This is a genomic window from Bradyrhizobium centrosematis, assembly GCF_045571495.1.
In the GTDB taxonomy this organism is placed as follows: Bacteria; Pseudomonadota; Alphaproteobacteria; order Rhizobiales; family Xanthobacteraceae; genus Bradyrhizobium; species Bradyrhizobium centrosematis.
This window is the reverse complement of the sequence record NZ_CP120703.1, coordinates 2,629,930-2,745,272: the sequence shown is the minus strand read 5'-3', so window position 1 is coordinate 2,745,272 and position 115,343 is coordinate 2,629,930. Positions and strand designations below refer to the sequence as shown.

At 64.4% G+C, this 115,343-nt stretch carries 101 protein-coding genes (2 of these 101 only partly in view); 41 read left to right on the top strand and 60 right to left on the bottom strand.

Annotated features, from left to right (window positions below):
- Positions 1-249, top strand: partial view of a hypothetical protein gene (locus P6U31_RS13120; protein WP_407188854.1) — the 3' portion only. 21 nt of this gene lie to the left of the window's left edge; the window shows 249 of its 270 coding nt (coding positions 22-270); the start codon falls outside the window, past its left edge; the stop codon is at positions 247-249.
- A 52-nt stretch (positions 250-301) separates the two neighbouring features.
- Here P6U31_RS13120 and P6U31_RS13115 read toward each other — a convergent pair whose 3' ends face one another.
- The 3 genes from P6U31_RS13115 to P6U31_RS13105 form a co-directional block, all read right to left on the bottom strand.
- A complete protein-coding gene (locus P6U31_RS13115; RefSeq protein ID WP_407188852.1) occupies positions 302-658 on the bottom strand; it encodes a hypothetical protein in 357 nt (118 codons plus the stop codon).
- A 278-nt stretch (positions 659-936) separates the two neighbouring features.
- A complete protein-coding gene (locus P6U31_RS13110) occupies positions 937-1,530 on the bottom strand; it encodes a DUF2147 domain-containing protein (RefSeq protein WP_407188851.1) in 594 nt (197 codons plus the stop codon).
- A 105-nt stretch (positions 1,531-1,635) separates the two neighbouring features.
- Positions 1,636-2,664: an NAD(P)/FAD-dependent oxidoreductase gene (locus tag P6U31_RS13105; RefSeq protein ID WP_407188849.1), complete on the bottom strand. Its 1,029-nt coding sequence runs from the start codon at positions 2,662-2,664 to the stop codon at positions 1,636-1,638.
- A 182-nt stretch (positions 2,665-2,846) separates the two neighbouring features.
- Here P6U31_RS13105 and P6U31_RS13100 point away from each other — a divergent pair, with 182 nt between their 5' ends.
- Entirely contained in the window at positions 2,847-3,314 is a 468-nt protein-coding gene (locus tag P6U31_RS13100) for an acyl-CoA thioesterase (RefSeq protein WP_407188848.1), read from the top strand.
- 15 nt (positions 3,315-3,329) lie between these two features.
- Here P6U31_RS13100 and P6U31_RS13095 read toward each other — a convergent pair whose 3' ends face one another.
- A complete protein-coding gene (locus P6U31_RS13095; protein ID WP_407188846.1) occupies positions 3,330-3,650 on the bottom strand; it encodes a 2Fe-2S iron-sulfur cluster-binding protein in 321 nt (106 codons plus the stop codon).
- A 164-nt stretch (positions 3,651-3,814) separates the two neighbouring features.
- A complete protein-coding gene (locus P6U31_RS13090) occupies positions 3,815-4,189 on the bottom strand; it encodes an Hpt domain-containing protein (protein WP_407188844.1) in 375 nt (124 codons plus the stop codon).
- Positions 4,190-4,586: 397 nt separating this feature from the next.
- Between P6U31_RS13090 and P6U31_RS13085 the strand changes: the two genes are divergently transcribed.
- Positions 4,587-10,289: a negative regulator of septation ring formation gene (locus tag P6U31_RS13085; protein WP_407188842.1), complete on the top strand. Its 5,703-nt coding sequence runs from the start codon at positions 4,587-4,589 to the stop codon at positions 10,287-10,289.
- A gap of 126 nt (positions 10,290-10,415) precedes the next feature.
- On the opposite strand, the gene P6U31_RS13080 is transcribed toward P6U31_RS13085, so the two are convergent.
- The 3 genes from P6U31_RS13080 to P6U31_RS13070 are packed head-to-tail and all read right to left on the bottom strand — an operon-like array spanning position 10,416 to position 13,220.
- On the bottom strand, positions 10,416-11,285 hold the full coding sequence (locus P6U31_RS13080; RefSeq protein ID WP_407188841.1) for an MlaD family protein: 870 nt from the start codon (positions 11,283-11,285) through the stop codon (positions 10,416-10,418).
- A 16-nt stretch (positions 11,286-11,301) separates the two neighbouring features.
- A complete protein-coding gene (locus P6U31_RS13075) occupies positions 11,302-12,084 on the bottom strand; it encodes an ABC transporter ATP-binding protein (RefSeq protein ID WP_407188840.1) in 783 nt (260 codons plus the stop codon).
- Positions 12,085-12,086: 2 nt separating this feature from the next.
- Entirely contained in the window at positions 12,087-13,220 is a 1,134-nt protein-coding gene (locus P6U31_RS13070; protein WP_407188838.1) for an MlaE family ABC transporter permease, read from the bottom strand.
- Between the two features lie 134 nt (positions 13,221-13,354).
- On the opposite strand from P6U31_RS13070, the gene dgcA reads away from it, so the two are divergent.
- Positions 13,355-14,350, top strand: a complete 996-nt coding sequence (dgcA, locus tag P6U31_RS13065) for an N-acetyl-D-Glu racemase DgcA (RefSeq protein WP_407188836.1) — start codon at positions 13,355-13,357, stop codon at positions 14,348-14,350.
- Here dgcA and P6U31_RS13060 read toward each other — a convergent pair.
- On the bottom strand, positions 14,320-15,516 hold the full coding sequence (locus P6U31_RS13060; RefSeq protein WP_407188834.1) for an MFS transporter: 1,197 nt from the start codon (positions 15,514-15,516) through the stop codon (positions 14,320-14,322). The two genes, dgcA and P6U31_RS13060, sit on opposite strands and share 31 nt — an antisense overlap.
- A 75-nt stretch (positions 15,517-15,591) precedes the next feature.
- On the opposite strand from P6U31_RS13060, the gene P6U31_RS13055 reads away from it, so the two are divergent.
- Complete coding sequence (locus tag P6U31_RS13055) at positions 15,592-17,019, top strand: hypothetical protein (protein WP_407188833.1); 1,428 nt, start codon at positions 15,592-15,594, stop codon at positions 17,017-17,019.
- A 123-nt stretch (positions 17,020-17,142) separates the two neighbouring features.
- Here the strand turns inward: P6U31_RS13055 and P6U31_RS13050 are convergent, their stop codons facing one another.
- Positions 17,143-17,538 carry a hypothetical protein gene (locus P6U31_RS13050; RefSeq protein ID WP_407188831.1) on the bottom strand — a complete coding sequence of 132 codons (396 nt, stop codon included), beginning with the start codon at positions 17,536-17,538 and terminating at the stop codon, positions 17,143-17,145.
- A 104-nt stretch (positions 17,539-17,642) separates the two neighbouring features.
- Here P6U31_RS13050 and P6U31_RS13045 point away from each other — a divergent pair, with 104 nt between their 5' ends.
- A complete protein-coding gene (locus P6U31_RS13045) occupies positions 17,643-18,029 on the top strand; it encodes a VOC family protein (protein ID WP_407188829.1) in 387 nt (128 codons plus the stop codon).
- Here the strand turns inward: P6U31_RS13045 and P6U31_RS13040 are convergent.
- On the bottom strand, positions 18,022-18,465 hold the full coding sequence (locus P6U31_RS13040; RefSeq protein WP_407188828.1) for an RbsD/FucU family protein: 444 nt from the start codon (positions 18,463-18,465) through the stop codon (positions 18,022-18,024). The genes P6U31_RS13045 and P6U31_RS13040 overlap by 8 nt on opposite strands.
- A gap of 165 nt (positions 18,466-18,630) precedes the next feature.
- On the opposite strand from P6U31_RS13040, the gene P6U31_RS13035 reads away from it, so the two are divergent.
- Entirely contained in the window at positions 18,631-20,373 is a 1,743-nt protein-coding gene (locus P6U31_RS13035; protein ID WP_407188826.1) for a caspase family protein, read from the top strand.
- Positions 20,374-20,644: 271 nt separating this feature from the next.
- Here P6U31_RS13035 and P6U31_RS13030 read toward each other — a convergent pair whose 3' ends face one another.
- The 4 genes from P6U31_RS13030 to thiD form a co-directional block, all read right to left on the bottom strand.
- On the bottom strand, positions 20,645-21,628 hold the full coding sequence (locus tag P6U31_RS13030) for a threonine/serine dehydratase (RefSeq protein WP_407188825.1): 984 nt from the start codon (positions 21,626-21,628) through the stop codon (positions 20,645-20,647).
- A gap of 64 nt (positions 21,629-21,692) precedes the next feature.
- Positions 21,693-22,751, bottom strand: coding sequence for a glycosyltransferase family 4 protein (locus P6U31_RS13025; protein WP_407188824.1), 1,059 nt, complete (start codon positions 22,749-22,751; stop codon positions 21,693-21,695).
- 13 nt (positions 22,752-22,764) lie between these two features.
- Complete coding sequence (locus P6U31_RS13020; RefSeq protein ID WP_407188822.1) at positions 22,765-23,577, bottom strand: UDP-2,3-diacylglucosamine diphosphatase; 813 nt, start codon at positions 23,575-23,577, stop codon at positions 22,765-22,767.
- Between the two features lie 345 nt (positions 23,578-23,922).
- The gene (gene thiD, locus P6U31_RS13015; RefSeq protein ID WP_407188820.1) at positions 23,923-24,723 is read right to left on the bottom strand and encodes a bifunctional hydroxymethylpyrimidine kinase/phosphomethylpyrimidine kinase; all 801 of its coding nucleotides are present in this window, start codon (positions 24,721-24,723) and stop codon (positions 23,923-23,925) included.
- A 344-nt stretch (positions 24,724-25,067) separates the two neighbouring features.
- Here thiD and P6U31_RS13010 point away from each other — a divergent pair, with 344 nt between their 5' ends.
- Entirely contained in the window at positions 25,068-27,011 is a 1,944-nt protein-coding gene (locus tag P6U31_RS13010; protein WP_407188818.1) for a PAS domain S-box protein, read from the top strand.
- A gap of 76 nt (positions 27,012-27,087) precedes the next feature.
- Positions 27,088-27,333, top strand: a complete 246-nt coding sequence (locus P6U31_RS13005; RefSeq protein WP_018642903.1) for an Lrp/AsnC family transcriptional regulator — start codon at positions 27,088-27,090, stop codon at positions 27,331-27,333.
- 110 nt (positions 27,334-27,443) lie between these two features.
- Here P6U31_RS13005 and P6U31_RS13000 read toward each other — a convergent pair whose 3' ends face one another.
- A complete protein-coding gene (locus P6U31_RS13000; RefSeq protein ID WP_407188816.1) occupies positions 27,444-28,370 on the bottom strand; it encodes a c-type cytochrome in 927 nt (308 codons plus the stop codon).
- A 155-nt stretch (positions 28,371-28,525) separates the two neighbouring features.
- Between P6U31_RS13000 and P6U31_RS12995 the strand changes: the two genes are divergently transcribed.
- Entirely contained in the window at positions 28,526-28,942 is a 417-nt protein-coding gene (locus tag P6U31_RS12995; protein WP_407188815.1) for a CHRD domain-containing protein, read from the top strand.
- Positions 28,943-29,014: 72 nt separating this feature from the next.
- Here the strand turns inward: P6U31_RS12995 and P6U31_RS12990 are convergent, their stop codons facing one another.
- The 9 genes from P6U31_RS12990 to P6U31_RS12950 form a co-directional block, all read right to left on the bottom strand.
- Positions 29,015-30,298, bottom strand: a complete 1,284-nt coding sequence (locus P6U31_RS12990; protein ID WP_407188814.1) for a cystathionine gamma-synthase family protein — start codon at positions 30,296-30,298, stop codon at positions 29,015-29,017.
- Positions 30,299-30,608: 310 nt separating this feature from the next.
- The gene (locus P6U31_RS12985) at positions 30,609-31,055 is read right to left on the bottom strand and encodes a c-type cytochrome (RefSeq protein WP_407188812.1); all 447 of its coding nucleotides are present in this window, start codon (positions 31,053-31,055) and stop codon (positions 30,609-30,611) included.
- 154 nt (positions 31,056-31,209) lie between these two features.
- On the bottom strand, positions 31,210-33,519 hold the full coding sequence (locus P6U31_RS12980) for a xanthine dehydrogenase family protein molybdopterin-binding subunit (RefSeq protein WP_407188810.1): 2,310 nt from the start codon (positions 33,517-33,519) through the stop codon (positions 31,210-31,212).
- 202 nt (positions 33,520-33,721) lie between these two features.
- Positions 33,722-33,997: a DUF1127 domain-containing protein gene (locus P6U31_RS12975; protein WP_407188809.1), complete on the bottom strand. Its 276-nt coding sequence runs from the start codon at positions 33,995-33,997 to the stop codon at positions 33,722-33,724.
- Positions 33,998-34,257: 260 nt separating this feature from the next.
- On the bottom strand, positions 34,258-35,787 hold the full coding sequence (gene murJ / locus P6U31_RS12970; protein ID WP_407188807.1) for a murein biosynthesis integral membrane protein MurJ: 1,530 nt from the start codon (positions 35,785-35,787) through the stop codon (positions 34,258-34,260).
- A gap of 130 nt (positions 35,788-35,917) precedes the next feature.
- Entirely contained in the window at positions 35,918-37,069 is a 1,152-nt protein-coding gene (locus tag P6U31_RS12965; RefSeq protein ID WP_407189839.1) for a DegT/DnrJ/EryC1/StrS family aminotransferase, read from the bottom strand.
- A 51-nt stretch (positions 37,070-37,120) separates the two neighbouring features.
- Positions 37,121-38,125, bottom strand: coding sequence for a Gfo/Idh/MocA family oxidoreductase (locus tag P6U31_RS12960; RefSeq protein ID WP_407188805.1), 1,005 nt, complete (start codon positions 38,123-38,125; stop codon positions 37,121-37,123).
- 183 nt (positions 38,126-38,308) lie between these two features.
- Positions 38,309-39,721 carry a mannose-1-phosphate guanylyltransferase/mannose-6-phosphate isomerase gene (locus P6U31_RS12955; protein WP_407188803.1) on the bottom strand — a complete coding sequence of 471 codons (1,413 nt, stop codon included), beginning with the start codon at positions 39,719-39,721 and terminating at the stop codon, positions 38,309-38,311.
- 4 nt (positions 39,722-39,725) lie between these two features.
- Positions 39,726-40,715, bottom strand: coding sequence for an NAD-dependent epimerase (locus P6U31_RS12950; RefSeq protein ID WP_407188802.1), 990 nt, complete (start codon positions 40,713-40,715; stop codon positions 39,726-39,728).
- Positions 40,716-40,923: 208 nt separating this feature from the next.
- Here P6U31_RS12950 and P6U31_RS12945 point away from each other — a divergent pair, with 208 nt between their 5' ends.
- Positions 40,924-41,883 carry a lysylphosphatidylglycerol synthase transmembrane domain-containing protein gene (locus tag P6U31_RS12945; RefSeq protein WP_407188801.1) on the top strand — a complete coding sequence of 320 codons (960 nt, stop codon included), beginning with the start codon at positions 40,924-40,926 and terminating at the stop codon, positions 41,881-41,883.
- A 41-nt stretch (positions 41,884-41,924) separates the two neighbouring features.
- Positions 41,925-42,905, top strand: a complete 981-nt coding sequence (locus P6U31_RS12940; RefSeq protein ID WP_407189838.1) for an MraY family glycosyltransferase — start codon at positions 41,925-41,927, stop codon at positions 42,903-42,905.
- Here the strand turns inward: P6U31_RS12940 and P6U31_RS12935 are convergent.
- The 5 genes from P6U31_RS12935 to rfaD all read right to left on the bottom strand — a co-directional run bounded on the left by P6U31_RS12935 (position 42,893) and on the right by rfaD (position 49,683).
- Positions 42,893-43,840 (bottom strand): NAD-dependent epimerase/dehydratase family protein, encoded by a 948-nt coding sequence (locus P6U31_RS12935; RefSeq protein WP_407188799.1) that lies wholly within the window; start codon positions 43,838-43,840, stop codon positions 42,893-42,895. The genes P6U31_RS12940 and P6U31_RS12935 overlap by 13 nt on opposite strands.
- Before the next feature lie 90 nt (positions 43,841-43,930).
- A complete protein-coding gene (locus P6U31_RS12930) occupies positions 43,931-45,838 on the bottom strand; it encodes an SDR family NAD(P)-dependent oxidoreductase (RefSeq protein ID WP_407188797.1) in 1,908 nt (635 codons plus the stop codon).
- 84 nt (positions 45,839-45,922) lie between these two features.
- Positions 45,923-47,209, bottom strand: coding sequence for an O-antigen ligase family protein (locus P6U31_RS12925; RefSeq protein ID WP_407188796.1), 1,287 nt, complete (start codon positions 47,207-47,209; stop codon positions 45,923-45,925).
- Entirely contained in the window at positions 47,206-48,690 is a 1,485-nt protein-coding gene (gene rfaE1 / locus P6U31_RS12920; RefSeq protein WP_407188795.1) for a D-glycero-beta-D-manno-heptose-7-phosphate kinase, read from the bottom strand. The genes P6U31_RS12925 and rfaE1 overlap by 4 nt, the downstream gene beginning before the upstream one ends.
- 12 nt (positions 48,691-48,702) lie before the next feature.
- Positions 48,703-49,683: an ADP-glyceromanno-heptose 6-epimerase gene (rfaD, locus tag P6U31_RS12915; RefSeq protein ID WP_407188794.1), complete on the bottom strand. Its 981-nt coding sequence runs from the start codon at positions 49,681-49,683 to the stop codon at positions 48,703-48,705.
- Between the two features lie 160 nt (positions 49,684-49,843).
- On the opposite strand from rfaD, the gene waaF reads away from it, so the two are divergent.
- Positions 49,844-50,932, top strand: coding sequence for a lipopolysaccharide heptosyltransferase II (waaF, locus tag P6U31_RS12910; RefSeq protein WP_407188793.1), 1,089 nt, complete (start codon positions 49,844-49,846; stop codon positions 50,930-50,932).
- Between the two features lie 174 nt (positions 50,933-51,106).
- Here the strand turns inward: waaF and P6U31_RS12905 are convergent, their stop codons facing one another.
- Entirely contained in the window at positions 51,107-52,144 is a 1,038-nt protein-coding gene (locus tag P6U31_RS12905) for a glycosyltransferase family 4 protein (RefSeq protein WP_407188791.1), read from the bottom strand.
- 126 nt (positions 52,145-52,270) lie between these two features.
- Between P6U31_RS12905 and galE the strand changes: the two genes are divergently transcribed.
- From galE to P6U31_RS12890, 3 genes are all read left to right on the top strand, one after another.
- Positions 52,271-53,284 carry a UDP-glucose 4-epimerase GalE gene (galE, locus tag P6U31_RS12900; RefSeq protein WP_407188789.1) on the top strand — a complete coding sequence of 338 codons (1,014 nt, stop codon included), beginning with the start codon at positions 52,271-52,273 and terminating at the stop codon, positions 53,282-53,284.
- 118 nt (positions 53,285-53,402) lie between these two features.
- The gene (locus P6U31_RS12895) at positions 53,403-55,205 is read left to right on the top strand and encodes an ABC transporter ATP-binding protein (RefSeq protein WP_407188788.1); all 1,803 of its coding nucleotides are present in this window, start codon (positions 53,403-53,405) and stop codon (positions 55,203-55,205) included.
- A gap of 35 nt (positions 55,206-55,240) precedes the next feature.
- A complete protein-coding gene (locus tag P6U31_RS12890; protein WP_212250608.1) occupies positions 55,241-55,942 on the top strand; it encodes a fumarylacetoacetate hydrolase family protein in 702 nt (233 codons plus the stop codon).
- Positions 55,943-56,006: 64 nt separating this feature from the next.
- Here P6U31_RS12890 and P6U31_RS12885 read toward each other — a convergent pair whose 3' ends face one another.
- The 4 genes from P6U31_RS12885 to P6U31_RS12870 form a co-directional block, all read right to left on the bottom strand.
- Complete coding sequence (locus tag P6U31_RS12885) at positions 56,007-56,465, bottom strand: YybH family protein (protein WP_407188786.1); 459 nt, start codon at positions 56,463-56,465, stop codon at positions 56,007-56,009.
- A gap of 13 nt (positions 56,466-56,478) precedes the next feature.
- Positions 56,479-57,408, bottom strand: a complete 930-nt coding sequence (locus P6U31_RS12880; protein ID WP_407188785.1) for an aspartyl/asparaginyl beta-hydroxylase domain-containing protein — start codon at positions 57,406-57,408, stop codon at positions 56,479-56,481.
- Positions 57,409-57,549: 141 nt separating this feature from the next.
- Entirely contained in the window at positions 57,550-57,705 is a 156-nt protein-coding gene (locus P6U31_RS12875; protein WP_014493894.1) for a hypothetical protein, read from the bottom strand.
- Positions 57,706-57,944: 239 nt separating this feature from the next.
- Positions 57,945-58,868, bottom strand: a complete 924-nt coding sequence (locus P6U31_RS12870; RefSeq protein WP_128926816.1) for a LysR family transcriptional regulator — start codon at positions 58,866-58,868, stop codon at positions 57,945-57,947.
- 203 nt (positions 58,869-59,071) lie between these two features.
- Between P6U31_RS12870 and P6U31_RS12865 the strand changes: the two genes are divergently transcribed.
- The 3 genes from P6U31_RS12865 to P6U31_RS12855 are packed head-to-tail and all read left to right on the top strand — an operon-like array spanning position 59,072 to position 61,294.
- A complete protein-coding gene (locus P6U31_RS12865; RefSeq protein ID WP_407188782.1) occupies positions 59,072-59,782 on the top strand; it encodes an SDR family NAD(P)-dependent oxidoreductase in 711 nt (236 codons plus the stop codon).
- Between the two features lie 15 nt (positions 59,783-59,797).
- Complete coding sequence (locus tag P6U31_RS12860) at positions 59,798-60,034, top strand: 4-oxalocrotonate tautomerase family protein (protein WP_407188781.1); 237 nt, start codon at positions 59,798-59,800, stop codon at positions 60,032-60,034.
- 30 nt (positions 60,035-60,064) lie between these two features.
- Positions 60,065-61,294 (top strand): MFS transporter, encoded by a 1,230-nt coding sequence (locus tag P6U31_RS12855; RefSeq protein WP_407188780.1) that lies wholly within the window; start codon positions 60,065-60,067, stop codon positions 61,292-61,294.
- 20 nt (positions 61,295-61,314) lie between these two features.
- On the opposite strand, the gene P6U31_RS12850 is transcribed toward P6U31_RS12855, so the two are convergent.
- From P6U31_RS12850 to P6U31_RS12835, 4 genes are all read right to left on the bottom strand, one after another.
- Positions 61,315-62,775: a flavin-containing monooxygenase gene (locus tag P6U31_RS12850; RefSeq protein ID WP_407188778.1), complete on the bottom strand. Its 1,461-nt coding sequence runs from the start codon at positions 62,773-62,775 to the stop codon at positions 61,315-61,317.
- A gap of 160 nt (positions 62,776-62,935) precedes the next feature.
- The gene (gene ahcY / locus P6U31_RS12845; protein WP_407188776.1) at positions 62,936-64,357 is read right to left on the bottom strand and encodes an adenosylhomocysteinase; all 1,422 of its coding nucleotides are present in this window, start codon (positions 64,355-64,357) and stop codon (positions 62,936-62,938) included.
- A gap of 124 nt (positions 64,358-64,481) precedes the next feature.
- Positions 64,482-65,678, bottom strand: a complete 1,197-nt coding sequence (gene metK / locus P6U31_RS12840; protein ID WP_407188775.1) for a methionine adenosyltransferase — start codon at positions 65,676-65,678, stop codon at positions 64,482-64,484.
- 60 nt (positions 65,679-65,738) lie between these two features.
- On the bottom strand, positions 65,739-67,094 hold the full coding sequence (locus P6U31_RS12835) for a hypothetical protein (protein ID WP_407188773.1): 1,356 nt from the start codon (positions 67,092-67,094) through the stop codon (positions 65,739-65,741).
- Between the two features lie 173 nt (positions 67,095-67,267).
- Here P6U31_RS12835 and P6U31_RS12830 point away from each other — a divergent pair, with 173 nt between their 5' ends.
- Positions 67,268-68,986 carry a caspase family protein gene (locus tag P6U31_RS12830; RefSeq protein ID WP_407188772.1) on the top strand — a complete coding sequence of 573 codons (1,719 nt, stop codon included), beginning with the start codon at positions 67,268-67,270 and terminating at the stop codon, positions 68,984-68,986.
- Between the two features lie 106 nt (positions 68,987-69,092).
- Here the strand turns inward: P6U31_RS12830 and P6U31_RS12825 are convergent, their stop codons facing one another.
- The 6 genes from P6U31_RS12825 to P6U31_RS12800 form a co-directional block, all read right to left on the bottom strand.
- Positions 69,093-70,211, bottom strand: a complete 1,119-nt coding sequence (locus P6U31_RS12825) for a cobalamin-independent methionine synthase II family protein (RefSeq protein ID WP_407188771.1) — start codon at positions 70,209-70,211, stop codon at positions 69,093-69,095.
- A gap of 80 nt (positions 70,212-70,291) precedes the next feature.
- Positions 70,292-71,008 carry an ABC transporter ATP-binding protein gene (locus P6U31_RS12820; protein ID WP_407188769.1) on the bottom strand — a complete coding sequence of 239 codons (717 nt, stop codon included), beginning with the start codon at positions 71,006-71,008 and terminating at the stop codon, positions 70,292-70,294.
- Complete coding sequence (locus P6U31_RS12815; RefSeq protein WP_407188768.1) at positions 71,001-71,756, bottom strand: ABC transporter ATP-binding protein; 756 nt, start codon at positions 71,754-71,756, stop codon at positions 71,001-71,003. The genes P6U31_RS12820 and P6U31_RS12815 overlap by 8 nt, the downstream gene beginning before the upstream one ends.
- Positions 71,753-72,781, bottom strand: a complete 1,029-nt coding sequence (locus tag P6U31_RS12810; protein ID WP_407188767.1) for a branched-chain amino acid ABC transporter permease — start codon at positions 72,779-72,781, stop codon at positions 71,753-71,755. The genes P6U31_RS12815 and P6U31_RS12810 overlap by 4 nt, the downstream gene beginning before the upstream one ends.
- A gap of 8 nt (positions 72,782-72,789) precedes the next feature.
- The gene (locus P6U31_RS12805) at positions 72,790-73,659 is read right to left on the bottom strand and encodes a branched-chain amino acid ABC transporter permease (RefSeq protein WP_027576764.1); all 870 of its coding nucleotides are present in this window, start codon (positions 73,657-73,659) and stop codon (positions 72,790-72,792) included.
- Positions 73,660-73,794: 135 nt separating this feature from the next.
- Complete coding sequence (locus P6U31_RS12800; RefSeq protein WP_407188766.1) at positions 73,795-74,985, bottom strand: ABC transporter substrate-binding protein; 1,191 nt, start codon at positions 74,983-74,985, stop codon at positions 73,795-73,797.
- Positions 74,986-75,511: 526 nt separating this feature from the next.
- Between P6U31_RS12800 and P6U31_RS12795 the strand changes: the two genes are divergently transcribed.
- Positions 75,512-75,796: a hypothetical protein gene (locus tag P6U31_RS12795; protein ID WP_407188765.1), complete on the top strand. Its 285-nt coding sequence runs from the start codon at positions 75,512-75,514 to the stop codon at positions 75,794-75,796.
- Positions 75,797-75,925: 129 nt separating this feature from the next.
- On the opposite strand, the gene purU is transcribed toward P6U31_RS12795, so the two are convergent.
- Complete coding sequence (gene purU / locus P6U31_RS12790) at positions 75,926-76,789, bottom strand: formyltetrahydrofolate deformylase (RefSeq protein ID WP_407188764.1); 864 nt, start codon at positions 76,787-76,789, stop codon at positions 75,926-75,928.
- A gap of 150 nt (positions 76,790-76,939) precedes the next feature.
- Here purU and P6U31_RS12785 point away from each other — a divergent pair, with 150 nt between their 5' ends.
- Positions 76,940-77,782, top strand: coding sequence for a uroporphyrinogen-III synthase (locus P6U31_RS12785; protein WP_407188762.1), 843 nt, complete (start codon positions 76,940-76,942; stop codon positions 77,780-77,782).
- A gap of 122 nt (positions 77,783-77,904) precedes the next feature.
- Positions 77,905-79,167, top strand: coding sequence for an MFS transporter (locus P6U31_RS12780; protein ID WP_407188761.1), 1,263 nt, complete (start codon positions 77,905-77,907; stop codon positions 79,165-79,167).
- 9 nt (positions 79,168-79,176) lie between these two features.
- On the opposite strand, the gene P6U31_RS12775 is transcribed toward P6U31_RS12780, so the two are convergent.
- Entirely contained in the window at positions 79,177-79,851 is a 675-nt protein-coding gene (locus P6U31_RS12775; RefSeq protein WP_128926834.1) for a Crp/Fnr family transcriptional regulator, read from the bottom strand.
- A 333-nt stretch (positions 79,852-80,184) separates the two neighbouring features.
- Here P6U31_RS12775 and P6U31_RS12770 point away from each other — a divergent pair, with 333 nt between their 5' ends.
- The 6 genes from P6U31_RS12770 to P6U31_RS12745 all read left to right on the top strand — a co-directional run bounded on the left by P6U31_RS12770 (position 80,185) and on the right by P6U31_RS12745 (position 87,261).
- Positions 80,185-81,006 carry an ABC transporter ATP-binding protein gene (locus P6U31_RS12770; RefSeq protein WP_407188759.1) on the top strand — a complete coding sequence of 274 codons (822 nt, stop codon included), beginning with the start codon at positions 80,185-80,187 and terminating at the stop codon, positions 81,004-81,006.
- Positions 81,003-82,934 (top strand): long-chain fatty acid--CoA ligase, encoded by a 1,932-nt coding sequence (locus P6U31_RS12765; protein WP_407188758.1) that lies wholly within the window; start codon positions 81,003-81,005, stop codon positions 82,932-82,934. The genes P6U31_RS12770 and P6U31_RS12765 overlap by 4 nt, the downstream gene beginning before the upstream one ends.
- Before the next feature lie 118 nt (positions 82,935-83,052).
- On the top strand, positions 83,053-83,946 hold the full coding sequence (locus P6U31_RS12760; RefSeq protein WP_407188757.1) for a branched-chain amino acid ABC transporter permease: 894 nt from the start codon (positions 83,053-83,055) through the stop codon (positions 83,944-83,946).
- A 3-nt stretch (positions 83,947-83,949) separates the two neighbouring features.
- The gene (locus P6U31_RS12755) at positions 83,950-85,023 is read left to right on the top strand and encodes a branched-chain amino acid ABC transporter permease (protein WP_407188756.1); all 1,074 of its coding nucleotides are present in this window, start codon (positions 83,950-83,952) and stop codon (positions 85,021-85,023) included.
- Between the two features lie 44 nt (positions 85,024-85,067).
- Complete coding sequence (locus tag P6U31_RS12750) at positions 85,068-86,351, top strand: ABC transporter substrate-binding protein (RefSeq protein ID WP_407188754.1); 1,284 nt, start codon at positions 85,068-85,070, stop codon at positions 86,349-86,351.
- A gap of 70 nt (positions 86,352-86,421) precedes the next feature.
- The gene (locus P6U31_RS12745; protein WP_407188752.1) at positions 86,422-87,261 is read left to right on the top strand and encodes an ABC transporter ATP-binding protein; all 840 of its coding nucleotides are present in this window, start codon (positions 86,422-86,424) and stop codon (positions 87,259-87,261) included.
- Here the strand turns inward: P6U31_RS12745 and P6U31_RS12740 are convergent.
- Positions 87,258-88,409 carry an AGE family epimerase/isomerase gene (locus tag P6U31_RS12740; protein ID WP_407188750.1) on the bottom strand — a complete coding sequence of 384 codons (1,152 nt, stop codon included), beginning with the start codon at positions 88,407-88,409 and terminating at the stop codon, positions 87,258-87,260. The genes P6U31_RS12745 and P6U31_RS12740 overlap by 4 nt on opposite strands.
- 86 nt (positions 88,410-88,495) lie before the next feature.
- Here P6U31_RS12740 and P6U31_RS12735 point away from each other — a divergent pair, with 86 nt between their 5' ends.
- Positions 88,496-89,719, top strand: a complete 1,224-nt coding sequence (locus tag P6U31_RS12735; RefSeq protein WP_407188749.1) for a phenylacetate--CoA ligase family protein — start codon at positions 88,496-88,498, stop codon at positions 89,717-89,719.
- Positions 89,720-89,791: 72 nt separating this feature from the next.
- On the opposite strand, the gene P6U31_RS12730 is transcribed toward P6U31_RS12735, so the two are convergent.
- The 11 genes from P6U31_RS12730 to P6U31_RS12680 all read right to left on the bottom strand — a co-directional run bounded on the left by P6U31_RS12730 (position 89,792) and on the right by P6U31_RS12680 (position 101,519).
- The gene (locus P6U31_RS12730) at positions 89,792-90,577 is read right to left on the bottom strand and encodes a class I SAM-dependent methyltransferase (RefSeq protein WP_407188748.1); all 786 of its coding nucleotides are present in this window, start codon (positions 90,575-90,577) and stop codon (positions 89,792-89,794) included.
- Positions 90,577-91,338, bottom strand: coding sequence for a methyltransferase domain-containing protein (locus P6U31_RS12725; RefSeq protein WP_407188747.1), 762 nt, complete (start codon positions 91,336-91,338; stop codon positions 90,577-90,579). Before P6U31_RS12725 ends, P6U31_RS12730 begins: the two co-directional genes overlap by 1 nt.
- The gene (locus tag P6U31_RS12720) at positions 91,335-91,937 is read right to left on the bottom strand and encodes a class I SAM-dependent methyltransferase (protein WP_407188746.1); all 603 of its coding nucleotides are present in this window, start codon (positions 91,935-91,937) and stop codon (positions 91,335-91,337) included. Before P6U31_RS12720 ends, P6U31_RS12725 begins: the two co-directional genes overlap by 4 nt.
- Positions 91,938-91,943: 6 nt before the next feature.
- Positions 91,944-93,755 (bottom strand): asparagine synthase (glutamine-hydrolyzing), encoded by a 1,812-nt coding sequence (gene asnB / locus P6U31_RS12715; RefSeq protein ID WP_407188745.1) that lies wholly within the window; start codon positions 93,753-93,755, stop codon positions 91,944-91,946.
- A 58-nt stretch (positions 93,756-93,813) separates the two neighbouring features.
- Positions 93,814-94,806, bottom strand: coding sequence for a glycosyltransferase family 2 protein (locus P6U31_RS12710; protein WP_407188743.1), 993 nt, complete (start codon positions 94,804-94,806; stop codon positions 93,814-93,816).
- A 63-nt stretch (positions 94,807-94,869) separates the two neighbouring features.
- Complete coding sequence (locus tag P6U31_RS12705; RefSeq protein WP_407188742.1) at positions 94,870-96,378, bottom strand: hypothetical protein; 1,509 nt, start codon at positions 96,376-96,378, stop codon at positions 94,870-94,872.
- 186 nt (positions 96,379-96,564) lie between these two features.
- Positions 96,565-96,966 (bottom strand): hypothetical protein, encoded by a 402-nt coding sequence (locus P6U31_RS12700; RefSeq protein ID WP_407188741.1) that lies wholly within the window; start codon positions 96,964-96,966, stop codon positions 96,565-96,567.
- A gap of 98 nt (positions 96,967-97,064) precedes the next feature.
- A complete protein-coding gene (locus P6U31_RS12695; protein ID WP_407188739.1) occupies positions 97,065-98,297 on the bottom strand; it encodes a Gfo/Idh/MocA family oxidoreductase in 1,233 nt (410 codons plus the stop codon).
- A 45-nt stretch (positions 98,298-98,342) separates the two neighbouring features.
- A complete protein-coding gene (gene rfbG / locus P6U31_RS12690; protein WP_407188738.1) occupies positions 98,343-99,440 on the bottom strand; it encodes a CDP-glucose 4,6-dehydratase in 1,098 nt (365 codons plus the stop codon).
- Positions 99,422-100,195, bottom strand: a complete 774-nt coding sequence (gene rfbF, locus P6U31_RS12685; RefSeq protein ID WP_407188736.1) for a glucose-1-phosphate cytidylyltransferase — start codon at positions 100,193-100,195, stop codon at positions 99,422-99,424. The genes rfbG and rfbF overlap by 19 nt, the downstream gene beginning before the upstream one ends.
- A gap of 58 nt (positions 100,196-100,253) precedes the next feature.
- Entirely contained in the window at positions 100,254-101,519 is a 1,266-nt protein-coding gene (locus P6U31_RS12680; RefSeq protein WP_407188735.1) for a methyltransferase domain-containing protein, read from the bottom strand.
- A 264-nt stretch (positions 101,520-101,783) separates the two neighbouring features.
- Here P6U31_RS12680 and P6U31_RS12675 point away from each other — a divergent pair, with 264 nt between their 5' ends.
- Together P6U31_RS12675 and P6U31_RS12670 are read left to right on the top strand one after the other, a co-directional pair.
- Positions 101,784-102,848, top strand: a complete 1,065-nt coding sequence (locus P6U31_RS12675; protein ID WP_407188734.1) for a glycosyltransferase family 2 protein — start codon at positions 101,784-101,786, stop codon at positions 102,846-102,848.
- Entirely contained in the window at positions 102,845-103,555 is a 711-nt protein-coding gene (locus P6U31_RS12670; protein WP_407188732.1) for a class I SAM-dependent methyltransferase, read from the top strand. The genes P6U31_RS12675 and P6U31_RS12670 overlap by 4 nt, the downstream gene beginning before the upstream one ends.
- Positions 103,556-103,701: 146 nt before the next feature.
- Here P6U31_RS12670 and P6U31_RS12665 read toward each other — a convergent pair whose 3' ends face one another.
- Entirely contained in the window at positions 103,702-105,591 is a 1,890-nt protein-coding gene (locus P6U31_RS12665) for a hypothetical protein (protein ID WP_407188731.1), read from the bottom strand.
- A 489-nt stretch (positions 105,592-106,080) separates the two neighbouring features.
- Between P6U31_RS12665 and P6U31_RS12660 the strand changes: the two genes are divergently transcribed.
- The 9 genes in view from P6U31_RS12660 to pseC are tightly spaced (at most 49 nt apart) and all read left to right on the top strand, a layout consistent with a single transcriptional unit that may run on beyond the window.
- Positions 106,081-107,457 (top strand): CBS domain-containing protein, encoded by a 1,377-nt coding sequence (locus P6U31_RS12660; RefSeq protein WP_407188729.1) that lies wholly within the window; start codon positions 106,081-106,083, stop codon positions 107,455-107,457.
- A gap of 22 nt (positions 107,458-107,479) precedes the next feature.
- Complete coding sequence (locus tag P6U31_RS12655; RefSeq protein WP_407188727.1) at positions 107,480-109,399, top strand: N-acetylneuraminate synthase family protein; 1,920 nt, start codon at positions 107,480-107,482, stop codon at positions 109,397-109,399.
- Positions 109,399-110,088: an acylneuraminate cytidylyltransferase family protein gene (locus tag P6U31_RS12650; RefSeq protein ID WP_407188725.1), complete on the top strand. Its 690-nt coding sequence runs from the start codon at positions 109,399-109,401 to the stop codon at positions 110,086-110,088. Before P6U31_RS12655 ends, P6U31_RS12650 begins: the two co-directional genes overlap by 1 nt.
- Positions 110,081-110,845, top strand: a complete 765-nt coding sequence (locus tag P6U31_RS12645) for an SDR family oxidoreductase (RefSeq protein ID WP_407188723.1) — start codon at positions 110,081-110,083, stop codon at positions 110,843-110,845. The genes P6U31_RS12650 and P6U31_RS12645 overlap by 8 nt, the downstream gene beginning before the upstream one ends.
- Complete coding sequence (locus tag P6U31_RS12640; protein ID WP_407188722.1) at positions 110,842-111,690, top strand: sugar phosphate isomerase/epimerase family protein; 849 nt, start codon at positions 110,842-110,844, stop codon at positions 111,688-111,690. Before P6U31_RS12645 ends, P6U31_RS12640 begins: the two co-directional genes overlap by 4 nt.
- On the top strand, positions 111,687-112,448 hold the full coding sequence (locus P6U31_RS12635) for an SDR family NAD(P)-dependent oxidoreductase (RefSeq protein ID WP_407188720.1): 762 nt from the start codon (positions 111,687-111,689) through the stop codon (positions 112,446-112,448). Before P6U31_RS12640 ends, P6U31_RS12635 begins: the two co-directional genes overlap by 4 nt.
- A gap of 15 nt (positions 112,449-112,463) precedes the next feature.
- Entirely contained in the window at positions 112,464-113,303 is an 840-nt protein-coding gene (locus P6U31_RS12630) for an SDR family oxidoreductase (protein WP_407188718.1), read from the top strand.
- 49 nt (positions 113,304-113,352) lie between these two features.
- A complete protein-coding gene (gene pseB, locus P6U31_RS12625; protein ID WP_407188716.1) occupies positions 113,353-114,354 on the top strand; it encodes a UDP-N-acetylglucosamine 4,6-dehydratase (inverting) in 1,002 nt (333 codons plus the stop codon).
- Positions 114,351-115,343 carry the 5' portion of a UDP-4-amino-4,6-dideoxy-N-acetyl-beta-L-altrosamine transaminase gene (gene pseC, locus P6U31_RS12620; protein ID WP_407188714.1) on the top strand. Its footprint extends 186 nt past the window's final position, so 993 of the gene's 1,179 nt are visible here — the first part of the coding sequence; the start codon lies at positions 114,351-114,353; its stop codon lies beyond the right edge, outside the window. Before pseB ends, pseC begins: the two co-directional genes overlap by 4 nt.

The following is a 115,343-nucleotide window of genomic DNA, read 5'->3' as shown; positions in this document are numbered from 1 at the left end:
GCCCTCGCCAGCGCCGTGATTGCGAGCGCGACCTCTGCCTTCGGCGGCGAGCTTCCCTCTTACGAAGTGCAGTCGCTGCCGATCTCGGCGACACAGGTGCAGGTGCTCGGCGCTGCCGGTGTCGAGGAGCAGTCGGCCGCTCCCACTATGATCGTCGCCGGCATGCCCGCCTCGCCCGTGCAGATTTCGGTGCTGTCGCCGCGTGCGAAGCGGCTCGCCAGCGCAAGTGCGGGCAACAACGCGCGCTAAGCTTCCGTAACGCTTGCGGCGCCTGCATCTGATGCGGGCACCGCCAGCGTTTTCACGTCATGCTGCCCGGCATGAAGCAGCGCACGCGCGGATGACCGTCGATATAGTGCTTCCACACTATGGTGCGGCCGATCTTGTTCGGCACGGTGATCACGGCGCCATCGGGCACCACGACCCACTCGTCATCGATGCGGACGCGGTAGCGGCCGCGGTCGGATTCCCAGTCCACGTCGGCAATGACGTAGCCGTCGGCGTCGGAGCAGCATTGACCGAATTCGCTGTGCAGGCTTTCGAACCAGGGCTTGAGCGGCGAGTTGGCGTAGCGCCCGTCGTCGCGTGCCAGCGCTGAACTCGTCAGCAGAGCGGTCAGGCCCAGCAGCGCGGCGGCACACTGTCTTGCAGGTCTCATGTCGTCTCCGCGGTCGAAGTGATCGCCGCGAGGCAAACGCCACCGTCTGCCCGCAGCACAGCGTGCGGCAGGCATGGAGACGGCGACTCGCTCCCCAGCGGCTTTGCCGCCAGCTATGCAAATCCGGCGCCAACGCGCATTCCGGGGAACTACTGGAGCAGGCTCGGCCCCCATTCGCCTTTCGGCGGATGTGGCCACGCAGACCGTCTGCTCATGCGGGGAATGATTGTGCGCTGAAAGCTACCGCCGATCAGGCAGCAGCACGGTGCTTGCGGGCCCTACTGCTTCGGTACCGGCGCCATCATGGCGCCGCCCTTCTTCGTCGCGGGCGCCGGCGGCTTTGCTGCGGCGGCCTGCGCAGGCAGATACTTCGCAACGATGGCAGGATCGACCTGGGCGATGTTGGCATCAGGCAGACGCGTCCAGGTCTCGTCCTTGCCGAGCAGAGCGATGCCGAGATAGCCGCGCAGGGTCAGGGTCTGGCCATCTGGACTGACCTTCATGTTGGCCTTCCAGATCTGGCCGTCGCGCGGATTGAGCACGTTGCCGCCTTCGTACTTCAATCCTTCGCGCTTCATGTTGCGGACGAAGGAGATGCCGAGCACCGGCGCGTTCTTGCGGTCGTCGGTGCACTTGCTGCAGACCTCGTTCGGATTGTCGCCGGGCCGCGGAAAGGTCTTTGCGATCACGCCTTCGAAGACGCCGTTGTGATCGATGAAGAGAAACCATCCGACCGTCTTGCCATCTTCGACCTTCTGCCACAGGCCCGCCGCCGTGGGCTCGGCGGTCTGCGCCGCAGACGGCGTCACCGTCGCGAGCGACAACGCGAACGCAAGGAATGGGAGCAGCCGAAAGCTGGAGAAATGCCGCATTGGATCACCTTGTTATTCCACGACCGGAATGGCCGCAGACTACGGCGATTTCGCGAACTGATCCAGCACCAGAAACATGGGGCATCCCCTGCCCGCCCGCTTCCGTCAGTTGACACCGAGCTTCTTTTGCAGGCTGGAGGAGGAGGTCGTGTATTGGAACACGAGCCGCTTTTCCGGATAGACGTAGCGATGGGCTTTTTGCGACATCAGCGCGCCCTCGTGGAAGCCGCACAGGATCAGCTTGATCTTGCCGGGATAGGTGTTGATGTCGCCGATCGCAAAGATGCCGGGCACGTTGGTCTCGAACGCGGATGTCTCGACCGGCACCAGGTTGTTCTCCAGCGCGATGCCCCAGTTCGCGACCGGACCGAGCTTCATGGTCAGGCCGAAGAACGGCAGCATGGTGTCGCAGGCGATTTCGGTGCTGCTGTTGTCATTGCCCTTCACGGTCGCGCCGGTGAGCTTGCCGTCGGCGCCCGACAGCGCCGTGACCTGGCCGAGTTTCAGATCCATCTTGCCGCCGGCAACCAGTGCGCGCATCTGCTCGACGCTGTGGGGCGCGGCGCGAAACTCGTCACGCCGGTGCAGCAGCGTGATGCGCTTCGCAATCGGATGCAGATTGAGCGTCCAGTCGAGCGCGGAATCACCGCCGCCGACGATCAGCACGTTCTTGTCGCGGAACGTCTCCATCTTGCGCACGGCGTAATGCACCGAAGTGCCTTCATAGGCCTCGATGCCCGGCACCGGCGGACGCTTCGGCTGGAATGAGCCGCCGCCGGCCGCGATCACCACCACCTTGCATTCGAACACCTTGCCGGCATCCGTGGTGCAGCGAAACAAGGGATCGCCGATCTTCTCCACGGTCTCGACCATCTCGCCGAGATGGAAGGTCGGATGAAACGGCTTGATCTGCTCCATCAGCGCGTCGGTGAGACCCTGCCCTGAAACCTGCGGAATGCCAGGAATATCGTAAATCGGTTTTTCCGGATAGAGCTCGGCGCACTGGCCGCCGACCTTGTCGAGGATGTCGACGAAATGCGCCTTCATGTCGAGAAGGCCGAGCTCGAAGGCGGCGAACAGACCGCAGGGGCCGGCGCCAATAATCAGCACATCGGTTTTGATCGCGTCGCTCATGTCGTCTCTTTATCTGTCGTTATCTGTTTGACGGCGCCCGGCGGGCAGAGGTGACCCTGCCTGTCTAGCCAACGGGGATGGATCAGGGAAGGCATAAAAGCGGGAGCGCCCCGCAGCTGCGCCCACTTGCCGGGTCAGGATAACTGAGCTGTAACGGGCACGGATATGACGGAGATCAATCGGTGAACGCACCAAGCCGCCTCGACACGACGCCGCGTCTGGAGGACTTTCCCTTCCGCCTCAGCGACAATGTCCGCTTTGGCGATCTCGATCCCAACCAGCACGTCAACAACGCGGTCTACGCCACCTACTTCGAGACCGGCCGCGTCACGCTGATGAAGCTGCCCGAATACGGGCTGACCCCGCCGGGCCTGGCCTGGATCATGGTGCGGCTCGACATACATTTCCGCGCCGAGTTGCACTGGCCGAACACGATCGAGCTCGGCCTCGGTGTGGTCAAGCTCGGACGAACGTCGGTGACCTTCGAACAGGTCGTGTTCTCGGAAGGAAGATGCATCGCCTCGGCGACGTCGGTCGGTGTCCTGCTCGACGAGGCGACGCGTCGGCCGGCCGCGTTGACTGCGGAGGTGATCGAGAAGCTCAGACCTTGGCACAAGCGCGGCGTCGAGGTCGCGCCGCCGAACGGTTAGTCGATCGCGGGATGATCAGGCCTGGCGTTCCGGCGTCGTCACGACGAGACCGTCGAGATCGTCGGTGACCTTGATCTGGCAGGACAGGCGCGAATTCGGACGCACGTCGAAGCCGAAGTCGAGCATGTCCTCTTCCATCGGCGTCGGGCTGCCGACCTTCTCGCGCCAGGCTTCGTCGATATAGACATGGCAGGTCGCGCAGGCGCAGGCGCCGCCGCATTCGGCCTCGACGCCGGGAATGCTGTTGCGGATAGCGGCTTCCATCACGGTTGCGCCGTTCTCGATTTCCACCGTGCGGGTTTCGCCCTTGTGGTCGACAAAGTGAATCTTGGCCATGTGTGCTCGTGCTGCCGCGGTGCTGGGAATGAAGGAGGGTCCGGGCTGTCCTATAACGAGTCGATCAGCCCGGCGCCATAGGGTTTTGATGTGGCGTGAATCCCGCTTGGCGGCAAGAAAATGCCTCTCAAAACAAGAGACTAGAGTCCGGCTCGGCGGCCCCCTCAAGGCTTCAGCATCGCCTCGATGGCGGCGCGAGCCTCGGTCACCGCCTCCTTCAGCGCGGCGAAGGCGTGGCGCTGGTTCTGGCCGGTCTGGATCGCGATCTCCAGGCTTGCTGCGGCATCTGCCACGGCAAAAGCGCCGATCCCGCGGGCCGAACCCTTGAGCTTGTGGGCGAGTGCGCCGGCCTCGGCCGGCAGCGTCGCCATCGCCGCCATCAGGCGGACCGCCTGCTCGGCGAACATGGCCAACACTTCCTGTTCCAGCTCGGCATCGCCGAGCGTCATCCGGGAGAGATGGTCGAGGTCGAGCGGGCTATCGATGGGTGCAAGCGGGGGCGAGGGCATCCAGTCCATCCGTTGCAGTTCAGGCGTCATGGCGCAGGCCCCGGCATCGCGCGACGGTTCCGCCGGTCCGGCGGTGAATCCACCTCACCCAAGCATGGAAATGGTTAATGAAATGTTCGGGGTCTACGACGCAGTTATGCCCCTTTATTGACGAGAAGTTGCCGCAATTGGCCGAGTTCAGTGGAGAATTGTATTTATTGCTAAGGCGTTAGACCGCGATCCTGTTAACGATGATTAAGAATGTCTTAATCGCGGGCATTTCATTCGCGACGCTCTGCCAATAGGATGTTGCAGAAATTGGCGGACAAGCCGTCCGGGTGGGGACGGCTCGGAGATCCGCGCAAGCGGCATGATCCGGTCTGTGGGCTTGCGCAGCGCGCAGGGCTCGCGGGGGGACGCGTACAAGTAACGAGGGCTCGGACTGAACATGGCGAACACTCCGAAAAAGGTCAAAGACCCCACAGAAGTCGCGCTTTCTGCGATCCAGGAAGCCCTCAACATCAGCGACACCGCTGCGGACACCAGCCGCAACGCCGCGATGCGCAACGAAACCTCGCCGCCGGCTCCGCCGGTCTTCGACGAGCCGGGCTTCGAGCCGCGCCCTGCCGCCAACGAACGCTCGACCGTGTTCGACCCGATCGAGGAGCCGCGCTCCACGCGTCGCGCCGCCAACGACGACCGCGAGACCATCGGCCAGCTGCTCCAGGCGCTTCAGAAGGGCCGCCCTGCCCGCAGCGTCTATACTTTCGCCACCGTCTTCGCCGGCGTCTGGCTCGCTGCCTGTGCCGCGCTGACCGTCGGCTTCCTGCCCTCGATCCAGGCCGCCATGGGCCAGAGCGGCGGCGTGCTCGTTATCGCCGGCCTGATCGCGATGTTCTTCGCGCCGATCATGCTGTTCTACTTCCTGGCGAGCCTGGTCTGGCGCGGCCAGGAAATGCGCATGATCGCCCAGGCGATGGCGCAGGTCGCGATCCGCTTCTCCGAGCCGGAGGGCTCGGCCGCCGATTCCATGGTCACCGTCGGCCAGGCCATCCGCCGCGAGGTCGCGGCGATGGGCGACGGCATCGAGCGCGCCATCGCGCGTGCCGGCGAGCTGGAGACGTTGGTCGCCAACGAGGTCGCCGCGCTGGAACGCGCCTATTCCGACAACGAAGTGCGCATCCGCGCCCTGCTCCAGGATATCGCACACCAGCGCGACAATCTGGTCGGCCAGGCCGAGCAGGTCCGCAGCGCCATTTCCGGCGTGCAGATCGACCTGCGTCACGACATCGCGCTGATCTCGGACGCGATCGCCTCGCGCGTCGACGAGGTCGCCAAGTCCATCACCGGCGCGCTGGAAGAGCGCGGCGCCCACATCACGCAGGCGCTCAGCAATGCCGGCGACAACATGATCCTGGCGCTCGGCGAGCGCGGCGGCGACCTGCTCGACCGCCTCGAGGAGGCCAGCAACGAGACCACGCGCGCCGTGCTCGACGCCAGCGAGCGGCTGACCACCAGCCTCAACTTCAAGACCGGCCACGTTCACGATGAATTCGTCGACCTCGCCGACCGCGTCCACGAGATGCTGAACGAGCGCATCGACCGCATCACCGGCGAATTCGAGCAGCGCTCCGCCGCGATCGTCGACGGCATCTCCGAGCGCACCGAGCAGGTGCACGATTCCTTGAAGAACTCCTCGGACTCGCTGCTGCTCGAGCTCGAGCTGCGCTCCAGCGACATCTCGGCCAAGATCGACGACGCCGGCAACCGGCTCGCCGGCCAGATCGTGACCAGCGGCGACAAGGCCAGCGAGGCGCTCAACGCCACCGTCGACGCCCTCGTCGCCAAGGTCGTCAGCCAGACCGAGACCGCGCACGATTCGCTGTCGCTGCAGATGAGCGCGTTCGACGAGCTGGTCAGGAACCAGGGCACCGAGCTGGTGGAGAAGTTCGCCCGCGACTCCGGCACGCTGGGCGCGCTCATCACGCGCCATATCTCCGAGTTCGACCGCACCGTGAAGACCTTCGGCGGCGAGATCGTCGAGCGCATGGGCCAGCGCACCCAGGACATCCACGAGTCGCTGAAGACCTATGTCGATAATTTCGATAGCCGCTTCACCGCCAACGGCGGCGAGATCACCGCGATCCTCGACCAGCGCCTGGCCCAGTTCGAGACCACGATCGGCGAGCGCGTCAGCAATTTCGACGCCTCGCTGAACGGCAAGATCGCCAGCCTCGACGGCACCATCGAAGGCCATATCAAGACTTTCGACGAGCAGCTTGGCGGCCGCGTCGCTGCGCTGGAACAGTCGTTCGACACCCGCGCGAAGTCCATGACCGACACCATCGACGGGCGCATCAACACGCTGGCGACGTCGCTGACCGACGGCGCGGCGCAGGCGATCCAGTCGATCGATTACCGCCTCACCCACCTGACGACGTCGCTCACGGGCGGCGCCTCACAGGCGATCGAAACCATCGATGCGCGCCTCAACCACCTCACGAGCACGCTGACCGACGGGGCGTCGCAGACCATCCAGTCGATCGATACCCGCCTGACCCATCTCACGACGACGCTGACGGGCAATGCGACGCAGGCGCTCGAGTCGATCGACTCCCGCCTCACCTACCTCACCACCGCCGTGACCAACGGCGCCTCGCAGGCCGTGCAGTCGATCGACACCCGCCTGACGCTGCTGACCTCGACGCTCACCGACGGCACCGCCCAGGCGATCGACGCCGTCGACCGCCGCATCACCGGGGTTACCGAGATCATCGACGGCCGCAGCATGCATCTGACCGACACGGTCACGGCGCGCTTCCAGGAGATCCAGCAGGCCATCGAGACCAAGGTCGGCTCGGTCGCCAGCGACATCGACGTGCGCGTGGCGCAGTTCGAGGACCTGCTCGGCTCCCGCGTCGAGGCCGTCGCCGGCCGCATCGAAAGCAGCGGCCGCCAGGCCAGCGAGGACATGATGTCCCGCGCCGAGATGATCTCGACCGCGATCCGCTCGCATGTCGAGGACGCCGAGCGCTCGCTCACCAACCTCGTCGTCAACACCAGCGAGACGATCCAGACCGGTGCGCGCACCGCCCAGCAGTCGCTGATGACGGTCTCCTCCGACGTCAACGCCCAGCTCAAGATGACCTCGGCCGAGGTCGAGCGGGCGCTGACCGCGGTCGGCACCGGCTCTGCGAACTCGATCCTGAACAGCGCCCGCGAGGCGCAGTCGACGCTGGTCGCAGCGTCGGGCGAAGCCTCCAACCAGATCAAGGCGCTCGCGGCCGACGTCGAGCGCACGCTGTCGGCGGCAGGCTCGGCCACCGCAGCCTCGATGCTGGCCGGCGCCCGCGAGGTGCAGACCACCCTCGTCACGGCGTCCTCGGACGCGGCCAACCAGGTCAAGACGCTCACCGCCGACGTGCAGCGCTCGCTGTCGCTCGCCGGCACGACCACGGCGGAATCGATCACCGCCGGGGCACGCGACGCCCAGAGCGCGCTGATCGCGGCCTCGACCGAGACCGCCAACCAGATCAAGGCGCTGTCCTCGGACGTGCAGCGTTCGCTCACGATGGCCGGCACCGCGACCGCCGAGACCATCATGACCGGCGCCCGCGAGGCCCAGAGCACGCTGATCAATTCGTCTTCGGACGCGGCCAACCAGGTCAAGTCGCTCGCGGCGGAGGTGCATCGCTCGCTCTCGCAGGTCGGCCAGTCGACCGCCGAGACCATCACCACCAGCGCCCGCGACGCCCAGAGCACCCTGCTCGCAGTCTCGGCCGAACAGACCAGCCAGGTCCGTTCGCTCGCGGCCGAGATGCAGCGCGCGCTGGCGACCGCCGGCGGCGCCACCATCGAGGCGCTGACGAGCGGCGTGCGCGAGGCCCAGGGCTCGCTGATCTCCGCCTCGACCGAGGCGGCGACCCAGATCAAGTCGCTGACCACGGACATCGAGCGCACGCTGACCGCGGTCGGCGCCGACACCGCCTCGACCATCCTCAACAGCGCGCGTGAGGCCCAGACCTCGCTGACCTCGACCTCGGCGGATGCCGCGAGCCAGATCCGCACGATCTCGACCGAGATCGAGCGCACGCTGAGCGCGGCCGCCGCGAACGCGACCAACGACATCCAGACCAGCGCGCTGAACGCCCAGAACGCGCTGATCTCGGCCTCCAACGAGGCGAGCTCGCGGGTCAAGTCGAGCTCGGCCGACGTCGAGCGGTCGGTGCTCGCCGCCAGCTCGAGCTTCGGCCAGGCCATGACCGGCAAGACCGACGAGATCGTCACCTACGTGCAGCAGCAGGCCGACCGTCTGTCGAACATGATCGACGCCAAGCGCGGCGCGCTGGTCGATGCGATCGGCTCGAAGACCAGCCAGCTCACCCTCGACATCGACCGCGTCACCTCGGACGCGTTGAAGTCGATCGAGACGCGCGGCCATGCCTTCTCGCAGACCATGATGGGCAACGGCTCCGAAGTCGCCCGCACCATCAACGCGGCGAGCGAGATCGCGACCGGTGCGGTAGCCAAGTCGCTCAAGGACCTCGAGCAGGCCTCGCGTTCGGCGATCGACCAGTCGCGCCAGGTCTCGATCGCGGCCGTCACCGAGATGCAGGAGACCAGCAAGATCCTGCGCACCGACACGGTCGCCCTGTTCGAGCGCCTGCGCGAGGGCAACATCCTGCTCCAGGAGGTGCTGACCGGTGCGCACGACAACCTCAACTCGCTCGAGCGGGCGCTGGTGACGCGCGTCGCCGACTTCGTCTCGGCGATGAACGACGTCACCTCGCGCAACGGCGAGGCGACGCAGAACCTGGAAGACCAGCTCAACGTCTTCAACAGCAAGACCACGAAGGCGCTGCAGGATCTCGGCGAGCTGTCGACCCAGTTCGACAAGCACGGCCAGGCTCTTGTCGAGGCCGCGCAGGTCGTCGAGCAGAGCAACAAGAACACCACCGCCTCGCTCGCCGAGCGCAAGCAGGCGCTGGAATCGCTCGTCACCACCATCGACCTGCGCACGGCCGATCTCGACCAGCGGCTGTCGCGCTTCACCGGCCTGCTCGATGAATCGCTGGCGGCGGCCGAAGAGCGCGCCCGCGACATCGCCCGCGTCGTCGCCGAAACGGCCGGCGCAGGCTCGGCCGCGATCACCCGCCAGTTCGAGGCGGTGCGCGCGGCCTCCGAGGAGGAGCACCGCCAGACCATCGAGGCGATGCACGACATCTACCGCCAGACCACGGACGAGGCGGATGCGATGTTCAAGCAGTCGACCGAGAAGTTCACCAACCTCGTCGCCAGCATGAAGCAGATGGCTCTCGAGATGCACAACGAGCTCGAAGCCACCCGCAACGAGCTGCGCCGCGGCGTGCTCGAGATGCCGCAGGAGGCTGCCGAGAGCACTGCGCAAATGCGCAAGGTGATCGTCGACCAAATCGAGGCTCTCGCCGAGCTCAACCGCATCGTGGCCCAGCATGGCCGTGGCCTCGACGTCACCACGGCGGGCCGCGCCTCCGTCGCCGTCCAGCGCCAGCAGGAAGAGCCGGTGATGGCGGCGGCGGGCGGTCGTGGCGGCGAGACCCGCATGCGCGACATCGGCAGCGCCTCGACGCTGCCGCCGCCGGACCTCGGCATGCCGGCCCCGCGTCGCACCGAAGCGCCGCCGGTCGCGCCCGCAGGCAGCGACCAGGGCCGTGACGGCTGGCTGTCGGACCTGCTCAACCGGACGGACGCCAATCAGGGCGCACCGACCGGCCGTGAGGCCCCGCGCGGCCGCGCTGCCCCTGGCCCGCAGCCGCTGGCCCCACAGGCAAGCGCCAATCCGCTGGAATCGCTGTCGCTCGACATCGGCCGGCTGATGGACCGCAACCTCGCCGCCGAAATGTGGGACCGCTATCAGCGCGGCGAGAACAAGGCCTTCACCAAGCGCCTCTACACGCCGGCCGGCCAGAAGGCCTTCGACGAGGTCGCCCGCAAGTACCGCGCCGACCGCAACTTCAAGGGCACCGTCGACCGCTACGTCGCCGAGTTCGAGCGCCTGCTCGACGAAGTCGCCCGCGACGGCCGCGGCCCGCAGGAGCTGCGCGGCCACCTGACCTCGGAGACGGGTCTGGTGTACACGCTGCTCGCCCATGCGGCGGGACGGTTGGGGTAAGCGGACGCTCGCCAATGGCGAGTGGCGAATAGCGAATGAAAACGGAGCCCTCGCGGGCTCCGTTTTTGTTTGGGATCGATCGGTGAGGAAGGCTGTACTCGCCACTCCCCATTCGCGCGCTACTACCTACTGCCGTCTCGGCGCAGCCGCCGGCTTCGGCGGCTCGGGCGGCGGGGCGGGCTGCGATGAGTTGCTGGCGCCGAACAGCACGCGGGTCGGGTTGCGGTCGAAATTGTTCACGGCGCGGCTGATGTCGCTGAGGGTGCGGCGGCCGTCGGCGATCAGCGCACCCGAGCGCCTGTCGAAATCGTCGGCGAGCTCGCGGATCGACTTCACCGCCTGGAACAGCTCGCCGCCGTCCTTGCCGCCGGCGAGCGTGTTGAGGCCGAGCATGAGGTTGTCGGCCTTGAGCATGACGCCGTCGACCTTGGCCATCACGCCGTCGATCTTCTCGGAATTGCGCGCGAGCGAGTTGGTGAAGGTCTCCAGGTTCTTCAGCGAGTTCTTCACCGATTCCTGATTGTCCGCGACGATCTTGTTGATGTTCTGCAGCGTGCCGCGGATCGCCTCGGTGACGTCCTGCAGCTTGTTGGGGTCGGCGGTCAGCGTCGGGATGCCGTCCTGGTCGAGCGGCGGCGGAGCTGCGGCCTCGTCGCCGCCCTTGAGCGAGATCGCGGCAACGCCGGTGAGGCCCTGGAATTCGAGGCCGACCAGGGTGTCCTTGCGGATCGGAGCGTTGTTCTCGATCATGGCGAGTGCGACAACCCGCCGCGGGTTGTCGAGCTTCACCGAGACCACCTCACCCACTCGGATACCGTTGAAATTGACGCTGCCGCCATTGCGCAGGCCCGCCGCCGGGCCCTCGAACACGACGCGCAAGGGACTGCGCTGCTTGGTGGTGTGCAGCGACTGGAACCAGAGCACGAAGCCGATCGCCGCCGCGATCACCGCCAGCGTGAACGACCCGATCAAAACGTAATTCGCCCGCGTTTCCATCAGGAGCTCCGGCTACTCAACACATCACCGCGCGGGCGCGCTTGCCATGGAAATACTGCCTCAGCCAGGGATGCTGCGAGGCCTGCATGTCGGCGATCGACCCTGCCGCAATGATCTTACCGTTCCCTAAAACGGCGATGCGGTCACATGCTGTGTAAAGGCTGTCGAGATCGTGGGTTACCATGAAAACCGTCAGCCCCAAAGTACGTTGCAGCGTCCGGACCAGCTCGTCGAAATCCCCGGCGCCGATCGGATCGAGGCCTGAGGTCGGCTCGTCCAGGAACACGAGATCGGGATCGAGCGACAGTGCGCGCGCCAGCGCCACGCGCTTGATCATGCCGCCGGAGAGCTCCGACGGAAATCGCTCGGCGACCTCGGGCTTGAGGCCGACCATGGTGAGCTTGGCCATCGTGATCTCGTCCATCAGCCGCTGCGAGACCCGCAAATATTCGCGCATCGGAAACTGGATGTTCTGCCGCACGGTCAGCGAGGAGAACAGCGCGCCCTGCTGGAACAAGACGCCCCAGCGCCGCTCGACGTTGCGGCGCTGCGACGCGCTCGAGGAATCCAGATCGACGCCGAAGACTTCGATGCGGCCCGAGACCTTCGGCACGAGGCCGATGATGGTGCGCGTCAGCACCGACTTGCCCGCGCCTGAGGGGCCGACGAAGCCCAGGATCTCGCCGCGCTTGACGTCGAGGTTGAGGCCGTCGAGCACGCGCGTCGCGCCGAACTGCACGGTGATGTCGCGGACGCGGATGATGGGATCTTGCATCTCGCCTTGAGCTTCTCCTGCCATCGTCACATCCCGATCGAGGCGAAGAAGATGGCGAACACGCCGTCCATGACGATGACGAAGAAGATGCCCTTCACCACCGAGGCCGTGGTGTGTTGTCCCAGCGATTCCGCGCTGCCCTGCACGGCAAGACCTTCGACGCAGGCGACGATGCCGATGACGGCGGCCATGACCGGCGCCTTGACCATGCCGACGATGAAATGGTCGATCGAGATGGCATCGCGCAGCCGCAGCAGGAAGGCCTCGGGCTCGACGCCGCCATAGAGCCAGGCCACGAGCCCGCCGCCATAGAGCGCGGCCATGGCGCCGAGGAAGGCCAGGATCGGCAGCGCCAGCACCAGCGCCATCATGCGCGGCAGCACCAGCACCTCGATCGGATCGAACCCCATGGTGCGCAGCGCGTCGATCTCCTCGCGCATCTTCATCGAGCCGAGCTCGGCGGTGTAGGCGCTGCCCGAACGTCCCGCGACCATGATCGCGACCAAGAGCACGCCGATCTCGCGCAGCACCAGCACGCCCAGCATGTCGACGACGAAGATGTCGGCGCCGAACCTGCGGAAATGGAAGATGCCTTGCTGCGCGATGATGCAGCCGATCAGGAAGGTGATCAGCACGATGATCGGCACCGCACGCCAGCAGACCTGCTCCATGTGATGCACGGTCGAGGTCAGGCGGAACGAGCGCGGATGGAACAGGACGCGAAACCATGCCGCGAGCACGGCGCCGAGCATGTCGATGAGGCCCGCGATCGTCCCGCCGATACCGGCCACGGTCCGGCCGATCTGCTCCAGCATGCCGGCGATGGTGATCGGGCTGCTGTCGAGCTCGGCCGTCGCCCGGACCCGCCGCACCTCGTCGACGAGGCTGGAATAATTGGCGGAGAGCCCCGCGATCTGCACCTCGACGGGCCCCTTGGTCAGGCTGCGGCGCAATCGCTCGATCAGCCAGGCGCCGAAGGTGTCGAGCTTGGCGACCTCGGAGACGTCGATGAAGATGCTTTGCGGGCTGCCGGCGAGCTTCTCGGCATCGGCCACCATCCGCTCGAGGACCGGCGCGAAGCTCGCGGTCCAGGTCCCTGTGGCGCAAAGTGCCAGCGCGTTGCCCTTGGCAATCCGTTCCAGCTTCGGATCGCTAGTCAAGATGTCCGCTCCCGTGCCGGGGCGGAGAAAATCAGATGGTTGCGCACGCGCCCTTACCCAGAGAAGGTATCCCCAAGTGGTTAATGTTAGTTGCTAGAGGTAACTAGCAGGTTCAGATTTCGCCAGAGTTCAAAATGACTTCCACGAAATTTGCCTCCCTGGCGGCGCGAATCGAGCGCTTCCCGATCGCCGGCAGCTTCACCATCAGCCGGGGGGCCAAAACCGAGGCCGTGACTGTCGTGGCGGAGGTCAGCCGGGACGGGCTGACCGGCCGCGGCGAGTGCGTACCCTATCCCCGCTATGGCGAGACCCCCGAGGCGACGCTCGCGGCCGTCCAGGCGATGCAGCAGGCCGTCGCGGGCGGGCTGACACGGCAGGCCCTCCAGGCCGCCATGGCGCCCGGTGCGGCCCGCAACGCTCTCGATTGCGCCCTGATCGACCTCGAGGCCAAGGCGGCAGGCCTGCGCGCCTGGAACCTGCTCGACCGCCCGGTGCCGGGCGAGCGCACCACCGCCTACACGATTTCGTTAGGAACGCCCGAGGCCATGGCCGCCGCGACCGCCAAGGCGGCGCACCGGCCCCTGCTCAAGATCAAGCTCGGCGGCGACGGCGATCCCGAGCGGATCGCGGCCGTCCGCAAGGCCGCCCCCGAATCGGAACTGGTGGTCGATGCCAATGAGGCCTGGACCGAGGCCAATCTGGAAACCAACCTTGCCGCCTGCGCCGCCGTCGGGGTCACCCTGGTGGAACAGCCGCTGCCGGCAGGAAAGGACGAAGCGCTGGCACGGATCAAGCGCCCACTCGCGGTCTGCGCCGACGAGAGCGTGCATGACCGCTCGTCGCTTGCTCCCTTGCGGGACCGCTACGACGCCGTGAACATCAAGCTCGACAAGACCGGCGGCCTCACCGAGGCGCTCGCCATGGCGGACGCCGCGCAGGTGCTCGGCTTCGAGATCATGATCGGCTGCATGGTCGCGACCTCGCTGTCGATGGCGCCGGCGATGCTGGTGACGCCGCAGGCGCGCTTCGTCGATCTCGACGGTCCGCTGTTGCTCGCGCGCGACCGCGCCCATGGACTGCGTTATGACGACAGCCTGGTCTATCCGCCGGACGCCTCGCTCTGGGGCTGAGCCAAAAGCCGGTGCCGCGCCGACCAGATCAGAACCGCGCCGCCGGCAGCCATCGCCGCCATGACGTAATACAGGCCGTCGCCGATGCGGGCGTAGATCGCGCCTGACGCGATCGAGGTCGTGGCGCCCAGCAGGCCGTTGCACGCGGCATAATAGCCCTGCCCTCGCGCGATCTGGTGCTGCGGCACGCGCTGCACCAGCAGGTTCATCGTGCCGACGATGGTCATGCCGAAGCTGAGGCCGTGACCGAGCTGGACGATCGCGAGCAGCGCGAGCGGCGGCTCGCTCGCGGTGACGATCCAGCGCAACACGGCGCTGAGCCCCCCGATCGCGATCATAATGGAGGGATGGAGCGAAAAGCGCGGCGACAGCGCGAACACGACGATCTCCGCGATCACGCCCAGCGTCCACAGGGTCGCGATCGTCAGTCCACTGATCCCATGGAGCTGCCAGTTGATGGCCGAGAAGGTGTAATAGGCGACGTGGCTGCCCTGGATCAGCGCCGCCGAGACGATGACGGCCCAGAAGCCGGCATCGCGCAGCAGCGCCTTGCCGGCGTGCCTCTCCGTCGTCTTGCGCCTGACATCGTCCAGTGGTTGAAGCAGCAGGCTGGCTGCGACCGCAACGACGGCCCAGGCGACGATGACCCAGATCAGGTCGCGCGCGGCGATGCTGTCGACGAGATAGCCGCAGGCGAGCGAGCCGGCGGCGAAGGCGGCCGAGCCCCACAGCCGCAACGGTCCGTAATCGAGCCCGTAACGGGCGACGCCGCGTAGCGCATAGGCGTCGGTCAGCGGCATCGTCGGCGTCCACATCATGCAGGTCAGCGCGTAAATCACGAACAGCGCCAGCGGCTGCTGCTGCAGTCCCACCGCCGTAAAACCAATCGCGGTGGCCAGCACCGACACCATCATGGCTGCGCGAATGGCCTGTCGCTTTTCGGCAAAGGCGGTGACTTGCGGCAGCGTGGTGAAGCGCGTGATCGCAGGCAGCGCGTTGATGAGCCCGATCCAGGCCGCATCGATGCCGATCGCCTTCAGCCACACCGGGAAGAACGGCAGATGCGTGCCCGAGACCGCGAACACGGCCGAATAGAACAGGGCGAGGCTGACGGCGAATCGCCGCTTCTTGGATGCAGCGATGGGAATTTGTGATTCGGACTGCATCAAACCAATTGCGATTCGGTCGATATCGTGGTGATCGTTACATTAACGCGCAGTGATTTGCGCGACGAGATTGCCATGGCCAACGAAGCATTCGCCCTCTCGCCCATGTCTGCCCGCGCGGCCGAGCCGAACGAGCAGGATTACGACGCGATCCGCGAAGCCTTCATGGAGACCGCGCGCGGCCGCTGGTTCCTCGGCGAATACGCCAGGCGCAACCGCAATGCCGACACCCGCATGGTGCTCGATGCGGTCGCCAAGATCGAGGAAACCCTTGCGGCGCAGCGACAACCCGTCGTCGAGGATCGCCTGCCCGAAGCGCTGGTCGAGATCCGAAGCGCCATTCGCGAGGCCGAGACCATCGCGCTCGCGGCCTTCGATCCCGCAGCGATCGAGGCGAGCCTCGCGCCGATCCCGCGCGGGGTGCGCATCATCAAGGAGATCTCCTGGCGCTGGCGCGAGATCGGCGCCGACGGACGGATCTGCGACCTCATTGATTCGCAGCTCGCCTCGATCGAGGCCGCCTGCGGACAGGCCCAGGCCATCGATCCCCGTGTCGAGCTCAGGATTGCGTTCGATCTGCTGAAGGATCGGGTCGATCAGACCGAGGGCGGCGCAACGCCGCAGGCGGCGGCCCGGGCGCCGGTGCAGGAGCCGGCTTCACCTATCGCCGAAGCGCCTGTCGAGACCACGACCGCGCCGACGGCCAGCGAGACGCCCGGTCCTGTTACGGAGCCGCCGCAGAACATCGCGGCAGCCCCCGAGCCGGAAGCCGCCGTGGATGCGACCGGCGCCGCCACAGCGTTTGCCGCTGCCGAGCCGGCACTGGAGACGGCCGCCACGCCGGAGATTGCGATCGAAAGCCGGACGGCTGTCGAAAGCCAAATCGCCGTTCAAGACACTGCGCTCGACCAGGCCGTGCCTGAAAACGGCACCGCTGAAGAGACTGCGCCTGACGACGTCTCGTTTGAGGTCTCGACCGCTGACTCCACCGCCGTCGCCGACGCGTTCACGCTCGATGCGGCCGCGCAGGCCGAGGACGATGCCGTGCTCGAGGCCATCGCGCTGGAAATGGCCGCGCCCGATCCGGAGTTCGACGAGATCATCGCAGCGGCCGAGATGGACGTGGCCGTTTCGGAGCCGATGGTTGCAGCGCCCGTCGCTGCCGAGCTGCCGGAGCCGATCGCCTCTCCGCCAGTTGTCGCCCCCGTGATGGAAGAGCCCGCCGCCGACGCGCCGATCGCGATGGACTCGCTTGCGCGCCTCACCGACGCCATCGCGGAGGCCGCGGCCGAGGTGATGGAGCAGCAGGCCCCGGCGATGGCGGCCGCAGCCAATTTCTCCGCGGCCACGCCGCTGCCCACGCCCTCACCCGTTCCAGAACCCTCGCTCGGCGCCACCATCCTCGCCAGCGGCATCCTGCAAAAACCCCGCGCACCGGCCAACGACCCGCTCGCCCCAATCCGCCGCATGACCCAGGCCGAGAAGATCGCGTTCTTCTCGTAAAGGGGTCCCTGCCTTCTCCACCGTCATTGCGAGCGCAGCGAAGCAATCCAGAGTCTTTCCGCGGAGGGATTCTGGATTGCTTCGCTGCGCTCGCAATGACGTGCTGAGATAGCGAGCGTTACTTCACCCGCAATTCCAGATCGGCCCGATCGGCGTGCGCGTCCAGCACGGGCCATAGCTGCCGCCGTTGTAGCGACCGCCGTAGAAGCCGGGACGGCCGAAATAGTGCCACTCGCCGTCCCAGCGGTAATATTGCGGAACCGGATCGATGTACCAGTGCCGGCGGTCGTTGCGCGCGAGGCGCCGCATCGCGTCCTTCTGCTTGTAGAGCGGAATGCTGTTGCTCAGCGGCTGGCGATAGCCCGGCAGAAAGCCATAGCCTTTCCACACCGGCTTGGGACGCTTTTGCACGGGCTCGGCGGGCGCGACCGCGGGCAATAGAGATAGGATGACAGCAACGAATAGACACAGAAGGCGGGACATGGATCGACGATAGACGCTCGCCTGCCGGAAGACCATTCAAATTCGAGTGGGAGGCTTTTTGCCGCTTCGACATATCGGCCTGTCCCGATAAACTTGCCAAGCGCAGCAGGAGCTGCGCGAATAACTTGCTGAGTGAACGTATGCCTGAAACCCCGCACGTCGGCGCTTTCGCCATCGTTCCAAGCAACGATCTTGCCGCTGCAATTCCGTTTTGGGAGCGCCTCGGCTTTGCGCGCAGCGGCGGCGATGCCGGCTATGTCATCATGACCGGCTGGGGATGCGAGGTACATCTCACGCCCGCCGGCGATGGTCCGTGGCGGGTGCCCGAGCACAATCCTTTCGGCATTTTCATCCGCACGCCCGACGTCGAGGCCATCGCTGCGCGGGTGGACGATCTGATCATCCGTCCCGGCGGCGTGCTGCGCCATCGCGAATGGGGCATGTATGAAGCCGGCATCAACGGACCCGACGGTCTCCTCGTCCGGATCGGCTGGCCGTCGGAACTGATGCGCAATCGAGCTAGCTGATCACACCCTTCCGGATCAGGAAGCAGCCATAGCCCCTGATGTCGCCGACCTGCACGACGCCAAACCCTGCAGCCGCCGCACGATAGAAATCCGGCCGCGAGAGCTTGCCGGGAGTGATGGCGTGGCCGACGGCGCGTTCGATTTCCGTGAGCACCGCGCGCTGCACGTCGGGCATGCGGTCGGGATCGTCGACCGGCGCCATCACGCGCACCGGATCGGGATCGAAATCGTCGAGCGGATAGACCGACATGATGGCCCGGACGGCAGTCTCCATCGTCATGCCCGGCAGCTGGATCAGGCGCTGCGACGATGTCGAGCGGGCGATGTGCGTGGCGGGGTGGTTGGCATCGACGACCACGAGGTCGTCGCCGTGGCCCATCGAGGCGAGCAGCCAGAGCAGGTCTGGGGTCAGGATCGGATCGATCGATTTCAGCATGTGACGGCGGTTCCTCCCAATCGATCGCTAACCATAGCAGGTTCCAAGCGTGATTCAGATCACGTCCGCGGCCATGGTGACAGGGATCACGGTCCACGCCCTCGAACGCGACGAAGCTTCCTCGCAACCAATCTCGCATCGAGATCAGTGCCAGAGGAGCACGCCATGTTCCGCCTAAAGCCTCTGTTGATGACGGCCAGCCTCGTGGGAAGCCTGTTCGGCTTCGCCTGCGGGCCCGTTTCCGCGCAAGTCGCTCCGGTCCAGCCTGCCCCCACTGCGCTGCAAGGCCCGGAGCAGCGGGTGGCGCTGGTGATCGGCAACGCGAACTACCAGCACGCACCGCAGCTTGCGAACCCCGACGATGACGCCCAATCCATGGCGCAGTTCCTGAACTCCGCCGGCTTCGAAGTGGTCGCAGCGACCGATTTGACCCAGGACGACATGATCCGCGTCGTTCAGGACTTCTCCGCCAAAATTGCTTCGCGCGGTCCGAACACAGTGGCGATGGTCTATTATGCCGGTCACGGCGTGCAGCTCGCCGGTGAGAACTATCTCGTTCCCGTCGATGCCAAGGTCTCCAACCCGACCGAGCTCGTCAACAATTCGGTGCGCCTCGTCGACGTGATGTCGACGCTGGAGACGATCCCGAGCCGCATGCGCATCGTCATCCTCGATGCCTGCCGCAACAACCCGTTCCCTGAAGTCAACGACGCCGGCCGCGGCCTTGCGATCGTCGATGCGCCGAACGGCTCGATCGTCGGTTACTCGACTGCGCCGGGCACTGAGGCCCTCGACGGCACGGGTGGCCACAGCCCGTACACGCAAGCCTTCCTGAACGTCGCGCGCGAGCCCAACGTGCCGATCGAGCAGCTGTTCAAGCGCGTGCGCCTGCAGGTGAACCAGTCCACCAGTGGCGCGCAGATTCCGTGGGAGAGCTCCTCGCTCACCTCGGACTTCACCTTCTTCGGCGACACCGCTGTCGCTGCCAACCGCGCGCCGGTGAAAGCGCCGGTGGTGCAGGTGGCCTCCAACCTGCCGAGCCGCTCGACCCGCCAGGCTTATGATTACGTCGTGTCCGAGGGACGGCCGGAATACTATCAGGAGTTCATCCAGATGTATCCGCACGACCCGCTGTGCGACCACGTCCGCTGGCTGCTCAACAATATCCTGCTGTCGCAGGCCTGGCACAAGGCGGTGCTCGTGAACTCGCCGCTGGGCTACAAGACATTCTATGAGAGCTATGGCGACAGTCCCTACGCGCAAGTCGCGCTGAAGCTCGAGGCACAGCCAAAGCAGATCCCGTTGATGCAGGCGACCAAGTTCCTGGCGCCGCAGAACGTCACCCCGAGTTTGAAGTCCGGCAACCTCGGCCAGCCCAAATACATGCCGCTGATGCAGCAGGGTAATGGTGGTTCGCAGATGGGCGGCAATCTTCCGGTGCTGCAGAAGCCGGCCGACGGCAATGTCATCGGCAAGCTCGGCAATGGCGGCCAGATCGCCAACCTGCCCGCGCCGACCAACACGACCAACAGCAATGGTGGAACCGGCAAGATCGTGACCTTGCCTGTAACCAACACCGTGCCGAACGGCAGTAATGCCAACGGCAAGCCGGGCAAGATCGTGAGCATGCCGGTGAATGTCGGCAAGGGCGGCTCGACTGTCGAGGTGAAGCCGGTTCAGACGCAGGACCACCCGATCCGCGTCAACAACGGCAACACCGGCATCGTGAAGCTGAACAACAACCCGGTGAACAAGGTGCAGGTCCAGAACAATGTCCAGAACAACAGGCCGCAGTTCAATGCGATGCCGAACCGCATGGTCAACAGCAACAACAACTTCCGGCAATCAATGAACCAGGCGCCGAGCATGAGCAATGGCGGCAATCGCCGCGGCGGCTTCATGCACTGATCGCGCGGAGCAGACGGTGCGCTCCCTCCCCCGCCTGCGGGGGAGGGTTGGGGAGAGGGTCTCTCCACAACGGGACAATCCCCAAGAGGAAAAAGCCCTCACCCGGCACTGCGTGCCGACCTCTCCCGCAAGCAAGCGGGAGAGGTTGCACCGAGCAAGTGGCGAGTTTGATCCACAAGATCAGCAGAGACGAGAAGGGGCAGAGCGGCGATGCTCTGCCCCTTCTTTCATGTCAGTTTGGGGGCCGCCAGGCGCAGCCCCGGAATGACGACTAAGCCACCAGCTCTGCGAACAGATCGGCATCGACATTGCCGCCGGAGAGCACGATGACGACGTTCTTGCCGGCCACATCAAGGCGGCCCGCAAGTAGCGCAGCCAGACCCACCGCGCCGCCGGGCTCCACCACGAGCTTCAGCTCGCGATAGGCGAAGGCAACCGCAGCGCCGACCTCGGCATCCGATGCCGTCACGCCGCGCGCCAAGAGCTTGCTGTTGATCGCAAACGTCATCTCGCCGGGGATCAGCGCCATCAGCGCATCGCAGATGGTGCGGCCGGCCGGCGGATGCGGCTCGCGATGACCTGCGCTCAGCGAGATGCCGTGATCGTCGAACGCCTCGGGCTCGGCCACGACGATCTCGGCTCGCGGATAGCGCGCCTTCACCGCGGTCGCGACGCCCGCGATCAGGCCGCCGCCGGACGCGGGCGCCACCACGATATCGGGGGCGAGGCCGAGGCCTGCCATATCTTCCGCGATCTCGCGGCCGGCGGTGCCCTGCCCTGCGATCACGAAGGGATCGTCGTAAGGCCGGACCAGCGTCGCGCCGCGCTTCTCGGCGATGCCGCGCGAGATCGCCTCGCGGTCGTCCTTGTCGCGATCATAGAGTACGACCTCGGCGCCGTAGGATTTGGTGCGCTCGCGCTTCGACAGCGGCGCATCCGCGGGCATCACGATGGTCGCCTGCATGTCGAGGATCTTTGCCGCCGCCGCCACGCCCTGGGCGTGGTTGCCGGAGGAGAACGCGACGACGCCGCCAGCGCGCTTGTCCTGCGGGATCGAGAACACCTTGTTGAAGGCGCCGCGGAACTTGAAGGAGCCGGTGCGCTGGAGCATCTCCGGCTTCAAGAACACCTTTGCGCCGACGCGCTCGTTGAGCACGGGAAAGGACAACAGCGGGGTGCGGATGGCGTAGGGCGCGATTACGCGCGCTGCGGCATCGATGTCGGCGGGGCCGATCGGGAGGAGCTGTTCGGTCATGGCGGAATGTTATCGCGGCCGAGGAGGCCCGGGCAAGACACCTCCACGCGAGGGATTTACCCCGTCAGGCGACCCGGCGGGGCTGTTCCGCGCGGTTTCGGCCGGGCAGCACCGCGCCGACCGCCAAAATGCTGTCGATAAAGACCCTCGCCGAGGCCTCCCAGGTGTAGTTGGCCGCGAACGTGACACAGTCTTGCCGGGAGATCCCGAGCGCCGCGAAGCAGGCGTTGCGCAGATCGTGATCGAGCACGCCGACCGGCGCGTCGCCGATCACGTCGCGGGGTCCCTTCACCGGGAAGGCCGCCACCGGCAGGCCGCTCGCCAGCGCTTCCAGGAGAACGAGGCCGAAGGTATCGGTCTTGCTGGGGAATACGAAGACATCGGCCGCGGCATAGATGTCTGCCAATTCCTCGCCGTGCTTCTCGCCGAGGAAGATCGCATCGGGATAGGCCTCCTCCAGCGAAGCCCGCGCGGGGCCGTCGCCGACGACGACCTTGGTGCCGGGCAGATCGAGATCGAGGAAGGCTTCGAGATTCTTCTCCACCGCGACGCGGCCGACTGACAGGAACACCGGCGCCGGCAGGCAGAGATCGACCGCGCGGGGGTGGAACAATCCGGTGTCGACGCCGCGCGGCCACAGCACGACGTTATCGAAGCCGCGTTCGGTCAGCTCGCGGGCAAGCGCAGGCGTTGCCGCCATCACGGCGCGGCTTGCGGTATGGAAGCGGCGCAGCGCCCGCCAGATCAGCGAGCCCGGGACCGGCACGCGGGCGCGGACATATTCGGGGAAGCGGGTGTGGAAGCTGGTCGTGAAGGGCAGCCTGCGCTGGCGGCAATAGCGGCGGACCATCAGCCCGATCGGCCCCTCCGTCGCAATGTGGATGCTGTCGGGGCGTGCCTCCTCGATCAGCCTCGCGATTCGCGCCGGGCGCGGCATGGCGAGCCGCACGTCGCGGTAGCTCGGCATCGCGAAGGTGCGGAACGATTGCGGCGTCAGGAACGTGAACTCGACGCCAACACCTTCAAAGCTGAGCCCTTTGGCGGCATCAGCCAGCTTGGTCAGCGTCCGAACCACACCGTTGACTTGCGGGTGCCAGGCGTCGGTCGCGACCAGGATGCGCATCAGGCGGCCTCTGTCATGCAGCTCTGGCTGCAACCTGCGGGACGGCGGCCGGTTTCTGCAAATGATCCGCCCAGGTGATGATCTCGAAATGGCCGTCCTCGTGCTCGACGAGAGCGGTGCAGCTCTCGACCCAGTCGCCGCAATTCATGTAGCGAATGCCATTCTCGTCGCGGATCACGGCGTAGTGGATGTGGCCGCAGATCACGCCGTCGGCTTCGTGCCGCCGCGCCTCGGCGGCAAGCGCCTGCTCGAACGCGCCGATATAGTTGACGGCGTTCTTGACCTTCTGCTTGGCCCATTGCGACAGCGACCAATAGGGCACCTTGAACAGACGGCGGAAGAAGTTGACGAGGCGATTCATCTGGATGGCGAAGTCGTAGGCCTTGTCGCCGAGATGGGCGAGCCAGCGCGCGTTCTGCACCACGAGGTCGAAGATGTCGCCGTGAATGACGAGATAGCGCTTGCCGTCGACGCCGGTGTGGACGGTGTTCTCGACCACGTCGATGCCGCCGAAATGCGTGCCGTAATAGTTGCGCAGGAACTCGTCGTGATTGCCGGGGATGTAGATGATCTTGGCACCCTTGCGGGCCTTGCGCAGCAGCTTCTGCACGAGATCGTTGTGGGATTGCGGCCAGTGCCAGCTCGATTTCAGCGCCCAGCCATCGACGATGTCGCCGACCAGATAGATGGTGTCGGCATCATGGTAGCGCAGGAAGTCGAGCAGAAGATCGGCTTGAGAACCGCGGGCTCCGAGATGAACGTCGGAGATGAACAACGTGCGAAAGCGCCGCTCCGGGCTCTCGTCACTCACATCGTAACTTCCCATGCGCCAGCCTGTAACAATGTCCCGTGACAGGGGGATGACCGATTGAACCCTGGAGGCACCCTCAAATACGAATCACGCCTTGCCTCGCCCTCCCCGCGAATATCAGCCGCATGCGACAATCAGGCGACATGGCGCCGCAGGAGGCGCCGGGACCCTGCTCTTGTCTGAGGCAATCTCCCCGCGGCACATCCTTCGAGACGCCCGCTGTTGGCGGGCCCTCAGGATGAGGACCGAGTGTGCGCCCCTGTTTCAACGGGCACAGTGCTGCTGAGCCTCATTCTGAGGAGACCGCTGGACGCGGTCGTCTCGTTAGGATGGGGCGCGCGCTCAGGCGCCGGCCCCGCGTCAGTAGAATCTGTGGAGATGATGGATCGGGCCGTGACCATGGCCGACGCTGAAGCGGTCGGCGGCCGCGATCGCCGCGCTGATCCAGGCCTTGGCGTTGCGCACGGCGCTTGCCAGATCCTCGCCCTTGGCCAGCCCCGCCGCGACCGCCGAGGATAGCGAGCAGCCGGTGCCGTGGGTGTTGCGGGTGGCGATGCGGGGCGCTGACAGCGCGAGCGTGTGCTCGGCATCGACGAGATAATCGGTGCTCTCGGCACCCTCGCCGTGCCCGCCCTTGATCAGGACCGCGCGGCAGCCCAGCGCCAGCAGGCGGCGCCCCTGGCGTTCGATCTCCGCCTCGCTCGCCGCGACCGGCTCGTCGAGCAGCGCCGCAGCCTCCGGCAGGTTCGGCGTGATCACCGAGGCCAGCGGCATCAGCCTGGTGCGCAGGGCATCGACGGCCTCGGATGCGAGCAGGCGATCGCCTGAGGTCGCGACCATCACGGGATCGAGCACGACATGCCCCGGCGACCAGCGCGACAGCGCGGCTGCGATCGCATCGATGCTGGCGGCCTGGGCGACCATGCCGATCTTCACCGCGCCAATATTCAAATCGGAAAACACGGCGTCGATCTGCGCGGTGACGAATTCCGCCGGCACGGCGTGGATGCCGGTGACGCCGCGCGTGTTCTGCGCCGTCAAGGCCGTGATGACGGAGGCGCCGTAGACGCCAAGCGCCGCGAACGTCTTCAGGTCGGCCTGGATGCCGGCCCCGCCGCTTGAGTCGGAGCCGGCGATGGTGAGTGCGACCGGGGTCGTCATCGCCGGACAGATTTGCAGGACACAGGTACCACCATGGCCTGTCCTAGCGCGCCCGTGGAGCACCGGCAAGCGCGCCGGGCCGGCGGCCCGCCATGATTCGCGATCGGTGCGCGCACTGCGAATCACGGCCGAGCCCCGCCACCGCAATTGTGCGGGCTTGAAAATGCAACTGCACCGGGCCCTTGGTATAGTCTCGAACTGCTTCGCCGATGCGCGACGCGTTCAGGTGGTGGAGCTGTCTGGCGATACCGACGTCCGGGCCGCCCGGCCCGCGAGCCGCCTGCAACGGAATCTTGGGGGGTGGAACGATGTGGGCCTTTTTTGAACGTCTCCTCGACTCGTCCATGCTTTCACCGCACGGCATCTGCCTGCTCTGGGAACCTGAGCTGATCTGGCTTCACGTCGTGGCCGATGCCTGCATCGCGGCCGCTTATTTCTCGATCCCCTTTGCGCTTGCGATTCTGGTCACCAAGCGGCGCGACCTCAAATTCGGCTGGGTCTACTGGGCCTTCGCGATCTTCATCATGGCGTGCGGCCTCACCCATGTGCTCTCGATCTACACGCTCTGGGTCCCGATCTACGGCATCGAGGGCATCGTCAAGGCGGCGACCGCGGTGGCATCCGTGGTCACGGCCGGCGCGCTCTGGCCGCTGCTGCCGAAGATCCTGACGATCCCCTCGCCGTTCGAGCTGCGCCAGGTCAAGGCCGCGCTCGAGGAGGAGGAAATCAAGAGCCGCGACGCCACGCTGCTGCTCCAGCAGGTCAGGGACGCGCAGCGTGCGATGCGCGAGAGCGTGACGCGCCTCACCGCGATCGTCGAGACCGCAGTCGACGGCGTCATCCTGTTCGATGCGCAGGACCGCATCCTGCTGTTCAATCCGGCCTGCGAGCGCCTGTTCGGCTATGCCGCCGACGAGGTGATGGGCCGGAACGTCAGGATGCTGATGCCCGAGGCGGATGCCGGGCCCGACGGCCAGGCAAGGCACTTCGCGACGGCCGGCGAGGCCACCGGCCTGCGCAAGGACGGATCGACCTTTCCGATGGACGTGTCGGTGGGCCAGGCCCGGCAGGACGGCGAATCGATCTTCGTCGGCATCGTCCACGACCTGACCGCGCGCAAGCTGACCGAGCAGCAACTCCAGCAGGCGCAGAAGATGGAAACGGTCGGTCAGCTCTCCGGCGGCATCGCCCACGACTTCAACAATCTGCTCACCGTCATCATCGGCAACGCCGAGCATCTGAGCGAGCAGCTCAATGCCAGGCCCAACCTGCGACGCTTTGCCGACGACATCGCCCAGTCGGGCGAGCGGGGTGCCGAGCTGACGCAGCGCCTGCTCGCATTCAGCCGCCGGCAGCTGCTGCAGCCGCAGACGATCGATTGCCGCGGCCTGCTCGAATCCATGTTCAAGCTGCTCAAGCGCACCTTGCGCGAAAACATCGAGATCAGGACGGCCTCCGGGCCCGGCACGATCCTGGCCTTCGCAGACCGCGCCCAGCTCGAATCCGCCGTGCTGAACCTTGCGCTCAACGCACAGGATGCCATGCCGGCCGGAGGTCACCTGACCCTGAGCACGGAGCTGGCGATGCTCGACGAGCACTATCGCGCCGCTCACCCCGAAGTCGCCTCCGGCGGTTATGCGCTGATCTCGATCACCGACGACGGCGAAGGCATGACGCCGGAGGTCACCCAGCGCGCTTTCGAGCCCTTCTTCACCACCAAGGAGGTCGGCAAGGGCTCGGGCCTCGGCCTCAGCATGGTCTATGGCTTCGCCAAGCAATCAGGCGGCCACGTCTCGATCTACAGCGAGCCGGGCCTTGGGACCACGGTCCGGATCTACCTGCCGCGCGCGGACGCCGGGCAATCACAGCCCGACCTGCCCGACGGCGAGGAGGCGGCGCCGCGCGGGTATGAGACGATCCTGATCGCCGAGGACGATCCGTTCGTGCGCTCCTCCGTCATTCGCCGGGTCGAGGCGCTCGGATATCGCGTCGTCGCCGCGGTCAACGGCAAGGAGGCCCTCCAGCAGCTGCGCGCCGACCCCGGCATCGACATGCTGTTCACCGACGTCGTGATGCCCGGCGGCATGAGCGGCTGGGAGCTCGCGGACCAGGCGCGGCGAATTCGCCCCGGTTTGCCGGTCCTGTTCACCTCGGGCTATGCGCTGGAGACCCTGGTCGAGCAGGGCCGCGCGCACGCCCAGGCGATCGTGCTGACCAAGCCCTATCGCAAGGCCGAGCTCGCCCAGCGGCTCAGAGACGCACTGGCCACAGCGGTCGTGGCCTCCTGAATCCCGGCAAGTGTGCTTGCTAAATCGTGCCGGTTTTGGCCTATTGGCCGGCAGATACGCTTTCGGAGTCCCCGCGATGGTTCCTTTTTTCGTCCAGATCAAATGCAAGCTCGGCCAGTCCTACACGGTCGCCAATGCGCTTGCCGAAGCCGAGATCGCTTCCGAGATCTACTCCACGGCCGGCCAATACGACCTGCTCGTGAAGTTCTACGTCGACAAGGACACCGACATCGGCCATTTCGTCAACGAGAAGGTGCAGGTGCTGCCGGGCATCCAGGACACCCTCACCATCATCACGTTCAAGGCGTTTGGCACCGGCTAAAGCAGGATCCGCAAAAAGTGCGCAGCGGTTTTCCGGAAAGATCATGCGCAAACAACAACCTCAAGCGCGATGACGATTCATCCAGATCTCATCGCGCTTCAGCCCGCCAGCTAAGTTGCGTCCTTGCGCTTGGGCCGCGGCGGGCCGTCCACCGGCGGCAGCGATTTGAGATAGTCCGCCATCGCCGCGATATCCTCGTTGGACAATTGCGAGGTGTTCTTGATCACGCGCGTCATCGCGCCGCCGACGCTGTCGCCGTCGGGCAGCTCGCCGTTCTTGAGGAAGTAGGCGAAATCCTTCGTGCTCCACTCGCCGAGGCGCTTCTGGGTGATGTTGGGTACCCAGCCCTCACCTTCCGGATTGGGCCCGCCGGCAAAGCGCTGGCTGGAGATGATACCGCCCAGCGCGTTGCGCGGGCTGTGGCATTCGGCGCAATGACCAAAGCTGTTGACCAGATAGGCGCCGCGATTGAATTGCGGCGACTTGCTGCCGTCGGCAATCAGCGGCTTGTCGTCCAGAAACAGGAATTTCCAGATGCCGACATTGCGCCGGATGTCGAAGGGAAAGCGTATGTCGTGGTCGCGTACCTTGCCGGTCACGGGCGGCAGCGTCTTCAGATAGGCGAAGAGATCGAGCACGTCCTCGCGCCTGGCGTACCGGTAGGACGTATAGGGGAAGGCGGGAAAATAATGCTGCCCGGCAGGTGAAACGCCCTGCATCACCGCATTGACGAAGTCGGTCTCCGTCCATTTGCCGATACCGTCGGTCGGATCGGGCGAGATGTTCGGCGCGTAGAACGTCCCGAACGGCGACTTGATGGCGACGCCGCCACCGAGCCGGACACGATCGGGCTGGTCGGGCGTGGTGTGGCAGGAGGCGCAGCCGCCGGCGTTGAACATCGCTTCGCCATTGGCAAGGTTTGCGATGTGGGCGGGCCCACCGCCCGCGGCCGCCACGACCGGCGCGCTGAGCCACCAATAGACGCCCGCGGCGACGACCGCGGCGAGCAGGCCTGCGAGAATTGTTCGTTGCAACATGCGTATCCATTCACTCGTCGCGGCGAACTTATGGCCGATGTTCTCGCGGCTCCAACCACGAAGAATTTAGCCCGCCCCGGCCGGCAACGGGAATAAACTGAAATGCCGGCTGTTGGAAGGTTGGCAGCCCGAACGGGTTCAGCAGGGAGAACGTCATGAACAAGACTGTCTTTGCCATGTTAGCGCTCGGTGCCGTGACCTTTGCAGGCCCGGCCTGCGCCGAAAAGCTCAAGGCAACGCTCGATGCCAAGTCCGAGGTGCCTGCGACAAGCAGCAGCGCCACCGGAACCGCCGACCTGAACTATGATGCGGCCAGCAAGAAGCTGTCCTGGACCGTCACTTATTCGGGGCTCTCCGGCCCCGCCACCGCCGCGCATTTCCACGGGCCAGCCGAGGCCGGCAAGAACGCCGGCGTGGCGGTGGCGATCCCGAATGCGGCCACAAGCCCGGTGAAGGGCGAAGCGACGCTGACGGACGCGCAGGCCGCCGATCTGCTTGGCGGCAAGTACTACATCAACATTCACACCGCGGCCAATCCCGGCGGCGAGATCCGCGGTCAGGTGACGAAGTAAGCCGCAACGCTGCTTCGTTGCGCGAAGGCCGGGCGCAGGAGGGGCGTCCGGCCTTTTCGATTCCAACCGTGCTCAGGCCGCGTTCAGTGCCTGCGCGAGATCGGCGATCAGGTCGGACGGGTTCTCGATGCCGATCGAGAGCCGGATCGTGGAATCGAGCACGCCGATTTTCTGGCGGATGTCGGCGGGAACGCCGGAATGCGTCATCGTCGCGGGCAGGCTCGCGAGCGACTCGGTGCCGCCGAGACTCACCGCCAGCTTCAGGATCTGCAGCGCGTTGAGGAATTTGACCGCCGCTGCCTTGCCGCCGACGATGTCGAAGGAGAACGTGGAGCCGGCGCCCAGGCACTGCCTCGCGAACACGCGCCCCGGGGGCGACGCCTCCTCGTGATGACCGAGGTAATGGACCTTGGCGACCTTGGGGTGATCGCGCAGGAAATCAGCCACGAGGCGCGCATTGCCGTTGGCCTTCTCCATGCGAAGGCTCAGCGTCTCGAGCGAGCGGTTGATCATCCAGCAGGAATGCGGATCGAGCTGGGTGCCGATGGCACCGCGCAGCGCCTTGATGCCCTTCATGACCGCCTTCGCGCCGAGTGCGGCGCCCGCGATCAGGTCGGAATGGCCGCCGACATATTTCGTCAGCGAATATAGCGAAATATCCGCACCATGCTCGATCGGCCGCTGAAACACAGGCCCGAGCAGCGTGTTGTCGCACGCGATGATTGGCGTGTGTCCCTGGGCCTTGCCGATGAAATCGGCGATGCGACGGATCATGGCAACATCGACCAGGCCGTTGGTCGGGTTGGCCGGCGTCTCGATCAGGATCATCGAAACGCGTCCCTTGCGCATCGCCTCTTCCGCGGCCTGCCTGACCGCAGTCTCGTCGATGCCGTCGGAGAAGCCGACGGCGCCGATCGACAGACGCGCCAGCGTGTTGGTCAGCAGCGTTTCGGTCCCGCCATAGAGCGGCTGGGAGTGCAGGATGACATCGCCGGGGCGGACGAAAGCCAGGATCGTGGTCGAGATCGCGGCCATGCCGGACGAGAACAGCGCGCAGCTCTCGGTGCGCTCGTAGACCGCGAGCCTGTCCTCGACGATCTCGCTGTTCGGGTGGTTGAAGCGCGAATAGACCAGGCCCGCGCCCATGCCTTCCGGCGGCTCGCGCCGGCCGGCGACATAGTCGAAGAAGTCCTGCCCGTCCTCGGCGGTCTTGAACACGAAGGTGGAGGTCAGGAACACCGGCGGCTTGATCGCGCCTTCCGACAGCTGCGGATCATAGCCGTAGGTCAGCATCAGCGTCTCGGGATGCAGCATGTGATTGCCGATGTGGGTCTTCGACGGAAACGGTTTTGCCATGGCTGTCTCGCTGTCCTGATTCAGGTGCTCGCCGTGGGTTGGAACTCCTGACGTCATGAGGCAGTCGGGAAAAGATGCGCCGACTCGCATCAACGCCACGGCCGTTGCTGCGAAGATAACTGCTCGGAGGACGATCCGTCAGACCTCGCGAACAGAAAAAGGGCGGCTGCTTTCGCAACCGCCCTTCCATCGTTCCGATGGTGTCTAGAGCCCCGAATGAGCGAAGCGGCATCCGGGACAGATTATCAGCGCGGCTGGATTTCCCGGATATCGCTTCGCTCATCCGGGATACGGGCTGCGCGCCTCCGCCTCAGCCGTTCTTCACGCGATAGGTCTCGTGGCAGCCGCCGCATTCCTTGCCGATGGCGGGCATGTTCGCCTTGAGCGAATCCAGGTCCTTGATCTTGCCCTTGGCCTCGCTGACGACCTTGGCGAAGCTTGCGATCTTGGCGTCGAAGCCGGCCTTGTCCTCCCAGACCTTCGGCGAGGTCGAGTAGTCGCCGTCGAGCTTCACGCCCTTGGCGCTGGCCGGAAACAGGTTCGGCAGCTTCTTGGCGGTATCGCCGAACTGCGCCAGCGCGCTGTCCACCGTGGCCTGGTCGTAGGGCTTCTCGCCCTTGACCATCGCCGACATCGCGCCGGCGTTCTTGCCGTTGCCCTTCATGAGGGTCTGCACTTCCTTGAGGGAGTCCTGTTGCGCCCAAACCGCGCCCATCCCGAGCAGCAGCGCGCCCCCAACAATCAACACTCGCTTCATTCGCAAAATTCCCTTTCCCTGATGATAGGATCGTGCCGACCCCTCCATGGGCCAACACCGATTGGCAGATTTCATTCCATCCGGAGCGCGACGATAAAACGTCGCACTCCGGATATGTGGGTGAGCCTAAGAGGCGTTCCGCTTTTGCTTGGGCTTACAGGCTGTGGCGGCGGTGATGCTCGCTGATCGCGATCCACACCCGCTCCGGCGTTGCCGGCATGTCGATGTGGTCGATCTTGTATTCGCGCCAGAGCGCGTCGACGATGGCGTTGACCACGGCGGGACAGGAGCCGATCGCGCCGGCCTCGCCCGCCCCCTTCACGCCCATCGGATTGGTCTTGCAGGGGACATTGTTGGTCTCGAACACGAAGGCGGGGCCATCAGCCGCCCGCGGTAGCGCATAGTCCATGAAGGTCGCGGTGATGAGCTGGCCGTCGTTCGGCCCATAGACCACCTGCTCCATCAGGGCCTGGCCGATGCCCTGCATGGCGCCGCCATGGACTTGCCCAGCCAGCAGCAGCGGATTGAGCGTCTTGCCGAAATCGTCGACGATCACGTAGTTGACGATCTTGATGATGCCGGTGGCCGGATCGATCTCGACCTCCGCGACATGGGTGCCGTTCGGATAGGTGCCGTCGGCGCTGGCGAAGGTCGCGCTGCCGTTCAGCTTCGAGGGATCGGCGCCGGGCCGCTTGGCGAGATCGGCGAAGGAAATCGAGCGGTCGGTGCCGGCGATCCGCACCACGCCTTCCAAAATCTCGAGGTCGCCTGCGCTGGCTTCCAGCGCTTGCGCGGCGAACTCCTTCAGCTTCTTGCCGAGATCGCCCGCAGCGCGCTCCACGCAAACACCGCCGGTGGGGATCGAGGCCGAGCCGCCGGTGCCGAGACCTGTCGCGATCTCGTCGGTGTCGCCCTGACGGACGTGCACGCGCTCCGGCGCCAAGCCGAACTGCTCGGCTACAATTTGCGCATAAGCAGTCTGGTGGCCCTGCCCACTCGACTGCGTGCCGATCAGCACGGTGACGTCGCCATTGGGATCGAGGCGGACATTGGCCGTCTCTTCACCCATCACGCCGCAAATCTCGACATAGCTCGCAAGACCGATGCCGCGGATCAGGCCGCTCTTCTTGGCAAGCTTCGCGCGCCGGGGAAACTCCTTCCACTCGGCGATCTCCATCGCGCGCTTCAGATGTGCGGCGAAATCGCCGGAATCATAGACCTTGCCCGTGGCCGTCTTGTAGGGCAGCGCCTTCGGCGGAATGAAATTCTTGCGACGGATGGCATCCGGCGTCATGCCGAGCTTTCGCGCGCAGGCATCGACCAGGCGCTCGATGACGTAGGCGGCCTCGGGACGGCCCGCGCCGCGATAGGCGTCGACCGGCACGCTGTGGGTGAAGATGGTGCGCACCCGGCAGTGGAAGGCCTGGATGTCGTAGAGGCCCGGCAGCATGCCGGCGCCGCCATGGGGAATGTAGGGTCCGAAGGTCGACAGATACGCGCCCATGTCGCCCATCAGGTCGCAATCCATCGCCAGGAACTTGCCGTCCTCGGCGAGTGCCATCTTCGCCGTCGTGACGTTGTCGCGGCCCTGCGCGTCACCCATGAAATGCTCGGTGCGGTCCGCCGCCCACTTCACCGGTTTCTTCAATCTGCGCGCTGCGACAGCCATCAGCGCGTATTCCCGGTACGGAAACAGCTTCGTGCCAAACCCGCCGCCGACGTCGGGGCAGATCACCCGCATCTTGTCGGTGGGGATGTTGAGCACGTTCTGGCACAGGATGTCGCGCAGGCGATGGCTGCCCTGGCTGCCGATCGTCAGCGTCAGATGGTCGCGCTTGGCGTCGTATTCACAGACAGCCGCGCGCGTCTCCATGAAGCTCGCGACCACGCGCGGATTGACGATCGAGATCTCGGCAATCGCATGTGCCTTGGCGAAGGCAGCCTCCGTCGCGGCCTTGTCGCCGATCGAGACGTCGAACAGGACGTTGCCGGGCTTGTCGGGCCAGACCTGCGGTGCGCCCTTCTTGACGGCGTTGACGACGCCGGTCACCGCCGGCAGCGGCGACCATTTGACGTCGATCGCCTCGATCGCGTCGCGGGCCTGGTCGATGGTCTCGGCGACGACGAAGGCAACGGCATCGCCGACGTGACGCACTTCGTCCTTGGCCAGGATCGGGTAAGGCGGGCCGGTGAACGGATCGGTCTCGAGGTTGAACAGGCAGGGCAGATTGCCGAGATCCCCAACGTCGTCGGCGGTCAGGATCAGCGCGACGCCCGGCAGGCCGCGGGCGCGGCTCGCATCGATGGTGTATTTGGCATGTGCATGCGGCGAGCGCAGCATCAGGCAGCGCAGCGCGGCCTGCGGGGCGTAATCGTCGGTATAGCGGCCCTTGCCGCGGATGAGCGCGTCATCCTCCTTGCGCAGCACGCTTTGGCCAACGCCGAACTTGATGGGAGCCGCCATTTTGTCTTCCCGTTCTCATGGTTGTTTTGCGGGCCATATTGCCGTGGAAAAACTGGCAAGGCAAACGGGTTTGGGCCAGGCGCACGGGTCGCGAGCGCGGAAAGCGCCGCACCCCCGTCACCGTGCCGGCCAGATTGCGCCGCGCAACAAGACCTCATCCTGAGGGGCCCCTCAAAAAGAAGACGCCGCCCACCTTGAAAGGTTACATCCCACTGCGGCTCCACAAAGCCGTCGCTCGGTCTCGCAGCCTGTCGAGCGCACGCTCAGGCGCGATGTGGTCGATCTCGCCACGCGTCAGGCCGATGTCCATCAACTCCCTGTCGCTCAGCTCGTGCAAGGCGACCCGTGGGCTGCCACGCGGCACCCAAAACGCGCGCCAATATCGCTTGAGCAGGCTCAATGCATTGGAGAAGTCGGGGCGAGGCCGCGCGGCGTCGACCTCCGTCTCGGAGGTGATGTTCGTCAGTTGTGGTGGCATCGGACGCTCCTGCTGTTGAGCCGGCAGGGAGCGTGGCCAAAGAAAAGGCCCCGTCCGATGCCGGCGGGGCCTGGTGGAAAAGATGTCGTCGTCGAATTCTTAGCGCACGACTCCTTCCACGGCCCAGCCGAAGCGGGTCATGTGGTTGAAGTTGACTTTGCGCGAGCATTTAATCATGCGGCATCAATACCACGGTAACCGCGCAAAATCAAGAGATGTGCGCGTGTCAGGCACATCTTGAAGGCGAACCGCCGCGCTCGCTAGCCGCGCACCAGCGAGACCAGCCAGTTGCGGCCGAACAGGATGAGGATCGCGAGCGCGTAGACGATGGTGCCACCGACCGCGAGCAGGACCAGCATCGCTTCGTCGCGGAAGGCATGCACGGAGGCAAGAGCGGCCGGGCTGAAGCGCGCGATCAGCCAGAGCGCGGCGGCAAGGATCAATCCGGTCGCCAGAAATTTGCCGAGCGAGATCAGCCAGGCGCGGTCCGGCACGAGGAAACCTCGCCGGATCGCGAAGAACAGCACCAGCAAGAGATTGGTCCAGACACCGACGGCGGTCGCCAGCGCTAGGCCGATCTGGGCGAGCGATCCCATCAAGGCGACCTTCAGCGCAACGTTGACCGCAATGCCGGTCAGCGACGCCCTCACCGGCGTCGCCGTGTCCTTGCGCGCGTAGAAGGTCGCAACCGCGCTGCGGATCAGCACGAACGGGATCAGGCCGATGGCATAGGCGGCGAGCGTGCCGCCGGCCGCGACCGCGTCGGCCTTCGAGAAGGCGCCGCGGGCGAACAGCGCGCGCATGATCTCGTCGGGCACGGTGAGGAAGGCCGCCACGAACGGGATCGAGAAAAGCAGCGTGAAATCGAAGGCACGGCGCTGCGCTTTCATTGCACCGTCCTGGTCGTTTGCCGTGATCCGCCGCGACATTTCCGGCAGCAGCACCGTGCCGATGGCGATGCCGATGACGCCGATCGGGAGCTGGTTGAGACGGTCGGCGTAGTAGAGCGCCGACAGCGCGCCCGCGGGCAGGAACGTCGCGATGATGGTGTCGGCGAACAGCGCGACCTGCGTCCCCATCGAGCCCAGCGTCGCCGGACCCAGCGCCTTGAAGAAGCTGCGAACGTCCTCGTCGAGCTTGAGCGGCGCAAAGCGCGGCAAGCCGCCGTGGCGGGCGAGATCGCCGGCAAGCAGGAAATATTGCAGGAAGCCCGAGATCAGCACGCCCCAGGCGGCGGCGTGGCCTGCGGTCGGAAACCAGGCGGCCACCGCCAGCGTCATCATCATCGCGACGTTGAGGAAGATCGACGCAGCCGCGGCGCTGGCAAAGCGCTGCATGACGTTGAGCATGCCGCCATAGAGCGTCACCAGCGTGATCAAGAGCAGATAGGGAAAGGTGATCCGGGTCAGCTCGATCGCGAGCTTGCGCTGCTCGGCATCCTCACTGAAGCCCGGCGCCAAAATGCTCATGGCCTGCGGCATGAACAGCCAGGCGACGACCAGCAGCAGAACCTGCGAGGCCAGCAGCAGCGTGAAGATGCGGTCGGCGAACAGGTGCGCCGCCCCCTCCCCCTTTTCGCCATGGACATGGGCATAGGCGGGCACCCAGGCGGCGTTGAAGGCGCCTTCGGCGAAGATCGCACGGAAATGATTGGGCAGCCGCAGCGCCACGAAAAAGGCGTCGGCCACCGGGCCGGCGCCGAGGATCGCCGCCAGCATGATGTCGCGGGCAAACCCCGTCAGCCGCGACAGCAGCGTGTAACCACCAACCGTGAAGATGCGTCCAAGCATGCGTCTGTTCTAGAGACTTATCGGGCAAGCGATAAGGCACTGAAGGACGATGGGACCAAAAAAGTCGGTGGCTCGGCCCACCTCTCCCCTGCGGGGAGAGGTGAAGCGGCAGCGCAGCAGAACGGGGAAATCAGGCTGCGAGCGCGCCGCCAACCGCGGCGATGATTCGCTCCTGATCGGCTTCGGTCAGATAGGCGTGCATCGGCAGGCTGATGACGTCCTGCGACAGGCTCTCGCAGACCGGCAGGCCGCCCTCCGCGACCGGATAATGCTTGTAGGCGGTCTGCTGATGCATCGACTTGCCGTAATAGATCGCGGTCGGCACGCCCTGGGCCTTCAGCGCGGCGGCAAAGCCGTCGCGGTCGGTGCCATCAGGCAGACGGATGGTGTACTGCGCCCAGACCGACGTGTTGCCGGGCGCGAGGCGCGGCACCGTGACGACGTTCGACAGGCCGCGCGCGTAGCGCTCGGCCACCCTGTTGCGGGCGGCAATCTCGTCGTCAAAGATCTTCAGCTTCTCGATCAGGACCGCCGCCTGCATGGTGTCGAGCCGGCCGGTGAGGCCGAGGCGGACGTTGTCGTATTTGTCGACGCCCTGCCCGTGCACGCGGATGCTGCGCAGCGTCGCTGCGAGCTCGTCGTCATCGGTGAAGATCGCGCCGCCGTCGCCGAAGCAGCCGAGCGGCTTTGCCGGGAAGAAACTGGTCGCGGTGGCGTGCCCGAAGGTGCCGAGCTTGCGGCCCTTGTAGCTCGCGCCGAAGCCTTGCGCGGCGTCGTCGAGCACGAACAGGCCCTCGGCCGTGGCGATCTCGGCGATGGCGTCGTGATCGGCGGGCTGGCCGAACAAATCGACCGGAATCACCGCGACCGGCTTGAGGCCGGCCTTGCGGGCGGTCGCGATGCCGCGCTTGAGCGATTCCGGGCTCATGTTGAAGGTGGCCTCGTCGACGTCGACATAAACCGGCGTCGCGCCGGTCCGCGCCACCGGGGAAGCGGTCGCGATGAAGGTGAAGGACGGACACAGCACGGCATCGCCGGGCCCGACATTCTTCGCCATCATCACCATCAGGATCGCGTCGGTACCGCTGGCGCAGCCGATGACGTGCTTGGCGCCGGAATAGGCCGCGAGCTGCTTCTCGAGTTCGAACACCTCGGGGCCGTTGACGAACTGGCAATGGTCCAGCACGCGCTTGACGGCCTCATCGAGCGAGGCGCCGAGCCGGCGGCGCTGCGAGGCGACGTCGATGAAGGGAATGGGTTCGGAACGCAGATGCTGGTTCATAGCCGGGTTCTCGGCGCCTTGCTGGTTTTGAGCGGTCGACATGGAAAGGGATCAGCCGGCGAGGCGGCGCGGACCCTTGCGGGCGGGCGACGTTGCCGCGGGCCGTGACGGCGTCTCGAGGCACTGGGTCGCGATCTCGAGGCTGGCGACGCCTTCGTCGCCGGTGACCGCCGGCGTCTCGCCGTTGCGCACCGCCTTCAGGAACGCGATCAGCTCGGCGCGGAGCGGCTCGTCATGCCCGACCGGCAAATGCCGCATCGAATAGCTGCCGTCCGGCTTGAAGCCGAAGCATTCGGTGACCTGCCGCGTGAGCAGATCGCCCATCACATATTTGCCGCGGGTCGCCACCGTGACGCTGCGCGCCTTGAACGGCGTCAGCCAGTTGGTGTTGATGTGGGCGAGCACGCCGCTCTCGGTGCGGAACTGCAGCAGCGCGATGTCCTCGCGCTCGGCGACCGCGCTCGACAACTGCGGCTGCACCTCGACGATGTCCGATTCGGTGAACCAGCGGATCAGATCGATGTCGTGCACGGCGAGATCGATGACCACGCCGACATTGGACATGCGCGGCGGGAACGGGCCGACGCGGGTAATCGCGATGGAGAGGATGTCCTCGCCCGCGATCGCCTGCTTGACCGCTGCAACCGCCGGATTGAAACGCTCGACATGGCCGACCATCAGCGTCACGCCAGCCTTATGCGCGGCGGCGACGATCTCGCGGCCCTCTTCGACCGTGGATGCGATCGGCTTCTCGACCAGCACATGGATGTTCTTGTCGATGCAGGCGAGCGCGACCTCGTGATGCAGGTGGGTCGGCGCTGCGATGGTGACGGCGTCGACGCCGGCGGCAATCAGCTGGTCGAACGTCTCGAAGCTCGGGCAATTGGCGAGCTCAGTGGCGCGGGTGCGATGCGCCGGCGAAGGATCGACGACGCCGACCAGGCTGACCCCCGGCAGGCCGCTCAGCACGCGCGCATGGTTGCTGCCCATCACGCCGGCCCCAATGACGCCGACGCGCAAGCCGGCCTTGGCCGGTGCAGATCCTTTGGAACTCATCTGAGCAAACCCCGATTCAACCCAAATCCCCGGCGCGCTTCTAGCACGGAGGCCACATTTGTGGCGAATGGCGCGCTAGCAGCCCGGACACGATTTGATTCAAAAAGTTACACGTTCCCCGGGCGTTAGGCTGAAAAAGATACCTCTCAACCGGCCCGGGGCGCGTGATTCGGAGCTTGCTGGTTACGACCTTTGGTAGTCGTCTTCAATCCGGATGATGTCGTCTTCCCCGAGATAGCTGCCGGTCTGGACCTCGATCAGTTCCAGCTGGATCTTGCCGGGATTCTCCATCCGGTGGACGGCGCCCATCGGAATGTAGATCGACTCATTCTCGTGCACCGTCTTCACCGTCTCGTTGACCGTGACCTGGGCCGTACCGCGGACCACGATCCAGTGCTCGGCGCGATGGTGGTGCTTCTGCAGCGACAGCCGCCCGCCCGGCTTCACCACGATACGCTTGACCTGGTGGCGCTCGCCATTGTCGACCGACTGATAGCTGCCCCAGGGCCGGTGCACCTTGAGATGCTCCTCGGTGACCTTCGGCGCGACCGCCTTCAGCTTGGTCACAAGACGCTTCAGGCCGTTGGCATCCTTCTGGCGCGAGACTAGCACCGCATCAGCCGTCGCGACCACGACGAGATCGTCGACGCCTTCGAGCGCGACCAGCGCGGAATCGGTGGTGACGTTGCAGTTGCGGGAATCCTCGAACACGGCGCTGCCATGCGCGGCGTTGCCTTGCGCGTCCTTCGCCGACAATTCCCACACCGCGTGCCAGGAGCCGACGTCGGACCAGCCGCAGGAGACCGGCACGACCGCCGCGCGCGAGGTCTTCTCCATCACGGCATAGTCGATCGAGATCGCCTTCGCCGCGCCGAACGCCTCGGGCTCCAGCGTGACGAAGCCGAGATCGCGGCCGGCATTGTTGACTGCGTTGGTGACAGCCTCGACGCTGGCAGGATCGACCTTGCGATATTCGTCCAGCAGCACGGCGGCCGGGAACATGAAGTTGCCGCTGTTCCAGAGATAGCCCGAATTGACGTAGTCGGACGCCTTCACCGCGTCCGGCTTCTCGACGAAGCGCGCGACCGCATGCACCTCGCCGGAGATCACCTCGCCCGGGTTGATGTAGCCATATTCGGTCGCCGGCCGCTCCGGCTTGACGCCGAAGGTGACGATGCGCCCGGCACTCGCAGCGGTGAGGCCCTCGCGGCAGGCGGCAACGAAAGCGGCATTGTCCTGCACGACGTGATCCGCGGCGAGCGCGAGCACGATCGCCTCACTGGCGCGGTTCTGCGCGAACACCGCGCCGGCGGCGATCGCAGGCCCGGAATCGCGGCGCATCGGCTCGAGGATTACGTCGGCCTCGATGCCGATCTCGGCGAGCTGCTCCAGCACCATGAAGCGATAGGCGGCGTTGGTGATGACGATCGGCCGGTCGAACAGGGAGGGATCAGAGACGCGCAGCAGCGTGTCCTGGAAGGTCGAGCGCGTGCCGAACAGCGGCAGGAACTGCTTGGGCCGCACCTCGCGCGACGCCGGCCACAGCCGCGTGCCGGCACCGCCGCACATGATCAGGGGGATTATGCGTTTGTCCATCATCTCAAACCTTGAAGTAGTCCCGGTACCAGGTGACAAAATTATGGACCCCATGCTCGATCGGCGTTGACGGTGCAAAGCCGGTGTCGCGCATCAAATCCTCGACATCCGCGAACGTTTCCAGCACATCTCCCGGCTGCATCGGCAGCAATTCTTTGATCGCCGTCCGGCCCAGCTCCCGCTCCAGAAGACCGACGACGTGCATCAGCTCCTCCGGATGGTGATTGCCGACATTGTAGAGCTTAAACGGCGCATTTGCGGCAGCCGGATTGTCCGCGGGCACAAGATCGATCAGCTTGGATACTACACGCGTCACATCATCAATATAGGTGAAGTCGCGACGCATCTTGCCATGGTTAAAGAGGCGGATCGGCTTGCCCGCCATGATGGCGTTTACGAACAGAAACATGGCCATGTCGGGCCGTCCCCATGGCCCGTAAATGGTAAAGAAGCGCAGGCCCGTGACCGGCAGGCGATAGAGATGGCTGTAGGACTGCGCCATCACCTCGTTCGCCTTCTTGGTCGCGGCATAGAAGCTCACGGGATGATCGGTCCGGTCCGCCACCGCAAATGGCATTTTTGTGTTGGCGCCATAAACGGAGGATGACGAGGCGTACACGAGATGACGACAGCCGCTGTGGCGGCAGCCCTCGAGCACGTTGAGAAAGCCCAGGAGGTTGGAATCCGCGTAGGCGTGCGGCTGCTCGATCGAGTAGCGCACACCGGCCTGCGCCGCGAGATGCACGACTTCCGAAAAACGATGTCGCGCAAACAGCGTCGCCATCGCCTCGCGGTCGGCAAGATCGGCCTCCACGAAGGAGAAGCGGGAGGAAGTCTGCAACAGCGCGAGGCGCGCCCGCTTCAACGCTGGATCGTAATAGCTGTTGAGATTGTCGAGCCCGACGACGGTGCGGCCTTCGCCCAGGAGCTGCCGGGCGACGTGAAAGCCGATGAAGCCGGCGGCTCCCGTGACCAAAATCGCCTGATCCATCATCCTGTTCCCTGGGGACCTCTGGCCTATCCTGTTTAGCCGCCGCCCCGATAAGGTCGCAATAGGTCCCTGTTCCTCCCGACAACTCCTTCATGACGACCTTAACGACGGCTATTGCAAGATCGACGCCAAAACCATACCAAAGCGGCCGAATTCGGCGCCTAGCGTCGGGTTGCCTCAAATCTTCGCAAACCCTGTTTATGCGGGCGAGATGCGCCGAATCCTGCTGTCGACGGCCAAAATCCTGATTTCCGCGGCGCTGCTCTATCTGGCGCTGCGCAAGGTCGATCTCACCGAACTGTTTTCGCGTTTCACCGTGACCAGCCTGTTCTGGATCGGCATCGCGATCGCGATCGCGTTCCTGCAGATCTTCGTCGGCGTGCTGCGCTGGCGCGTGATCAGCGCCGTCTGCGGCGCGCCGCTCGAGCTCGGCCGGGCCATCCGCTACAACGTGATCGGCTCTTTCTTCAACCAGACCCTGCCGTCCGCGATCGGTGGCGACGCGGTCCGGCTGTGGCTCGTCGCACGCGCCGGCGCCGGCTGGCGCGCGGCCACCTACTCGATCTTCGTCGACCGCGCGATCGGCCTGATCGCGCTCGCGGTTCTCATCGTCGCGAGCCTGCCCTGGAGCTACAGCCTCATCACCGATGCGCACGGACGCTCGGCGCTGCTGCTGGTCGACCTCCTGGCGCTCGCCGGCGGCCTCGGCTTCCTGATCTTCGGCGCCCTGAACTGGCGCTGGCTGAAGACGTGGTGGGCGACGCATCACATTCACGCCTGTGCGGTGATCGCAAATCGGGTGATCTTCAGCCGCAGCCGCGGACCGATCATCGCCATCCTGTCGATCCTCGTTCACGTGCTCGCTGTCGTCATCGCCTGGTGCGTGGTGCAGTCGATTGCGGCGCCGGTTCGCTTCAGCGACGTCTTTCTGCTCGTGCCACCCGTGATGCTGATCACGATGATGCCGATCTCGATCGCCGGCTGGGGAGTGCGTGAGGCCACGATGGGCCTGGCGTTCGGCTTTGCGGGACTTGCCGCCAACGAGGGCGTCAACGTCTCGCTGCTCTACGGCGCCGTCTATTTCATCGTCGGCGCCTTCGGCGGCCTGGTCTGGATCCTCAGCGCGGAGAAAGCCGCGCAGGGGTCGGCTCCGATCGGAGTGCCGGAGTGACGACGTTGGCCTCGGGTCCGGACCCTGCGACCGGACTGCTGATGTTCACGCTTGCGCCGGCCGTGCTGGCTGCACTGGTCTCTGGCGGCATCACCTGGCTGAGCATGCCGCTGCTGCAGCGCTATGCGTTGGCGCGGCCGAATGCGCGCTCGTCACACAAGATTCCGACCCCGCAAGGCGCCGGCATCGCGGTGATCGCGGCCACCCTGCTGGTGGCTGCGGCCTGGACCTACGGCGCGCTTTCCCTGCCTCTGATCGGGTCCGCCGTCCTGATCGCAATGGTCGGCCTCGTCGACGACATCAGGCCCCTGCCCGTCCTGCTCCGCCTCCTGTTGCAGGCGGTCGCCGTGGCCGCCGTCGTCTTCACGGCCCCGGACACCGCGCGCATCGTGCCGGCGCTGCCGCTCGCGCTGGAGCGCGGCCTCGTCCTGCTCGCCGGAATCTGGTTCGTGAATCTCGTCAACTTCATGGACGGGCTCGACCTGATGACGGTGGCGGAGGTGGTGCCGATCACGGCTGCGCTCGCACTGCTCGGATGGTTCGGCGACCTCTCGCCATCGGCCGGACTGCTCGCCACGGCGCTGTGCGGGGCCATGCTCGGCTTTGCGCCGTTCAACCGTCCGACCGCAAAAGTCTTCCTCGGCGATGTCGGCAGCCTGCCGATCGGCCTCCTGCTCGGCTGGTGCCTGCTGGAGCTTGCCTGGCATGGACAACCCGCTGCGGCGCTGCTGCTGCCCGCCTATTACCTTGCGGATGCCACCACCACGCTGTTTCGGCGCATGATCCGGCGTGAGCGATTCTGGTCCGCACACCGCACGCACTTCTATCAACGCGCGACCGACAACGGGCTCAAGGTCCCACAGGTCATCGGCGCGGTGTTCGCGCTCAATCTCGTGCTGGCGGTGCTGGCCATCGTCACCGTTCGCGCCGGTTCGACCACGGTCACGACCGTGTCCCTGCTCGCGGGCGCGGTCGCGGTCGCATTCGTGCTGCGGCGCTTCTCCCGCCCTCAGGTCTGCTGAGACGCCACCGCCAGCCGCAGCGCCTCGTCGAGCGAGACCTGCGGCTGCCAGCCGGTCGCGATCGCCTTCGAGGTGTCGAGCTCGAGGGAGCGGATCAGGCTGTCCTGCATATCCTGCCGGCCCGTCACGCTGAGCAGCGCACCGAGCAGGCTCGGCGGCACGCCGAACAGGCGCGGGCTCTTGCCCGACGCTGTCGCCAGGCGCGCGATGAATTCGGGCGTCGAGACCTGCTCCCTGTCGGCCAGCAGAAAGATCTCGAAATTGCTGGCGGGATCGGGATGGCTGAGCCGGTGCAGGACGAACGACGACAGGTTCTGGACGGCAAGGAAGGCGCGGTGATTGCGGATCGCGGCAAAGGGCAGCGGCAGCCCGAGATTCACCGCGCGCGTCAGCACGGCGAAATTACCCTTGGCGCCCGCGCCATAGACCATCGGCGGCCTGATCACCGAGATCTTCATGTCGGTGTCGCGCGCCAGCGTTCCCAAACCCGTCTCGGCGGCGGCCTTGGACATGCCGTAGAGGCCGCGCGGCGTCAGCAAATCGTCCTCGCTGAACGGCGCACGGCCTTCATTGCTGCGGCCGTGAACGAGAACGGTGCTGATGAAGATGAAGTGACGCACGCCGGCGGCCGCGGCGCAACGCGCCAAATGCAGCGTGCCGTCGATGTTGACGTCGCGGTAGAGCTGGACCGCATGCTCCTCGTGCTTGTAGTGCACGCGCGCGGCGAGATGGATGACGGCGTCGACGCCTTCCAGCGCGGCCTGCCAATCCGTTTCAGGGCCGATTGATTCGATCACGACCTCGTCGCCGCTACCTTCAGGGCTGCGGACAGCGCGGCGGACCGACCATCCCTCGCGCACCAGCGCGGGCCCGATGTGACGGCCGAGAAAGCCGCTCGCTCCTGTCACCAGTGCGACTGGTTCTTTCTCGCTCATCGTTGCTCCGCTAGCGCGGGGTTGCGCAACAACTCGTCGATAAGGCAGGCAGAGGCGTTCATCGCAATCGTCCGCCCCGAGGCTGCATGGTCAGGCCGCGGTGGACCCGAACTCGGGCACCGCATCCTTCAGAATGGTCCTGATGGTCGCGCGATCGTCGCGCGCGATCGCCTGCTCGAGCGCCGCGATCCATTTGCGCACCGTCAGCATCGGCGGCTCCTTCGGCTGCGCGGCCATGATGCCCGCCACGCCGATCTCGCGGGTCGGCTCCTCGGAGGCGAACAGGATTTCGTGCAGCCGCTCGCCCGGCCGCATGCCGGTGAACACGATCTCGATGTCGTAGCCGGGTTGCAGGCCGGAGAGGCGGATCATGCGCTCGGCGAGATCGACGATCTTGACCGGCTGGCCCATGTTGAGCACGTAGACCGAGACGTCGGGGCGCGGCGTTCCCAGCGCGTGGGTGGCCGCGGTGATGACGAGATCGCAGGCTTCGCGGATGGTCATGAAGTAACGCACCATGTCGGGATGCGTCACCGTCACCGGGCCGCCGGCCTCGATCTGCGCCTTGAATTTCGGCACTACCGAGCCGTTCGAGGCCAACACGTTGCCAAACCGGACCGAGATCAACCGCATCGGCGACTTGGCGCCGCGCGCCGCCGCCGCGAGGTCGTGATCCAGCGCCTGGCAGTACATCTCGGCAAACCGTTTGGTCAGGCCGAGCATCGACACCGGCTCGATCGCCTTGTCGGTCGAGATCATCACCATGGCTTCGGCGCCGGCGGCAACGGCGGCATCCGCCACATTGATGGAGCCGAAAATGTTGGTCTTGACGCCCTCGCTCCAGTCGCGCTCGAGGATCGGCACGTGCTTGAGCGCGGCGGCGTGGAACACGATGTCCGGCCTGAAGTCGGTCATCAGGCGCATGATGCGCTCGCGGTCGCGAATGTCGGCAATTCGCCCTTCGACCTCGGCTGCCTTGCAGGTGAGCGCTTCGGTGATCGCATAGAGCGCCGGTTCGGAATTTTCCACGATCAGGAGCCGCGCGGCGCCGAAAGCGACGACGCGCTCGCAGATCTCTGAACCGATCGAGCCGCCGCCGCCGGTGACGATCACCGCCTTGCCCCTGATCAGGGCTTCGAGCCGCGCATAGTCGATGCTCTCGCTCGGCCGCAGCAGGAGGTCCTCGACCGCGACGGCCGTAAGTCGCGGCGTATCGCCGCTCTCGAGCGAGGGCATCCGGTTGACGATCACGCCGAGCTTGCGCGCCCGCATCAGGATCGATTCCGGATGCGCCTCCGGCTCGAACGCCGACGGCGTCATGATCAGGCGGACGATCGGCTTGTTGCGCTTGGCGAAGTCCGCGATGATGTCCTCGACATCATCGATGCCGCCCAGCACCGGCAGGTTGCGGATGAACTGGCCCCGGTCCGCAAGCGACGGCGACAATACGCCGACCGGCCAGATGCGCTTGATCGCCCCGCTTTCGATGCCGCGCAACAGCACCTCCGCATCCGCGGCCCGGCCGATCAGCAGCGTCGGGGCGGCTTCATCGGTCCTCGCATGCCGCCGCACCCGCGTATAACGGAAATAGCGATACGTCATGCGCAGTGCGCTGAGGAAGGAGATCTCCAGGAACCAGTAGAGGACGATCGTCACCTTGCCGAGGAAGAAGGCGCCGCGCACGTTCGGGGCGACGAAGATGTAGTCGAGCACGAGCAGGGCAACCGTCAGCACGGTCGCCGCGCGAATGATGTTCAGCGCATCGGGCAGCGAGATGAAGCGCCATTTCGTCGTGGTCAGGTTCAGGACGAAGAACACGACCACGCTGAAGGCGAGAAAATAGGGGAGGATCTGGAACAGCAGCGGCAAGCGGGCATAAAAGCCGGGCCCACCCTCGAATCGCACATAGAAGGCCGCAAAAAGCGCCGCCGCGGTCGCCAGCAGGTCGTGGAGCGCAATCAGGAAATTGCGCGAGGTGAGATGCGAAAGACGCGTCATCCGCCGACCGATGAAAACCCAGTTAGATGCAACCTGACCGCGCTGATAGCCCATCTGGACCAGACTTGCCAGTCGCGCGGCCGTTTAGGAACCGGCTTCGCTCATCTTCGCCTCGGCCTGTTGTGCCCGGATCACCATTCCGCCGGCGACGCCGACGCCGATGACGTACATCCAGCCCTCATGGAAGTCGAACAGATGGGAATTGAACAACGAGGTGAAGATGTTCTGCACCACGACCAGGAGCCCGATCCAGTTGGCAAGCCCGTCGCCGCGGAACAACCGCAGGTGCAATATCCAGATCGCGTAGAGAATGGCGATACCGATCACGCCCCATTGCACGGCAACGTTGAGCGTCTGGTTATGCGGATTGCCGATCACCTCGGCCGACGCCCGGTACTCACCGGCGGGCGTCGCGACGCGTTCGAACAATCCGCGCGTCGAGCCGGTGCCGTGCCCCGTGATCGGCGCCTCCGCGAAGAAGCCGAGCGACTTCCGCCAGAATTCGAGCCGCATGCCCATGGAGGTCGGCTCGCCCCTCTCCACATAGCCGTTATAGTCGCTGGTAAACCTATCGATAGTGTGGCGCAATTGCGGCGAGGCCTGCCAGGCAAGAACGGCGCCGCCGAGCAAGGCGGCGGAGATGATTGCAAGGCTTCGCCATTTGAGATGCAGCAACGCGAACACGCCGAACATGATCGGAACGGTGACGAGGGCAGTGCGCGACACCACCACGAAGGCCATGTTGACGAAGAAGCTCAGTGCCAGCGCCGTCAGCAATCCGGCAAGCCAGAATCGCTTCTCGCGCAGCAGCATCACGACCGGATAGGCGAGCGCGACCGCGCAAAGCGCGAACTCCTGGCTCTGGTTGATGTAGTTCTTGACGAAGATGCCGCGCTCGGGCGGATCGGTCTTGAGCGCGAGGTTCGGGTAGAAGGCGACCAGCCAGGACATCACCGACAATAAGGCGCAGGACACCAGGAAGGCGATGAAGATCCAGTGCCCGCGTTCTGAGCGCTCGAAATGATAGAGCAGAACCGGAAGCACCAGCAGCTTCATGGTCGGATTGACCGCATAGAACCGCGCGCCCCAGGTCGCATCCGACCAGAGCGTCCCCACCAGCGCGAGCAGGACCAGGGCGATCGGGGCCGCACAGATTGGGCGCTTCAGGGATTGCAGGAACGCGCGGACGTCGAGAAACGGCACCATGCAGAGCAGCATGAGCACGTTGAAGATTCCGGTAAGCGAGGTCGACCAGGGTAGCGAGGCCGCGGTCAGGACCGCGAATATGTCGACGGTCTCGCGCCAGGCGGCCGGACTGCGCAGGCGGCGAAGCAACATTTCGCCGGTCGTCTCGCGTACGAGCACCGTCACTTGCTCCCTCCCCGTGCGCGATGGACCAACGCCGTCGTGCTGAAGCCCTGGAGGATGTCGACCAGCACGACCACCCCGCCGGCTGCCTCGACGATCTCGTGGCCAACCACCTGCTCGCGGGTGTAGTCGCCGCCCTTCACCAGCACGCCGGGCTTGATCCTTTCGATCAGGTCGATCGGCGTGTCCTCTTCGAAAATCACGACGAGATCGACGGCCTCCAACGCCGCCAGCACCTCGGCACGCGCGCGCTCGTCCTGGACCGGACGATCGGCGCCCTTCAGCCGCCGCACCGAGGCGTCGCTGTTGAGGCCGACGATCAGGCGGTCGCAGGCGGCGCGCGCCGCAGTCAGCACCTTGACGTGGCCGGGATGCAGGATGTCGAAACAGCCATTGGTGAAGCCGACGCGCAGGCCCTGCCGGCGCCATTCGGCGAGTTGCGCGTCGAGCGCGCCCGGCTCGAGCACGATCTTCTCCTCGGCCGCGAGCGTGGCATGCGGCAGGATCTTTCGGCGCAGCTCGGCCGCGCTGACACTGGCAGTGCCTTGCTTGCCGACAGCGACGGCGGCGGCGGCGCTGGCCATGCGCAATGCGGTATCCCAGTCCGCGCCGGCCGCACGCGATACCGCGAGCGCAGCGGCGACGGTGTCGCCGGCGCCGGAGACGTCGCGGACCTTGACCGGGACAGCCGGAACGTGAACGGCCTCGCCGCCCCGCGGCACCAGAGTCATGCCGTTCTCGCCCTGGGTGACCAGGATCGCCTCGCAATCGGCGAGCCGCATCACGTCCTCGCTGGCATCGACGATGCTCTGCGGCGTGTCGGCGCGGCTGCGGGTGGTTTCCGCGAATTCCTTGCGATTGGGCGTGAGCAGCGTCGCGCCGCGATAGATCGCCCAGTTCAGGCTCTTGGGATCGACGATGACGGGCTTGCCGAGCTTTCGCGCCGCATCGATGGTATGGCGGATGACGCGCGCCGTCAGCACGCCCTTGGCGTAGTCCGAGAGCAGCACGAGGTCGGCGCGCGCGATCTGCGGCAGGATCGCCTCGATCAGCTTGGTCTCGATCTCATCGGATACTGCCGCCGCCTGCTCCCAATCCGCACGCAGCATGTGCGTGGAAAAATGCTCGGAGACAAAGCGGACTTTTCGCGTGGTCGGGCGCGAGGGATCGCATACCAGCACGCTTTCGATGGCAGGGAGCCCATCCAGCGCCGCCTTGAGCCGTGCACCGGCATCGTCCTCGCCGACCAGGCCGACAAAGATGCAGCGCGCGCCCAATGACGCGACATTGCGCGCGACGTTGCCGGCGCCGCCGACATGAATCTCGCTGCGCTGGGCAGCGATGACGGGCGTCGGCGCTTCCGGCGAGATCCGCGACACCTCGCCATAGACAAACTCGTCCAGCATGATGTCGCCGATGCACAGCACCGCGCGGCCCGAGATGGCTTGCGCGAGAGCGTCGAAATCGAGAATGGGCGTCGGCATGATCTTTGTGCCTCAGCGGAAGCGGTCGGGCCGGTCGAGGTAATCCCCGACATAGGCTTTCACCGCGTCCTCGAGCGTCGTGAAGCCGCCGTTATAGCCGGCGCGGCGGAGGCGATCGACCTCGCCCTGGGTGAAGTACTGGTAAGCCCCGCGAATCTGCTCGGGCATGTCGATATATTCGATGTTGGGCCTGGTGCCGAGCGCCGCATAGGCCGCGAGCATCAGGTCCCTGAAGCTGCGTGCCTTGCCGGTTCCGACGTTGAAGAGACCGGAGACGGAGGGCGTCGCCAAGAGCCACATGACGACGCGCACGACGTCGTCGACATAGATGAAATCGCGGCGCTGGTCGCCGTCGGCGATGCCCTCGCGATGCGATTTGAACAATTGCACGACGCGGCCAGCCTTGAGGTCGTCGAAGCGGCGCGCCAGCACGCTCATCATCGAGCCCTTGTGGTATTCGTTAGGGCCGAACACGTTGAAGAATTTCAAGCCCACGCATTGCGGCGGCAGCGGATCGCCGCTCGCGACGCGCCCGGCAACCGCGAGATCGAACATGTGCTTGCTCCAGCCGTAGAGATTCATCGGCCGCAGCTTTTTCAGTGCGGCAATCGAGGCGTCATCGTCGAAACCGGTCGCGCCGTCGCCGTAAGTCGCCGCCGAGGAAGCGTAGATGAACGGTACGGCGCCTGCCGTAGACCAGTCGAGGAGGCGCATCGACAGACGGAAATTGGTCTGGAACACGAGGTCGCCATCGGTCGCGGTGGTCTCGGAAATCGCCCCGAGATGAATCACGGCATCGAGCTTGCGGCCTTTCAGCCAGTCCATCAGCTCGGCCGGAGGAACGATATCCACAAGCTGGCGCTTGGCGAGGTTCCGCCACTTGCCGTCGGAGCCCAGCAGATCGCAAACCACGACGTCGCTGCGGCCCGCGTCATTGAGCGCAGCCAAGACGTTCGACCCGATAAAACCGGCCCCGCCGGTCACCAGCAACATTCCGAAAATTCCTGCCCGTTCTTTGCGGCCCCGATCCTGCCGTAGCGCATGAGCCGGCAAAGTGTAAGCGGTTTTGGGATTGCTCGGTCTGCCGGCTTTACCTGTAGGCCCGGAGCGGCTACCGAACCGCCATATCAGATCGGCTCGGTCCTATTAAAGAATGAACCAGGATTCGCAATCCAGCGGAAGCGCAGACCGGGACGACACCCGTCCGATTCTGATCATTCCCTATATGTGGATCGGCGATTTTGTCCGGAATCACACCGTTGTGCGGGTCCTGAAGGAGCGCTGGCCCAATCGGCCGGTCGATCTGCTGACGAGCTCGCTGTGCGCCCCGTTGGTCGACTACATGCCCGGCGTGCGTGCTGGGATCGTCTGGGATATGCCGCGCGGCCGGCTCGCCGTGGGCCGCCAGCTGGCCCTGGCGAAGCTCCTGCGCGAACGGAACTACGGCACCGCGCTGGTGCTGCCGCGCACCTGGAAGGCAGCCATCGCCCCCGCTTTGGCCGGTATTCCTGAACGGGTCGGCTTCGTCGGCGAGTTCCGGTTCGGCCTGCTGAACCGCTGGCGCTGGGGCGAGAAGAAGCTGCCCCGCTTCATCGACAAGAACGCCGCCCTCGCCCAACCCGATGGCGCCCCCCTGCCGGCGGAATGGCCGGTGCCGCAATTGCGCGTTCCCGCCGAGGAGATCGCTCGCTGGCGGCAGGCCAACGGCCTCAGCGCCGGCGCCGCGGTGGCGCTCGCCCCAGGCTCCGTCGGCGTCTCCAAGCGCTGGACCTATTATCCGGAGGCCGCCCGACTGCTGGTCGAGCGTGGGCTGGAGGTCTGGGTGGTCGGCGGCCCCGCGGAAAAAAGCCTCGCCCAGGAGATCGTCGCGGCAGGCGGCACGGGGACCGCTGGCGGCCCCGGGGTGCGGGACCTCACCGGCACCGACCTGCGCAACGGCGTGCTGGCCATGGCGGCGGCCGGCGTCGCCATTTCCAACGACTCGGGCCTGATGCACATCGCGGCGGCCCTGGGCACGCCCACCATGGGCATCTTCGGCCCGACCAGCCCCTATCTCTGGGCGCCACTCAACGGCCTTGCCGCGACCGTGGTGCAGGACAAGGAAGTGCTGTCCTGCCAACCCTGCCAGAGCACGATCTGCAAGATGAACGACCACCGCTGCATGCGGAATATCGCAGCAAGCGAGGTGGCGGCGATTGCACAGCGGGTGCTGGGTGAGGCCACAGCGCACGCGACGACGTGAGCGTGTGAGGCCTGCGCCGATGATGGCATCACACCGTTGTTTTGCCCGGCGCGTCAATCGACGTCATGACATCCGCGATGCCGCGCCGGCTTGCAAGCCCTTGATTTCGTTGGCCCCGGCTACTGTGCATGGGGTTGTTTTCGCGTTTTTGTTTTCGGCCCCTCACGGCGTGGGTCACAGCAGCGACCGATAGACCTCGCCGATCCGCGCCGCTTCTGCATCGAGGCTGAACCGTTCGAGCACGCGTGCCCGCCCGCGCTCGCCCATCGCGGCCGCAGCAGCCACATCGCGCATCAGCGGCTCCAGTGCCGCAGCCAGCGCATCGACATCGCCGGTCGGGATCAGCACGCCGCTCACGCCGTCCTTGACCACGAGCTCGGCCGCACCGGCGCGCGCGGCGACGAGCGCGCTGCCCGCCGCCATCGCCTCGATCAGCGTCAGACCAAAGCCTTCGTTGCGCGAGGTGAAGGCGTAGATCGTCAGCCGCTGGTACCAGCGCTGCACTTCTTCGATAGGCAGCTCGCCAGTGATGACGATGCGCGATTGCAGGTTGGCGGCCTCGATCCTCTTCTTCAGGTCGTTTGCGAAAGGCGTCTGCTCGGGCGTGACCTGGCCGACGATGACGGCGGTGAAGTCCGGATAGCGCGGCAGCAAGCGGCACATCGCATCGACGAACAGATCGGTGCCCTTCTGCGCACGCACGCGGCCGAAGCAGCCGATCGCGTAGCGGCCTGGCAGGCCGCTTTCCGCGAACGCCGCTGCACGGTCCTGCGGCGGTGCGTAGACATCGGTGTCGACGCCGTGCGGGATCACCGTCGCCTTCACCTTCAGGAACGAGGCCGAGATATCCGACGTCGCGATGATCGCATCCATGCGCCGGATCAGCCAGCGCGTGATCCATGAGTGATGCCGCTGCGCCGCCGAGGTGAACACGAGCCTGAGCGGCCAGCCGAGCGCGCGCAGGACGACGCCGGCGATCATCTCGTTGTTGCGCCGCGCGTGCCAGATCAGCGGCGCCTTGCGGCGCCACAGCTTGAGGAAATCTGCAACGCTCAGCCTCGCGATCCCCGCCGGCGCGTCGGAGCCGAACCAGGCGGCGCGATACAGCCTCGCCAGCCGCGGCGCCACCATCCGGTTGGTCGCGGTGACCCCGGAATAGCGCCTGTGCAGATTTGGCACGATCACTTCGAGATCGCCGGGAAAATTGGCCACGTCGCACTCCGTTTGACAGGCCCCCTATACGCAACATTAAGCATAGTGACCAGTTCGGCCATGCCGATACCCCCTCTTCACCACGCAAGCGCTAGCTTCGCGCGTTGATCGGAGACGGGTGAGATCATGACTGTGCTAGTCACCGGCGGTGCCGGCTATATCGGAAGTCACACGGTCCTGGCGCTGGCGGAAGCCGGCGAGGACGTCGTCGTGATCGACGATCTCTCGACCGGTTTCTCCGCCTATCTGCCCGAGGGCGTGCCTCTGTTCATCGGCGATGCCGGCGACGAGAACCTGATCGAGGGCGTGATCGCCCAGCACAATATCGAGAGCATCATCCATTTCGCCGGCTCGGTCGTCGTGCCGGATTCGATGCGCGATCCGCTCGGCTATTACCGCAACAATTTTGGGACCGCGCGCAACCTGCTCAACGTCGCGGTCAAGCGCGGCATCGACCGCTTCATCTTCTCCTCGACCGCCGCCGTCTACGGCAACCCGGACCAGGTGCCGGTGCCAGAGCACGCGCCGACGCGGCCGCTGTCGCCTTACGGCTCGTCGAAGCTGATGACCGAGATCATGCTGCACGACGTCGCCGCCGCCTACGGCATGCGATACGTGACCTTGCGCTATTTCAACGTCGCCGGCGCCGATCCGCACGCGCGCATCGGGCTTGCCACCGTCGGCGCCACGCATCTGCTCAAGATCGCGGTGGAAGCCGCCACCGGCCAGCGCGCCAAGATCGACGTGTTCGGCACCGACTATCCAACCCCCGACGGCAGCTGCATCCGCGACTTCATCCACGTCACGGACCTCTCACAGGCGCATCGCTCGGCCCTGGCCTATTTGCGCAATGGCGGCGCCTCGACGACGCTCAATTGCGGCTATGGCCGCGGCTATTCGGTGCTGGAGACCATCGATGCCGTACGCCGCGTGTCGGGCCGCAGCTTTGCCGTGCAATACGCGCCGCGGCGGCCGGGCGACATCATGACCATGGTCGCCGACACCAACCGCATCCGCAGCCTGCTCGACTGGAGGCCGCAATACGACGACCTCGAGACCATCGCGGCCCATGCGCTGGCCTGGGAGGACAAGCTGTTCCGCGAGCGCCATGGCGAGCTCCGCCAAGCCGTCTCGGCCTAGAATCATCCCAAGCGCAAGCCCTTAATTGGGCTTGAAAAACCGCAGCTGAGCGGGCACAGAGGCCGTTCGATCCCTGACGCGCGGGCAGGCTTTGTCCTGCGCCGTCAATGGACACCGGATGGCCCAGTTTCCAAAGAAAATCACCGACGATCCCTATGCGGCCGCGACCCTGATTCGCCGCCTCGTGATGGAACAGGGGATCGTGTACTGGCGGCGCTATCTCGTCGCCTTCGCGCTGATGGCGGTCGCCGCCGGCGCAACCGCCTGCGCGACCTACGTGCTCGGCCAGGTCATCAACCAGGCCTATGTCGACAAGAACATCCCGGGCATCGCGATGTTCTCCGGCATCACGGTGTTGCTGCTCTTCATCAAGGGCGTGGCGACCTACGGCCACATGGTGATCCTGACCAAGATCTCGAACGCGATCCTGGCCACCAATCAGCGCCAGCTCTTTGCCAAACTGATGCGCGAGAGCGTCGGCTTCTTCTCCGAGCGCCATTCCTCCGAATTCCTGGCGCGGCTGACGGCCGGCGCCAAGTCGATCACCGACGTCCTCAACATGCTGGTCAACGCCATCGGGCGCGACCTGTTGATGCTGCTCGCCATGATCGGGGTGATGGTGTGGCAGGACCCGCTGATGTCGTTCATCGGCCTCGTTGCGGTGCCGCCAGCGATGCTGGTGCTGCGCAAGCTGGTCAAGCGCATCAAGGGTCTCGCCTTCAACCAGTTCACCGGCACCGCCGACATCATGGAGACGATGCAGGAGTCGCTGCAAGGCATTCGCACCGTCAAGGCGTTCACGCTCGAAGAGACGATGCAGAAGCGGATCGACGAGAACATCGCGATCGTCGAGCGCAACGCCAACAAGATGGCCCGCGTCGCCAACCGCTCCAACCCCTTGATGGAGATGCTCGGCGGTTTCGCGGTCGCCGGCTGCCTGATGTACGGCGGCTATGCCGTGGTCGCGCTCAACGCCACGCCCGGTGCGTTCTTCTCCTTCATGACCGCCTTCCTGATGGCGACCGAGCCGGCCAAGCGGCTGGCGCGGCTCAACATCGATTTGAACAGCCAGCTCGTCGGCGCCCGCATGCTGCTCGAAGTCGTCGACAGCCCGGCGAGCGAGCACTCCGACGACGACAAGCCGGCGCTGAAGCTCACCGACGCGCGGATCGAGCTGCGCGACGTCAGCTTCGCCTATCGCAGCGGCGAGACCGTGCTCAACCGCATGAATTTCGTTGCCGAGCCCGGCAAGGTCACCGCGCTGGTCGGCCCTTCCGGCGGCGGCAAGTCGACCGTGCTGGCGCTGCTCTTGCGCTTCCACGAGGTGACGCAGGGCGACCTCGTGATCGACGGCCAGTCGATCGGCGCGGTGTCGCGCAAGTCGCTGCGCGCGCAGACCGCCTATGTCGGTCAGGACGTCTATCTGTTCCGTGACACCATCCGGAGCAACATCGCCTTCGGCAAGCCTGGCGCGAGCGAGGACGACATCATCGAGGCGGCGAAGGCCGCCTGCGCGCATGATTTCATCATGGGCTTCCCGCTGGGCTACGACACGCCGGTCGGCGAGCACGGCACCCAGCTCTCCGGCGGCCAGCGCCAGCGCATTGCGGTCGCCCGCGCGCTGATCAAGAACGCCCCGATCATCCTCCTGGACGAGGCCACCGCCGCGCTGGATTCGGAGTCCGAGCGGCAGGTGCAGGAGGCGATCGAGCATCTCTGCCAGAACCGCACCACCATCGTGATCGCACACCGCCTACACACCATCATGCATGCCGACCGCATCCTGGTGGTCGAGGGCGGCGAGATCGTCGAGCAGGGCCGGCACGATGAACTGCTCCGCCGCGGCGGCCGCTATGCCTCGTTCTTCCGCCTGCAGCATCACGACGCCGGCGCTCTGGCGCCGATCAGCGCAACCGCATAGAGTTCGTTCCACCTCAAGAGCAGCGAGACCGCTTCATGAACGCCGCCTCCTACGTCATCCCGCTTCCGCCCCAGGCCTCGCTTCCCGTCGTCGGGGAAAGCGGCCGTTATCCGGTTCGCCGCATCTGGTGCGTCGGCCGCAACTATCTCGAGCACATCCGCGAGATGGGCAATGACGAGCGCGCCCCGCCGTTCTTCTTCGCCAAGCACGCCGACATGCTGGTGCCCGACGGCGCCACCATCCCCTATCCGCCGCTGACCAAGGACCTGCATCACGAGGTCGAGCTGATCGTCGCGATGAAGAGCGGCGGGCTCAACATCCCGGCCGAGAAGGCACTCGATCACGTCTATGGCTACGCCGTCGGCATCGACCTCACCCGCCGCGACCTCCAGATCGCCTCGCGCAAGAAGGAGCGCCCCTGGGAGATCGGCAAGTCGTTCGACGGCTCCGCTCCTTGCTCCGCAATTCAGCCCGCCTCCAAGATCGGCCATCCCGCCAAGGGCAAGATCTGGCTCACGGTCAACGGCAAGGAAGCCCAGAAGGGCGATCTCACCGAGCTGATCTGGAACGTGCCCGAGATCATCTGGCAACTTTCGCAGCAGGTGAAGCTCGCCGCCGGCGACATCATCATGACGGGCACCCCGGCCGGCGTGTCGCAGCTCCAGCCGGGCGACAAGCTCGAATGCGGCGTCGACGGCGTCGGCACGCTGAAGGTCTCGATCGGCCAGCCGGAGTAAGCCGCCAACCATTTCAATTGAAAGGCCCCGGACGTGACCGGGGCCTTTTTCATTCCGACCGCAACTACCAAGCCTTCACCGGCCGATTGGCGTGGCTCGCTTGCGGCACACCGCGATTGAGCGACATGTGCGAATGCACGCACAGCCAGCCATCGCCGCCTCTCGAAAACACCATCGTCGCCCGGCCAGGGCGCGCGAACGTGCTGCCATCGGGATGATAGCCCGTGCTCGTCCAAGGCGCGATCACCGTCGCCATCGTGCCGTCGGCAGACGCGAGAACGGACGTCTGCTCGAGGACGAAACGGAAGTCGGCCGTCTTCGGCCAGACATTGTCCCATTGCGTCTTGACCCATTGATCGAGGCCGGGGATGACATCGTTGTGCGTGCCGAAGGCGAGCACGTCCGGATGGAAGAGCGGCCGCGCCGAGGCGTAATCGACCTCGCGGACATAGCCCGCGAAAGTGTCCAACCAATGATGGAAGAACTCAACGATCCCTGGCGTCGCGACCGGCAAGGAGTTCATCGGGATGCGCCGATCACTTCAGCGCCGAATATACGATCAGGCCGAGGATCAGCGCCGTCAGCGAGTATTTCAGCGTGTAGTAGACGTTGCGGTTCCACTCCTTCACCTTGCGACTGGCGAGATGGACCTCGTAGAGCTTGCCGAACACCTTGTTGAGCACGCCGACATTCTCACCGTCGACGTTCTGGGTCGCCGATGCCTTGACGATGTGATGGCTGACCCAGCGGTTGATCGCGGTCATGAAGCCGTACCTCATCGGGCGCTCGACGTCGCAGAACAGGATGATGCGGTTGACGTCGGTCGCATTCTCGGCGCTGTGGATGAAGGTCTCGTCGAACATGAAGGCTTCGCCGTCGCGCCAGACGCATTCGACGCCGTCGACCAGGATCCGGCACTTGTTCGAGTTCGGCGTGACCAGGCCAAGGTGATAACGCAGCGAACCCGCGAAGGGATCACGATGCGCGCCCAGCTTGCCGCCCGGCGGCAGCATTGCGAACATCGCGCCATGCACGCTCGGGATCGACTTGAGCAGCTCAACGGTCTTCGGGCACAGCGTGTTCGCCGAGGGCAGGAAGTCGTCGTACCATTTCAGGTAAAAGCGCTTCCAGCCGCTCTTGAAGAACGAGTAGAAGCCCCAATCATTGTTCTTCGCCGCCGCGCGGATGAAACCTTCGTCGAACAGGCGCACGGCCTCGTCGCGGATGGTCTCCCAATTCTCGCTCAGCGGCTTCAGCTCCGGAAACTGCTCGACCGAGATCACCGGCCTGTTCGGCACCGCCGAGCCCGCATACATCAGCACATTGTAGGGGGCGAGATAGGTCGAGTGATCGCCGAGCTGGCGCGCAAAGCGCAGCCGCTGCTTGCCGCGGAAGTGAACGTAAATCGTCGAGGCCGCAAGCACATACAAAATGACAAGTTGCGGCGCAAAAAGCTGTTTCAGCATTTCCCCAATCCCAAGTGACCCAGCCGGGTGTCGTGTAGCCCGAGGAGGTCCCAGCGGCAAGATATTCACCGGTGGGTTGCAATCACGCCGAGGAGAGCGGAGGGGATGGAACTGGGGCGAAACGGGCCAAGATCGGCCGAATCAGGCCCGGGACAGCGCCTGCAGGCCCTTGAAGGTCAGGCGCTTGGGATCGGTGACGCCGGCGAGGTAGAGTCGGCGGATAAAGGCGATCACGGCGTCGCGGTCGCAATCGGTCAGCGCGACGACGGCGTCGACCGCGATCTTCTGGGCTTCCATTGGGCTCACCTCGGCCTTGCGAGTAACCCCGGCCGAGACAGGCTAGGACTCATCCGTTAAATCGGCGTTAACCGTTCCGGAACCATCGCCGATTCAGCCAGGCGGCCGAATACGCGAAACAACGCATTGGCAAAGTCTAGGGCATTTTCGGTTCTGATTGAATCAGAACCGAAGCCCTAGATTCTTGTTTTGACGCGTTTTCTTCACGCGAACCGGTGTCCACTTCGCTCGAAAACGCTCTAGTGCGCCGCGAGGCTCTTCTTGAGCTGCGCAAAATGCTTCTTCAGCCGCGGCACGGCAAAGTCGGTGAAGGCGCGCACCTTGGGCACCGAGAGCCGGCCCTGCGGACAGATCAGATGCGCAGGCATCTCCGGATCCTTGTCGCCGGCAAGCACGATTTCGAGCTCGCCCCGCGCGACCTGCTCGGCCACCTGGTACGAATACATCCGGGCCACGCCGCGCCCGGCGACCGCAGACGCCACGGCCGCATAGGTGCTGTTGACGACGAGCCGAGGCGTGAACTGCACCGTGCGGGCTGCAGATGAGCCGGCCTGCGGCGCAAACGTCCAGGAATTGGGAAGGTGCGCCATCGCCACGATCTGGTGCTTGGCGAGATCGCCGGGCTCGGCGATGCGCGGATGCTGCTTCAAATAACGCGGGGACGCGACGACGACGCGGCTGATCTCGCCGACCCGCATCGCCACCATCGCCGAATCCGCGAGAGGACCGATGCGAAGCGCGATATCGACCCCCTCCTCCACCAGATTGACCGCACGATCGAACAGCAACAGCTTCGCCGACACCGTCGGATAGGCATCGAGGAATGCATCGAGGATCGGCCGCAGCACCATCTCGCCCGACACCACGGGCGCAGTGATCGCGAGCAGACCGCGCGGCGCCGAGCGCGGTCCGGCCGCAATGTCGTCGGCCTCCTCCAGCTCGGTGAGCACGCGCCGACAGATCACGACATAGCGCTCGCCCTCCTCGCTCAGCTTGATCGCGCGCGTCGTCCGGTGCAGCAGTTCGGCGCCGACCCGCTCCTCCAGGAAGGCGATGGCGCGACTGACGGCTGCCGGCGAGCGGCCGAGCTTGCGGCCCGCGGCAGCGAGGCTCCCCTCGTCCACGGCAAGCACAAACACTTTCATCGCATCCAGACGATCCATGCGCTTCCCGCCGCCCCCTTGGATTCCATCCGAAAGCTATGCGTTCGTCCATGCCGCGACAACCGTCGATCCGGCATTCGTTCGCGCCGCGAAAGAATGTCTGCCGGGCAGCGCATATTCGCAGCCAGGGCAGCGCAGCGTACGTCAATGTCGAAGCCAGCCACCACTGGCGCAGGTTCTGAAGCCAACAACAGGAGCCCGTCATGGGTATCGAGCAGAAGGTCGCCATCGTCACCGGTGCATCACAGGGTATTGGCGCCGCTCTGGTCCAGGGTTTTCGCGATCGCAACTATCGCGTCGTCGCCACGGCGCGTTCCATCAAGCCGTCGGGCGACGACGACGTCCTCGCCGTTGCCGGCGACATCGCCGACCGGTCCACCGCCGAGCGCGTGGTCTCGCAGGCTGTTGCCCGCTTCGGCCGGGTCGACACGCTGGTCAACAATGCAGGCATCTTCGTCGCAAAGCCGTTCACCCAGTACACGGCCGAAGACTATGCGGCCGTGATGGGCACCAACGTCGCGGGCTTCTTCAACATCACGCAACTCGCCATCGCCGAGATGGAGAAGCAGGGATCCGGCCACGTGGTCCAGATCACGACCACGCTGGTCGACCACGCCAATTCGAACGTACCGTCGGTGCTGGCCTCGCTGAGCAAGGGCGGGCTGAACGCCGCGACCAAGTCGCTTGCGATCGAGTATGCGAGGCGCGGCATCCGCGTGAACGCGGTGTCGCCCGGCATCATCAAGTCGCCGATGCACCCGGTCGCGACGCATGCGCAATACGGCGCGATGCATCCGGTCGGCCATATGGGCGAGATGTCCGACATCGTCGATGCCGTGCTCTATCTCGAGGGCGCCTCCTTCGTCACCGGCGAGATCCTGCATGTCGACGGCGGTCAGAGCGCCGGCCATTGAACGCGGAGAAGCATCATGCCCATCGTCACCATTCAAGTGACCCGCGAGGGAACGACGCCGGGAGCGGCGTCGGTTACCGCGGAGGAGAAGGCGGCGCTGATCAAGGGATCGAGCGAGCTGCTACGCGACGTTCTCGGCAAGCCGCTCGGGGCCACCTTCGTCGTGATCGAGGAAGTCGACACAGACAATTGGGGTTGGGGCGGCCTGCCGGTGCAGGAATTTCGGCGCCGCCGCACCAGCCAGGCAGGATGATCCGAGCGCCGTTGCGCGCAGGAGGATGACATGACCAACGCAAATACCAAGCAACATCTGGAGACCCGGCTGCATCCGCAGCCGGGATCAACATCGCAAGCAACCTGGCGATATGCGGTAGCGGGCCTGTCCGCATCGCTGGTCGGACTCGGCCTTGCCCGCTTTTCCTACACGCCGCTGATCCCCGCCCTGATCACGACCAAATGGTTCAGCGCATCCGACGTCGTCTATCTCGGCGCGGCGAACCTCGCCGGCTATCTGGCCGGCGCGATCGCAGCCCGCACGGCAGCCACCCGGATCGGCGCGGTCCGAGCACTCCGGGCCATGATGCTGCTCGCCACCCTTTCTTTCTTCGCAAGCTCGGTACCGGTGTCGTTCACTTGGTTCTTCGCCTGGCGCTTTCTGTCTGGCCTCACCGGCGGCATCATCATGGTGCTGACGGCTTCCGTCATCCTGCCGCACACCTCACCCGCCCGGCGCGGCATTGTCGGCGGGGTGATCTTTGCCGGGGTCGGTCTCGGCGTCGCCGCGTCGGGCACGCTGGTGCCGTTGCTGCTGCAGCAGGGCCTGCAGCAGGCCTGGTATGGCCTAGGCGCCCTGTCGGCTCTGCTCACGTTCGCGAGTTGGTGGAATTGGCCGACCGAAGCGCAAGGTGATGCTGCGCCTTCGCATCAAAGGAAGAACCATCGCGCCTCGGGGGCGGCTCGCGCACTGCTGGTCCAGTATGGCCTCAACGCGGTGGCGCTGGTGCCCCACATGGTCTTCATCGTCGATTTCGTCGCGCGTGGCCTTGGCCAGGGCATCGCTGCGGGATCGCGCTATTGGGTGCTGTACGGCCTCGGCGCGATCGTCGGCCCGCTCGTCACCGGCCATCTTGGAGACCGCTCGGGATTTGGCCCGGCATTGCGCGCGGCATTCCTGATCGAGGCTGCGGCCGTGCTGCTGCCGACCGTCAGCGCCGCGCCGCTCTCGCTGATCGTATCAAGCGTCGTGATCGGCGGCTTCACGCCGGGCATCGTTCCGCTGGTGCTCGGGCGCATCCACGAGCTCGTGCCGCATTCGGCGGAGCAGCAGCGCGCGACATGGAGCCACGCCACCACCAGCTTTGCGCTGTTCCAGGCAGCCGCCGCTTACGGCTTCTCCTGGATCTACGCCCAGACCGGCGGCGACTATCTGGTGCTGTTCGGACTCGGCAGCGGCGCCGTGGTGCTTGCGCTCGCGATCGACCTCGGTCTCGCGTTGATCATGCGCAAGACTTAGATCTCAGGCCGACGGCGCGATCAGGAATACTGCATGACGCCGTCGTCGATCCGGCCGAAGCGCAACGAGACGATGTCGAGCGCATAGTTCTGGTACAGCCGCCACGGCCGCTTCGAGCCTTGCTTCGGCATTTTGGCGACCGAGCGCTGCACATAGCCCGAGGTGAAATCGAGCGACGGCTGCGCGGTAATCTCGGGGTCGTCATTGTGCGGCATGCATTGGCGGAAATTGTGCCGGTCCATGTAGTTGATGAGGCGGCACACATATTCGCAGGTGAGGTCGCATTTCAGCGTCCAGGACGCATTGGTGTAACCGAACGCCGAGGCCATGTTTGGCACGTCGGCATACATCATGCCCTTGTAGGTCAGCGTGTTTGCGAAATCGACAGTGCGGCCGTCGACGCTGACCTCGAGACCGCCGACCACCTGCAGCACCAGCCCCGTCGCCGTCACGATGATGTCGGCCGCAAGCTCGCTTCCGTCCTTCAGGCGGATGCCGTCATGCGTGAAGGTGTCGATCTCACTGGTGACGACGCTGGCGCGCTGCTCGCGGATCGCCTTGAACAGGTCGCCGTCGGGCACCAGGCACAGCCGCTGATCCCAGGGATTGTAGCGCGGCGTGAAATGGGTGGCGACGTCGTAGTCCGGGCCGAGCGCCATCTGGACGCCCTTGAGGATGAGGTCCTTCACCTTTGCCGGCCGGCGCCGGCTGAGCTGGAAGAAGAACATCCCCCACATCACGTTGCGCCAGCGGATCAGATGGTAGGCCAGCCGCGCCGGCAGGTTGCGGCGCAATTTGTTGGCGACGGGATCCTGCGCCGGTCGCGACACCACATAAGTCGGCGAGCGCTGCAGCATGGTGACCTGCGCCGCCTTCTTGGCGAGCTCCGGCACCAGCGTCACCGCGGTCGCACCCGAGCCGATCACCACGACGCGCTTTCCCTCGTAGTCGATGTCCTCGGTCCATTTCTGCGGATGCACAATGCGGCCCGCGAAATCACCGGCGCCCTTGAACTCCGGCGTGTAGCCCGCCTCATATTTGTAATAGCCCGAGCACATGAACAGGAAATTGCAGGTAAAGCGCACCAGCTCGGTTGCGCCCTCGCCCGTGATGCGCTCGGCCTCGACCGTCCAGCGCGCATCCTGCGTCGACCACGCCGCTCGCTTGACGCGGTGGCGGAAACGGATGTGGCTGTCGATGCCGTTCTCGCTGGCGGTCTCGCGCACATAATTCAGGATCTGCGGTCCATCCGCGATCGCCTTCGGGTCGGTCCACGGCTTGAAGGAATAGCCGAGCGTGAACATGTCGCTGTCGGAGCGGATGCCGGGATAACGAAACAGGTCCCAGGTGCCGCCGATGCAGTCGCGCCCCTCCAGGATGACGTAGCTCTTGCCTGGACACTTGGTCTGCAAATGATAACCGGCCCCGACACCGGACAGGCCGGCACCGACGATCAGCACGTCGAAATGTTCTTGTTGCATGGTTTCCTCCGCCGGGGCGGATTGTCCGCCCGCCGCTCCTGGCCGTCAATCGGCAATCGGGCGTGCAGCAACCGTAAAGCGAGTTGAATTCCATGTGCCGAAACAACGAAGCCCCGGATCACTCCGGGGCTTCGCGTCGATTGTCGATTGGACCTGCGGATCAGTAGCGGTAGTGGTCGCTCTTGTACGGACCTTCCTGCTTCACGCCGATGTAGTCGGCCTGGTCCTTGCGCAGTTCGGTGAGCTTGACGCCGATCTTGGCGAGGTGCAGGCGGGCAACCTTCTCGTCGAGCGTCTTTGGCAGCACGTAGACCTTCTTCTCGTACTTGCCGTCCTTGTTGTTGGCGAACAGCTCGATCTGCGCCAGCGTCTGGTTAGTGAAGGACGCCGACATCACGAAGGACGGATGGCCCATCGCGTTGCCGAGGTTCACGAGACGTCCCTCAGACAGCAGGATGATGCGGTGCTTGTCGGGGAATTCGATCTCATCCACCTGCGGCTTGATGTTGGTCCACTTCAGATTGCGCAGCGCCGCAATCTGGATCTCGTTGTCGAAGTGACCGATGTTGCAGACGATGGCGCGATCCTTCATCGCGCGCATGTGCTCGATGGTGATGATGTCCTTGTTGCCGGTGGCGGTGACGAAGATGTCGGCGCGGGGCGCGGCGTCTTCCATGGTCACGACTTCATAGCCTTCCATCGCAGCCTGCAGCGCGCAGATCGGATCGACTTCCGACACCATGACGCGGCAGCCGGCCTGGCGCAGCGAAGCGGCCGAGCCCTTGCCGACGTCGCCGAAGCCGGCGACCATCGCGACCTTGCCGGACAGCATCACATCGGTGCCGCGGCGGATGCCGTCGACCAGCGATTCACGGCAGCCATAGAGGTTGTCGAACTTCGACTTGGTGACGCTGTCGTTGACGTTGATGGCCGGCCACAGCAGCGTGCCCGCCTTCTGCATGTCGTAGAGACGATGCACGCCCGTCGTGGTCTCCTCGGAAACGCCCTTGATGCTCTTGGCGATCCCGGCGAAATAGCCCTTCGGCTTCTCCTTGAGCTGCTTCTTCAGAAGCGCGAAGAAAACTTCTTCTTCCTCGGAGCCGGGCTTGTCGAGGAAGGCGGCGTCGCCGTTCTCGGCGCGCAGGCCGAGATGGACATACATGGTGGCGTCACCACCGTCGTCGAGGATCATGTTCGGGTGACCGCCGCCGTGCCAGTCGAACAGCTTTGCGGTGTAGTCCCAGTACTCGGTCAGAGTCTCGCCCTTGACGGCGAAGACGGGAATGCCGGCGGCCGCGATCGCGGCGGCAGCGTGGTCCTGCGTCGAATAGATGTTACAGGAGACCCAGCGGATGTCGGCGCCGAGCGCGGCCAGCGTCTCGATCAGCACGCCGGTCTGGATCGTCATGTGCAGCGAGCCGGCGATGCGGGCGCCTTTCAGCGGCTGCTTCGGGCCGTACTCCTCGCGGGTGGCCATCAGGCCGGGCATCTCGGTCTCGGCCAGCGAGAGCTCCTTGCGGCCGAAATCGGCGAGCGAAATGTCCTTGACGATGTAATCGGTGAAGCCGGGCTTCGCGTTCATGAGAGATTCCTGTTTGTTTGGCTCGTCATTCCGGAGCGCCCGTGAAACGAGCGAACCCGGAATCCGCAGGGTGCGAAATTCCGGGTTCGCCGCGGTTGCGGCGCCCCGGAACGACGCAAGTGAATCAGAGCGCGCGCTTGAGCTGCTCGACGAGGTCGGTCTTCTCCCAGGAGAAGCCGCCCTCATTGTCGGGCGTGCGGCCGAAATGGCCGTAGGCCGCGGTGCGCGCGTAGATCGGGCGGTTGAGGTCGAGATGGGTGCGGATGCCGCGGGGCGTCAGATCCATCGCCTGCGCCGCCGCCTTCTCGAGCTGCTCCTCCGGCACCTTACCGGTGCCGTGGGTGTCGATGTAGATCGACAGCGGACGCGCCACGCCGATGGCGTAGGCGAGCTGCAGCGTGCAGCGATCGGCCAGACCGGCGGCGACGATGTTCTTGGCGACGTAGCGCGCGGCATAGGCCGCCGAACGGTCGACCTTGGTCGGATCCTTGCCGGAGAACGCGCCGCCGCCATGCGGGGCCGCACCGCCATAGGTGTCGACGATGATCTTGCGGCCGGTCAGGCCGGAGTCGCCGTCGGGACCACCGATGAAGAACTTGCCGGTCGGGTTGATGTGCCAGATCGTCTTTGGCGTGATCCAGTCCTTCGGCAACGCCTCGCGCACATAGGGCTCGACGATGTCGCGAATCTGCTTGGACGAGATGTCCTCGATCAGATGCTGGTGCGAGACCACGATCTCGCGCACGCCGACCGGCTTGCCGTTCTCGTACTGCACCGTGACCTGGCTCTTGGAGTCCGGACCGAGCACCTTCTCCTTGCCGGAGTGACGCGCTTCGGAGATCAGACGCAGGATCTTGTGGGCATAGAAGATCGGCGCCGGCATCAGATCAGGCGTCTCGTTGGTGGCGTAACCGAACATGATGCCCTGGTCGCCCGCGCCCTCTTCCTTGACCTCGCCCGGCTGCAGCGCATCGACGCCCTGGGCGATGTCGGCCGACTGCGGATGCAAGAGGATCTCGATGTCGCAGGTCTTCCAGTGGAAGCCTTCCTGCTCGTAGCCGATGTCCTTGATCGCGCCGCGGACGACGCCCTCGATCTGCTCGTTAGTCACCGACTTCGGACCGCGGGTCTCGCCGGCGATCACCACCTTGTTGGTGGTCGCGAGCGTCTCGCAGGCGGCGCGGATCTGCCAGGGATCGATGCCGGCCTTCGGCCCTTCGCGGTAGAACAGATCGACGATCTCGTCGGAGATCCGGTCACAGACCTTGTCCGGATGACCCTCTGACACGGACTCGCTGGTGAAGAGATAGGACGCGCGCATCAGTAACCCCTTGTTCCGCCGCTAGCCGGCGGGCGTTTGCGATGTTTACTTTTGATGATGTCAATCACGCCGACGCGAGATGACGTAGGATTCGTCGAGAAACCAGAGCCCATTGTACTTTCGCAGCACGTCCCTGGCGGCATCCAGAGTGCGGCCGTTTTGAGTCATTTCTATCAACCGGTCGTCCTCAATCTGAGCGACATACACCGCCGCATTCCACGCTGCAAAGGCTGTCGAGGTTCCGATCGTCCCGGTCACCTCGTTGGGCAGCGCTTCCATATCATACCTGAAGATCGAGCGGTTATCTGCGTAGGCATTAAAATTTAAGTCGCGGCCCACCGAACCGAGTTCATACTTAACGGCGCGCAATAGCTCATGACGGCTCACCGCGAAAGGATTTTCTCCAGGCCAGATCGCCTGGATCATTTCCATGCCCGGATCCTGCCCATGGGAGTGAATACCGATCAGCCGCCCGCCCGGCCGAAGCGCCCGCGCCAGGGGGGCGATGATCCGCTTGGCGCGGAAGTTGACCGAGGACAGGGCGCGGTAGGGCTGGGACGCGATGACGAGGTCGAAATTGGCTTCGGTCTGGCCCGGCCGCGGAATGGTCGAATCCAGCAGGAACCTGTGGTCCTCGCGATACAGCACCAGAACCACCGGCCGCTCATACAGCGGCATGGCGGTGCGCGGGCTGATCGCGGCGCGCCAGTTCTGCTCCAGGAACGGCCGAAGCTCTGCGATCTGCTGCTCGAACTCGCCCGACGAGGCGCCCCGCAGCGGGACCTCGTGCCAGACGGTCGCAGCCGCCGCCGCTGGCGATGCCGGCGTGAGCCAGGGCGCCTCCGAGTAGAACATGTTGGTGAAGACAAACACCGACGCCGGATGCTCGAAAATGCGATCCGGCACCTTCTCCAGCGTCAGGCGCAAATCCTCCAGGCTAAGCTCCTTGCCGGCGACGTAGAACGGCATGTGCGGAAAGCGTTGGTGCGTCGCGCGCAGCACCCGCGCCAGCACCGTGCCGTCGCCGACGCCCGCGTCGAACATGCGCAGGGCCGGCGGGCGCGGATGGATCGAGGTGAGCTCCAGCGCGACCCTGTCGGCGATCACCCGCTTCTCGCTGCAGGTGTGGACGAACAGCAGGTATTTCTGGCGGTTCTCGAAGAAGCGGAAATTACCGCGCGGATCGCGCTTCTCGGGCGGCACCTGAAGCCCCCGCGGCGGCGGCACGCCGCCAGCCATCGAAGCCGCCATATAGGCCTGGATCCGCTCCAGCGTATCGATGGTGATGCGCTTGCCCTCGCGTAGGCGGTGCACCAGCTTCCCATCGTTCACCGCCCGCCGCCCGAACGTCGATTCCGCCATGTCCGCCTTGCGGCAGAACTCCGTGATCTGGCTTAAGATTTCGTCGTTCTTCATGGGTGGGATGCTAGTGGGCAGAACGGGTGGGACCACACCTCGTATCAGAATCTGCCCACCAAGGGAATAGCGGATCGAGGCATCTCCTCGCCATTCGTGCCACCGCGGGCCGTGAACCCTTCCACCCTGCCGGGCAACAAACAGGCGCTCTTCGTCTGATGGGGACCATCGCCATGCGCCGCCTGCTCGTCGCGCTCAGTCTGCTCGCTACAACCCTGTGGTCCGCGCCCGTGGTGGCGCAGGCCCGCAATCAGCTTGGGCCGCTCTGCACCACCGACACGACGCCGGCGGACAAGATGATCGATGCCTGCAACAAGATCATCGCGTTGAAGGTGTTTCGAGGCGAGCAACTGGCGACGATCCATTTCTGGCGCGCGGTGGGCTGGAACAAGAAGGGCGACTATTCGAAGGTCATCGCTGATGCTACCGAAGCGATCCGGCTGCAGCCGAGCCAGGCGGCCTACAATCTCAGGGGGTCGGCCTATTACGACAAGGGCGAGTACGAGATCGCGATCAGCGATTTCGACGACGCGCTGAAGCTCGGGCCGCCCAGCGGCACCATCTTCCACAACCGCGGCAACGCCTGGCGCGGCAAGCACGACTACGCCAAGGCCATTGCCGACTACGACATGGCGATCAAGGCCGATCCGAAATCGGCATTCTCGTTCCAGAATCGCGGCATCTCAAAAGAGGCACTCGGCGATCTCGACGGCGCGCTCTCCGACATCAACCAGGCGATCCGGCTCGATCCATCGCTGCCGCAGCCGCTGATCAACCGCACCGCGATCTGGCGCGCCAGGGGCGACCTCGATCGCGCCATCGCCGACGGCAGCGAGGCGATCCGGCTCGCCAAGGACAAGCCGCCGGTCAACATCATGACGCCGCCGAACAGCGTGCTGATCTCCGGCTACATCCATCGCGCGCTCGCCTATGAAGCCAAAGGCGACTATGCGCACGCAACGGACGATTACAGGACAGCGCTGGCTATCGCGGCGTCGGATGCCGGCAGCAAGGCCAATCAGGCTACCGCCAGGGTGCGGTTATCGCTGGTAACGGAGCCAGCCGCACCGCCCCCGCGCGATGCGCCCTCACCGACGGCGCAGCCGACCTCCGCCCCCGCTCCGCAGCAGACCGGCGCAACGCCCGCGCCCTCGCCCGCTCCGGCCGTCCGCGGCACGCGCATGGCGCTGGTGGTCGGCAACGGCGCCTACGCGCATGTCAAGGCGCTGCCCAATCCGGCCAACGATGCGCGCGCCGTCGCCAAGAGCCTGCGCGACATCGGCTTCACCGTGTCCGAGGGCATCGATCTCGATCGCGCCGCGATGCAGAGAATGACGCGCGAGTTCTTGCGCGAGGCAGCGCGAGCGCAGATTGCCGTGGTCTATTATGCCGGCCATGGCGTGCAGGTCGACGGCCGCAACTATCTCATTCCCGTCGACGTCGAGCTCAAGCCGGGCACGGGCATGACCGCGGCGATGATCGACATGGACACGATCATGGCCGGGCTCGACGACCAGGTTCGCACGAACATTCTGATCTTCGATGCCTGCCGCAACAATCCGATGGCGCAGCAGGTCGCATCCGCCGGTACCAATCGCGCCATTGAAGGCGCCTCCGGTCTGGCGGCACCGACGAGCCTCGGGAGCGGCGCGATGCTGGGCGCCGGCACGCTGATCGCCTTCGCAACGGCGCCAGGGCAGGTCGCCCTCGACGGCGAAGGCGCGAATTCGCCGTTCTCGGCCGCCCTCTCCCGCCATATCGGCACGCCGGGGCTGGAAGTGCAGCAGATGCTGACGCGGGTCCGGGCGGAAGTGGTGTCGAGCACCAAGAACAAGCAGGTGCCGTGGTCGAACTCCTCGCTGCTGGGCGAGGTTTATCTGGCGGAGAAGTGACGACGCGTTTACGCGTCGTCATCCCGGGATGGTGCGCAAGCACCAGACCCGGGATATCGAGATTCCGGTTTCGATGCTTCGCATCGCCCCGGAATGACACTTGACCTCAATTGCCCCACACTTCCTTCGCGATCTCGACGGCCAGGCTGAGCTTGGCCCACTGCTCTTCCTCGGAGAGGATGTTGCCCTCCTCTGTCGAAGCAAAGCCGCATTGCGGGGAGAGCGCGAGCTGCTCCAGCGGTGCGAACTTGGCGGCTTCTTCCAGACGGCGCTTGATGTCGTCCTTCTTCTCCAGCTCGCCGAACTTCGAGGTGATGACGCCGACCACGACGACCTTGTTGCCCTTGGGCAGGAAGCGCAGCGGCTCGAAGCCGCCGGCGCGGTCGCTGTCGTATTCGAGGAAGTAGCCGTCGTAATTGGTGCCGGCGAGCATGGTTTCGGCCACGGGCTCGTAGCCGCCCGAAGAGATCCAGGTCGAGCGGAAATTGCCGCGACAGACATGGGTCGTCACCACCATGTCGGCGGGCTTCTCGGCCAGCGCGTAGTTGATGATGCGCGCATAGATCTGCTGGAGACCGTCCGGATTGTCGCCGCGCTCGCGCGCCTTCTGCAATTCGTCCTGCGAGCAGAGATAGGCCCAAACCGTGTCGTCGAACTGAAGATAGCGGCAGCCGGCGTCATAGAACGCCTTCACCGCCTTGCGATAGGTCTTGCCGAGGTCCTCATAGAACGCCTCGAGATCGGGGTAGACGTCCTTGGAGATCGACTTGCGGCCGCCGCGGAAGTGCAGCACCGCCGGCGAAGGGATCGTCATCTTGGCGGTGACGTGGGCCTGGTCGGCGACCTTCTTCAGGAAGCGGAAGTGGTCGAGCATCGGGTGGCTGTCGGGAAAGTCGAGCTTGCCAATGACGCGCACCGCATCGTGGCGGGTCTGCACGCCCGCGAACTGGATGCCGGTGTCGGGGTGGAACAGCTCGCAGCCGGTGAGCTTGGCCAGGAAGTCGAAGTGCCACCAGGAGCGGCGGAATTCGCCATCGGTCGCGAGCTTCAGGCCGATCGAGGCCTGCTTGTGCACGACCTTCTCGATCTCCATGTCCTCGATCTTGCGCAGATCGTCGGCCGAGATCTCGCCCTTCTCGAGCCGGCTACGGGCTTCCTTGATCTTAGCAGGACGCAGGAGGCTGCCGACCTCGTCGGCGCGGAAGGGGGCTTTGGTTCGCTGCATTTGTTACTCCCGGGACATTTTCTATAGCGTTTTCAAGCGAAGTGGTGACCGGTTCGCGGGAAGAAAACGCGTCGAACAAGTTAGTGGGCCGCCGCCCCTGCGACGCCGAGGTGCCGCTCCAGGACCGAGGGGTCGGCCTTCAGCGCGGCACTCGGGGCGTCGTGGACGATCGTTCCGCGCTCCAATATCACAACCCGATCGGCAAGCCCCAGAATCTTTTGGGCATTCTGTTCGACGATGATCGAGCAGATGCCCCCCGCCCGGGTAATGGTCCCGATCGCCTTCAAGAGCTCCTCGACGATGATGGGCGCCAGCCCCTCGGTCGGCTCGTCCAGCAGCAAGACTTTGGGGTTGAGGGTCAGCGCGCGGCCGATCGCCAGCATCTGCTGCTCGCCGCCGGAGAGCTGGTTGCCAAAGTTGCTCCGCCGCTCCTTGAGCCGCGGGAACATTTCGTAGACCTTCTCGACCGTCCAGGGGCCCGGCTGGGCCACCGCGGTCATGTTCTCCTCGACCGTGAGCGAGCGGAAGATGTTGCGCTCCTGCGGCACCCAGCCGATGCCGGCGCGGGCGCGCTGGTCGGGCCGTAGCGGGGTGACGTCGATGCCGGCGAGCGCGACCGAGCCGGAGAAGCGGCGGGTGACGCCGACGATCGAGTTGATCAGCGTGGTCTTGCCGGTGCCGTTGCGCCCCAGCAGCGCCAGCACCTGCCCCTCGGCGAGCCGCAAGGACATATTCGGCAGCACCACCGCTTCGCCGTATCCGGCGCGAAGCGAATCGATCGCGAGCAGGTCAGACATTGACCGCCTCCTCGCCGAGATAGACCGCCTTGACCTGCGGATCGCGCGCGACCTGCTCGGGCGGGCCCTCGGTCAACAGCGCACCTGAAACCAGCACCGAGATGCGATCGGCAAAGGAGAAGACGAGGTCCATGTCGTGCTCGATCAGCAGCACGGTGACGTCGCGCGGCAGCGCGCCGACGACGGCGAGGATGTCGTGACGTTCGCTCTCGGGCACGCCGGCGGCGGGCTCGTCGAGCAGCAGCACGCGCGGCTTGGCCGCGATCGCGACCGCGATCTCGAGCAGGCGCTGCTTGCCATAAGGCAGCGTCACGGTCTGCTCGTTCATCACGTCGAGCAGGTGGAAGCGCGAGAGCAGATCGGCGATCTCGCCATTGACGTCGCTGCGCGTGCCCATCCGCCGCCACCAGTCGCCGCCATGGCCGAGACGTTCGGAGACGGCGAGGCCGATGGTCTCGAGTGGGGTCAGGTCGGGATAGAGCTGGTTGATCTGGAAGGTGCGCGACAAGCCGCGCAGCACGCGCTTGTGCACGGGCAGATCGGTGATGTCCTGGCCTTCGAGCAGGATGCGGCCCGAATTCGGCTTGAGCACACCGGTGAGCTGGTTGATGACCGTGGTCTTGCCGGCGCCGTTCGGCCCGATCAGCGCGTGGCGGGCGCCTTGCTCGACCTTGAGCGAGAGATCGCGGGTGACGCGCAGGCCGCCGAACTGCTTTTCGAGATTCCGGGTTTCGAGCGCGATGGTCATGCGTCGCCCTCCGGCACGGCAACGACAGCCTTGCGTCCGGCAACCTGCCTGATCACCAGATTGGGAAGGTACAGCACCCAGCGGTGCAGACGCTGGCGACCGACCAGCACGATCACCACCAGCACGAGGCCGATCCAGAACTGCCAGTATTGCGGGGTGATGGTGGAAAACAATTCCTGGAGCATGCGGAACACCACCGCACCGATCAGCCCGCCATAGAGATAGCCGGTGCCGCCGATCACGAGCACCAGCATCAGATCGGCCGACCGCTCGAACGCGAAGACGTCGAGCGAGGCGATCGCGGTGGTCTGGGTGAACAGCGCGCCTGCAATGCCGGCATAGAAGGCCGCAAGCGTGTAGATGGCGATCAGCCGGCGGTTGACGGGGATGCCGATTGCAGCGGCGCGCAGCGGATTGTTCTTGATCGCACGCAGCGACAGGCCGAACGGCGAATGCACGACGCGGCGGGCGAGCAGGAACAGCAGGAACAGGACCGTCAACGAATAGAAGAATCCGGCCTTGCCGAACATGTCGAAGGGGATCACGCCGAAGATCGGCTGCATCTCGATGCCCTGCAGGCCGTCGGTGCCGCCGGTGATGTTGGAGAAGCGTTCGGCCAGCGCCTCCAGCAGCAGCGCGATGCCGAGCGTCACCATCAAACGCGTCAGGTCGACGCCGCGGATCACCAGGAAGCTGGTGGCAAATCCGAGCACCATCGCGGCAAGGCCGGCGACGATCAGCGCCAGCACCGGCTCGTTGATGATGCCGTGAAGCGCAAGAAGCCCGGCGGCATAGGCGCCGACGCCGAAGAACGCCGCATGGCCGAGCGAGACGATGCCGGCATAGCCGAGGATCAGATCGAGCGACATCGCGAACAGCGCGAGCCGCAGGATGTCGGTCATGATCAGATAGCGGTTGGGAAAGGCGAAGCCGCAGGCCAGCACGATCAGCCAGAAGACGACTTCACCGTAGTGCCAGCGCGCCTGGCGCTGGGCGTGATAACCGACGTCGGACGAAGCGCTCATCGGCGAACTCAACGCGCGGCCGTGCGGCCGAACAGGCCGTTCGGGCGCCAGATCAGGATCACGATCATCATGGTGTAGATCACGAAGGGGCCCATCTTCGGCACGTAGTACTTGCCGGCGACGTCGCCGATGCCGAGCAGCAGCGAGGCCAGGAACGGGCCTGTGATCGAGGAGGAGCCCCCGACGGTGACCACGATCAGGAAGTAGATCATGAATTTCAGCGGGAAATAGGGATCGAGGCCGAGGATCTCCGCACTCAATGCGCCGCCGAGACCGGCAAGCCCGCAACCAAAGGCAAAAGTGAAGGCGAACACCTGCGGCACGTTGATGCCGAGGCCGCTCGCCGCGCGCGGATCATCGACGGCGGCGCGCAACCGGCTACCGAAGCGGGTCTTGGCCAGCACCATCTGCAGACCGATGGTGAGCAGGCCGCATATCACGATGATCATCAACCGGTAGCGGCCGATGCCGACGCCGAACAGGTCGAACTGGCCCTGAAGTGCCGCGGGCAGGTTGATGAACACCCGCGAGGATCCCTGGATGTAGTCGACCGCGGCAACCGACATGAAGGTCAGCCCGATGGTGAACAGCACCTGGTCGAGATGGCTGCGCGTATAGAGGTGGCGGTAGAGCGTGCGCTCGAGCGCGATGCCGATCGCCGCCGACGAAACGAAGGCGAGCGGCAGCGCGGCGAAGAATGGCCAGCCCATCCGGTTGACCAGCACCATGCAGACATAGCCGCCGGCCATGGCGAAGGCGCCATGGGCGAGATTGACGAAGTTCATCAGGCCGAGCGTGACTGCGAGCCCGCAGGCGAGCACAAACAGCAGCATGCCGTAGGCAACGCCATCGAACAGGTTGGTGAGGATCGCGGTCATCGGGAGCGGGTGAACCCTGGTAATCACTCGTCATTCCGGGGCAGCGCGGAGCGCTGAACCCGGAATCTCGTTTCAACAATTTCGAGATCCCCGATGCGCGCTAAGCGCGCCCCGGGGATGACGCGCTTTCGCGCGTCACTTCTTGGTCTTGCCGAGATCCTTGACGGCCTCGAAGGTCGCGAACTCGACGTTGTAGAGCTCGCCGTCGACCTTCTCGACCTTGCGGATATAGATGTTCTGCACGATGTCGCGAGTCTCGGGGTCGATGGAGATCGGGCCGCGCGGGCTCTCCCACTTCTGGCCCTTCATCGCTTCGACCAGCTTGGTGCCGTCGGTGTCGCCGCCCGTCTTCTTCAGCGCTTCGTAGATCAGGTGGATGCCGTCATAGCCGCTCACCGCCATGAAGCCCGGACGATTGCCGAACGCCTTCTTGTAGGCTGCGACGAAATCCTTGTTCATCTGCGAGGGATGCGCCGCGGAATAGAGGTGCGCGGTGACCGTGCCGAGCACGGCGTCGCCCATGTTGTTGAGCAGGTCGTCGTCGGTGACGTCGCCCGGCCCGATCACCTTGATGCCGGCCTTGTCCAGGCCCCGCTCGGCATATTGCTTCATGAAGTTGCCGCCCTGGCCGGCGGGCACGAACACGAAGATCGCGTCGGGCTTGGCGTCCTTCATGCGCTGCAGGAACGGTGCGAAGTCGGGGTTGGCAAGTGGAGTCTTGACCTCTTCGACCACCTCGCCGCCGCCCGCGGTGAAGTTCTGCTTGAAGAAGTTCAGCGCGTCGTTGCCCGGCGCATAGTCCGAAGTCAGCGTGGCTACTTTCTTGATGCCGTTCTTCACCGCCCAGTCGCCGATGATGGTCGAGGACTGCGCCAGCGTGAAGCTGGTGCGCACGATATAAGGCGAGCGCTCGGTGATGATGGAGGTCCCGGCCGCCATCACGATTTCCGGGATCTTGGCTTGCGTCGCCAGCGGCGCGGCTGCCAGCGCAGCCGGGGTCACGCCGAAGCCGGCAATGAAGTTGACCTTGTCGTTGACGATCAGCTCTTGCGCGGCGGTCTTGGTCTTGTCCGGGATCGCAGCGTCATCCTTGAGGATGATCTCGACCTTCTTGCCGGCGACGGTGTCGCCCTTCTGCTGCATGTAGAGCTTGATTGCATTCTCGATCTGCTTGCCGGTCGAGGCCTGGCCGCCGGTCATCGGCAGGATCAGGCCGACCTTGACGCTGTCCTCGGCTTTGGATGGCGCAAGCCCCGCAAGGCCCGCGATGGCCACAATGGCAGCCGCCCAAGACGCCTTATGAGACAGTTGCTTGCGTTCGAACATCAGATGTCCCTCCCCTTCATTCCTGACTCTTGTGCCCTGGACCGAGTGCCCGGTCCTTGCCTCAACCTTAGCTCACGCGCGGGCGATGATCGCGCGCCACATGGGCGTCTTCCGCGCCCTGCTTGTCAATCGGACGTTTGGCGACCTTTCGGCACAAGCAAAACGTTCCGAGGCCGATCGACCGAAGCGCTGCGGTGGTTAGGTCGAGATGACCCGGCGCCAAAACGACGGCCTTTCATTTGTACGAATGTACAAAATAAATGGACTTGTCAACGAAAACCCCGGCCGCCGGCCACGGCATGTTGTCGCGAGCCGAGCCTCGCAGTCTAGAAACGGCAGAGATCACGGGGATGGAGGATTTCGTCTTTCCCTTGCAGAATTCGCACATCGGCGCGCCTTGGCTGGCCGCAACTTGGTAATAAATTACCTACCTCGAATAAGTCTATTTTACCTTGTTGAAGGCTACCGTTCTTCCCGCCGGCCCCGGGTCCGGTGCTCAATGACCGAATGCGTGCGCGCCCACACAATGTCCCACAATTTTCGTTCCGCCTTCCTCGTCCTTGCGCTCGCCGCAGGGCTGTCCGGCTGCGGGACGGTCAACGAGAAGCTTTCGGCCGGCATGGGCGACTACGTCCCGCAATGGGCTGGCGGCCTGCCGGCCGACGCTCCGCCGCGCCCGGGCACCCCGCAATACGATGCCTACATGAAGGAACGCGAACGCAAGCGGCTGATGCCGGCGGCCGATCGCGAGAAGGAAGAGCAGGCGCAGAGGGGCGCGACGGGGACGGGTTCAGGCAACGCGGTACGTTGAGACGCGACACATCATCTCGCTGTCATTCCGGACCGCCTCGCAAAGGCAAACTTATGGTGCGCAATTGCGCACCTGAGAATCTCGAGGTTCCGGTTTCGCGCTTCCGCGCGCCCCTGAACGACGGGGCCGTCAATCCACGAACACCACGGTCTTGCGGCCGTTGAGAATGACGCGGTCATCGAGATGGTAGCGGATCGCGCGGGCGAGCACGCGGCGTTCGATATCGCGGCCCTTGCGGACGAGATCTTCTGGCGTGTCGCGATGGCTGATGCGCTCGACGTCCTGGTCGATGATCGGACCCTCGTCCAGATCACGCGTGACGTAATGCGCCGTGGCGCCGATCAGCTTGACGCCGCGCTCATGGGCCTGGTGATAGGGCTTTGCGCCCTTGAAGCCCGGCAGGAACGAATGGTGGATGTTGATGCAGCGTCCCGAAAGCTTTGCTGACAGGTCGTCCGACAGGATCTGCATGTAACGGGCGAGCACGACCAGATCCGTCCCGGTCTTGGCGACGAGGTCGAGGATCTGCGCCTCTTGCTCGCGCTTGGTCTCCTTGGTGACCGGCAGATGGTGGAACGGGATGCCGCCGAAATCGAGCCCGGCATAGACCTCGCGCGGATGGTTGGAGACGATCGCAGTCGGAACCATCGGCAATTCGCCGGTGCGCCAGCGGTAGAGGATATCGACCAGGCAGTGGTCGGACTTCGACACCAGCAGCATCACCTTGCGATGTGCCGCCCGGTCGCGCATCTGCCATTCCATGCCGAACCGCTCGGCGATCGCCGCAAAACCGGTCTGCAGCGCCGACAGTTCCACGGCGAGATCGGCCGCGGTGAACACCACCCGCATGAAGAACTTCTTGGTCTCGATGTCGTCGAACTGCTGGGCATCGAGGATGTTCTGTCCGTTGTGCGCGAGGAACGTCGACACCGCCGAGACGATGCCGGGGCGATCCGGACAGGACAGGGTCAGAACATATTGATGGTCGGGCATGTTGATGAACGGGCTTGGCTCTGATGAAGGTTTGTGCAGCGGAACGGTCTGCGATTTGCGCCTGCTCTAGCACCGACCCCGCCCTTGCGCCAATCCCAACCGCGGAGTCAGGATGAACGGACGATTGCGAATTCTCACGGGAGCATCCCCATGGCCGACCGCCTGAACGGCTACCGCATCCTGATCCTGGAAACGCGCGAGGAAGCACAGTTCTCCAAGCTTCTGGCCGAACAAGGCGCCGAGGTCGTGCAGTGCCCGATGTTCACCATTCACGATGCGCCGGACCCGGCCCCGGTCGAGGCCTGGATCCGCCGCGCCATCGAGAAGCCCCTCGATGACCTCGTGCTGATGACCGGTGAAGGCCTGCGGCGGATCATGAAGCTCGCCGGCGCCCGCGGGCTCGACGCCGCCCTTGTCGCGGCGCTCGCCAAGACCCGGAAATTCACCCGCGGCCCCAAGCCCGGCAAGGCGCTGCGCGAGGTCGGTCTGGAAGCGCAGCAGACCACGGAGAAACCAACCACCGAAGGCGTGATCGAGATGCTGGGTGAGCTCGATCTGAAGGGCCGCCGCCTCGGCCTGCAGCTCTATCCGGACAAGGACCACAGCACGCTGACCGGCGCGTTTGCGGCACAAGGTGCCGAGGTCGATACCGTGCTGCCTTACGTCTACGACTCCAAGGCGGCGGACGCCAATATCGTCGCCGCCGTCGATGACATGGCCGCAGGGCGGATCGACGCCCTGGCGCTCACCAATCTCGGCCAGGTCCGCCGCCTGGTCGAGGCTGCGAAGGCGCATGGCAGCGAGGCCAAGCTGCGCGCCGGCCTCGAACAGACGCTGATTGCGTCGGTCGGCCCGGCGGTCTCCGGCGAGCTCGCTGCCCATGGCCTGCGCACCGACGTCTCGCCGGCCGAAGACGCCTATTTCATGCGTCCGCTGATCTCGGCGATGGCTGCGGCTCTCGCAGAGCGGAAGCCGGCCGCGACTGCCAGATAAGAGCTGAGCGCGGGAGCGGCATGCGGCGGCTCTGATTGACACGCGCGTGGTCGGCCCTAGGTTGCCCGAAATGAAAAGAAACCACACGGGCAGGGAATCGCCGTGACACGAGCCATCGCGCCTTGAGCACGGCCGCACGATCTTCGGCGCTGGCGCCGTTCCGCATCCGCAATTATCGCTTTCAATGGCCATCCGATCTGCTCACCTCCTGGGCGTTCGAGGTGGAGACGCTCGTGCTCGGCTGGTACATCATGGTCGAGACCGGATCGGTGCTGCTGCTCACCGTGCTTGCCTCGCTCCAGTTCGTCGGGACGTTGGTTGCGCCGGTGTTCGGCATGATCGGCGACCGCATGGGCCATCGCGATCTCCTCGTCGTGATGCGTCTTGCCTATACGGTGCTCTCGTCGACCATCATGGCTCTGGCGCTGACCGGACATCTGTCGCCGCTCAGTGTCATGATCATCGTCGCGGTCATGGGCCTGATTCGCCCCTCCGATCTTGGCGTCCGGGGCGCGCTGCTCGCCGAGATCATGCCGGCCGAGCAGCTGGTGGGCGCCATCAGCGTTGCGCGTACGACCCAGGACAGCGCGCGCATCGCCGGAGCCTTGACAGGCGCCGGGCTGTTCGCCGTCCTCGGCATCGGCCTCGTTTATGTGGCGATCGCCTGCCTCTACCTCACGGCCGCGCTTCTCATGCTTTGCCTGACGCGGCCGAAAAGGACCGTCACCACCAGCGATCTTCCGGCGAACAGCCACGCCGTTTCGAGATTGCTGGGCGACTTGAAGGAAGGGATCGTCTACGCCTGGAATGGCCCGGGAATGCGCGCGGCGCTGTGCGTTGCCTTCCTGGCCAATCTCACCGCATTTCCTTTCACCGGCGGACTGTTGCCCTACATCGCCAGGGAAATCTTTCAGACCGACCAGACCGGCCTCGGCTATCTCTCGGCGAGCTTCGCCGTCGGCTCGCTGATCGGCTCCATCACGCTCAGCCTCGTCAGCGGACTGCGCATTGCCCGGCTTCTGATCGGCGCGACCCTCGCCTGGTACGCCATGCTGCTGGTGTTCGTCGAGGTCAGGACCATGCCGGTGGCAATGGCCTGCCTCGTGCTCGCCGGCATCGCCCAGAGCATGTCGATGATCTCGGCAGCGGTGATCCTGATGCGCACGGCGAGCGCGCACCTGCGTGGCCGCGTGATGGGCGTGCGCATGATGGTGATTTACGGCCTGCCAATCGGGCTCCTGGCGGCCGGCAGCATGATCGACGTCATCGGCTATACCGCAACGGGCTCGCTCTATGCCGCCGCAGGCCTGATCGCGATGCTGGCGATCGCGATCCGTTGGCGCGCCGACCTCTGGCCGGTCCACGCACCCGCCAATGCGCGATGACGAGACCTGCTAATCCCCGTAGCCGCGCAGCCGCTCGACATCGAGGATCGTAACCCCGCCATATTCCAGCCGCAGCAGCCCCTCCTTCTCCAGTCGGTTCAGCGCACGGTTGGCGTTCTGGCGGGACATGCCGGAGAGCGCGCCGATCTCCTCCTGGGTGATCTCCAGATGCGCGGTGGATTCCGGATAGAGGATCGGGTTGAACAGCGAGGCGATGCTGCGGGCGAGGCGCGCGGTCGCGTCCAGCGTGCGGTTGACCTCGAGCATGCCGATGAACTGGCCGAGCCGTTCATTGAGCTGGCGCACGAGGAAGCGGTTGAAGCCGACGCTGTTCTCGAACAGCCACATGAAGGCGCTGCGTTCCATCAGCGCGACGCGGCTGTCGCGGAGCGCGACCACGTCATAGCGGCGCGGCTCGTTCTTGAGCACGCTGCCCTCGCCGAACCAGGCCCCAGCCGTCAGCCCGGCAAGGCTGGTCTCCTTGCCGTCGCGCGAGACCCCGCCCATGCGGGCAAGGCCGCTCACCATGCCGGCCCAATAGGCGAACGTGTCGCCGCGCATGAACACGGTCTCGCCGGTGCCGTAGGACCGCTCCGTGATTCCGGCACGCGCGACCTCGATCTCAGCTTGCGTGAGCTCGCGCGACCAGGCGGCGACGCGCTTTAGATGATCTTCTGCAATCATGATCCCGCGGCCAGCCGCACCGTTTGGTCATCCCATCTTCTGTTGCATTGCAACATGATGATTTCAGCCGCCATCCGACGAAAGATGGAGGCCGCTGCCGCCCCGCAAACTTTGTCGCAGAATTGTCAGCCGGGAGACATTTCAAAATAGCGCTTTCCCCTATTGAGGACCACCTTGGGCGATGCGGCTTTTGATCCCTGAGCGGGACGAGAGTGGCGGCTCCGGTCGAGACCATCTGCTGCATGGCCTCACCGGCATGGCCGTACTAGGATCGCTGGCAGGAACGGACGAAGAGCGCAGCTAAAAGCGCCATCACCGGGAGGGATTCGTTTGGTGGCTACCAGTCTCGAAGTTCGCGGCGTATCTTTGCGATTCGGCGGCGTCCGTGCGCTGACCGATGTCAGCTTCGCCATCAAGGACGGCGAGCTGTTCTCGATCATCGGTCCCAACGGTGCCGGCAAGACCTCGATCGTGAACTGTATTTCCGGTCGCTACAAGCCGACCGAAGGCCAGCTGCTCTACGGGGGGCGCGACATCACCGGCCTGACGCCGAATGCGCGGGCCTCGCTCGGCATCGGCCGTACCTTCCAGAATCTGGCGCTGTTCCACCACATGAGCGTGCTCGACAATATCATGGTCGGCCGCCATCACCTTCTCAAGAACAACTTCCTCACGGGCTCGCTGTACTGGCTCACCGGGGCGCGCAAGGAGGAGCTCGAGCACCGCCGCAAGGTCGAGGAGATCATCGACTTCCTCGACCTCCAGTCGGTGCGGAAAGCGCAGGCCGGCACACTCTCCTACGGCCTGCGCAAGCGCGTCGAGCTCGCCCGCGCCATGGCGCTGGAGCCGCGCCTCATCCTCCTCGACGAGCCGATGGCCGGCATGAACTTCGAGGAGAAGGAGGACATGGCGCGCTACATCGTCGATCTCAACGAGGAGTTCGGGATGACGGTGGTGATGATCGAGCACGACATGGGCGTGGTGATGGACATCTCCCACCGCGTCATGGTGCTGGATTTCGGCAAGAAGATCGCCGAAGGCGATCCGACGGCGGTGCTCGCCGATCCCCATGTCAAGCGTGCCTATCTGGGTGAAGAAGACGAGGTGCTGGTCGATCCCGACGACAAGCCCGTTGCTCCGGAGTGCGCGGCATGATGGATTACGCAGGCCGCGTCGCGCAGGCCGACACCTATCCGAAGATGCTCCGGCTCAACGCGAAGGAGCACGGCAACGAGATCGCATTGCGCGAGAAGGATCTCGGACTGTGGCGGCTGTTCACGTGGAACGACTACCAGGCCCGCGTGCGCGACTTCGCCCTCGGTCTCGTCGAATTGGGCCTCGGCCGCGGCGACGTCATCGGTATCATCGGCGACAATCGGCCGGACTGGGTGGCGGCGGAAGTGGCGACGCACGCCATCGGCGGCCTCAGCCTCGGACTTTATCGCGACGTACTGGATGAAGAGGCCTCCTATCTCCTCAACTATGGCGAGGCGCAGCTGGTCTTTGCCGAGGACGAGGAGCAGGTCGACAAGCTGCTCGCTCTCGCCGAGCGCGCGCCGAAGCTGAAGCACATCATCTATTCCGATCCGCGCGGGATGCGGAAATACGACGATCCCAGGCTGATGTCGGCCGAAAGGTTCGCCGAGCTCGGCCGGGCACGTGCCGCGGGCGAGCCGGAGCTCTACGACAAGCTCGTCGATGCCACCAAGGGCGAGGACGTCGCGATCCTCTGCACCACGTCGGGCACCACGTCCCATCCCAAGCTCGCGATGCTCGCCGCCGGCCGCGTGCTCGGCCACTGCGCGACCTATCTCGCCTTCGATCCCAAGGGACCGGACGACGAATATGTCTCGGTGCTGCCGCTGCCCTGGATCATGGAGCAGGTCTACGTGCTCGGCAAAGGCCTCCTTTGCCGGATGAAGATCAACTTCGTCGAAGAGCCCGATACCATGATGAACGATCTGCGCGAGATCGCGCCGACCTTCGTCCTGTTCGCCCCCCGCGTCTGGGAATCCATCGCCGCCGATGTCCGCGCCAAGGTGATGGACGCAACGCCCTTCAAGCAGCGCCTGTTCGACATCGGCATGAAGAACGGCCTCGCCGCGCTCGAACAGGGCAAGCGGTCCGGCTTTGCCGATGCCATCCTGTTCCGCGCGCTCCGCGACCGCCTCGGCTTCACCCGGCTGCGCTCAGCCGCCACCGGCGGCGCGGCGCTCGGGCCTGATACCTTCAAGTTCTTCCAGGCCATGGGCGTGCCGCTGCGCACGCTGTACGGCCAGACCGAGCTGTTGGGCGCGTATACGCTGCATCCCGAAGGCAAGGTCGATCCTGACACCACCGGCGTGCCGATGGCCGACAATGTCGAGATCCGCATCGACAATCCCGACGTCCATGGCGTCGGCGAAATCGTGGTGCGGCATCCCAATATGTTCCTGGGCTACTACAAGAACCCGGAAGCGAGCATCGCCGACATCAAGGACGGCTGGATGTGCTCCGGCGATGCCGGCTATTTCAACGCCAACAACCAGCTCGTCGTCATCGACCGCATCAAGGATCTCGCCGAGACCTCGCGCGGCGAGCGCTTCTCGCCGCAATTCATCGAGAACAAGCTGAAATTCTCGCCCTATATCGCCGAAGCCGTGGTGCTGGGCGCCGGCCGCGACGCACTCGCCGCGATGATCTGCATCCGCTACTCCATCATCTCCAAATGGGCGGAGAAGAATCGCCTCTCCTTCACCACCTACAGCGATCTCGCCTCGCGGCCCGAAGTCTACGCGCTGCTGCAGAAGGAGGTCGAGACCGTCAACGCCACGCTGCCGCCGGCGCAGCGCATCTCGCGCTTCCTGCTGCTTTACAAGGAGCTCGACGCCGACGACGGCGAGCTCACCCGGACGCGAAAGGTGCGTCGCGGCGTCATCAACGAGAAATACGCTGGCATCATCGACGCCATCTACCGCGGCGATTCCGACATCCCCGTCGACACCGTGATCCGCTTCCAGGACGGCACCACGCAGCGGGTGCGAACGACGCTTCGCGTGGTGGACCTCGGCGGACATGGCCACATGGCGGAGGCTGCGGAGTGACACAAACAGTCGTCATGCGCGGGCTTGCCCCGCGCATCCATCCTCTTCCGAGCAATCTTCCTTCCGCATCGATGGATTGCCGGGTCAAGCCCGGCAATGACGAGCTGAGTCACCAAATATGAACACCGCCTTTCTCATCCAGCTCGTGGTCAACGGCCTCGTGGTCGGCACGCTCTATGGCGTGGTCGCGATGTCGTTCGTGCTGATCTACAAGGCGACGCAGGTCGTCAACTTCGCGCAAGGCGAGCTGCTGCTGGTCGGCGCCTGGGTGTGCTGGGCCTTGCTAGCGAAATACCAGGTGCCGTTCTGGATCGGCATGCCGATCACGTTGGTGTTCATGTTCGTGTTCGGCATCGCGGTTCAGGTGCTGATCCTGCGGCCGATGATCGGCGAGCCGATCATCTCGGTGATCATGGTGACGATCGGCCTCTCGACCGTGCTGCAGGCGACGCTGAAATGGATGTTCGGCGTCAATCCGCAGCCGTTCCCGCGCGTGTTCGAGAGCCAGTCGGTCAGCCTGTTCGGACTGCAGATCCAGACCGTCTATGTCATGAGCCTCGTGGTGTCGGTCGCCATGATGGTCGGCATGGCCTGGTTCTTCCGTGCCTCGAAATACGGTCTTGCGATGCGCGCCACAGCGTTCAACCAGCAGGTCGCGCAGTCGCTTGGCATTTCCGTGAAGAGCGTGTTCGCGATGGCCTGGGCGATCTCGGCGACGGTGTCGGCGGTCGCGGGCGTCGTCGTCGCGGTCGTGAACGGCGTGTCTTCGGGCCTCGCTGCCTACGGCATCAAGGTGTTCCCGGCGGCAATCCTGGGCGGGCTCGACTCCGTCGGCGGCGCCGTGCTCGGGGGCATCATCATCGGACTGCTCGAGAACGTCGCGCAATATGTCGACAGCGAGTACCTGCACTGGGGCAATCTCTACGAGATCGCTCCGTTCTACGTCCTCATCATCGTGCTGATGATCAAGCCCTACGGCCTGTTCGGCACCCACGACATCGAACGGATCTGACCCATGGCCGGCCCTACCCTCATTCCTGCTGGTGATTTCCGCACCTCCTATGCAGCCGACACCACGATCTTCCCGACCACGACGGCCCGCAACTTCGCCATTGCAGGCGTGGCGCTGCTGTGCCTCGCGCCGCAATTCTTCAGCGGCTACTGGCTCAGCATCCTGATCCAGATCGGCATCTTCTCGATCGCGGCGCTCGGCCTCAACATCCTCGTCGGCTTCACCGGCCAGATCTCGATCGGGCATGCCGCCTTCTTCCTGCTCGGCGCTTTCACCTCGGCCTACATCTCCAACAACGCGCCGATCCCCGTGTTCTTCGCGATCCCGCTCGCCGGCGTGGTCACCGCGCTGGTCGGCCTGATCTTCGGCATCCCGGCGGCGCGGCTGAAGGGACTCTATCTCGTCATCGCGACGCTGGCCGCGCAATACATCCTGCTCGACTTCTTCTCGCGTGCCGAATGGTTCTCCGGCGGCTCGGTGCCGGCGAGCGCGGAGCCGTTCTCGATCTTCGGCTACACGCTGCGCGGCGATCGGCAGTATTTCTACGTCGTGCTGGCTTACGTGCTCTTGAGCTACATCCTCGTCACCAATCTGATGCGAACCCGCGACGGCCGCGCGCTGGTGGCGATCCGCGACCATTATCTCTCCGCCGAGATCATGGGCATCAACCTGACGAAATACCGCACGCTGTCGTTCGGGCTTGCCGCCTTCTTCGCCGGCATCGCCGGCGCACTTTACGCGCACTATCAGCTCGTGGTGTCGCAGGAGGGCTTCGGCATCGAGCGCTCGATCCTGTTCCTGGCCATGATCATCATCGGCGGCACCGGCTCGATCATGGGCACGCTGATGGGCACCGCCTTCGTGGTGCTGCTGCCGGAATCCATGGAGTTCATCAGCCTGCACCTGAAGGGCGGCGCAATCGACAAGGCGCTCTCCCTCAACACCAACATCACCTTCCTGCGCGAGATCGCGATCGGGGTGATCATCATCGCATTCCTGATGTTCGAGCCTGACGGGCTCGCGCATCGTTGGCGGCAGATCAAGGCGTACTGGAAACTCTACCCGTTCTCGCATTGAGCGCGGGCAACTTCACTTAAGCAATAAACAGGAGGAACCGACCCATGACGATGAAGTCCCTTTTGAGCACCGCATCGCTCGCGTTCGCGATCGCCGCATTCTCGGCCGGCGCGCAGGCGCAGATCGCGATCGGGCACCTCGCCGACTATTCGGGCGGCACCTCCGACGTCGGCACGCCCTATGGCCAGGCCGTCGCGGACACCTTCGCCTGGGTCAACAAGAACGGCGGCATCAATGGCAAGCAGGTCAACGTCGACACCAACGACTATGGCTACCAGGTGCCGCGCGCGATCGCGCTGTACAAGAAGTGGTCCGCTCCGGACAGCAAGGTCGCCGCGATCATGGGCTGGGGCACCGCCGACACCGAGGCGCTGACCGGATTCCTCGCCCAGGACAAGATCCCCGACATGTCCGGCTCCTACGCCGCAGCACTCACCGATCCCGAAGGCGTCAGCGGCAAGGCCAAGCCCGCGCCCTATAACTTCTTCTATGGCCCGAGCTATTCGGACTCGCTACGCGCGATGCTGATGTGGGCCGCCGAGGATTGGAAGGCCAAGGGCAAGTCCGGCAAGCCGAAATTCGTGCATATGGGCGCCAACCATCCCTACCCGAACGCACCGAAGGCCGCCGGCGAAGCCATGGCGCAGGAGCTCGGCTTCGAGGTGCTGCCGCCGCTGGTGTTCGCGCTGACGCCGGGCGACTACAGCGCGCAGTGCCTGAGCCTGAAATCCTCCGGAGCCAACTACGCCTATCTCGGCAACACAGCGGCCTCGAACATCTCGGTGATGAAGGCCTGCAAGACCGCTGGCGTCGAGATCCAGTTCCTCGGCAACGTCTGGGGCATGGACGAGAGCGCCGCCAAGACGGCGGGCGATTCAGCCAATGGGGTGATCTTCCCCTTGCGCACCGCGGTGAGCTGGGGCGGCGATGCGCCCGGCATGAAGACGGTGATGGAGATCTCGAAGATGTCCGACCCCAGCGGCAAGGTCTATCGTCCCGTGCACTACGTCGCCGCGGTCTGCTCGGCGCTGTACATGAAGGAGGCGATCGACTGGGCCGTCAAGAACGGCGGCGCCACCGGTGAGAACGTCGCCAAGGGCTTCTACCAGAAGAAGGATTGGGTACCGGCCGGAATGGAAGGCGTCTGCAATCCCTCGACCTGGACCGACAAGGATCATCGCGGCACGCTGAAGGTCGATCTCTACCGCACCAAGATTTCGGGCGCGACCGACGGCGATCTCAACGATCTCATGGCCAAGGGCACGATCAAGCTCGAGAAGGTCAAGACCGTCGAGCTGCCGCGCAAGCCGGAACTGCTGGGCTGGTGATTGAAGTCTCCGACGTCATGGCCGGGCTTGTCCCGGCCATGACGACAGTCACGAATTGGCGACATACCGAATGACCGAAATCAGTGAAGCGACCCGTCCCTCCCCCAGCATCGTCCCCGCGCCGCCCCTCCTCGCGGTGCGCAACATCGAGGTCGTCTATGACGACGTGATCCTGGTGCTGCGCGGCCTCAGCCTCGACGTGCCCAAGGGCGCGATCGTGGCGCTGCTGGGCGCCAACGGCGCCGGCAAGTCGACGACGCTGAAGGCGATCTCGGGGCTGCTCAAGACCGAGGACGGCGAAGTCACGCGCGGCGAAATTGTGTTCGACAACGAGCGGATCGACGGGATCGACCCCGACAAGATCGTCCGCCGCGGCATCTTCCAGGTCATGGAGGGCCGCCGCATCGTCGCCGACATGACCTCGCTCGAAAACCTCAAGCTCGGCGCCTTCACCCGCCGGGACCGCGAAGTCGATTCCGACCTCGACATGGTCTTCAACTACTTCCCGCGCCTGAAGGAGCGCACCGGGCTCGCCGGCTATCTCTCCGGCGGCGAGCAGCAAATGCTCGCGATCGGCCGCGCGCTGATGGCGCGCCCGAAGATGATCCTGATGGACGAGCCCTCGATGGGCCTGTCGCCGCTGCTGGTGAAGGAGGTGTTCTCGATCATCCAGAAGATCAACCGCGACCTCGGCGTCACCATCCTGCTGGTGGAGCAGAACGCACGCGCTGCGCTGTCGGTGGCGAGCCACGGCTACATCATGGAGCAGGGCAAGGTCGTGCTCGACGGCTCCGCCGACGAATTGCGCGACAACGAGGACGTCAAGGAATTCTACCTCGGCGGCGCCGGCGACCAGCGCAAGAGCTTCAAGAACCTCAAGAGCTTCAAGCGGCGCAAGCGGTGGCTCTAACCCAGCACCTGCTCCGCTTCCGTGACTGCGCAGAGAACATGATAGAACGACGATGCGGGAATGGTGTCGATCAGCGATTTGCCGTCGCGGTCGAACTGGTCGTACCAGCCGCCCCTCACGGGATGGCTGAGATAATGCCGCTCGAGCCGCACCAGCGCCGCGCGCGCCTCCTCGGCCGCGCCCGCCTCGCCGGATTCGGCCTGCGCGATCCACGCCTTCGCGATCTCGGTCTGCGGCCACAGCCGGCGCGTGCTCCGACGGATGTTGCCGCTCGCATCGCCCTCGTCGATCAGGCAGCCCGTCGCCTCGTCGCGATAGCGCAGCGCAGTCGCCAGCAGCTCCGCGCGCCGCTGTACGGTCGGGCAGCCCGTGATGCGTTCGAATCCCTTCAGCAGCCAGACCCATTCCGCCTGATGGCCCGGCTCGACGCTGACCGGCTCGATCTTCGACCAGTCCTCCTCGAAATACTCCGTCAGGATGCGCTTCTGCTTATCGTAGAGATTGGCCAGGAAAAGCGCGAAGAATTCGCCAGCGCGGTTCTGGAACGAGAGATCGTGGGTCGCATCGAAACAGGCGATCATCGCCTCGAACAGATGCATGTGCGGGTTCTGCCGGCGCGGCAACGAGACCGGAAGGCCTTCGTGCACGCCGCCGTGCGGCGAACGGAGATGGCGGTCAAGGAAGGCGAGCAGCGCGTCGATCTCGGCTCGAATTTGCGCGTCCTGGTCGAGCGCATAGACGGTCGCGAGAGCAAACAGGATGAAGGCGTGGTCGTAGGCATCGCGCCGGCCGTCCAGCACCGTGCCCTCCGGCGTCAGCCGGTGCACATAGCCGGGCCTGCCGTCGGGCGACTTGGCTTTGGCCAGAAAATGCTCCAATCCCTTCAGCGCAATGGCGCGCCCCTCGGGATACCAGCCCAACTGCGCAGCCTTGGCATAGCAATAGATCTGGCGGGCCTGCACGAACACGCGCCGCGGCGCGGCCGTGTCCGCGGTACCATCGGGGTGCAGCCGATCGATGAAACCGCCCGCGGCGTGATCCCACCCGACGGTCGACCACAGCGGCAGCGCGTCGTCGATCATGCGGCGCTTCAGGCGCGCGACGACATCCGCAGCCTCATTCGCCGCAATGCTTCCTACGTCCGCCATCAGGTCCTCTCTCGGCCTCACCAATGGCGGTCTGATACCCATGCCGGTGGCGGCGCGCAACGGATGCCAACACGGAAAGAACAGCCATGACCGCCCATTATGATGCCCGTGAGACCCGTGAGCCGGCAGCCCGCGAGGCCGATCTGTTCTCCCGCCTGCCGGAGGTGCTGCGATCCGCCATGGCCGCCCCGGCCTATGCCGAGCGGCTGAGGGGTCTCGATCCCGCCGCCGTGACCTCCAGGGCGGCGCTGGCGGGCCTGCCGGTGTTGCGCAAGTCGGAACTGCCCTCGCTGCATAAGGCCTCAGCGCCCTTCGGAGGCTTCGTGGCGGCGGCCCCTGGCTCATTTGCCCGCCTCTTCACCTCGCCCGGCCCCATCTTCGAGCCCGAGGGGCGGCAGGCCGATCCCTGGCGCGGCGCAAGGGCCCTGTTCGCGGCCGGGTTCCGCCCCGATGACATCGTTCTCAACACCTTCAGCTACCATCTCACGCCCGGCGGCTTCATTTTCGATGCGTCGGCACGCGCGCTCGGCTGCGCCGTGATCCCCGCGGGGCCCGGCAATACCGAGCAGCAATTCGAGCTTATCGAGGCCTACCGGCCGGTCGGCTACAGCGGCACGCCGGACTTCCTGAAGATATTGCTCGATGCGGCAGCGAGCTCGAAGCGCGACGTTTCCTCGATCAGGCGCGCACTGGTTTCGGGCGCCGCCTTCCCGCTTTCGCTCCAGGCCGAGATCAAGGCGCGCGGCATCGACGCCTACCAGGCCTTCGGCACCGCCGATCTCGGCCTCATCGCCTTCGAGACCGAGGCGCGCGAGGGCATGGTTGTGAACGAGGACCTGATCCTGGAGATCGTCAAGCCCGGCACCGGCGATCCCGTCGCGCCCGGCGACGTCGGCGAGATTGTCGTGACCTCACTCGACCCGCATCATCCCTGGATCCGCCTTGCGCTCGGCGACCTCACCGCCGCGCTGCCGGGGCCGAGCAGATGCGGCCGCACCAATATGCGCATCAAGGGCTGGATGGGCCGCGCCGATCAGACCACCAAGGTCAAGGGCATGTTCGTCCGTCCCGAGCAGATCGCCGAGATCGGCAAGCGCCATTCCTCGCTCGGAAGACTACGCCTCGTCGTCACACGACAGGACGAGACCGACGCGATGACATTGAGGGCGGAAACGGCGACCGCGAGCGAAGCGCTACGCGAGGAGATCGCGGCCAGCTTGCGCGCCGTGACGAAGCTCGGCGGCAATGTCGAGCTGGTCAGCCCCGGCGTGCTGCCGAACGACGGCAAGGTGATCGCGGACGAGCGCTAGCCTCTGTCCTCTGCGACGACGACTGAGTCGCACCTATCCGCGAATATCCTGTCCGAGGGTGTTACACAGCGGCTATTTCGTGCCGATGGCCGCCCACGACATCTGGTTGACCCATTCGGTCCGTACGTTTTTTAGCCCGGCCCCTTCCATCAGGGTCAGAACCGTTTCACGACGCCAGTAATTTGCGATACGCGGCAGCATCTGGTCAAAGACAATCGATCGGACGTGGCGGAACGAAAACGCCCGCAACTGTTCCAAATACTCCAGCCGCCCGACCCCGAGGCGAAGCAGTACCCACAGTACCAAGCTCGGATAGAGCGATAGATGGTGGACGAGACTGATCGGCAGGCGCGAGAACAACGCCTTGCGCAACGGATCGGCGAAACGGACGATCCACTCGTTGTTCTCATATCCGTAGACCCAGATCAAGACGCGCCCGCCAGGCTTTGCCGCCTTCACCATTTGCCGCAGCGCGAGCTCAGGGTTTTCGAGGTGATGAATGACGCCGATCGAGAATGCGACGTCGAAACGATCTTCGAAACCAATGTCGAACGCGCTACGCTTCAGCACGGTAGCATTCGGGTATTTCGCGAGGTTGCGCCGCGCAACCTCGAGCGAGCCGTCATCTATGTCGATCGAGATGGCTTCGCGTACGCCGTATTTCAGCGGCCAGAGCGAATTGCGCCCGGTGCCGCAGCCGACGTCGAGCACACTCATGCCGCTCCAGTCGTCTGGCCCGAGAAACGGCGTCCACTTGCGGAACTGGGTTTCGTAGTCGGCTCGGATCTCGTTATAATGGCTCCATTCGTACCCGAAACGCTCGGACGAGCCGGCCGGCTTATCCATGTTCTCCGTCATCAAAATCTTCCCGTTGGGGCAACGTGTGCCTTGAGCCGCGCGAGGCCGTCGCGGATGGCGACTGGCAGCGCCCTGACAACCCGCTTGCGCACGCGGAACCAAGTTGGCGACAAATCGGCGATTGCTACCCCCTCCGGCACGCGTGTGGCGCGGATCATCGGGTCGAGCGTAGCTTGATGCTCGCGGCGGACATAGAGGACAATGTTGTAGCGATACCAGAACGAGATACGGTGATCACTCATGATCTTTGGCCGGACAAAGTCGTAGGCATCAAAGCCGTGCCGAATAAGCCGCTCCCGCCAAAAATCTAGCGGCTGCTCGTTGACATGATATTCGCCACCCTGCCCGGGCACTGCCGCCGAAAAAAGCAAATACTTCTCCGCGTGTGTCGCCAAATTGTGCACGAACTGGTCGGCGAATTGCATGTCGATGTGCTCGGCGACTTCCAGCGACTGCACTAGATCGAAGCGGCGGGACAGGTCGAGCGGCCGCGACAAGTCCGCAGGCTTAAACAGCTCGCGTGGAATCTCCAAGGCGTTCTGATTGACGTAGTCACCGTCGACGCCCCTGACATCGCTAACGCCGGATGCGCGCCAAACGCTCAGCCAGCTCCCGCCGGCACAGCCGATGTCGGCCACGCTCGCAATTGGCAAGACGCCCAATAGTAGCGGAATGATTTCGGAGGCAGCGTAATGCGACGAGAGGGATGCGTAATCCATGAACTTTTCGTCGTACTGGCGCTGACCGACGTTTTCACTCATACGCTGAGCACCTTCAGATAGGCGACATCGTGCATCGGTCCCCTCAACACCCGCGTCCGTGCGACGTTGGCCGCACACGACACGATCGCCACGAGCTGCTCCAACTTGCGCGGAAATCGGCCCCTATCCATTCGGAAAAACAGCTCCTTGGCGCGGTCGCGCGAATTAACCGGCAGGATGGCATCGATAATGTGAAACGAGCCCCCGGGCCTGACGACACGCAGCGCCTCCAGAACCATCGCCTGGAGCTGCTCTCCGTCGAGATGATGCGTGGTCGCGACCGAGATAACCTGATCGAACAAGTTATCGGGAAAAGAGAGCTTTGTCGCATCCATCGCAATGAAGTCGCCGCCAGAGCGAATGCGTTTTGCGGACGCGATGTAATCGGGATTGATGTCGATGCCGACATAGCGCCCGGGGATGAGACTGCGTGTCGCGCCGGTGCCGCAGCCTAGGTCGAGCACGTGGCTCGCCTCGTCCAATGGCACTTCCTCGGTTAGCAACTGCGTGTAGCGGCGCACGGTGGGTTGCCCGATGAACTGGTTGAGATCGTAGACAGCGGGCAGTTCTAGAAGCCGCTCCAGCGCTTTCCGCAACATCCGATCCTATCCAGTGGCTACACGGCGACCAAAGGCCTGCAGGCCTAGCCAGACCCACAGGGCGATAGCGTGGTTCGAACGCCTATTGCGGTGTTGTTGCCATAATTTCGCGACCTCGGCGAGGTCTACGCCGGCGAGTTTCTCCAGTGGAATGCGCTCGGGGATCTCCCGGAGCCAGGCAGCGAGCGGGATACCGAACCCCTTCTTGGGTCGGTATACGATATCCGCCGGCATTCTTCGCGCCAGCACTTTCTTCAACAGGTATTTTCCCACGCCATCACGATACTTGAACTTGGTCGGCAGCCGCGAGCTGAAATCGACGAGATCATTGTCAAGGAAGATCGCGCGGGCTTCCAGCGAGTTCATCATTGCGGCCCGATCGACCTTCGTTAAAATCCCGTCCTGAAGGTAGAATTGGGTATAGAATTCCAGCGTCTTCTCGACAAGACCGTGGCTCGGAGAGGCGTTCCACAGAGCCAGCGCTTCCTCATAGAGTTCCTCGGCGTGGACCCTTTCATCGAACAGTCGCTCGATGTTAGGCGGTGCCAGAGGGCCGAGCCAAGCCGGATTCCACAACTCCGGACCATAGGACAGCCCTGCCAATGTCCGCTTGAGCTTGAACTCCAGGCTCATGTTACGCGTCGACACAGGCAACTTCCCGACCACGTTTCGAATGATGCCATGCAATACGTTAGGTACACCGCTCTTGTAGATCGACGCGGCGCGTAGCGCATGGAAAGGGTCGTAACCGGCAAACAGTTCGTCGGCGCCGTCGCCCGACAATGTTACCGTCACTTTGCGCCGCGCGAACTCGCACAAGAGAAAGGTCGGCAACAACGAGGAATCCCCAAGCGGTTCGCCCACCTTGTCCAGAAGCGACGGGATGAGATCGCGGGCCTGTGCCAAGTCGAGTTTCTGCTCGTTATGAATGGACTGGAAAATTTGCGCCACCCGGCTCGCATGCGCAGACTCGTCGAAGGAACGCTCGTTGAAGCCGATCGTGAACGTCTCGAGGCGTCCTTTACCGACGATGTCGGTTGCGGCGGCCAGCACCGCGCTCGAGTCAACACCGCCGCTCAGGAACACGCCGACGGGCACGTCACTGATCAGTCGGCGGCGCACCGCCTGCGTGACCAGATGATCGAGTTCATCAACGAGATCATCCTCCTTGCGCGAGAACATCGCGTCGTCGGGCGCGAGGGAGAACTGCCAGTATCGATGCAGGGTGATGGCACCCGAGCGAAGATCGAAACGCAGCCAGGAGCCGCCGGGCAACTTAGCTGCATAACGATAGGGCGTCCGTGGCGCGGGGAAAAAGCCGTAGGCGAACAGCTTTTGTAACGAGCGAACATCAAGCGAGGCGTCGAAGTCGCGATGGCTAGCGAGCGAACGCAATTCGCTCGAAAATGCAAAGAAGCCTGCCTCCGTCGAATAGAACAGCGGCTTCTCGCCGAATCGGTCCCGAGCCAAGAAGAGTTGAGCTCTCTCGCTGTCCCACACCGCGAACGCAAACATGCCGTTCAGACGCCGTGGGAGGTCTTCTCCCCATTCCTCGTAGCCGTGCACGAGAACTTCCGTGTCAGAGTGATCAGACGCAAAACGATGACCAAGACGTTCAAGCTCTACACGAAGCTCCACGTGATTGTAGATCTCGCCGTTGAAGACAACCGCGATAGTTGCGGTTTCATTCCACATCGGCTGAGTGCCGCCGCGGATATCCAGGATGGCGAGCCGCCGGTGCCCGAGGAACACGCGATACGCCTCGTCGGCATGATAGCCGAATCCGTCCGGACCACGATGCGCGAGCGCCTCCGTCATCGCACGGATGTCGCCGAAGTCCCCTGCACCACAGAATCCGGCTATACCGCACATCGCGTCAAATATCCCTTTGGACAGCGCTAACCGCGTCGCCCTGGAAATTGATCAGTTCGCGCACGAGATAGGCACGGGCTCCTTGCGATTCGTAATAGGTGCGCACTAGCATCTCCGCAACGAGGCCGAGCAGGATGCTGACCAAGCCCACCAAGAACAACAGGGCGGCAAGCAACGGCAACGGCGTCTGGATCAACGAGATATGGGCAACGAAGCGCAGCAAGATGGAAAGCGCGATCGTCGCGAAGGCGGCGATGATCGAGATCAGCCCGAAGCCACCAAACAGATAGATCGGCTTGGCGAAATAGCGCCGCAGAAACATCACGACGAGAAGATCGAGCACGACCTTGAAGATGCGCTCCATGCCGTAGTTCGAGGCGCCAAACTGCCTCGCATGGTGGGCAACGGGAAGTTCGGTGATGCGTGCACCCTGCCATTCAGCATAGATCGGAATGAAACGATGCATCTCACCGTAGAGACGAACACCGCTCACCACGCTGCGACGATAGACTTTCAGCGTGCAGCCATAATCATGCAGCTTCACGCCCGACACGCGCGAGATGAAGCGGTTAGCGATGCGGCTGACCCAGTTGCGCTTCAGCTCGGAATCCTTGCGCTCCCTGCGCCAGCCGGAGACGACGTCATAGCCTTCATCGAGCTTCGCCAGCAGACGCGGGATGTCGGCAGGATCGTTCTGCAGGTCGGCGTCGATCATCACGACGATATCATTCGTAGCGTAGTCGATACCCGCCATCAATGCAGCGGTCTGGCCGTAATTCCTGCGGAAGTCGACGACCTTGACCTCGCGATTTGCTTGGGACAGCGAACGCAGAAGCGCAAGGGAGCCATCGTTGCTGCCGTCATTGACGAGCACGATCTCGAAGCGGTTCGGTAGCTGACGCAGAACAGCGAACAGCTTATCCACCAAAATGGAAAGCGACTTCTCCTCGTTGTAAACGGGTACAATAACGGAAATTCCCGGGAGAGCTTCATTCATCTCGTATCGCGCTCAACCAGTTCCGCTCGGTCGCGGCAGGACGGCGCGACAGAATAGATGTTTTCATCGGAAATAGTCGTCAAGACCGTTGCCTCCGAGGTAGGCGTGCCTGAGCATCAGGTAGTACCATGGTGTCTCTGTCTTGGAGAAAGAACCCTCGCTCTGCGTATAATGCTGATTATGCACGTTCTCGAAAGTCCGGGCATGGGCGACGATACCAGCGGTCGATGGCCAGGGCCTCTTCCATTCCGTCACGGCAACAATGAGCAATACGCACGAGACTACCGCCAGCGCCCCGCGCGTCGCGGTGCTCCGCTTCATCAGGACCCAGTGCCAAACTGCGTATATTAAGCCGGCGAATACAGGCAGCTGGAATAGTCCGATATAGCGGGGGAAGAGTTCCGACCAGAGATAGATCACCCGGAACACATGATCGTTCCGTGAAACTACGTAGCAGAGAAGTACCAGCGCGACCGATCCGAGCAGAATGACGACGGCATCCGCTACAGGAAGGGGCAAGCGCTCGAAGTAATTCATCCTGAAGCGGTCCACCATCACCCCGAGCGAGATGCTTGCGGATCGCAGCTTCGGCACGGCAAAGACCAGAAGCGCGAGCCCGACCGGCACGACCAAAGCGATGGTTATCTGCACCGCAGAAAGTCCCATGATAGACAACATGCGCTCGCGCAGAACGGTGAGCACGAGCGTGAGCATGATCGGGACTATGCAAGCCGGGCGCAAAAGCTCCTTGGGGCGCGAGACGAGATCGCAGGCAATCATCACGGCTAGAAGGATCGGCGCTTCACTCTGATGCATGAAGCTCACGGCGATAGGTGCCCAATAGGCCAGCCCGCCGCGTCCGGACCAACGCAGCGCGAATGCAGCGAAGGCAATCATGGCACACAAGCACCGGGGAAAAACAGAGAATGGCGAGTATGCTGCCGTCGGATTTATCCAAGCATAGAGACTGAGCCCGAAGGTACGATGCAGGGTGACCAGTGGTGCGGGTGGCGTCGGCGTCAGCTGGTACAGTGACCAAGATAGTTGGGGCGGCGGGATCGTGACATAGAACAGTGCCGCAAGTGCAATGGCGCCAAACAGTGGAAGCACCAACGGACCTCTCGCCGCCCAGAATGCGATGAGCAGGCACAGGGTGCCGACGAACGCACCCGACAGGGCCATGCCCCACCACAACGAAAGGAAGACAAACTGGGGAAAATCCCTCCCGGGATCAGTCATGCCAAGCGACTGCTGCACCTTCCCAGTGAAATACATCGAGAGCGAGGTGTAGGGATAGTTGTTGCAATAGGCCGCCCGCATCTTCGCGCGATAAACGTAGTGATCGCCCGCAGAGACCGCGGTGAGATGCGCGACGAGCTTGTCCTGCTGATCATGCGAGGCCTGTCCGGCCAGCTCGACTCCGCACAAAAACAGGTACAAGAGATCCTTGTCAATGCCGATGTTACTTGCGGACATGCGCGCGTTGATCCCGGACCAGACCACCAGAGACAATAACACCGCGATCAGAGAGGCGAGCGTGAAGCGCCGCGCTTTCACAACATCTGCCGTCATTATCCGCGCGATTCCTCTCGCCCTAGTTGCAAGCCGGACGATATCGGTACTCGCCCGCACATTCAACCACGATCCTTTCACGCACACGACGTCAAGGGCCGAAGCAGAGTCGCGCGTCAGCGCTACGGTTGCGCAACCTACCGGAGTCCCGACCTAGCGTCTAATAAGGATGGAAGCGTTCGCACCTCAATAGCGGCGGTAGTAGTAATTCTCTGGCCGGTTCTGAAACTCGCGCGGAACCATCCCGTTCGGATAGCAGCGGCCATCGCGAATATCGAGATCAGCGCCGTGACCGCAGGGAACCGGTCGTCTGCGCATTCCGTACGACGGGTACGGAGTTTCATCATCGTACTCTGGCCCGTCGTATCGCGGGCGATAGTATCGCTGCCGCGCCTCCTGGTCTTGGGGAGGCAGGTAACCGTTCGGATAACAAAGGCCGTCTCGAGCGCTCAAGTCCCAGCCGTGCCCGCAAGGGGGCGGATGTCTCGGCACGCCATACTGTACCTCGAGGGCGCGGTTGGAGCTTTCGGCCAGCGGTGCTGGGGCTCCATAGAGAGCAAGGATCGTCGCAATCGTGGTCAGCAGCATCTGTTTTCTCCTGCGCACGGCAGCATCGCCGGATGGTGCTGAACGCACCGTGAACGCCGAACAACGGGCAAATTGTCGCGGCTGGTCTGACGACGCTGCTAAACTGGCCGGTCCTGTGTCAGATATCGGAAGAAGTCCGACTGCCGAATTACCGCGATGATCGCGTGCAGCTTACGGTCCTGAACATGGGTTGATGATGTCGCAGCCTCGAGCGCGTCGATGATGATGTCCGCAAGCTCCGCCCTCGCGCTCTCGCTTCGTGGTTCGCGAACGTCCAGGAGAGGTGCGATGTTGTCGACAAGCCAAGCCAAGACATCGGGATCTCTCAGCCCGCCGCCACGCGCGAGCCGGTCCGCTACGGCTTCCGCCTCGTGAACAAGCAGCTGCGCCCGCACCGCTTCAGCCAGTTCGACAGAACCGATACAGCGGGATGCCGCTTGGGGAAACGCCGAAACGTCCGGCCGCAGCCGCACCGTGTCCAGAAAGCCGGCAAGTTCGACAGCCAGCGGGCCGAACTTGCCATTCGATTCAAAGCTTGCCTGCTGAACACCGTCGAGGATGATCAAGCCGGGCTCGGTGGTGAAGTCGAGCTCTGCATAGCCGCCATCGCGAAACTCGAGCCGCATCCACCGACGGCGTTCGGGAGCTCTGCGCCCGAACCGCACGGTTGCGCGAGCGCCTCTCATTGCGACCTCCACTTCGACTGCGCCTCGCCCCAGCGGCTTCACCTTGTCGGCTTGCAGTTTCGCGTAATCATCGACGAGATGCAGCATCGACCACAGATGCGGCATGATCTCGTCGACCTTATGCGTCGTCAGGTTGGCTGATTTGGCGACACCATGCCGGATCTCCTGCTCGGGATCCAACCATTCCAGTTCGACAGCGGCCAAGGGGCGCCCCGTCGACAGAGCAAGGAAGTGATGCAGGAACGGCGCCGTAAGCAGATGCAGCCCGATGAAAAGCGGAACGTCGCGGATGGCTGCCAGTTCTAGCAAACCTCTTGCGGACCCTACGCTTAGCGCGAGCGGCTTCTCGACCAGCGTCGGCACGGCCGCACGAAGCAGGGTGCCGGCGGTCTCCGCGTGATCGCTGGCGCGTGTCGCAACGACCGCGGCGTCAGGGCGCAAAGCCAACGCTGTCTCTAGGCTTTCGACCAGCGTGAATCGGTCGCGTGCTCCCGGCAGGTTGCCGAGAAATGCATCTACGGCCTCCCTCTCATGGCGTGAGACCCACAGCACACGCCCGACGCGGTCGGAGAGCTGTGCAAGGATGGAGCCGTGCGTCCGCCCCCACCTTCCACCCCCGATCAAGGCTACCGTAAGTCCGCTCATGTCAGTCCTCTGGCACCGTCTGGAGCGAGCCGTCCGCCCCCGCGCTCAGACCGCGCGGCAATAATCGCGGATCTGGCCGAGCGTGAATTCGTGCATCGAGGATGCCGGCCGCGCCAAATCCGCCTTGTACCAATCAGCAGTCAGCTTCAGCGCCTCGTCGAATCCGAGCCGAGGTCGCCAGCCGAGAATCGTACGCGCCTTCGATGAATCGAGCTTCAGGAATGTCGCCTCGTGCAATTCGTCGCCGCCCACATGCAACCACCGAGCCCCGTCGCCCCAGATCGCCGCGAGCGTATCCACAAGGTGCACCACGGGCTGCTCGCTTTCCGGTCCGGGGCCAAAGTTCCAGCCCTGCGCAACGGCCGCGCCCTTGTCCGCGAGGGCCTCCGCCAGGAGCAGATAGCCCGAGAGCGGTTCAAGCACGTGCTGCCAAGGACGAATGGCCCGCGGACGGCGCATCTCGAGAGAACGTCCAGCCGCAAAGGCACGAACCGCGTCCGGGACCAGACGGTCCTTTGCCCAATCGCCGCCCCCAATGACGTTGCCGGCGCGGCCCGAGGCTGCGGGTGGCTCGGCGAAGCTGCGATTGTATGAAGTCAGCAGCAGCTCGGCACAACCCTTGCTGGTGCTATAGGGGTCGTGGCCCCCCATCGCCTCGTCTTCGCGATAACCCCATACCCATTCCCGGTTCTCGTAGCACTTGTCGCTGGTGACGACGACGAGCGAACGGACGCCGTCACCCGATCGTTCCGCCTTTGCCTTGAGATTGTGCTGGCGCACCGCCTCCAGCACGTTCAACGTCCCCATTACGTTGGTTGCAACCGTGCCGACCGGATCAACATAGGATTCCCGCAAGACCGATTGTGCCGCCAGGTGAAACACGACGTCGGGCCTGCTCCTTGCGAGCAGATGGGAGAGCGGTTGGATGTCTCTGACATCGCCCCTTGTATCGTCTACGACGGACCCGACCTCGGCCCGCTCGAACAAGGAGGGCGAGGTCGGCGGCGCCAGCGCGAAGCCGAAAACGCGCGCACTCATGGTGGACAGCCACAGGCTTAGCCAGGAGCCCTTGAAACCGGTGTGACCGGTCACGAGGACACGCCGGTCCCGCCAGAAGTCCGGGTTTACGTCCACAGGCGCCACGGCGGATTGTCCCCCTTCCAGAGCCCTTCGAGCAGGTTGCGCTCTCGCAACGTGTCCATGGATTGCCAGAACCCTTCGTGGCGAAATACGCGAAGCTCTCCGCTCGCGGCCAATCGCTCGAGCGGCTGGCGCTCCCAGATCGTGGAATCGCCGGCGATCAGCTCCGCGACTTGCGGGCTGAGCACGAAGAATCCGCCATTGATCCATCCGCCGTCACCGAGCGGCTTCTCGGTAAATCCTCTCACGACGGTGTCCTCCAATTGGAGGCTGCCAAACCTCCCCGGCGGACGAATGCCGGTGACCGTCGCTAGCTTGCCGTGCGAGCGATGAAACGCGACCAATTTTGCGATGTCGATATCGGCGACGCCGTCGCCGTAAGTCAGGCAGAACGCCTCGTCATCGCGGACATAGGGCAGCGCCCGTTTGATACGACCGCCCGTCTCGGTTTCCGCCCCGGTATCGACCAGCGTCACGCGCCATGGCTCCGATCGGCTGGCGTGAAAGTCGATCTGATTGTTCTTGAGATCGATCGTGACGTCCGAGGTGTGCAGCAGATAATGCGAAAAGTACTCCTTGATGAGGTATCCCTTGTATCCAAGGCAGACCACGAAGTCGTTGATGCCGAACGACGAGTAGATCTTCATAATGTGCCATAGAATGGGATGCCCGCCGATCTCCACCATCGGCTTGGGTCGCACGGAGGTCTCCTCGCTGAGGCGACTGCCGAGTCCTCCGGCCAGGATCATCGCTTTCATGACACCATTCCTACCAGGCACAGCGCCGCGCGGACCAGCTTGATCTCCGGCGCACAGCTCAATCCGGGAGTATGCGGACCTCAGGCAACGGCATGACCAATTTCGACTTCAGTCCCCTCGCGCGCAGTTGCTCGGCGATCGGCTGACCGTAGTGCCAGGCCAGCAGCACCACATAGTCCGGCTGCTCCCGGATCAGGCGCTCGTTATCGACGATCGGAATCTGCTTACCGGGCAGGTGCAGTCCGAGTTTGAGCGAGGTGGGCTGCTCGCAGATGTAAGGCATCAGCATGCGATCGATACCGACGTAGTTCAGCAGCGTGCTGCAGCGGCCAGGGCACGAATTGCCAACGAAGCTGAGCCCCTTCTTCTTGCAATCGAGCGCAAGCTCGAGCAGATCGAGCTTGACCTTCTCGGCGCGCGCGCGAAAAGCCTCGTAGCATTCCGGGCGCGAGAGGCCGAAATCGTCCTCGGCCTTCAAAAGCTCGGCAATGGCCGGCTTGACGGGACGACCGCGCCCTTTCGCCACGTAGACGCGGATGTTGCCACCATAGCGACTGACGCGACGGGCATCGACGCAGGTGAAATCGAAAAATTCGAACAGCTTCACGATCGACTTCAGCGAATAAGTGCGCAGATGTTCGTGGTAGATCGTGTCGAACTGGCCGCCTTCGATGACGTCGAGCAGATAGTGGTTTTCAAGAATGAAGACGCCATCGGGCGCAAGCAGCCGTTCCAGGCCGCGAACAAAGCCACCGAGTTGCGCCACATGCGCGAAGACATTGGTCGCAGTCGCCACTTTCGCCTGGCCGTGCGTCTCCACGACCTTGCGCGCGGTTTCCTCGTCGAAGAAGGCCTGCAACGTATCGACGCCTTGCTCCCGCGCGATGCGCGCTATGTTGGTCGGCTCGATGCCGAGAACCCGCATGCCGCGCCGCTTGAAACCGGACAGCAGCGTCCCGTCGTTGGATCCGATGTCAACGACGAGCTGGTCCGGCTTGAGCCCGAGGTCTGCAACCGCATCTTGAACAAACGCATCCTGGTAGACCGCAAGCTCCTTGGTGATGCCGGAGCGATAGGGATACTCGGGGTGAAAGACGACTTGCGGCGGAACGACGTAGTCGATCTGCGACAGCGAGCAATCCCGGCACCAGACTTGGCGCAGCGGATAGCTGGTCTCGGGGCCGTCGAGCTGCGCCTTCGAGGGAAGCGAATCGCACAGAGGCTGATGACCGAGGTCAATCACGAGCTCGAGCCGTTCGGAGCCGCAAACCTGGCAGCGCGTCAGCTTTCCGGTCGGGATGTCATGATGTGAAGCGTTGGGCATTCGGAACCTTAGTCGCGACAACGGATTACTGCAAATTTCTGGTAGACGACACCCGCAAGTGGTGGCGCGACATAGAGCGCGCCGGGCGACCCTTAATGGAACGCCCCCCATTAATCAAGCATATGTCCTTCGCAACATTGCATAATTTGCCGTGGAGAGAACTCGGATGGCTTTGCGCGGTGAGCGGCATCTGGTACTAGCATCTCCGGCTGACATCATCTCTCGGACAAAGCCCTTTCAGACACGAACGGGACAAAGCAAGTAATGCGCAGGACGCCTGTCGAAAGCGACCGCAAGCTCATTTCCATCCTGATTCCCGTCTTCAACGAGGAAGGGAATATCCGCAGGGCCTATGAAGCCGTTCGCGATGTCTTCGAGCAGATGAAGGATCGCTACGCGTTCGAGATCATCTTCACCGACAATCACAGCACCGACGCATCGATCGCGATCATCTCCGAACTGGCCGCAACGGACCCGCGCGTCCGCGCAGTGCGCTTTGCCAGGAACTTCGGATTCCAGAGATCCGTGCTTACCGCCTACCGTCTGGCTTCCGGAGACGCTGCGATTCAGATCGACTGTGATCTCCAGGATCCGCCGTCGGTATTTCCCCAATTCCTCGAGCTGTGGGAGCAGGGTCACGACGTCGTTGTAGGCATCAGGCGCTTTCGGCAAGAGAGCAAGCTGCTGCAATGGGCACGGCGATTCTACTACCGGCTGCTCAAACGATTGTCTGACGACAATCTGATGCTCGACAGCGGCGATTTCAGGCTGATCGACCGCTCCGTTTTGGATCAACTCCATCTGATCAACGACGTCGCGCCCTATACGCGCGGCCTGACCTCGCTGCTCGCCACCAAGCAGGTCGGTGTCGCCTATGACCGGCAAGCCCGGCAAGCGGGCGTCAGCAAGTTCCCGCTGGGCAAGCTTATCGCGCTCGCGGTCGACGGGCTGATCACCCACTCGATCTTCCCGCTTCGTCTTGCAGCCTTCATCGGATTAGGAATTTCGTTGCTGACCTGTCTCGCCAGCTTCTTCTACATCTTCTCGCGGCTGCTCTTCGGCATCAACTGGCCGGCGGGATTTGCCACGACGACCGTGCTGCTGCTGTTCGGCATCAGCCTGAACGCCATCTTTCTCGGCATCATCGGCGAATACGTCGGGCGCATCTACAATCAGGTGCGATCGCGGCCGACGACCGTGATCGAGTACAGCGTCAACGTGCCGGACTTGTCCCGCGGCCGCCTGGTGCAACAAACCAGATCTTCCGCTGACACCAGCGACGCGGATGACATACTTCCTCGCCGGACCGAGACAAGGCAAGCACGATGACAGAGTTCGACCAATATCGCGAGGGCTACAGCCAACAGATCGACAATGCGGTCGCTTTCAGCGGTCAGCCTCAGGATTTCTTCACACGGGCGAAGGCGCGCTACCTGCTGGACGAGTTCGCAACCTTCCGCGCCCAGCGCAGAATGGCTCCATCGCAGCCGCTCGACGTGCTCGACATCGGCTGCGGACAAGGTCTAATCCATCCGCATCTGCGCCCCGCGGAGTCCGGCATCAAACTCACGGGAATCGACGTCGCCGGTAGCGTGATCGAGGAGGCGCGAGCAGCCAACCCGGACGTTCACTACGACGTCTATGAGGGGACGCAGCTTCCCTACCGGGATCGCAGCTACGACGTGGCATACGCCATCGCCGTGATGCATCACGTGCCGCCGGACGACTGGAAAGCGTTTCTTGTGGAGGCGGGCCGTGTCGTTCGACCGGGCGGGCTTGTCATCATCATCGAGCACAATCCGCTCAATCCGCTGACGCAGAAGATCGTCAGGAGTTGTCCGTTCGACCAGAACGCGGTGCTGCTCCGCTCGGGCCGCCTCGCCAAGCTGTGTCGCGCCGCCGGCTTGGTAGAGCCGAAGCGGCAATTCATCATCTTTACCCCATTCGATACCCCCTTGTTCCACAAGCTGGAGGCGAGCCTCGGTTGGCTGCCACTCGGCGCGCAGTACTGCATGGCGGCTCACGTGCCCTCGTGAGGCGCGGCACGACTGGCCGCGATGTCCGCCATCTGCTTGGTGGGATTGATCGTACTGGCCAACCCTATAGCTCTGCGCCGGGAAATACCGGGATGGCACGCATTATCGTGATCGTGCAAAGAGAACGCTAGCCGATATCCCGATCTTCAGCGTTTCGACACGGCGCAGCTCAATCTCCGCCCCTGATCCGGGGTCGCGAGGATCAAGACCTCATTCAGCCCGAAGCCCGACGCCCTTGCGCAAAGCTGATCGTCGCTCGTAACGGCCGAGAACGCATCCTCTCTGTAGAGGCTGGTGGTGTAGTAAAGGTCCCTGGCACACTTGAACTCCGGAGGATTAAGCCCCTTCAACATGGGCACGCCAATGACTGCCGGAACGAAAAGGGGATCGCCTCGACAGTCGACATAATTGGTCCAGAACGGACGATTGTCAGGCGCGACGAACACCGCAACATTGCGCATCTGCCCTGCGCGCAGCGAACGCAGGATCTCGATTGATCGTGCTCCGGGCCCACGACTGACGTCCGCCGCAATCTCCTGTCGAACGTTGCCACCGGGCGCCAGCAGCGCCGCGATGGCAGGCACCACCGGGAGCGGCGAGACCTCGCCCCGGCCGGCGAGCAGATGAGCTCGTGCACGCAGTTCCTGGAACTGGAGCGCCAGCCTGGACGGGCTGTTTCTCTTTTCATCGGTGGCGAGCCCCACGAGGACAAGAAGGGCGAGAACGACACTGGGACGGGATAGCCAGGGCTTCCGCCGTTCAATGATCGGGGCATGGTAGGCGGTCAGGAAAACGATGCAGGCGAAGGTGCCGACATTGGCGAAATAGAACGCCGAGCCTCCTGCAATGTCGAGCAGAAGAGCCGGAACGAGACTCCCCACGGCGACCAGCGCAAGCCACTCAGCCAGCCGCCGTTCGGCAAGCGAGCCGGAAAGCCAAAAGCGTCCGGCGCCGTACAGCAGCACCAAGTTGGCGACGATGTTCGGCAAGGCGCCCTGCGGATATTCGCGCACGAAACTGAGCGGGCGCAGCGTACGAACATAGGTACCGGCATCCGGCGAACTGATCATGCTGGCAAGCCCGACCAGAAGCCCGATCGGCACCGCAAGCATGACGAGGTTGGGAAGGGTCAAGCCCAGTCGTCGCCATAGCAAGAATCCCGTGGCCCCCCAAAAGATAACGCCGACCGAAATCTTGGCGAAGAGAACCAGCGTTCCAGCGATCACCAGCGCAAAGACGGGAAGCCGGAGTGGCGCGGCCTGGTCGGCAATCTCTCCCATCAATGGCATTGCGAACAAGAATAGAACCAGCGAGACAAAATAGCTCTCGGAAACGAGATAGGATGTCCAACCCCAGAGGTCGGCAACCATTAAGAGCAAGAGCGGAACAAGCGTGACGAGAGTGCTATCAGCCAATCCAGGTCCTTGTCGCCGCAGTAACGCCCCTGCCATGATCAAGCTGAACAGCAACAGCGGGATGGCTATGATTTGCGCCACGAGATAGTAGCTATCGAGCGTTGCGACGCCGAGCCATCGCCCCATGCCTCCGATCCAAATGTGGGAAAGGACGTGGTATTTGATCGGCAAGAAACCATCCAAGCCGGTGCTCGGGTGCCCCGACTGCACGAGCATGTTGGCGATGGAGGCATGAAACAGAGTGTCGAGGTGCTGCAGGCCCGTCAGCGTCTGTTCCGCCGTGAGTACGGTGGCATAACCCTTCGCGTTCACAACGAAAAAGTAGCCGATTCCGGCACCGCAGCCACAGATGACAGCCAACATCAACCTGGGCCGCGACATGCTCCGCGCCAGCGCTACTGCACGCAAAGCCCCTGCAGTTATTGCCGCGAGCAAGATCGGGTAGACGAGGATATCGGCAATGGTGCGGTTCACCAACGCCAGGCACGGCAAGAACATCACCGCGATAATCGCGAGAACCATGCTGCCGTGGCTTGCGCGCTGTTGCAGTCCGCTCCTGCGGGCCAACACCACGACGCACGAGACGAGCGATGCCAGCAGCAGGAACGCCTTCACGATCACGAACCAGTGCGGACTCCCCAAGGGACTTCGCACGATCGCGCATAGTGCGCCTGACGTTGCCGACATCGCGCACGCGAAACTCGCAGCGAAGCAAACGGCGTTGGCGTCGGACGAGGCCTGCTCCGCTCCCGGAGATCGACCCAATTCATCCAGGGGGGATTGGAGAGAATGCATGGAGGCAACGTCCTTCTACAACCCGATATCGGAGGATGCCCCAACCATTCGCGGCACGACACGGGACTGTCGCAATAGCCAATTCCGGGCTTTCCGACCAGCGCACAGCCGCTACCGCGGCACGATCGGGTTGCATTTCGACCTTGCGCGCCGGATCGGGCTGTTCCGGGCCAGGAAAGCTCCGATCAGGATGGAGGTCTCTGGACCCGCAGAAGCCTTGCATCATCGCCCCCCCTGCCGTATCAACGGCCTCAACCGCTCGCTGTCCCTGGGGGATAAGAGCTGGAATTGCCTGCACTTTTTGGACCTGATAGCTTGGCAGACAAGAGCCACGTCACCATCGCCGAGACCGAGACCATTGAAGAAGCCTTCCGGCGCCTCAATGCAAACATGCTCGGCATTCTATTCGCGCAGGATGCCGACGGACGAATCGTCGGCGCGGTAACCGACGGCGATATCCGCAGGCGCATGCTGACGGGCCTCACCATCCACGATCGGGTAGCGACCTGCGTCAATCGCAACTTCGTCTGGGCGCGCGCCGGCGGACCACGCGAGCAAATTCTCAAATTGCTCGACCAGCGTGTACACGTGGTCCCAATTCTCGACGCCGAGGGACGGCTGGCCGACGTGTTCAGCCGTGAGCTGTTCAACCTGTCCGAGGAGAGCGAGGTGTTCGCGCGCGCCCGCTCGCCGGTCCGCATCTCCTTCTCCGGCGGCGGTACCGATCTCACGCACTATTTCGTGGCGAATGACGGCGGCGCGGTCATCAACGCCACGATCAAGATGTACGCTCATGCGACGCTGCGACGGCGGAACGATTCCAGCATCCGGATCTATTCGCACGATTTCCGGCGCACCATCGAGGCGAACAACCTCGCAGAGCTCGGAACGGACGGAGATCTGGCGCTGATCAAGTCCGTCGTGCGCCTGATCAAGCCCGCTTACGGGTTCGAGCTCGAAGTCTCCGCCGACTTCCCGGTCGGCTCCGGCCTCGGCGGCTCGGCGGTGGTCACCTCCGCCATCATCGGCTGCTTCAACGAATTCCGCAGCGATCAGTGGGACCGCCACGAGATCGCGGAGATGGCGTTCCAGGCCGAGCGGCTGATGCTCAACATCCCCGGCGGCTGGCAGGATCAGTACGCCACCGTGTTCGGCGGCTTCAATCACATGGAGTTCTTCTCCGACCAGAACACCATCGTACCGCTGCGACTCGACCCCAACATCATCGCCGAGCTCGAGGAGAGCCTGGTGCTCTGCTACACCGGCTCCGGCCGCAATTCCGGCGCCATCCATCGCGACCAGAAGGCCCAGCACGAGACCAGCGATGCCGTCGCCGCGGCTGCCAAGCAGAAGGAAGTCACGCGCGATATCCGGCGACACCTTCTCCGCGGCCAGCTGCTCGAATGCGGCCGGCTGATCGACGAGGCCTGGCACGCCAAGCGGAAGCTGAGCTCGAAGATCTCGTCGGACGCGATCGATGCGGTCTACGATTTCGCCAAGCAGCATGGTGCGGTCGGCGGCAAGCTGCTGGGCGCCGGCGGCGGCGGATATTTCGTCTTCTTCGTACGTCCATTCGAGCGCTACCAGCTCATCGCTGCACTGGAACAACAGGGACACAACTGTTCGCGGGTCATGTTCGAAGAGAACGGGCTGCGGACGTGGAAGTCGCGCTTTCCCACGCGATTCACCTGACGCTTATGAGACGAGAATGTTGATGACATCGCCCAAACAGCCCGCTCCGGTCCGCATCGGCAACCATCTTCTGGGCGACGGCGAACCCTGCTACGTCATCGCCGAGATCGGCAACAACCACAATGGCGACTTCGACCGCGCCATCGCGCTGGTCGATGCCGCAGTTGCCGCCGGGGCCGATTGCGCCAAGTTCCAGATGCGCAAGCTCGACGAGGTCTATCGTGCATCGAGCCTCTCCGGCAAGGACGACGACCTCGCGGTCGAATATACCCTCGATCTGTTGCGGCGCTTCGAGCTTCCGACCGCGCAGCAGAAGAAGATCGCCGAGTACTGCGCAGCGAAGGGCATCCAGTATCTCTGCACGCCCTGGGACGCGAGCAGCGTCGCCGTGCTCGAAAGCTTCGGCGTGCAGGCCTACAAGGTTGCCTCGGCCGACCTCACCAACCTGCCCCTGCTCGCGCGCCTCGCCGCCACCGGCAAGGCGCTGATCGTCTCGACCGGCATGAGCACGACGGAGGAGATCCGGGCCGCGGCGAAATTCCTCGACGAGCGCAACGCGAGCTACGTGCTGCTGCATTGCCAGAGCACCTATCCGGCCGCGCTCCACAACATCCATCTGCGTTTCATGGAGACGCTGCGCGAGATCCATCCGCTCGTCGGCTATTCGGGCCACGAGCGCGGGATTGCCGTTTCGACCGCCGCCGTCGCGCTCGGCGCCGTCGTCATCGAGCGCCACATCACCCTCGACCGCGAGATGGAGGGTCCGGACCATGCCGCGAGCCTGGAGTCGGAGGAATTCAAGGCGCTCGTCTCCGCCATCCGCGAGGTCGAGGCGGCGCGGGGCGAGAAGCGGGCCGAGCGCGCGCTGAGCCAGGGCGAGCTGATCAACCGCGAAAATCTCGCCAAGAGCCTGGTGGCCGCGCGCGACCTTTCGGCCGGTACCGTGATCTCCGAGGCCGACATCGCGGTGAAGAGCCCGGGACAGGGCCTGTCGCCGCTGAAGATGCCGGCGCTGCTCGGTCGCAAGCTGACGCGGACGATGGCGACCGACGACTATTTCTTCCAGAGCGACCTCGATGAAGGCGCGGCAAGGGCACGGCGATATCGCTTCGACCGCCCCTGGGGCGTGCCCGTGCGTTATCATGACGCCGAGCGCTTTCTGGAGATCTGCAAGCCCGACATCATCGAGTTCCATCTCAGCTACAGCGACATGGAGCGCGATCCCGCGGCCTATCTGTCCGGCACCTACGATCTCGGCTTCGTTGTACACGCGCCCGAGCTGTTCGCCGGCTCCAAGCTGATGGACCTCGCAACGCCGGACGAGGCGCTGCGGCGCTACTCACTGGAGCAGACACAGGCGGTGATCGACATCACCCGCGGCCTGAAGAAGTACTTTCCAAAGACCAAGCGCCCCCCCATCGTCGCCAATATCGGCGGCTTCACCATGGACGAGCCGCTGCCGCCGGAGGAGAAGGCCGAGCGCTACCGTATCTTCGCGCAGAGCTTGACCGAGCTCGACATGGACGGCGTCGAGCTGACGCCGCAGACCATGGCGCCGTTCCCCTGGCATTTCGGCGGACAGCGCCACCAGAACATCTTCATCTTTCCGGACGAGGCGGCGGCATTCTGCGCCAAGCATGATTTGCGCATGTGCGTCGACATCTCGCACACGAAGCTCGCCGCCAATCATTTCGGTTTCGACTTCGCGCAAGGTCTCGCCCAGCTCGGGCCGCACACCGCCCATCTGCACTTCGGCGACGCCAAAGGGCTCGATGGCGAAGGCCTCCAGATCGGCGAAGGCGAGATCGATTTCGAAGAGATCGGACAGGTCCTGCGCAAGCATGCACCGACCGCATCGTTCATTCCCGAGATATGGCAAGGCCACAAGAACATGGGCGAAGGCTTCTGGACCGCCCTCGAGCGCCTCGAGGGGCACATCTGATGGCGCGCAAGACGCTGGCCGTGATCGCCGCACGCGGCGGCTCGAAGGGCATCCCGCACAAGAACCTGCTCGATCTCTGCGGCAAACCGTTGATCGCCTGGACCGTCGAGCAGGCCCGCGCGGCGCGGGGCGTCGACGTGGTGGCGGTCTCGTCGGACAGCGACAACATCCTCGCCGCGGCTGAGGCCGCTGGAGCTGTCGGCGTGCGGCGTCCGGACGACATTTCGGGCGACCTCGCTTCTTCCGAATCGGCTTGGCTGCATGCGCTCGAGGCCATCGATACGCGCCTCGGGTGCTTCGAACGCATCGTCGCGCTCCAGGCGACCTCGCCGATCCGCGAATCCGACGATATCGAGCGGGCCCTCGAGACTTTCGACCGCGAGCACCTCGACAGCCTGCTCTCGGTCTGCGAGGTCGAGGACTATTTCAACTGGCGGATCGGCGCCAACGGCCCGGAGCCGATCAACTACGATTTCCGCAACCGCCGCATGCGCCAGCAGATCGAGAAGCGCTACCTCGAGAACGGCTCGTTCTACGTCCTGATCCCATCTCTCCTGCGCGAGCAGAACAATCGTCTCGGCGGCAAGATCGGTTTTCACATCATGGAGCGTCACAAGATGTTCCAGATCGACCGTCCCGAGGACGTCAAGCTTTGCGCCGCCATCATGCAAAGTTACGGCTATGCCTGACCTCAGCGCGTTCTCGCTCAACGGCAAGTTCGCGGTGGTCACCGGCGCCTCGCGGGGCATCGGCGCCGCCATTGCGGCCGGCCTCCAAGATGCAGGCGCTACGGTATTCGGCCTCAGCCGGTCCGGGACCGCGCCGCGCGGCATCACCGCGATTGGCTGCGATCTCTCCGACGACAAGGCGATCGAAAACGCATTCGGCATGATCGCAGCGCAAGGCGGACGGATCGACGCGCTGGTCAATGCCGCCGGCATCAGCCTGCCCGCAAACAGCGCCGAGAGCGAGCTTTCGCGCTTCCGCGCCACGGTCGCGACCGACCTCACCGGCGTCTACGCCACCATCCTTGCCGCCTATCCGCTCCTGAAAAAGGCGGGCGCGGCTGCAATCGTCAACGTCACCAGCATCAATTCGATCCGCGGCTTTCCCGGCAATCCCGGCTACGTTGCGGCGAAGGCGGGCCTTGCCGGCTTGACGCGCGCCCTCGCCGCCGACTACGCGCCCGACGGCATACGCGTCAACGCACTGGCGCCGGGTTATGTCGCGACCGAGATGACCGCGAAGAGCTTTGCCGACCCTGCCATGCACGAGGATCGACGCCGCCACACCATGCTCGGCCGCTGGGGACAGCCTGCCGACATGGTGGGAGCGGCTGTTTTCCTGGCGTCGGAAGCCTCTGCCTACGTGACCGGTCAGGAGATCTTCATCGACGGCGGCTGGACCGCCAAAGGCCTCGCCCTCAGTTCGGATAGCAAATCGTGACCGCAACGCTCGAACGCATCGGCTTCATGCAGGGACGCCTGTCGGCGCTTGTCGACGGCAAGATCCAGGCGTTCCCATGGAACGAATGGCGCGAGGAATTCCCGCGCGCGAAGGCGCTCGGCCTGACGCGGATGGAATGGACTATCGATCAGGAACGGCTGCGTGAGAACCCGCTGTCGACGGAGCCGGGGCAACAGGAGATTCTGGAACTGTCGCGCCAGAACGGCGTGCGCATCCCGAGCCTGACCGGCGATTGCTTCATGCAGGCGCCATTCTGGAAGGTCGATGCCGTCGTGCGTGACGCGCTCGTCGCCGACCTCGATCTCCTGATCGCCGCCTGTAGCCGCATCGGCATCGAGTTCGTCGTGATCCCGCTGGTCGACAACGGCAAGATCGAGCGCGCGAGCGAGAGCGATACGTTGAAGCGTGTGCTGCTCGCACGCTGCGAGCAGCTCGCAAGGCGGAACGTCAAGATCGTCTTCGAATCCGATCTGCCGCCGCGAGAGCTTGCCCGGTTCATGGAGGCGTTTCCGACCGATGTTTTCGGCATCAACTACGACAGCGGCAACAGTGCCTCGCTGGGCTATGACAGCGACGAGGAGATCGCCGCTTACGCGCCGCGCATCCTCAATGTGCATGTCAAGGACCGCATTCGCGGCGGCACTACCGTGCCGCTCGGCACAGGCAACGCCGATCTTCCCAAGACCATCCGCCTGATCGAGCGTTCCGGCTACAAGGGTCAGTACATCCTGCAGACCGCGCGCGCCGCCGATGGTGATCACGCCGGAGCGCTCGCCAGGTATCGCGACATGACGATCGGGTGGATCGAGGACGCGGCGCGATGAAGCTCGAGCTGAACGATCGGGTCGCTCTCGTCACCGGCGCCAGCCGCGGGATCGGACTTGCGATCGCGACGACGCTCGCTGCGGAAGGAGCCAAGGTCGCGCTCGCAGCGCGGGGAGCCGATGCGCTTGATGCCGCGCGAGCTGCGATCGGCGGCAGCACATCGGTGCACGCGGCCGACGTCACCGACCCCGCCGCTGCCGCGAGGCTGGTGCACGAGATTGAGCGGCGCTGGGGGCGCCTCGACATCCTCGTCTGCAACGTCGGCAGCGGCGCCTCCGTACCGCCCGGAAAGGAAACCGCGGCGGAGTGGTCGCGAGTGATGGACCTTAATCTGTTCGCCACGACCAACATGATCGAAGCCGCCCGGCCGCTGATGGCGCGCGGCAGCGGCGACCGCGCGATCGTCTGCATCTCTTCGATCGCAGGCATGGCGGCGCTTGGCGCACCCGTCACCTACTACGCTGCAAAGGCCGCGCTGAATGCGACCGTGCGCGGCCTGGCCCGCCCGCTGGCGTTCGAAGGCATCCGCGTCAATGCGGTTGCGCCGGGCAACATTGTCTCGGCGGACGGAACCTGGGCGCGCAAGCTTGCGGAAAACAGAGCTGCGGTCGAGGAGATGCTCGAGCGCGAGGTGGCGTTGCGCCGGCTCGGCAAGCCCGACGAGGTCGCCGACCTCGTTGCATTCCTCGCCTCGCCCCGCGCGGCATTCATCACCGGCAGCGTCATGGTCGCCGACGGCGGCCAGTTGCGCAGTTGAACAGGAGCCTTTCGGATGGCAAGCCCGTCTTCACGCTATGACCTGACCGGCCGCACCGCTCTCGTAACCGGCGCAGGCGGCTTGCTCGGGCGCCAGCATGTCGCCGCGCTTGCCGAGGCCGGCGCGCGTGTCGTCGTCACCGACGTCGGGCTTGCGCAGGCCGAAGCGGCCGTTGCCGCGCTCAGGCAGCAGGCGCCGTCCGCCGACCTGATCGCGCTGGCGATCGATGTCACTACGCTCGACTCGGTGCGGGCCGCCAGCGAGCAGCTTTCCGGGCGCGGCGTCTCCGTCGACATCCTCGTCAACAACGCGGCGATCGACCCCAAGGTGACCTCCGCGCCCGGCGTGATGCATTCTTCGCGCTTCGAAGCATTTCCGGTCCCGCAATGGCAGACTGAGATCGCCGTAGGCCTGACCGGTGCGATGCTGTGTGCGCAGGTGTTCGGCGGCGCCATGGCGGCGCGTGGCCGCGGCGTGATCCTCAACATCGCCTCGGATCTCGGCGTGATCGCGCCGGACCAGCGGCTGTACCGCCAGCCGCAGGTGACGCGTGAAGAAGAGCAGCCGGTGAAGCCCGTGACATATTCGGTGATCAAGCACGGCTTGATCGGGCTGACGAAATATCTGGCGACCTACTGGGCCGACCACGGCGTGCGCGTCAATGCGATCTCGCCGGGCGGCGTCTTCAACAACCAGGACCCGGCTTTCGTCGAACGACTGACGCGCCTGATTCCGATGGGCCGCATGGCCGATGTCGACGAATACCGTGCCGCCGTGCAGTTCCTCTGTTCGGATGCATCGAGCTACATGACAGGGCAGAACCTGGTGATGGACGGGGGCAGGAGCGTATGGTAACCAGCGGCATTCTCCCCTCTCCAGATAACGATCCGGCGCAAGAGCGAACATGTTCAATCAAAAAGCCATTCTGATCACTGGGGGTACAGGATCGTTCGGGAAGAAGTTCGTCGGCCGCCTGCTGAGGGACTTCAAGCCGCGTCGCGTCGTCGTCTATTCGCGCGACGAGCTGAAGCAATACGAGATGCAGCAGGAGTTCGATCAGCCCCCGATGCGCTATTTCATCGGCGACGTTCGGGACGGCGAGCGCCTCCGCACGGCCATGGAAGGGATCGACTTCGTCGTTCACGCGGCTGCGTTGAAGCAGGTGCCGGCCGCCGAATACAATCCCATGGAGTGCATCAAGACCAACGTTCATGGCGCGGAGAACGTGATTCAGGCGGCGCTCGCGGCGAACGTCGAGAAGGTGATCGCTCTCTCGACGGACAAGGCTGCGCAGCCGATCAATCTCTACGGCGCGACCAAGCTGGCGTCGGACAAGCTGTTCATTGCAGCCAACAACATGGCTGGCGGCCATCGCACGGCCTTTGCCGTGGTGCGTTACGGCAATGTCGTTGGTTCGCGCGGCTCGATCGTGCCGCTGTTCAACAAGCTGATCGCCGCAGGTGCGGATCATCTGCCGATCACGGATCCCCGGATGACGCGGTTCTGGATCTCGTTGCAGCAGGGCGTCGACTTCGTGATCAAGAGCTTCGAGCGCATGTCGGGCGGCGAGATCTTCGTCCCGATGATCCCTTCGGTCCGCATTCCGGATCTGGCTGCGGCAATGGCCCCAACACTGCCGACCCGGGTGATCGGCATCCGCCCGGGCGAAAAGCTCCACGAGGTCATGTGCCCGACCGACGATTCGCATCTGACGGTGAAGTTTCACGATCATTTCGTGATCAAGCCGACGATCAAATTCTTCCGTCGCGATGTGGACTATCTTACGAACCAGATCGGCGAGCGTGGTGAGCCGGTTCCTGATGGCTTCGAGTACAATTCCGGTCGAAACGACCACTTCCTCGACCCCGCCGAGATCCGGGACTTCAACAAGATTGCCCTCCAATGATCCCCTATGGGCGCCAGGATATTTCCGCTGAGGACATCGACGCAGTCACGCAGGTGCTGCAGTCGGACTGGCTGACCCAAGGACAGGCCGGTCCCCGCTTCGAGCAGGCGATGGCCGGATATTGCGGTGTCCGCAACGCAATCGCGGTGTCAAACGCAACGGCAGCGCTTCATATCGCCTGTCTTGCGCTTGATCTCGGTCCGGGCGACATCCTCTGGACCGTACCGAACACGTTCGTAGCTTCGGCCAATTGTGCGCTCTATTGCGGAGCGAGCGTCGACTTTGTCGACATCGATCCGCGCACCTACAACATGAGCGTGGCCGCACTCTCGGAGAAGCTGGCGCAGGCCAGCACCGAGGGAAAATTGCCGAAGGTGGTGATTCCCGTCCACTTTGCCGGCCAGTCTTGCGAAATGACACAAATCCGGGCGCTGGCTGATCGCTATGGCTTTCGCATCATCGAGGATGCGTCGCACGCGGTCGGCGGCGAATATCTGGGGCGGAAGATCGGAGCTGCGCAACTCAGCGACATCGTGGTCTTCAGTTTCCACCCGGTGAAGATCATCACGACCGGCGAAGGCGGCATGGCGCTCACCAATAACCCAAGGCTCGGGGAGCGACTTGCTTATCTGCGCACCCACGGCATTGTACGTCCGGTGCAGACCGATCCGCCTGAAGCGGATCGCTCCAACGAAGACCGGCATGGTCCCTGGACGTACGAGCAGATCGAACTCGGCCTGAACTATCGCATGACCGACATTCAGGCTGCGCTCGGCGCCAGCCAGCTTGGCCGGCTCGATGCCTTTGTGGCGAGGCGGCGCGAGCTTGCGGCACGCTACTATACCCTGCTCGCCGGGCTGCCGGTAACCAGTCCTTGGCAACACCCCGACACGAATTCTGCCTGGCACCTCTACGTGATCCGGCTGCGGCGAAACGAGATCAAGCTCTCGCGGCGTGAGGTCTTCGATGCATTGCGTTCGGCAGGCATC

Coding starts and splice junctions, on each gene's coding strand:
- P6U31_RS13115 (WP_407188852.1), bottom strand. CDS start 658: ATGAGACCTGCAAGACAGTGTGCCGCCGCGCTGCTGGGCCTGACCGCT.
- P6U31_RS13110 (WP_407188851.1), bottom strand. CDS start 1,530: ATGCGGCATTTCTCCAGCTTTCGGCTGCTCCCATTCCTTGCGTTCGCG.
- P6U31_RS13105 (WP_407188849.1), bottom strand. CDS start 2,664: ATGAGCGACGCGATCAAAACCGATGTGCTGATTATTGGCGCCGGCCCC.
- P6U31_RS13095 (WP_407188846.1), bottom strand. CDS start 3,650: ATGGCCAAGATTCACTTTGTCGACCACAAGGGCGAAACCCGCACGGTG.
- P6U31_RS13090 (WP_407188844.1), bottom strand. CDS start 4,189: ATGACGCCTGAACTGCAACGGATGGACTGGATGCCCTCGCCCCCGCTT.
- P6U31_RS13085 (WP_407188842.1), top strand. CDS start 4,587: ATGGCGAACACTCCGAAAAAGGTCAAAGACCCCACAGAAGTCGCGCTT.
- P6U31_RS13080 (WP_407188841.1), bottom strand. CDS start 11,285: ATGGAAACGCGGGCGAATTACGTTTTGATCGGGTCGTTCACGCTGGCG.
- P6U31_RS13075 (WP_407188840.1), bottom strand. CDS start 12,084: ATGGCAGGAGAAGCTCAAGGCGAGATGCAAGATCCCATCATCCGCGTC.
- dgcA (WP_407188836.1), top strand. CDS start 13,355: ATGACTTCCACGAAATTTGCCTCCCTGGCGGCGCGAATCGAGCGCTTC.
- P6U31_RS13060 (WP_407188834.1), bottom strand. CDS start 15,516: ATGCAGTCCGAATCACAAATTCCCATCGCTGCATCCAAGAAGCGGCGA.
- P6U31_RS13055 (WP_407188833.1), top strand. CDS start 15,592: ATGGCCAACGAAGCATTCGCCCTCTCGCCCATGTCTGCCCGCGCGGCC.
- P6U31_RS13050 (WP_407188831.1), bottom strand. CDS start 17,538: ATGGTCTTCCGGCAGGCGAGCGTCTATCGTCGATCCATGTCCCGCCTT.
- P6U31_RS13045 (WP_407188829.1), top strand. CDS start 17,643: ATGCCTGAAACCCCGCACGTCGGCGCTTTCGCCATCGTTCCAAGCAAC.
- P6U31_RS13040 (WP_407188828.1), bottom strand. CDS start 18,465: ATGCTGAAATCGATCGATCCGATCCTGACCCCAGACCTGCTCTGGCTG.
- P6U31_RS13035 (WP_407188826.1), top strand. CDS start 18,631: ATGTTCCGCCTAAAGCCTCTGTTGATGACGGCCAGCCTCGTGGGAAGC.
- P6U31_RS13030 (WP_407188825.1), bottom strand. CDS start 21,628: ATGACCGAACAGCTCCTCCCGATCGGCCCCGCCGACATCGATGCCGCA.
- P6U31_RS13025 (WP_407188824.1), bottom strand. CDS start 22,751: ATGCGCATCCTGGTCGCGACCGACGCCTGGCACCCGCAAGTCAACGGT.
- P6U31_RS13020 (WP_407188822.1), bottom strand. CDS start 23,577: ATGGGAAGTTACGATGTGAGTGACGAGAGCCCGGAGCGGCGCTTTCGC.
- thiD (WP_407188820.1), bottom strand. CDS start 24,723: ATGACGACCCCGGTCGCACTCACCATCGCCGGCTCCGACTCAAGCGGC.
- P6U31_RS13010 (WP_407188818.1), top strand. CDS start 25,068: ATGCTTTCACCGCACGGCATCTGCCTGCTCTGGGAACCTGAGCTGATC.
- P6U31_RS13005 (WP_018642903.1), top strand. CDS start 27,088: ATGGTTCCTTTTTTCGTCCAGATCAAATGCAAGCTCGGCCAGTCCTAC.
- P6U31_RS13000 (WP_407188816.1), bottom strand. CDS start 28,370: ATGTTGCAACGAACAATTCTCGCAGGCCTGCTCGCCGCGGTCGTCGCC.
- P6U31_RS12995 (WP_407188815.1), top strand. CDS start 28,526: ATGAACAAGACTGTCTTTGCCATGTTAGCGCTCGGTGCCGTGACCTTT.
- P6U31_RS12990 (WP_407188814.1), bottom strand. CDS start 30,298: ATGGCAAAACCGTTTCCGTCGAAGACCCACATCGGCAATCACATGCTG.
- P6U31_RS12985 (WP_407188812.1), bottom strand. CDS start 31,055: ATGAAGCGAGTGTTGATTGTTGGGGGCGCGCTGCTGCTCGGGATGGGC.
- P6U31_RS12980 (WP_407188810.1), bottom strand. CDS start 33,519: ATGGCGGCTCCCATCAAGTTCGGCGTTGGCCAAAGCGTGCTGCGCAAG.
- P6U31_RS12975 (WP_407188809.1), bottom strand. CDS start 33,997: ATGCCACCACAACTGACGAACATCACCTCCGAGACGGAGGTCGACGCC.
- murJ (WP_407188807.1), bottom strand. CDS start 35,787: ATGCTTGGACGCATCTTCACGGTTGGTGGTTACACGCTGCTGTCGCGG.
- P6U31_RS12965 (WP_407189839.1), bottom strand. CDS start 37,069: ATGAACCAGCATCTGCGTTCCGAACCCATTCCCTTCATCGACGTCGCC.
- P6U31_RS12960 (WP_407188805.1), bottom strand. CDS start 38,125: ATGAGTTCCAAAGGATCTGCACCGGCCAAGGCCGGCTTGCGCGTCGGC.
- P6U31_RS12955 (WP_407188803.1), bottom strand. CDS start 39,721: ATGGACAAACGCATAATCCCCCTGATCATGTGCGGCGGTGCCGGCACG.
- P6U31_RS12950 (WP_407188802.1), bottom strand. CDS start 40,715: ATGATGGATCAGGCGATTTTGGTCACGGGAGCCGCCGGCTTCATCGGC.
- P6U31_RS12945 (WP_407188801.1), top strand. CDS start 40,924: ATGCGCCGAATCCTGCTGTCGACGGCCAAAATCCTGATTTCCGCGGCG.
- P6U31_RS12940 (WP_407189838.1), top strand. CDS start 41,925: ATGTTCACGCTTGCGCCGGCCGTGCTGGCTGCACTGGTCTCTGGCGGC.
- P6U31_RS12935 (WP_407188799.1), bottom strand. CDS start 43,840: ATGAGCGAGAAAGAACCAGTCGCACTGGTGACAGGAGCGAGCGGCTTT.
- P6U31_RS12930 (WP_407188797.1), bottom strand. CDS start 45,838: ATGACGCGTCTTTCGCATCTCACCTCGCGCAATTTCCTGATTGCGCTC.
- rfaE1 (WP_407188795.1), bottom strand. CDS start 48,690: ATGCCGACGCCCATTCTCGATTTCGACGCTCTCGCGCAAGCCATCTCG.
- rfaD (WP_407188794.1), bottom strand. CDS start 49,683: ATGTTGCTGGTGACCGGCGGGGCCGGTTTTATCGGGTCGAACGTCTTG.
- waaF (WP_407188793.1), top strand. CDS start 49,844: ATGAACCAGGATTCGCAATCCAGCGGAAGCGCAGACCGGGACGACACC.
- galE (WP_407188789.1), top strand. CDS start 52,271: ATGACTGTGCTAGTCACCGGCGGTGCCGGCTATATCGGAAGTCACACG.
- P6U31_RS12895 (WP_407188788.1), top strand. CDS start 53,403: ATGGCCCAGTTTCCAAAGAAAATCACCGACGATCCCTATGCGGCCGCG.
- P6U31_RS12890 (WP_212250608.1), top strand. CDS start 55,241: ATGAACGCCGCCTCCTACGTCATCCCGCTTCCGCCCCAGGCCTCGCTT.
- P6U31_RS12885 (WP_407188786.1), bottom strand. CDS start 56,465: ATGAACTCCTTGCCGGTCGCGACGCCAGGGATCGTTGAGTTCTTCCAT.
- P6U31_RS12880 (WP_407188785.1), bottom strand. CDS start 57,408: ATGCTGAAACAGCTTTTTGCGCCGCAACTTGTCATTTTGTATGTGCTT.
- P6U31_RS12875 (WP_014493894.1), bottom strand. CDS start 57,705: ATGGAAGCCCAGAAGATCGCGGTCGACGCCGTCGTCGCGCTGACCGAT.
- P6U31_RS12870 (WP_128926816.1), bottom strand. CDS start 58,868: ATGGATCGTCTGGATGCGATGAAAGTGTTTGTGCTTGCCGTGGACGAG.
- P6U31_RS12865 (WP_407188782.1), top strand. CDS start 59,072: ATGGGTATCGAGCAGAAGGTCGCCATCGTCACCGGTGCATCACAGGGT.
- P6U31_RS12860 (WP_407188781.1), top strand. CDS start 59,798: ATGCCCATCGTCACCATTCAAGTGACCCGCGAGGGAACGACGCCGGGA.
- P6U31_RS12855 (WP_407188780.1), top strand. CDS start 60,065: ATGACCAACGCAAATACCAAGCAACATCTGGAGACCCGGCTGCATCCG.
- P6U31_RS12850 (WP_407188778.1), bottom strand. CDS start 62,775: ATGCAACAAGAACATTTCGACGTGCTGATCGTCGGTGCCGGCCTGTCC.
- ahcY (WP_407188776.1), bottom strand. CDS start 64,357: ATGAACGCGAAGCCCGGCTTCACCGATTACATCGTCAAGGACATTTCG.
- metK (WP_407188775.1), bottom strand. CDS start 65,678: ATGCGCGCGTCCTATCTCTTCACCAGCGAGTCCGTGTCAGAGGGTCAT.
- P6U31_RS12835 (WP_407188773.1), bottom strand. CDS start 67,094: ATGAAGAACGACGAAATCTTAAGCCAGATCACGGAGTTCTGCCGCAAG.
- P6U31_RS12830 (WP_407188772.1), top strand. CDS start 67,268: ATGCGCCGCCTGCTCGTCGCGCTCAGTCTGCTCGCTACAACCCTGTGG.
- P6U31_RS12825 (WP_407188771.1), bottom strand. CDS start 70,211: ATGCAGCGAACCAAAGCCCCCTTCCGCGCCGACGAGGTCGGCAGCCTC.
- P6U31_RS12820 (WP_407188769.1), bottom strand. CDS start 71,008: ATGTCTGACCTGCTCGCGATCGATTCGCTTCGCGCCGGATACGGCGAA.
- P6U31_RS12815 (WP_407188768.1), bottom strand. CDS start 71,756: ATGACCATCGCGCTCGAAACCCGGAATCTCGAAAAGCAGTTCGGCGGC.
- P6U31_RS12810 (WP_407188767.1), bottom strand. CDS start 72,781: ATGAGCGCTTCGTCCGACGTCGGTTATCACGCCCAGCGCCAGGCGCGC.
- P6U31_RS12805 (WP_027576764.1), bottom strand. CDS start 73,659: ATGACCGCGATCCTCACCAACCTGTTCGATGGCGTTGCCTACGGCATG.
- P6U31_RS12800 (WP_407188766.1), bottom strand. CDS start 74,985: ATGTTCGAACGCAAGCAACTGTCTCATAAGGCGTCTTGGGCGGCTGCC.
- P6U31_RS12795 (WP_407188765.1), top strand. CDS start 75,512: ATGTCCCACAATTTTCGTTCCGCCTTCCTCGTCCTTGCGCTCGCCGCA.
- purU (WP_407188764.1), bottom strand. CDS start 76,789: ATGCCCGACCATCAATATGTTCTGACCCTGTCCTGTCCGGATCGCCCC.
- P6U31_RS12785 (WP_407188762.1), top strand. CDS start 76,940: ATGGCCGACCGCCTGAACGGCTACCGCATCCTGATCCTGGAAACGCGC.
- P6U31_RS12775 (WP_128926834.1), bottom strand. CDS start 79,851: ATGATTGCAGAAGATCATCTAAAGCGCGTCGCCGCCTGGTCGCGCGAG.
- P6U31_RS12765 (WP_407188758.1), top strand. CDS start 81,003: ATGATGGATTACGCAGGCCGCGTCGCGCAGGCCGACACCTATCCGAAG.
- P6U31_RS12760 (WP_407188757.1), top strand. CDS start 83,053: ATGAACACCGCCTTTCTCATCCAGCTCGTGGTCAACGGCCTCGTGGTC.
- P6U31_RS12755 (WP_407188756.1), top strand. CDS start 83,950: ATGGCCGGCCCTACCCTCATTCCTGCTGGTGATTTCCGCACCTCCTAT.
- P6U31_RS12750 (WP_407188754.1), top strand. CDS start 85,068: ATGACGATGAAGTCCCTTTTGAGCACCGCATCGCTCGCGTTCGCGATC.
- P6U31_RS12745 (WP_407188752.1), top strand. CDS start 86,422: ATGACCGAAATCAGTGAAGCGACCCGTCCCTCCCCCAGCATCGTCCCC.
- P6U31_RS12740 (WP_407188750.1), bottom strand. CDS start 88,409: ATGGCGGACGTAGGAAGCATTGCGGCGAATGAGGCTGCGGATGTCGTC.
- P6U31_RS12735 (WP_407188749.1), top strand. CDS start 88,496: ATGACCGCCCATTATGATGCCCGTGAGACCCGTGAGCCGGCAGCCCGC.
- P6U31_RS12730 (WP_407188748.1), bottom strand. CDS start 90,577: ATGACGGAGAACATGGATAAGCCGGCCGGCTCGTCCGAGCGTTTCGGG.
- P6U31_RS12725 (WP_407188747.1), bottom strand. CDS start 91,338: ATGAGTGAAAACGTCGGTCAGCGCCAGTACGACGAAAAGTTCATGGAT.
- P6U31_RS12720 (WP_407188746.1), bottom strand. CDS start 91,937: ATGTTGCGGAAAGCGCTGGAGCGGCTTCTAGAACTGCCCGCTGTCTAC.
- asnB (WP_407188745.1), bottom strand. CDS start 93,755: ATGACGGAGGCGCTCGCGCATCGTGGTCCGGACGGATTCGGCTATCAT.
- P6U31_RS12710 (WP_407188743.1), bottom strand. CDS start 94,806: ATGAATGAAGCTCTCCCGGGAATTTCCGTTATTGTACCCGTTTACAAC.
- P6U31_RS12705 (WP_407188742.1), bottom strand. CDS start 96,378: ATGACGGCAGATGTTGTGAAAGCGCGGCGCTTCACGCTCGCCTCTCTG.
- P6U31_RS12700 (WP_407188741.1), bottom strand. CDS start 96,966: ATGCTGCTGACCACGATTGCGACGATCCTTGCTCTCTATGGAGCCCCA.
- P6U31_RS12695 (WP_407188739.1), bottom strand. CDS start 98,297: ATGAGCGGACTTACGGTAGCCTTGATCGGGGGTGGAAGGTGGGGGCGG.
- rfbF (WP_407188736.1), bottom strand. CDS start 100,195: ATGAAAGCGATGATCCTGGCCGGAGGACTCGGCAGTCGCCTCAGCGAG.
- P6U31_RS12680 (WP_407188735.1), bottom strand. CDS start 101,519: ATGCCCAACGCTTCACATCATGACATCCCGACCGGAAAGCTGACGCGC.
- P6U31_RS12675 (WP_407188734.1), top strand. CDS start 101,784: ATGCGCAGGACGCCTGTCGAAAGCGACCGCAAGCTCATTTCCATCCTG.
- P6U31_RS12670 (WP_407188732.1), top strand. CDS start 102,845: ATGACAGAGTTCGACCAATATCGCGAGGGCTACAGCCAACAGATCGAC.
- P6U31_RS12655 (WP_407188727.1), top strand. CDS start 107,480: ATGACATCGCCCAAACAGCCCGCTCCGGTCCGCATCGGCAACCATCTT.
- P6U31_RS12650 (WP_407188725.1), top strand. CDS start 109,399: ATGGCGCGCAAGACGCTGGCCGTGATCGCCGCACGCGGCGGCTCGAAG.
- P6U31_RS12645 (WP_407188723.1), top strand. CDS start 110,081: ATGCCTGACCTCAGCGCGTTCTCGCTCAACGGCAAGTTCGCGGTGGTC.
- P6U31_RS12635 (WP_407188720.1), top strand. CDS start 111,687: ATGAAGCTCGAGCTGAACGATCGGGTCGCTCTCGTCACCGGCGCCAGC.
- P6U31_RS12630 (WP_407188718.1), top strand. CDS start 112,464: ATGGCAAGCCCGTCTTCACGCTATGACCTGACCGGCCGCACCGCTCTC.
- pseB (WP_407188716.1), top strand. CDS start 113,353: ATGTTCAATCAAAAAGCCATTCTGATCACTGGGGGTACAGGATCGTTC.